The 115,343-nt window shown below is 43.5% G+C and carries 96 protein-coding genes, 2 pseudogenes and 1 riboswitch (2 of these 99 only partly in view); of the genes and pseudogenes, 46 read left to right on the top strand and 52 right to left on the bottom strand.

All coding sequences use genetic code 11. The annotated features are described in order from the left end of the window. The 3 genes from mukE to cmoM all read right to left on the bottom strand — a co-directional run. A protein-coding gene (mukE, locus tag AC3CHU_RS05530) for a chromosome partition protein MukE (RefSeq protein WP_488525206.1) crosses the window boundary here: on the bottom strand, positions 1-749 show its 5' portion. Its footprint begins 58 nt before the window's first position; only the first 749 of its 807 coding nucleotides appear in the window; its start codon is at positions 747-749; its stop codon lies beyond the left edge, outside the window. Then, positions 730-2,067, bottom strand: a complete 1,338-nt coding sequence (mukF, locus tag AC3CHU_RS05525) for a chromosome partition protein MukF (RefSeq protein ID WP_488525205.1) — start codon at positions 2,065-2,067, stop codon at positions 730-732. The genes mukE and mukF overlap by 20 nt, the downstream gene beginning before the upstream one ends. Positions 2,068-2,190: 123 nt before the next feature. Beyond that, positions 2,191-2,976, bottom strand: a complete 786-nt coding sequence (cmoM, locus tag AC3CHU_RS05520) for a tRNA uridine 5-oxyacetic acid(34) methyltransferase CmoM (RefSeq protein WP_488525204.1) — start codon at positions 2,974-2,976, stop codon at positions 2,191-2,193. A gap of 115 nt (positions 2,977-3,091) precedes the next feature. Between cmoM and elyC the strand changes: the two genes are divergently transcribed. Then, complete coding sequence (gene elyC, locus AC3CHU_RS05515; protein WP_488525203.1) at positions 3,092-3,946, top strand: envelope biogenesis factor ElyC; 855 nt, start codon at positions 3,092-3,094, stop codon at positions 3,944-3,946. A gap of 261 nt (positions 3,947-4,207) precedes the next feature. Here elyC and torR read toward each other — a convergent pair whose 3' ends face one another. Beyond that, the gene (gene torR, locus AC3CHU_RS05510; protein ID WP_054547289.1) at positions 4,208-4,921 is read right to left on the bottom strand and encodes a two-component system response regulator TorR; all 714 of its coding nucleotides are present in this window, start codon (positions 4,919-4,921) and stop codon (positions 4,208-4,210) included. A 284-nt stretch (positions 4,922-5,205) separates the two neighbouring features. Here torR and torD point away from each other — a divergent pair, with 284 nt between their 5' ends. The 5 genes from torD to AC3CHU_RS05485 all read left to right on the top strand — a co-directional run bounded on the left by torD (position 5,206) and on the right by AC3CHU_RS05485 (position 9,335). Continuing rightward, the gene (torD, locus tag AC3CHU_RS05505) at positions 5,206-5,853 is read left to right on the top strand and encodes a molecular chaperone TorD (RefSeq protein ID WP_114633775.1); all 648 of its coding nucleotides are present in this window, start codon (positions 5,206-5,208) and stop codon (positions 5,851-5,853) included. A 316-nt stretch (positions 5,854-6,169) separates the two neighbouring features. Continuing rightward, a complete protein-coding gene (gene purR / locus AC3CHU_RS05500; protein WP_017076453.1) occupies positions 6,170-7,174 on the top strand; it encodes an HTH-type transcriptional repressor PurR in 1,005 nt (334 codons plus the stop codon). A 170-nt stretch (positions 7,175-7,344) separates the two neighbouring features. Then, positions 7,345-7,430, top strand: a riboswitch (cyclic di-GMP riboswitch). Between the two features lie 127 nt (positions 7,431-7,557). Then, positions 7,558-8,148, top strand: coding sequence for a TfoX/Sxy family DNA transformation protein (locus AC3CHU_RS05495; protein ID WP_004736448.1), 591 nt, complete (start codon positions 7,558-7,560; stop codon positions 8,146-8,148). Positions 8,149-8,283: 135 nt separating this feature from the next. Beyond that, the gene (locus tag AC3CHU_RS05490; protein WP_004736447.1) at positions 8,284-8,964 is read left to right on the top strand and encodes a TVP38/TMEM64 family protein; all 681 of its coding nucleotides are present in this window, start codon (positions 8,284-8,286) and stop codon (positions 8,962-8,964) included. Between the two features lie 53 nt (positions 8,965-9,017). Continuing rightward, on the top strand, positions 9,018-9,335 hold the full coding sequence (locus tag AC3CHU_RS05485; RefSeq protein WP_488525202.1) for a putative signal transducing protein: 318 nt from the start codon (positions 9,018-9,020) through the stop codon (positions 9,333-9,335). Positions 9,336-9,474: 139 nt separating this feature from the next. Here the strand turns inward: AC3CHU_RS05485 and AC3CHU_RS05480 are convergent, their stop codons facing one another. The 4 genes from AC3CHU_RS05480 to topA all read right to left on the bottom strand — a co-directional run bounded on the left by AC3CHU_RS05480 (position 9,475) and on the right by topA (position 16,386). Beyond that, positions 9,475-10,272: an alpha/beta fold hydrolase gene (locus AC3CHU_RS05480; RefSeq protein ID WP_061021819.1), complete on the bottom strand. Its 798-nt coding sequence runs from the start codon at positions 10,270-10,272 to the stop codon at positions 9,475-9,477. A 285-nt stretch (positions 10,273-10,557) separates the two neighbouring features. Next, a complete protein-coding gene (gene glgA / locus AC3CHU_RS05475) occupies positions 10,558-12,012 on the bottom strand; it encodes a glycogen synthase GlgA (protein ID WP_488525201.1) in 1,455 nt (484 codons plus the stop codon). Next, complete coding sequence (gene glgC, locus AC3CHU_RS05470; RefSeq protein WP_017078163.1) at positions 12,002-13,219, bottom strand: glucose-1-phosphate adenylyltransferase; 1,218 nt, start codon at positions 13,217-13,219, stop codon at positions 12,002-12,004. Before glgC ends, glgA begins: the two co-directional genes overlap by 11 nt. A gap of 536 nt (positions 13,220-13,755) precedes the next feature. Then, entirely contained in the window at positions 13,756-16,386 is a 2,631-nt protein-coding gene (gene topA / locus AC3CHU_RS05465; protein WP_488525200.1) for a type I DNA topoisomerase, read from the bottom strand. Positions 16,387-16,825: 439 nt separating this feature from the next. Between topA and AC3CHU_RS05460 the strand changes: the two genes are divergently transcribed. Beyond that, positions 16,826-17,071, top strand: coding sequence for a YciN family protein (locus AC3CHU_RS05460; protein ID WP_004736440.1), 246 nt, complete (start codon positions 16,826-16,828; stop codon positions 17,069-17,071). Positions 17,072-17,133: 62 nt separating this feature from the next. On the opposite strand, the gene aroA is transcribed toward AC3CHU_RS05460, so the two are convergent. Continuing rightward, on the bottom strand, positions 17,134-18,414 hold the full coding sequence (aroA, locus tag AC3CHU_RS05455) for a 3-phosphoshikimate 1-carboxyvinyltransferase (RefSeq protein WP_114633778.1): 1,281 nt from the start codon (positions 18,412-18,414) through the stop codon (positions 17,134-17,136). Between the two features lie 162 nt (positions 18,415-18,576). Then, positions 18,577-19,032, bottom strand: coding sequence for an outer membrane lipoprotein (locus tag AC3CHU_RS05450; protein ID WP_488525199.1), 456 nt, complete (start codon positions 19,030-19,032; stop codon positions 18,577-18,579). A 53-nt stretch (positions 19,033-19,085) separates the two neighbouring features. Here AC3CHU_RS05450 and aat point away from each other — a divergent pair, with 53 nt between their 5' ends. From aat to infA, 3 genes are all read left to right on the top strand, one after another. Then, the gene (gene aat / locus AC3CHU_RS05445) at positions 19,086-19,799 is read left to right on the top strand and encodes a leucyl/phenylalanyl-tRNA--protein transferase (RefSeq protein WP_017078161.1); all 714 of its coding nucleotides are present in this window, start codon (positions 19,086-19,088) and stop codon (positions 19,797-19,799) included. Beyond that, complete coding sequence (locus tag AC3CHU_RS05440) at positions 19,796-20,494, top strand: arginyltransferase (protein ID WP_146455908.1); 699 nt, start codon at positions 19,796-19,798, stop codon at positions 20,492-20,494. Before aat ends, AC3CHU_RS05440 begins: the two co-directional genes overlap by 4 nt. Positions 20,495-20,575: 81 nt before the next feature. Then, positions 20,576-20,794: a translation initiation factor IF-1 gene (gene infA / locus AC3CHU_RS05435; protein ID WP_001040192.1), complete on the top strand. Its 219-nt coding sequence runs from the start codon at positions 20,576-20,578 to the stop codon at positions 20,792-20,794. Between the two features lie 267 nt (positions 20,795-21,061). On the opposite strand, the gene clpA is transcribed toward infA, so the two are convergent. After that, positions 21,062-23,335 (bottom strand): ATP-dependent Clp protease ATP-binding subunit ClpA, encoded by a 2,274-nt coding sequence (clpA, locus tag AC3CHU_RS05430; RefSeq protein ID WP_004736550.1) that lies wholly within the window; start codon positions 23,333-23,335, stop codon positions 21,062-21,064. Positions 23,336-23,374: 39 nt separating this feature from the next. Then, positions 23,375-23,695 (bottom strand): ATP-dependent Clp protease adapter ClpS, encoded by a 321-nt coding sequence (gene clpS / locus AC3CHU_RS05425; protein ID WP_004736549.1) that lies wholly within the window; start codon positions 23,693-23,695, stop codon positions 23,375-23,377. A gap of 586 nt (positions 23,696-24,281) precedes the next feature. On the opposite strand from clpS, the gene cspD reads away from it, so the two are divergent. Then, positions 24,282-24,503 (top strand): cold shock domain-containing protein CspD, encoded by a 222-nt coding sequence (cspD, locus tag AC3CHU_RS05420; protein ID WP_004736548.1) that lies wholly within the window; start codon positions 24,282-24,284, stop codon positions 24,501-24,503. A gap of 364 nt (positions 24,504-24,867) precedes the next feature. On the opposite strand, the gene AC3CHU_RS05415 is transcribed toward cspD, so the two are convergent. Next, positions 24,868-27,093, bottom strand: coding sequence for an NADP-dependent isocitrate dehydrogenase (locus tag AC3CHU_RS05415; RefSeq protein WP_488525198.1), 2,226 nt, complete (start codon positions 27,091-27,093; stop codon positions 24,868-24,870). Between the two features lie 321 nt (positions 27,094-27,414). Here AC3CHU_RS05415 and AC3CHU_RS05410 point away from each other — a divergent pair, with 321 nt between their 5' ends. Further along, the gene (locus AC3CHU_RS05410; protein ID WP_016768423.1) at positions 27,415-28,143 is read left to right on the top strand and encodes a pseudouridine synthase; all 729 of its coding nucleotides are present in this window, start codon (positions 27,415-27,417) and stop codon (positions 28,141-28,143) included. Positions 28,144-28,206: 63 nt separating this feature from the next. Here AC3CHU_RS05410 and AC3CHU_RS05405 read toward each other — a convergent pair whose 3' ends face one another. Together AC3CHU_RS05405 and AC3CHU_RS05400 are read right to left on the bottom strand one after the other, a co-directional pair. Continuing rightward, entirely contained in the window at positions 28,207-28,914 is a 708-nt protein-coding gene (locus AC3CHU_RS05405) for a DUF2057 family protein (RefSeq protein WP_488525197.1), read from the bottom strand. Positions 28,915-28,991: 77 nt separating this feature from the next. Beyond that, entirely contained in the window at positions 28,992-29,984 is a 993-nt protein-coding gene (locus AC3CHU_RS05400) for a porin (protein ID WP_488525196.1), read from the bottom strand. Positions 29,985-30,496: 512 nt separating this feature from the next. Here AC3CHU_RS05400 and dinG point away from each other — a divergent pair. The 5 genes from dinG to AC3CHU_RS05375 all read left to right on the top strand — a co-directional run bounded on the left by dinG (position 30,497) and on the right by AC3CHU_RS05375 (position 35,465). Further along, positions 30,497-32,572, top strand: a complete 2,076-nt coding sequence (gene dinG / locus AC3CHU_RS05395; protein WP_488525195.1) for an ATP-dependent DNA helicase DinG — start codon at positions 30,497-30,499, stop codon at positions 32,570-32,572. 128 nt (positions 32,573-32,700) lie between these two features. Beyond that, positions 32,701-33,480 carry a sulfite exporter TauE/SafE family protein gene (locus AC3CHU_RS05390; protein WP_004736543.1) on the top strand — a complete coding sequence of 260 codons (780 nt, stop codon included), beginning with the start codon at positions 32,701-32,703 and terminating at the stop codon, positions 33,478-33,480. Positions 33,481-33,502: 22 nt separating this feature from the next. Further along, on the top strand, positions 33,503-34,051 hold the full coding sequence (locus AC3CHU_RS05385; RefSeq protein ID WP_029405213.1) for a primosomal replication protein: 549 nt from the start codon (positions 33,503-33,505) through the stop codon (positions 34,049-34,051). Next, positions 34,041-34,211: a pleiotropic regulatory protein RsmS gene (gene rsmS / locus AC3CHU_RS05380; RefSeq protein ID WP_171314139.1), complete on the top strand. Its 171-nt coding sequence runs from the start codon at positions 34,041-34,043 to the stop codon at positions 34,209-34,211. Before AC3CHU_RS05385 ends, rsmS begins: the two co-directional genes overlap by 11 nt. Positions 34,212-34,331: 120 nt before the next feature. Beyond that, on the top strand, positions 34,332-35,465 hold the full coding sequence (locus AC3CHU_RS05375) for a ribosomal protein uL16 3-hydroxylase (protein WP_488525194.1): 1,134 nt from the start codon (positions 34,332-34,334) through the stop codon (positions 35,463-35,465). 182 nt (positions 35,466-35,647) lie between these two features. Here the strand turns inward: AC3CHU_RS05375 and AC3CHU_RS05370 are convergent, their stop codons facing one another. Beyond that, the gene (locus AC3CHU_RS05370) at positions 35,648-37,765 is read right to left on the bottom strand and encodes a methyl-accepting chemotaxis protein (RefSeq protein WP_488525193.1); all 2,118 of its coding nucleotides are present in this window, start codon (positions 37,763-37,765) and stop codon (positions 35,648-35,650) included. A gap of 499 nt (positions 37,766-38,264) precedes the next feature. Between AC3CHU_RS05370 and emrD the strand changes: the two genes are divergently transcribed. The 3 genes from emrD (at position 38,265) to xthA (ending at position 42,877) form a co-directional block, all read left to right on the top strand. Further along, a complete protein-coding gene (gene emrD, locus AC3CHU_RS05365) occupies positions 38,265-39,470 on the top strand; it encodes a multidrug efflux MFS transporter EmrD (RefSeq protein ID WP_029405212.1) in 1,206 nt (401 codons plus the stop codon). Positions 39,471-39,810: 340 nt separating this feature from the next. After that, positions 39,811-41,901 carry a S9 family peptidase gene (locus AC3CHU_RS05360; protein WP_488525471.1) on the top strand — a complete coding sequence of 697 codons (2,091 nt, stop codon included), beginning with the start codon at positions 39,811-39,813 and terminating at the stop codon, positions 41,899-41,901. A gap of 169 nt (positions 41,902-42,070) precedes the next feature. Then, positions 42,071-42,877, top strand: coding sequence for an exodeoxyribonuclease III (gene xthA / locus AC3CHU_RS05355; protein ID WP_065204914.1), 807 nt, complete (start codon positions 42,071-42,073; stop codon positions 42,875-42,877). Between the two features lie 82 nt (positions 42,878-42,959). On the opposite strand, the gene AC3CHU_RS05350 is transcribed toward xthA, so the two are convergent. The 4 genes from AC3CHU_RS05350 to AC3CHU_RS05335 all read right to left on the bottom strand — a co-directional run bounded on the left by AC3CHU_RS05350 (position 42,960) and on the right by AC3CHU_RS05335 (position 46,225). Next, on the bottom strand, positions 42,960-43,637 hold the full coding sequence (locus AC3CHU_RS05350) for an ABC transporter permease (protein WP_004736535.1): 678 nt from the start codon (positions 43,635-43,637) through the stop codon (positions 42,960-42,962). Between the two features lie 2 nt (positions 43,638-43,639). Further along, complete coding sequence (locus tag AC3CHU_RS05345) at positions 43,640-44,380, bottom strand: ABC transporter permease (protein WP_171314136.1); 741 nt, start codon at positions 44,378-44,380, stop codon at positions 43,640-43,642. Positions 44,381-44,459: 79 nt separating this feature from the next. Further along, positions 44,460-45,230, bottom strand: a complete 771-nt coding sequence (locus AC3CHU_RS05340; protein WP_017078148.1) for an ABC transporter substrate-binding protein — start codon at positions 45,228-45,230, stop codon at positions 44,460-44,462. A 224-nt stretch (positions 45,231-45,454) separates the two neighbouring features. Continuing rightward, the gene (locus AC3CHU_RS05335) at positions 45,455-46,225 is read right to left on the bottom strand and encodes an ABC transporter ATP-binding protein (protein WP_004736532.1); all 771 of its coding nucleotides are present in this window, start codon (positions 46,223-46,225) and stop codon (positions 45,455-45,457) included. Positions 46,226-47,015: 790 nt separating this feature from the next. On the opposite strand from AC3CHU_RS05335, the gene AC3CHU_RS05330 reads away from it, so the two are divergent. The 5 genes from AC3CHU_RS05330 (at position 47,016) to AC3CHU_RS05310 (ending at position 54,135) form a co-directional block, all read left to right on the top strand. Further along, on the top strand, positions 47,016-48,557 hold the full coding sequence (locus AC3CHU_RS05330) for a DUF3360 family protein (RefSeq protein ID WP_017083998.1): 1,542 nt from the start codon (positions 47,016-47,018) through the stop codon (positions 48,555-48,557). A 307-nt stretch (positions 48,558-48,864) separates the two neighbouring features. Then, the gene (pflB, locus tag AC3CHU_RS05325; protein ID WP_054547272.1) at positions 48,865-51,141 is read left to right on the top strand and encodes a formate C-acetyltransferase; all 2,277 of its coding nucleotides are present in this window, start codon (positions 48,865-48,867) and stop codon (positions 51,139-51,141) included. 202 nt (positions 51,142-51,343) lie between these two features. Beyond that, positions 51,344-52,345, top strand: a complete 1,002-nt coding sequence (locus AC3CHU_RS05320; RefSeq protein WP_054547271.1) for a lipid A deacylase LpxR family protein — start codon at positions 51,344-51,346, stop codon at positions 52,343-52,345. A 164-nt stretch (positions 52,346-52,509) separates the two neighbouring features. After that, positions 52,510-53,250 (top strand): pyruvate formate lyase 1-activating protein, encoded by a 741-nt coding sequence (gene pflA, locus AC3CHU_RS05315; protein ID WP_488525192.1) that lies wholly within the window; start codon positions 52,510-52,512, stop codon positions 53,248-53,250. Positions 53,251-53,634: 384 nt separating this feature from the next. Then, positions 53,635-54,135, top strand: a complete 501-nt coding sequence (locus tag AC3CHU_RS05310) for a YfbU family protein (RefSeq protein WP_004736527.1) — start codon at positions 53,635-53,637, stop codon at positions 54,133-54,135. 105 nt (positions 54,136-54,240) lie between these two features. Here AC3CHU_RS05310 and AC3CHU_RS05305 read toward each other — a convergent pair. Further along, positions 54,241-54,378: pseudogene (locus tag AC3CHU_RS05305) on the bottom strand (MipA/OmpV family protein); the annotation flags it as partial. 393 nt (positions 54,379-54,771) lie between these two features. On the opposite strand from AC3CHU_RS05305, the gene AC3CHU_RS05300 reads away from it, so the two are divergent. Both AC3CHU_RS05300 and AC3CHU_RS05295 read left to right on the top strand, forming a co-directional pair. Continuing rightward, the gene (locus tag AC3CHU_RS05300) at positions 54,772-55,341 is read left to right on the top strand and encodes an outer membrane beta-barrel protein (protein ID WP_004736526.1); all 570 of its coding nucleotides are present in this window, start codon (positions 54,772-54,774) and stop codon (positions 55,339-55,341) included. 27 nt (positions 55,342-55,368) lie between these two features. Next, positions 55,369-55,431 (top strand): annotated as a pseudogene (locus AC3CHU_RS05295) (prepilin-type N-terminal cleavage/methylation domain-containing protein); the annotation flags it as partial. A 197-nt stretch (positions 55,432-55,628) separates the two neighbouring features. Here AC3CHU_RS05295 and AC3CHU_RS05290 read toward each other — a convergent pair. Then, positions 55,629-56,384 (bottom strand): MipA/OmpV family protein, encoded by a 756-nt coding sequence (locus AC3CHU_RS05290; RefSeq protein ID WP_183091193.1) that lies wholly within the window; start codon positions 56,382-56,384, stop codon positions 55,629-55,631. Between the two features lie 354 nt (positions 56,385-56,738). On the opposite strand from AC3CHU_RS05290, the gene AC3CHU_RS05285 reads away from it, so the two are divergent. The 3 genes from AC3CHU_RS05285 to AC3CHU_RS05275 all read left to right on the top strand — a co-directional run bounded on the left by AC3CHU_RS05285 (position 56,739) and on the right by AC3CHU_RS05275 (position 61,601). Continuing rightward, positions 56,739-58,673, top strand: coding sequence for a PrkA family serine protein kinase (locus tag AC3CHU_RS05285; RefSeq protein WP_004736581.1), 1,935 nt, complete (start codon positions 56,739-56,741; stop codon positions 58,671-58,673). 82 nt (positions 58,674-58,755) lie between these two features. Continuing rightward, positions 58,756-60,027, top strand: coding sequence for a YeaH/YhbH family protein (locus AC3CHU_RS05280; RefSeq protein ID WP_488525191.1), 1,272 nt, complete (start codon positions 58,756-58,758; stop codon positions 60,025-60,027). An 11-nt stretch (positions 60,028-60,038) separates the two neighbouring features. Next, positions 60,039-61,601, top strand: coding sequence for a SpoVR family protein (locus AC3CHU_RS05275; RefSeq protein ID WP_146455931.1), 1,563 nt, complete (start codon positions 60,039-60,041; stop codon positions 61,599-61,601). 206 nt (positions 61,602-61,807) lie between these two features. Here the strand turns inward: AC3CHU_RS05275 and sohB are convergent, their stop codons facing one another. Continuing rightward, positions 61,808-62,869, bottom strand: a complete 1,062-nt coding sequence (sohB, locus tag AC3CHU_RS05270) for a protease SohB (RefSeq protein WP_488525470.1) — start codon at positions 62,867-62,869, stop codon at positions 61,808-61,810. Positions 62,870-63,012: 143 nt separating this feature from the next. On the opposite strand from sohB, the gene AC3CHU_RS05265 reads away from it, so the two are divergent. The 4 genes from AC3CHU_RS05265 (at position 63,013) to AC3CHU_RS05250 (ending at position 69,290) form a co-directional block, all read left to right on the top strand. Then, the gene (locus tag AC3CHU_RS05265) at positions 63,013-63,753 is read left to right on the top strand and encodes a YciK family oxidoreductase (protein ID WP_004736577.1); all 741 of its coding nucleotides are present in this window, start codon (positions 63,013-63,015) and stop codon (positions 63,751-63,753) included. A 155-nt stretch (positions 63,754-63,908) separates the two neighbouring features. Further along, entirely contained in the window at positions 63,909-64,616 is a 708-nt protein-coding gene (gene imuA, locus AC3CHU_RS05260; RefSeq protein WP_488525190.1) for a translesion DNA synthesis-associated protein ImuA, read from the top strand. A 3-nt stretch (positions 64,617-64,619) separates the two neighbouring features. Beyond that, on the top strand, positions 64,620-66,089 hold the full coding sequence (locus tag AC3CHU_RS05255) for a Y-family DNA polymerase (protein WP_488525189.1): 1,470 nt from the start codon (positions 64,620-64,622) through the stop codon (positions 66,087-66,089). 108 nt (positions 66,090-66,197) lie between these two features. After that, entirely contained in the window at positions 66,198-69,290 is a 3,093-nt protein-coding gene (locus AC3CHU_RS05250; RefSeq protein ID WP_488525188.1) for an error-prone DNA polymerase, read from the top strand. Between the two features lie 309 nt (positions 69,291-69,599). Here AC3CHU_RS05250 and AC3CHU_RS05245 read toward each other — a convergent pair whose 3' ends face one another. Together AC3CHU_RS05245 and mlc are read right to left on the bottom strand one after the other, a co-directional pair. Next, on the bottom strand, positions 69,600-70,541 hold the full coding sequence (locus AC3CHU_RS05245; protein WP_004736572.1) for a chemotaxis protein CheV: 942 nt from the start codon (positions 70,539-70,541) through the stop codon (positions 69,600-69,602). Between the two features lie 168 nt (positions 70,542-70,709). Beyond that, positions 70,710-71,927, bottom strand: coding sequence for a sugar metabolism global transcriptional regulator Mlc (gene mlc / locus AC3CHU_RS05240; protein WP_017084008.1), 1,218 nt, complete (start codon positions 71,925-71,927; stop codon positions 70,710-70,712). A gap of 319 nt (positions 71,928-72,246) precedes the next feature. On the opposite strand from mlc, the gene pyk reads away from it, so the two are divergent. Beyond that, the gene (gene pyk, locus AC3CHU_RS05235) at positions 72,247-73,695 is read left to right on the top strand and encodes a pyruvate kinase (RefSeq protein WP_017085832.1); all 1,449 of its coding nucleotides are present in this window, start codon (positions 72,247-72,249) and stop codon (positions 73,693-73,695) included. Positions 73,696-73,876: 181 nt separating this feature from the next. On the opposite strand, the gene AC3CHU_RS05230 is transcribed toward pyk, so the two are convergent. Beyond that, complete coding sequence (locus AC3CHU_RS05230) at positions 73,877-75,079, bottom strand: patatin-like phospholipase family protein (protein WP_065204926.1); 1,203 nt, start codon at positions 75,077-75,079, stop codon at positions 73,877-73,879. A 41-nt stretch (positions 75,080-75,120) separates the two neighbouring features. Further along, on the bottom strand, positions 75,121-75,210 hold the full coding sequence (gene cydH, locus AC3CHU_RS05225) for a cytochrome bd-I oxidase subunit CydH (protein WP_114633799.1): 90 nt from the start codon (positions 75,208-75,210) through the stop codon (positions 75,121-75,123). 145 nt (positions 75,211-75,355) lie between these two features. Between cydH and AC3CHU_RS05220 the strand changes: the two genes are divergently transcribed. Further along, a complete protein-coding gene (locus tag AC3CHU_RS05220) occupies positions 75,356-75,949 on the top strand; it encodes a porin family protein (RefSeq protein ID WP_474356292.1) in 594 nt (197 codons plus the stop codon). Positions 75,950-76,060: 111 nt separating this feature from the next. Here the strand turns inward: AC3CHU_RS05220 and AC3CHU_RS05215 are convergent, their stop codons facing one another. The 15 genes from AC3CHU_RS05215 to yceD form a co-directional block, all read right to left on the bottom strand. After that, positions 76,061-76,465: a hypothetical protein gene (locus AC3CHU_RS05215; RefSeq protein ID WP_065204928.1), complete on the bottom strand. Its 405-nt coding sequence runs from the start codon at positions 76,463-76,465 to the stop codon at positions 76,061-76,063. Between the two features lie 229 nt (positions 76,466-76,694). Then, on the bottom strand, positions 76,695-78,125 hold the full coding sequence (gene ptsG / locus AC3CHU_RS05210) for a PTS glucose transporter subunit IIBC (RefSeq protein WP_004736562.1): 1,431 nt from the start codon (positions 78,123-78,125) through the stop codon (positions 76,695-76,697). A gap of 444 nt (positions 78,126-78,569) precedes the next feature. Continuing rightward, the gene (locus tag AC3CHU_RS05205; RefSeq protein ID WP_017093784.1) at positions 78,570-79,337 is read right to left on the bottom strand and encodes a TatD family hydrolase; all 768 of its coding nucleotides are present in this window, start codon (positions 79,335-79,337) and stop codon (positions 78,570-78,572) included. Beyond that, complete coding sequence (locus tag AC3CHU_RS05200) at positions 79,328-80,293, bottom strand: DNA polymerase III subunit delta' (RefSeq protein WP_054547258.1); 966 nt, start codon at positions 80,291-80,293, stop codon at positions 79,328-79,330. The genes AC3CHU_RS05205 and AC3CHU_RS05200 overlap by 10 nt, the downstream gene beginning before the upstream one ends. A 6-nt stretch (positions 80,294-80,299) precedes the next feature. Further along, entirely contained in the window at positions 80,300-80,932 is a 633-nt protein-coding gene (gene tmk / locus AC3CHU_RS05195; RefSeq protein ID WP_054547257.1) for a dTMP kinase, read from the bottom strand. 10 nt (positions 80,933-80,942) lie between these two features. Beyond that, positions 80,943-81,959, bottom strand: coding sequence for an endolytic transglycosylase MltG (mltG, locus tag AC3CHU_RS05190; protein WP_017078128.1), 1,017 nt, complete (start codon positions 81,957-81,959; stop codon positions 80,943-80,945). Beyond that, on the bottom strand, positions 81,956-82,834 hold the full coding sequence (gene pabC / locus AC3CHU_RS05185; protein ID WP_488525187.1) for an aminodeoxychorismate lyase: 879 nt from the start codon (positions 82,832-82,834) through the stop codon (positions 81,956-81,958). Before pabC ends, mltG begins: the two co-directional genes overlap by 4 nt. A gap of 104 nt (positions 82,835-82,938) precedes the next feature. Beyond that, a complete protein-coding gene (gene fabF, locus AC3CHU_RS05180) occupies positions 82,939-84,183 on the bottom strand; it encodes a beta-ketoacyl-ACP synthase II (protein WP_004736554.1) in 1,245 nt (414 codons plus the stop codon). A gap of 93 nt (positions 84,184-84,276) precedes the next feature. Beyond that, on the bottom strand, positions 84,277-84,510 hold the full coding sequence (acpP, locus tag AC3CHU_RS05175; RefSeq protein WP_012603569.1) for an acyl carrier protein: 234 nt from the start codon (positions 84,508-84,510) through the stop codon (positions 84,277-84,279). A 166-nt stretch (positions 84,511-84,676) separates the two neighbouring features. Continuing rightward, positions 84,677-85,411, bottom strand: a complete 735-nt coding sequence (fabG, locus tag AC3CHU_RS05170; protein WP_010437280.1) for a 3-oxoacyl-ACP reductase FabG — start codon at positions 85,409-85,411, stop codon at positions 84,677-84,679. Between the two features lie 25 nt (positions 85,412-85,436). Continuing rightward, on the bottom strand, positions 85,437-86,360 hold the full coding sequence (gene fabD / locus AC3CHU_RS05165; protein WP_488525186.1) for an ACP S-malonyltransferase: 924 nt from the start codon (positions 86,358-86,360) through the stop codon (positions 85,437-85,439). A gap of 80 nt (positions 86,361-86,440) precedes the next feature. Beyond that, complete coding sequence (locus AC3CHU_RS05160) at positions 86,441-87,391, bottom strand: beta-ketoacyl-ACP synthase III (protein ID WP_010437276.1); 951 nt, start codon at positions 87,389-87,391, stop codon at positions 86,441-86,443. Between the two features lie 5 nt (positions 87,392-87,396). Further along, positions 87,397-88,422 carry a phosphate acyltransferase PlsX gene (gene plsX / locus AC3CHU_RS05155; RefSeq protein WP_017062152.1) on the bottom strand — a complete coding sequence of 342 codons (1,026 nt, stop codon included), beginning with the start codon at positions 88,420-88,422 and terminating at the stop codon, positions 87,397-87,399. Between the two features lie 9 nt (positions 88,423-88,431). Beyond that, positions 88,432-88,602, bottom strand: coding sequence for a 50S ribosomal protein L32 (gene rpmF / locus AC3CHU_RS05150; protein ID WP_004737376.1), 171 nt, complete (start codon positions 88,600-88,602; stop codon positions 88,432-88,434). 44 nt (positions 88,603-88,646) lie between these two features. After that, entirely contained in the window at positions 88,647-89,174 is a 528-nt protein-coding gene (gene yceD, locus AC3CHU_RS05145) for a 23S rRNA accumulation protein YceD (RefSeq protein ID WP_004733994.1), read from the bottom strand. Between the two features lie 149 nt (positions 89,175-89,323). On the opposite strand from yceD, the gene AC3CHU_RS05140 reads away from it, so the two are divergent. After that, entirely contained in the window at positions 89,324-89,905 is a 582-nt protein-coding gene (locus tag AC3CHU_RS05140; RefSeq protein ID WP_488525185.1) for a Maf family protein, read from the top strand. Between the two features lie 252 nt (positions 89,906-90,157). Here the strand turns inward: AC3CHU_RS05140 and rluC are convergent, their stop codons facing one another. Further along, positions 90,158-91,102, bottom strand: coding sequence for a 23S rRNA pseudouridine(955/2504/2580) synthase RluC (gene rluC / locus AC3CHU_RS05135; protein WP_017078123.1), 945 nt, complete (start codon positions 91,100-91,102; stop codon positions 90,158-90,160). Positions 91,103-91,720: 618 nt separating this feature from the next. Between rluC and rne the strand changes: the two genes are divergently transcribed. Beyond that, positions 91,721-94,924: a ribonuclease E gene (gene rne, locus AC3CHU_RS05130; protein ID WP_488525184.1), complete on the top strand. Its 3,204-nt coding sequence runs from the start codon at positions 91,721-91,723 to the stop codon at positions 94,922-94,924. A gap of 258 nt (positions 94,925-95,182) precedes the next feature. Continuing rightward, positions 95,183-96,730 (top strand): SulP family inorganic anion transporter, encoded by a 1,548-nt coding sequence (locus tag AC3CHU_RS05125; RefSeq protein ID WP_004733998.1) that lies wholly within the window; start codon positions 95,183-95,185, stop codon positions 96,728-96,730. A gap of 111 nt (positions 96,731-96,841) precedes the next feature. Here the strand turns inward: AC3CHU_RS05125 and AC3CHU_RS05120 are convergent, their stop codons facing one another. Beyond that, positions 96,842-97,291 (bottom strand): low molecular weight protein-tyrosine-phosphatase, encoded by a 450-nt coding sequence (locus AC3CHU_RS05120; RefSeq protein ID WP_488525183.1) that lies wholly within the window; start codon positions 97,289-97,291, stop codon positions 96,842-96,844. An 84-nt stretch (positions 97,292-97,375) separates the two neighbouring features. Here AC3CHU_RS05120 and cobO point away from each other — a divergent pair, with 84 nt between their 5' ends. Next, entirely contained in the window at positions 97,376-97,981 is a 606-nt protein-coding gene (gene cobO, locus AC3CHU_RS05115; RefSeq protein ID WP_054542045.1) for a cob(I)yrinic acid a,c-diamide adenosyltransferase, read from the top strand. Positions 97,982-98,216: 235 nt separating this feature from the next. On the opposite strand, the gene AC3CHU_RS05110 is transcribed toward cobO, so the two are convergent. The 3 genes from AC3CHU_RS05110 to apbC all read right to left on the bottom strand — a co-directional run bounded on the left by AC3CHU_RS05110 (position 98,217) and on the right by apbC (position 102,426). Next, entirely contained in the window at positions 98,217-100,343 is a 2,127-nt protein-coding gene (locus AC3CHU_RS05110; RefSeq protein ID WP_488525182.1) for an AsmA family protein, read from the bottom strand. Positions 100,344-100,449: 106 nt separating this feature from the next. Further along, on the bottom strand, positions 100,450-101,091 hold the full coding sequence (udk, locus tag AC3CHU_RS05105) for a uridine kinase (protein ID WP_004734002.1): 642 nt from the start codon (positions 101,089-101,091) through the stop codon (positions 100,450-100,452). A 258-nt stretch (positions 101,092-101,349) separates the two neighbouring features. Beyond that, positions 101,350-102,426, bottom strand: coding sequence for an iron-sulfur cluster carrier protein ApbC (apbC, locus tag AC3CHU_RS05100; protein WP_488525181.1), 1,077 nt, complete (start codon positions 102,424-102,426; stop codon positions 101,350-101,352). Positions 102,427-102,584: 158 nt separating this feature from the next. Here apbC and metG point away from each other — a divergent pair, with 158 nt between their 5' ends. Together metG and AC3CHU_RS05090 are read left to right on the top strand one after the other, a co-directional pair. After that, entirely contained in the window at positions 102,585-104,645 is a 2,061-nt protein-coding gene (gene metG / locus AC3CHU_RS05095) for a methionine--tRNA ligase (RefSeq protein ID WP_488525180.1), read from the top strand. Positions 104,646-104,866: 221 nt separating this feature from the next. Further along, positions 104,867-105,346: a YehS family protein gene (locus AC3CHU_RS05090; RefSeq protein ID WP_017084024.1), complete on the top strand. Its 480-nt coding sequence runs from the start codon at positions 104,867-104,869 to the stop codon at positions 105,344-105,346. Between the two features lie 199 nt (positions 105,347-105,545). Here the strand turns inward: AC3CHU_RS05090 and fadR are convergent, their stop codons facing one another. Next, positions 105,546-106,385 carry a fatty acid metabolism transcriptional regulator FadR gene (gene fadR, locus AC3CHU_RS05085; protein ID WP_017084025.1) on the bottom strand — a complete coding sequence of 280 codons (840 nt, stop codon included), beginning with the start codon at positions 106,383-106,385 and terminating at the stop codon, positions 105,546-105,548. A 639-nt stretch (positions 106,386-107,024) separates the two neighbouring features. Here fadR and nhaB point away from each other — a divergent pair. After that, positions 107,025-108,617: a Na(+)/H(+) antiporter NhaB gene (nhaB, locus tag AC3CHU_RS05080; RefSeq protein ID WP_488525179.1), complete on the top strand. Its 1,593-nt coding sequence runs from the start codon at positions 107,025-107,027 to the stop codon at positions 108,615-108,617. Positions 108,618-108,749: 132 nt separating this feature from the next. Beyond that, the gene (dsbB, locus tag AC3CHU_RS05075; RefSeq protein ID WP_488525178.1) at positions 108,750-109,274 is read left to right on the top strand and encodes a disulfide bond formation protein DsbB; all 525 of its coding nucleotides are present in this window, start codon (positions 108,750-108,752) and stop codon (positions 109,272-109,274) included. A 122-nt stretch (positions 109,275-109,396) separates the two neighbouring features. Here the strand turns inward: dsbB and AC3CHU_RS05070 are convergent, their stop codons facing one another. Continuing rightward, complete coding sequence (locus tag AC3CHU_RS05070; RefSeq protein WP_017091557.1) at positions 109,397-110,017, bottom strand: YecA family protein; 621 nt, start codon at positions 110,015-110,017, stop codon at positions 109,397-109,399. A 197-nt stretch (positions 110,018-110,214) separates the two neighbouring features. On the opposite strand from AC3CHU_RS05070, the gene dusC reads away from it, so the two are divergent. Then, positions 110,215-111,171, top strand: coding sequence for a tRNA dihydrouridine(16) synthase DusC (dusC, locus tag AC3CHU_RS05065; protein ID WP_017084026.1), 957 nt, complete (start codon positions 110,215-110,217; stop codon positions 111,169-111,171). A 42-nt stretch (positions 111,172-111,213) separates the two neighbouring features. Here the strand turns inward: dusC and AC3CHU_RS05060 are convergent, their stop codons facing one another. The 3 genes from AC3CHU_RS05060 to yfbV all read right to left on the bottom strand — a co-directional run bounded on the left by AC3CHU_RS05060 (position 111,214) and on the right by yfbV (position 114,679). After that, entirely contained in the window at positions 111,214-112,680 is a 1,467-nt protein-coding gene (locus AC3CHU_RS05060; protein WP_488525177.1) for a GGDEF domain-containing protein, read from the bottom strand. 250 nt (positions 112,681-112,930) lie between these two features. Beyond that, positions 112,931-113,896: an ABC transporter substrate-binding protein gene (locus AC3CHU_RS05055; protein ID WP_171327848.1), complete on the bottom strand. Its 966-nt coding sequence runs from the start codon at positions 113,894-113,896 to the stop codon at positions 112,931-112,933. A gap of 330 nt (positions 113,897-114,226) precedes the next feature. Further along, positions 114,227-114,679: a terminus macrodomain insulation protein YfbV gene (yfbV, locus tag AC3CHU_RS05050; RefSeq protein ID WP_017084030.1), complete on the bottom strand. Its 453-nt coding sequence runs from the start codon at positions 114,677-114,679 to the stop codon at positions 114,227-114,229. 345 nt (positions 114,680-115,024) lie between these two features. On the opposite strand from yfbV, the gene AC3CHU_RS05045 reads away from it, so the two are divergent. Beyond that, a protein-coding gene (locus tag AC3CHU_RS05045; RefSeq protein ID WP_004734016.1) for an acetate kinase crosses the window boundary here: on the top strand, positions 115,025-115,343 show its beginning. It continues 878 nt past the right edge of the window; only the first 319 of its 1,197 coding nucleotides appear in the window; the start codon lies at positions 115,025-115,027; the stop codon falls past the right edge of the window.

Genomic DNA, 115,343 nt, shown 5'->3' with positions numbered 1-115,343 from the left:
GCTTGATCGTTAAAAATGTCTTGTTGACCGTTTTCGTCTACATCTGCTTCTAGTTCTGATACCGCTTCTGCTTGTTCTTCATTCAACAAACTGCCTTGGTTAGGCTCTTGGGTATGAACCACAGCTTCACCATCACGGATAAGACGTAATTGCGCTTCTTTCATATCGTCGCCAACACGAACGTCAGCGCCAAAGCGGAATACCGCTTCGCTGATACGGAACTTGCCAGTTTCACCAATCGCAATCAGCATGCCGATACGGCGTAAACGACGCAAAGAAGTACGTACTTTTTCAAACAGCTTTTCTTTGTCTAAGTCAGAACCCGAAGCTCGGTTCGTCGCCAGTTTCATGAGTTTTTTCTCATCAGCTAGCGAAATCAGTTCATCAAATAGCTCATGATTAGTAAAAATACCTTCGTGGGCTAAACGCTCTGGGCTTAGGTACAAAAAACACAATACCTTGCCAACGAGCATATCGAGCTCAGACAAAACGCTTCGGCCAATCAAAGACGTTGAACGCGGACGCAGATAGAAGAAACCTTCAGGCGCTTTCACGAGTTCCGTGTTGTAGCGTTGGTAAAAATGCTGAAGTTCTACCTCGAAATCAGAAAGCAACGCGTGGTTGTCCAAATCTTCTATTGAAACATGCTTACCTGAACGCAGCATGCTATCTAGCGCAGGGAACAACGGGTTCGCTATCGCTTTTACCAGTTTCTCTGGCATGTAATCATCAGTACTTGTTAATGACATTTGCTTGTACCTTTGCACCGAAATCGTTGATTGCCTGCCAATCCGGCTGAATAGCCTGATAGTCAGACTCTGAGTAACCTAAGCGCACGGCTTGGTCGACAACAATTCTGGCTAAATCAAAATGGTGTGTGCGAGGGTGTGCTGCGAGGTAATCGCGTAGCACAAGGCCAAGGTCAATTGGCGCGCCTTGCTGTTTGTGAGCTTTTAACATCTCTGCAATTCGTTCTGAAAGCAGATCATTCACTTGCTCAAATTCTTCGTACTCAACGTCGATTGGCGCTTGTCCCATCACTTCATCATCACGAAGCACGAGCGCTTCATCACGAAGATCGGTCAGCTTCTCAGTATCGGCGTAGGTCAATAACCAAGGCGCATCAAAGTAGTCTGTGACTGACTGACGCAAGCGCTGGCTAAAGGCACGGTTTTTATCCATATCGATAGCGGTACGGATAAATTTGTGAACGTGGCGGTCGTAGCCGATCCACAAGTCGATTGCTTGCTGACCCCAACTGGTGATTCGGTCAAGCTTCATTTGCAAACCGAACAGGGTTTCGCCAACGAACTCGAGTTCATCGTCACCGTAAACAATTTCTTGAATATCGAGGATCTGTGTTTGCAGTTCATCACCCGCCGCTTGCAAGGTATCTTGCAATTCTTTTAGCGTCGCAGAAGTTTCTGATAGCAAAGCTTCACAGTTATTAATCGCTTCTCGCCAGTCCTTATTTAAAAGGTCGGCAATTTGCTGCTTAACGGTTTGTTGCTGCTCATCCATAACACGTTGGTTAAGATCAATCTGATCGAAAATTTCACCAACTGAATATTTGAGTACGCCGTAAACGTTCTTTTTCCAATGCCCCGGAGTTCCGCCCTTCTGCGCAGCTTCAATGGCTTTTGCCATCTCATCGGCAACCATAGAAAGCTGAATAGACAGTTTTAATTTAGAGAACTGACGGTGACGTAAGTAATAATCAGAGATACCAACGGCCAACGGTGATAAGCGGTAGATGCTCGCACCATCGGTGATTTCACTGGTAAAGCGGCTGATCAACTTCTGTTTAACTAGCTCATTGATGGCATTGTTGGCACGAAACGCAGACGCTTCGCCAGTATCTTCAAACAGTCGAGTGACAATGGTAAATGCATCGTGCAGTTCACCTTCGCCCAACTCTTCATCGAACCTTTCATTGCTTAGTACTGCGATAGCAATCAAAAATGCTAAGCGCTCTGGTGGCAAGTTTAATGAAAAATCATGCTGCTTGACCCAGCCCACCAACTCATCAATTGGCTGCTCTTCGGCAGTTTGAGTCATTTCACTCATTGTGGTTCCTGTTACTGTTCTTCGTCATATCGAACGTATTATATGACGCCTATTTCTTTATGACGCGGGCTTGTTACGATTGCATAGCGCATGTTGTGGCTTCTTTTACCACATTCACCGCTGTTATTGCGCAGGTTTTTGAGCCCAAACGTGAATATAACGGCCTAGCGACAGATATGGCTCTTGACGACATAGCTGTTTTTCTAGTTCCAATACATCTTCAAATTGGTAATCACCCATGTACTCCATATTACCTATGTAGTCACTGAAAGAGCGAATGCCTGATTTACCACAGATTTCTAGACCGGCGTCTTCTATCCATTGGTAAACCTCTTCTGGCTTCAAGCCTTTTTGTGGTTGCAGCTTAAACCGTTTTCGATGTGGCATCCCATTCAATACATGAGGAATGTTGCCACAAATCACATTTTTCAGGACTAATCCGTGGTGGTTGTAAAACATTATCGAAGCAACGCCACCGGGGTTTACTTGCTCCAACAATAAATCAAGCGCCTCTTTAGGATCTGCGAGCCATTCCATTACGGCATGAAACATCAAAAAATCGACTTTCTCATCGAGATGTTCTGCGACTTTTTGTACCGGAGAATGGATGAATCGATACTGATCTAACAAACCCGCTTCGCTGATACTTTCTTCTGCTAGCTTCAGCATTTCAGAAGAGAGGTCGCAAAGAGAAACGTTATGCCCAAGCGACGCAATTTTTTGCGACATCTGCGCAAGGCCGCCTCCAGCATCAAGCACATGCAGCGGCGAAGCTGATTTCTCAAATTTGCTCAAAGCTTGTTCTAAATCTTCCCATACGATGATCTGACGGATCTCTCCTTTGTCAGAGCCGTAAATGTTTTTTGCAAATTTGTGGGCAATATCGTCGAAATTACGGTCTTCAGTCACGGCTACTTGAGTTATTATGTCCTATCGTGCCTGCTATTCTGTCACAGGAATTTCAGGAATAAAGAGGCGATGTCTCTTTTTACTACTAAGTGATGTTTTTTCGGACTATTCGGATATGTTTGAGCTGAAAAAAGTAGTGTCTTCGTTACTGATGCCACTGCCAGCAATGTTAATTCTCGCTTTTCTGGGTTTAGCCCTAGTGATGTTTACTACCAAAAGGAAGACGGGTTGCCTAATCACCCTTTCAGCCCTCTGTGGTATTTTCCTCATCGCTTTCCAGCCAGTTTCTAATCAACTTTTAATGCCAATGGAAAGGCAACACACCGCTTTTTTACCTGTCGATGAAACCGTCGATTACGTGATGGTTCTCGGAAGTGGTCACGTCGTAGACGACCAAATCCCACCAACATCAGAGCTTAGTCGCACCGGTCTTATGCGTTTAAGTGAAGGGATTCGTATTCTACGCCTTTACCCTGGTGCAAAACTCATTTTGTCTGGCTATGGCGCAGGCACTGAAGTGAGCAATGCTAGAATGATGGCCAAAGTTGCGTTGGCACTAGGTGTCTCAAAGCCCGATATCATTCTGCTTGAAACAGCAAAAGACACTTGGGAAGAAGCCCGCCAAGCCGCTGCGTTCGTTAAAAATAAAAGAATGGTACTGGTAACTTCCGCTAGCCATATGACTCGCGCATTGAATGAATTCCATGCTGCCGGCATGAGGCCATTACCAGCACCAACCAACTACCTTGCACAAGAAGGGATTGTTGAACCTTGGAATAAGTACATGCCCAAAGCTCTTTACCTTGAGCAAACTGAACGTTACTGGCACGAAACAATGGGGTTGATGTGGCAAAGCCTGCGTGATTGGCTTGATACAAGTAATGACACCGTTGAAGAACCCATTGTTGTTCCTGAAACATCTCGCTTAGTTGAAGATGACGGTGGTATTTCTGCGGCGCAGCCTCAATAAGCTCAGCCGAATCAGTAAACTGAATTTTATCAGTAGACATAATCTTACCTGTAGACATAATCTTACCTGTAGACATAGCCTTACCTGTAGACATAGCCTGATCTGTAGACTCGGCCAGATAGGCAAGACTGATTAACCAAGTAATTTGCAGGTTTCCAGTTCATAAACAGTAAAAGCTAAGTAATAAAAAAGCCGAGACATCAATGATGTCTCGGCTTTTACGTTTAAATATCGTTGTTGATTGGTCACTCCCGAAGGAAATCAATCACCAGCGAACATGTAACCTTCACCGTGAACCGTTACAAAAATTTGTGGATTCTTAGGGTCAAACTCCATCTTCGCACGCATACGACGGATTAACACGTCGATAGTTCGATCGTTTGGAGCATCCACTCGGTGGCTGATCATATTCAGAATGCGTTCACGACTTAATACCTGGTTAGGGTAAGAAGAAAGCGCTACCAACAGTTCATATTCAGCTTTAGTCAGTTTTACCGGCTCGCCGTTTTTGCTTAGCGCACGACGAGGGATATCAAACGTCCACTCACCAAAACGAACCACAGATTCGTCTTCAGTCTCTTCAACCTTACCTGCTGCTGTTTTACGAGCGGCAGAAATGCGCCAAAGTAGGTTTTTAACTCGAACCAATAACTCGCGAAGTTCGAAGGGTTTAGTAACGTAATCGTCAGCGCCCATTTCAAGGCCAACGATTTTGTCGATGCTATCCGTGCGTCCAGTAACTAAAATAATTCCAATGTCTGATTGACTGCGTAATTCGCGAGTTAGCATCAATCCATCTTCGCCTGGTAAGTTGATGTCCAGCATAATGAGGTCAACGTTATTATCTTCTAACACGTTTCTCATTTGAGCGCCGCTTTCTGCTTCGCTTACTGTGTAACCTTCGTTCTGGAAGTATCCGACCAGTTTACTGCGGGTTACCACATCATCTTCTACGACTAATACGTGATAGCTCATCTACACCACTTTTCTTATTTAATAGTTTCAGTGACTATTCTATTCATAACTCGTAACAATTCTAGTGGTACACAAGATAAAAGCCAGAAACATGGATCTTTTTTGATACAAGACAATCTTAAACCTTGCTATTTATCGTCCATCGCAATTCAATATAGGCATTACTACTAACGAGTAACTTTGCGTTTCGCAAATAACCTTGTTATTCAGCCTTGGTGTGCTTTGCACAAGTAACTTCAAGATGCATATAAGTAACACCACAAGACTAAATCAGGATCTAAGAAATGAAAGATACGAAAGCGTTCAACGAGCAAAGAGCAGAAATATACTGGTGGCTATCAAGCTTATTCGCTAAAGAGCTCACTCAAGAAGAACTCGATCACTACCACTCTGTTGAAATTCGTTCTTTCCTAACTGGTTTAGGCGAAAATGAAACACTAAAACCGGCGATCGATAGCCTAGTGGATGCGCTAAACCGCCTACAAACGCGTGAGGATGCTCAACTAGAATTGTCTGCTGACTTCTGTGACTTATTCTTAAAAACAGATAAGCATGGCGCACTTCCTTACGCTTCTATGTATATCGGTGAGACTGGCCTTTTGAATGATAAGCCAGCAAAAGATATGGAAGAGATCATGGCCAAGCACAACTTAGTGGTGAACCAAGACCTAAAAGAACCAGCTGACCACATCGCTATCGAACTCGACTTCCTTGGCAACTTGATCATCCGTTCTAATGAAACGGAGCTTGAAGAAGAGCTAGAAAAATCCTTCGCTGTTCAACAGCAATTTATCGAGCAACAACTTCTTACTTGGGTACCAAAGTTCAACGTTAAATGTCATGACGTTGACGAATTCGGTTTCTACGCATCAGTCTCATCTCTGCTACTTGCATTCTGCAAATTGGACACCCAATACCTTGCTGGTGAATAAGCTGATTGGATGACTCGTTAAATAAATTCAGAAGAATGTGACAATTCACCCGGATTTCCGGGTGAATTTTATTGCGAGTAATTTCTAGTCAGTCTAAAATTGTGACCGCAAACGATAAAATATGAAACATTCACGAAATGCTATGCTTATTATAGTTTTGAGCATTTCGGTGTTAAGACAAGCCGCTCAATAGCGGTTTTTTGTTTTTTAGCACTTTAGTACCCAAAGAGCCCTACAAATTTAAGCTCTTAGTTAGGTAGCTTAACGGCTACTTCATTCCGTACTTTGGGAAAGTAGCTTCTAATAGGATAAAACCATGGCCACTATAAAAGATGTCGCTCGCTTAGCAGGCGTATCAACAACAACCGTTTCTCACGTAATCAACAAAACTCGCTTTGTTGCAGAAGCGACTCAAGAAAAAGTAAACAAAGCCGTAGACGAACTAAACTACGCGCCGAGTGCTGTTGCTCGTAGCTTAAAATGTAATACAACGCGCACTATCGGCATGCTAGTGACTCAATCAACCAACCTATTCTTCTCTGAAGTTATCGATGGTGTTGAGAGTTACTGTTACCGTCAAGGTTACACTTTGATCTTGTGTAACACTGGCGGTATCTATGAGAAGCAGCGCGACTACATTCGAATGCTTGCAGAGAAACGTGTAGATGGCATCTTGGTTATGTGTTCAGACCTAACTGAAGAATTAAGAGAGATGTTAGACCGTCACGCTGATATCCCTAAAGTTGTCATGGATTGGGGCCCTGAGACCTCTCAAGCCGATAAGATCATTGATAACTCTGAAGAAGGTGGCTATCTGGCAACCAAGTACCTTATTGAACGCGGTCATTCTAAGATTGCTTGCTTAAGTGGCCACTTAGACAAAGCAGCATGTGTAGAACGTATTGCAGGTTACAAACGTGCGTTGGGTGAAGCCAAAATAGCTACTGATGAGCGTCTAATCATTGAAGGCAACTTTGAGTGTGATACCGCTGTGATTGCTGCTGATCAAATTATTAAAATGGAAGATCGCCCTACAGCCGTATTCTGTTTTAACGACACCATGGCACTTGGCCTAATGAGTCGCTTACAACAACAAGGTATTCGTATCCCTGAAGATATTTCAGTGATTGGTTACGATAACATCGAGTTAGCTGAATACTTCTCTCCACCATTGACCACGGTTCACCAACCGAAGCGTCGTGTTGGTAAGAATGCATTCGAAATTTTGTTAGAACGCATCAAAGACAAAGACCATGAAAAACGTGTATTCGAAATGCACCCTGAAATTGTTGAGCGAAGCACAGTTAAAACGTTAAATTAATTGATAAATTCAGTTTAGTTTAATCAAGCGCACCTTTAGGTGCGCTTTTTTTATCAACAACATCAATGAACCTGGTATCATACTGGAAAGATCATTAATTGAAGCAGTATCACATTTTGAAATAACAAGTGTGAGCCTCATTCAACAAAAACTTTATTCTATTCAATCAGTCACGCACAGGGCAAATCACTTGAAAGAGTGAGACGCAAAGCTTCCGGCCTAAACCACTCGTTGGTATGGTAGCGGGGTTACCGATGGCAAAATGCAGTAACTACTAATAATTTAGTAATTTACGGCTAATTGACAATTTAATTGCAACATTTTGCTAATCTCTCGGACCTGCTTATTTGGTGGCGTAGTTCAAATACACCGAGATAAATAACATGGATAAACCGATACTAAAGGATTCAATGAAATTATTTGAATCCCTAGGAAAAATAAAATCACGCTCGATGTTTGGTGGCTTCGGTCTTTTTGCTGATGACACTATGTTTGCTCTGGTTGTAAATGACCAGCTGCACATACGAGCAGACAAATGCACAACGAAACAGTTCGAACAACAAGGGTTTCAACCGTACGTCTACAAAAAACGTGGTTTCCCTGTCGTTACTAAATATTTCGCTTTACCCGAAGGCCTGTGGCAAGACCAAGAGAAAATCTTGCAGCTTGCAACAACGTCTCTGGGTTTTGCTAAAGAAGAAAAAGCTGAGCAATCTTCAGCTAAGCCTACTCGACTCAAAGATCTGCCCAACCTTCGACTCGCCACTGAGCGTATGTTGAAAAAAGCAGGGATCGATTCCGTAGAGCGTTTATATGAATCTGGCTCTGTAAACGCATTTAACGCCATCAAAGAATCACATGCGTCTTCTGTCAGTATTGAACTACTTTGGGCGCTAGAAGGCGCGATCAATGGCACACATTGGTCTGTTATACCGCAGCAGCGTCGTGAAGAGCTTATCAATCGCGTCAATTAACATTGTAAGTGAAAAACTATATACATAACTAAGCCGCATTTACTGCGGCTTTTTTTATATCTGCTGAAAGTTAATCTATGCTTTGCCTGTCTATCTATACTAATGGTATACATTGAAAATTTAGAGGAAGTATCAATGAGTAAGAAAATGATATTGGGTATTGTGTTGGTCGTAACCATCGTCTTGTTAGGCGTCAATTTCGGCCAATACCTAACGCTTGAAAATGCCAAGGCCCAACAAGCCGTTTTAAATGACTACATTGATAGCAACTTCATTGCTGCCGCTGCTATCTATTTTGTCGCGTATGTAATGATTACTGCTTTCTCAATTCCTGGTGCTGCTGTTGTGACCCTGTTAGGGGCTGCGCTATTTGGTTTCTGGAATAGTTTGCTGCTGGTCTCTTTCGCCAGTGCCATTGGTGCAACCCTCGCGTTTTTAAGTAGCCGTTATCTGTTACGTGACTGGATCCAAACTAAATTTGGTGACAAATTAGCAACGATTAACAAGGGCGTTGAAAAAGACGGAGCATTTTACTTGTTTTCTCTGCGTCTGATTCCTGTATTCCCATTTTTCCTTATCAACCTGTTGATGGGTCTAACACCGATGTCTGTGAGTCGCTATTACATTACAAGTCAAATAGGAATGTTACCGGGTACTGCCGTTTTCTTGAATGCTGGTACTCAACTCGCGGAAATTGATTCACTTTCGGGTATCGTGTCCCCTTCAGTACTATTGTCATTTGCCTTGCTGGGTGTATTCCCAATCATTGCTAAATGGTTGATGAATAAATTTCGCTCAGCACCTGTGGCTGAATAACGTATACTTATAATAGCTAAATAACGCATATAGCCAGATAAGGTTCTATCTCAATGAAAATCTTCAGTGCATCGAATCCGACAGAAGCCCACATCATCTGTGGATTACTAGAAAGTATGAATATTGCGTGTGAAGTTCGTGGTGAAGGGTTATTCGGTTTGAAAGGGGAAATCCCATTTGCCGAAGAAACTGACCCTTACGTATGGTTATATGAGCCAGAATTGGCGAGCAAAGCCCGGGCAGTTGTTAATGACTACCAGAAACAGCAAGATTCGATCATTTATGAAGAGTGGCGTTGCGGAGAATGTCATGAAGTCAACGAAGCACAATTCGGTTCTTGTTGGCAGTGCGGTACTGCTTCACCTGAATAGCAGGTTTTGAAAGGTAAAGTGGCTCCAACGGCCTTATATAACAACTCGGTCAGATACCTCCTCCAAATAAAAACGGGAAGCTAAAATTAGCTTCCCGTTTTTGTTTCAATTCTATTCGAGCATCTGTTCTGCTAAAGAATCACTGAATTTGCTTTTGAATAAAAGCGATAGATCGTTGATTGAATTCTTCAGGGTTTTCTACGTTGCACACATGCCCACAGTTGGCAATTTCTACCAACTCACTCGACTTATGCGCTTCTACCATTTCTTTTACTGGCTTGATGAACATGTAGTCGCGCTCGCCCATCAAATACAAAGTTGGAATCGGCAACTCTCGGTCTTTAAAGTACTTCATCAATGGGTTCACATCAGCCGTAAGGATAAACCAGCGTTTAAACTCTTTTTGGCACAGCTTTTTGGCTTCGCGGATAAACAGGTTACGTGATTCTTTTTGGCTTTTTTGTGGCATCACAACGTAAGCAAAAAGGCTGTATAACCACATATAAGGAATGATGTGCTTACTCAAGTTACCCAACTTGATTAAGACTTGAGAGCGAGTGTTGAGTTTGGTCACGGCACCACCTAGTACCATTGAACGTACTCGGCCAGCCGCTAGCTCTGCGACATTACGGACAATAATCGTGCCCAAAGACATGCCTACAAAGTGTGCAGAACGGATTTTCAGATGGTCTAACACCTTAAGAATATCGAGCGTTACCGCTTTGAACGTATAACGATTCGAAATCAGCTCTTTGAGGATGTTGTCTGATTTACCATGCCCTCTCAAATCAATGAGAAGCAAGTTGAAGTGCTGTTTATACGCTTTGATCTGCTTAAACCAAATGGAGGAACTGCCTCCTGCGCCATGCACAAATACAACCCACTCATCGCTCGTAGGGTGAGTAAATGTTTTATGAAATAGTAAACTCTCAGACATACCTATCGCTTTAATTATTGGAATGGTGCTCTGCCTCATCACAAGGCGATGGCTAAGGATATCACGCAATCAAGAAATTTAAGTGATAATAGTGTCAAACCTAACATTAGTCATGTGAATACCTACCCCACCTTTTCTACCTGACTAAAATGAGTTTGCAAGTTTTCTCTTCCTAAACGTGATGTGATCTGACCAGAAAACAAAAAGGCACTCTACTATCAGAGCGCCTTCTACTATTAAGTTCAGTTGTTATACATCAGCTTATTTTACAGCTAATTCAGCACTTTAAAATGCAGAATGGTACATCGTAAGATATTCTTTTGCCGCATCTTCCCAACTAAAATCTTGTTGCATCGCGTAAAGTTGAACACGCTTAATTTCAGCGGGGTTTTGTGCATAAAGTAGTAATGAACGATGCAATACTGCCAGTAACGCTTGCGGTGTTGGCTCTTCAAAAGCAAAGCCGGTCGCTATCTCGGGATCCTGATCGTAATCATTCACACTGTCTTTTAAACCGCCCACAGAGCGAACAATCGGTAACGTACCGTAAGCCATGCTGTAGATTTGGTTTAAGCCACAAGGTTCGAACTCCGAAGGCATCAAGAAGAAATCAGAACCCGCTTCAACTAAGTGCGCAAGCTCATTATTATACGCTTCTACAAACGAGAACTTATCTGAGTGAAGTGCCGACAGCTCTTTCAGCTGACTCGCTAAAACTGGATCACCAGTACCAACAATCACGATCTGAAGATCGTTTTTCAAAAACTGCTCGATGATAGGCAGTAAGTAATGAACACCTTTCTGATTAGTCAAACGACAAACCATGCCATAAACCGCACAATCGGTGATAGGGAGTCCAACATCTTGCTGCAGTTTTTGCTTACAAGCTGACTTCCCACGAACCATGCTGTGCTTTGTCGCTTTGAATTTACGAGGAAGGAAAGCGTCCGTTTCCGGGTTCCAAGCTCCGTAATCACAACCATTCAAAATGCCAAAAAGATCCGCGGATCTGTACTGGAATTCTGCTGCCATACCGTGACTGCCTAATTCCGTTTTCAGCTCCTCGGCATACGTTGGACTGACTGCGTTCACCTTATCAGCACACATCACGCCGGCTCTCAGCATTGTGACATGCGTGTCACTCACTGAAGCTTCAGGCACATTGTAGCTATGCATTTCTGGTAGAAATTGCAGTTCATCGTATGCGAACACACCTTTGAAAACTGCGTTGTGAATTGAGATAACACTGCGCGTATTTTCAAAGAAATCATGTTGTTGATAACGCGATTTAAGCAAAAAAGGAACAAAGCCTGTATGCCAGTCATTTGCATGAATGATATCAGGTTGGAAGCCAAGCTTAGGAAGCATATCAAGGCAGGCTGCACTGAAGAACGAGAAACGCTCTCCGTTATCTGCGTAAGCTTGATTATTTTCTGCATACATTTCTGGACGGTCGAAATATTTGGCACATTCGATACCAAAAACTTGAACACCTTCTACACTCAGTTTTTTGACTTGGTAAGCGGTATGAGGCCAATGATCGAGCTCGGTCGATAAAATGACTTCGGCTGCATCAATGTTTGGAATGTTTCTATACGCGGGGATAGTCACTCGAACGTCCTGTTCGAGTGTTTGTAACGCTTTCGGCAGTGCCTTGGCTACATCAGCCAAGCCACCACTTTTAATCAAGCCTTCAACTTCAGACGCTACAAAAAGTACCGAGAGAGTTTTAGTAACCAACTCGCGCTCCTTTAGAAATAACAACTACACCATCGTCAGATACGTGGTAATGCTTTTTGTCTTCTGTCAGGTTTACACCAATTTGAGTGCCTGGTGCGATGTCTGCATCTTTATCAATGATAACGCGACGAAGTATACAACCCTCGCCCACCTTCACATCACCTAATAAAATACTTTCACTAATATCACACGCTGATGCGATATTGCTGCGGAAGCCTAATACACTCTTTTCAATACGCGAACCACGTACGTAACTACCGCTACACACAAGGCTATCAATGATCTGAATTCGACCATTAGCCGAGTCAGTAAACGTCGCTGGTGGTAGTGGCGGATAGTAAGTGTGTAGAGGCCATTTACGGTTGTATAGCGAGAATGGTGCATCTTTCTTAAGAAGGTCCATATGTGCTTGCCAGTACGCATCAATCGTACCTACATCGCGCCAGTAAACTTCTTCTTTCTCACCAGTAATGCGGTTGGTGCTGAAATCATAAACAAACACATCACCGCGTGGGAACATGTTTGGAATAATGTCTTTCCCAAAGTCATGTGAAGATTCAGGTTTATCTGCATCTTCCGTTAATTCAGCAAAAAGTTCTTTCGCTTCAAACACGTAGTTGCCCATTGAAACGAGCGCTGACTCTGGGTCTCCTGGAATCGACTTCGGATTTGCAGGCTTCTCTTCAAAGCCAATCATGCGGCCTTCAGCATCCACCTCGATAACACCGAATTCTGATGCTTCAGCAAGCGGCATACGCAGTGCAGAGACGGTTAACGCTGCTTTCTTTTCTTTATGGAAATCAAGCATTTGTTTGATGTCCATTTTATAGATATGGTCAGAACCAAAAATACAGACTTGATCTGGCTCTTCCAGCTCCATAAAACCCATATTTTGGTAGATAGCATCTGCTGTGCCTTCATACCAACGCTTTCCTTTACGCATTTGCGCAGGAATTGGGTCGATAAAACGATCTGTGATGCCACTGATATTCCAACCTTTTTTCATGTGGTGGAACAGAGATTGTGACTTAAATTGTGTTAATACGTAGATCTTCATAAGATCAGCATTAACGAAGTTGTTCAAAGCGAAATCAATTAAGCGGTAACTACCACCGAAAGGAACCGAGGGTTTGCTGCGAGATTCAGTCAAAGGTCTTAAGCGAGAGCCTTCACCACCAGCAAGAATCATTCCCAATACACCAGCCATTTTATTCTCCATATATCTATAGCTTGTCGATGTCAGTACTCGTAGAGGTGTCTTCCTCTGGGGGATGAGCACTAACACTTATTTCGGTACTTAACGAATATTCATTCACATACAGTGACAATATCCTAAGCCAAACGTTGTTATGCGTGCACTATTCTTTGCACTTGGTTTTATATACGTTATCGACTTTTCGGTCGATTTCAATTTTTAATACGCCATTCTGTGCTATGTAAGCTGATTGCTTTCCTAAGACTTAAAGCAGCTCACACTACACCGTGCGGGCGAAACATTACATTAACACCCGTCACACATCAGGTATACAACTAAACACTGATCTTTGAGTTACAATATTTGAATTAAGTTACATTCTCGTTAAAGTTGCATAAGAAGATATAATTAATCATCTCCATTTATTTTTCCCTGTGAATTTAATAAATTCTCGCAATCAATACACCAAATCAACCAGTTGCATAATTAGTCGTATTTTGGTCAAAAAAAAACAGCCTAATGGCTGTTTTTTTTCAAATAACGTTCAGTTACTTCTCTTTAGGCTTTTTACGTTTATCCGTAATTTCCCACTTACCATCGATGTACAACGCAGTCCAACCAGATGGTTTACCATCCGCTTCAGTACGAACGTAGTTCTCTTTGGTCTTACGACTAAAACGAACGACTGTCGGCTTGCCATCAGGATCAGCAACTGGTGCTGATGTCAGGTATTGGAATTTAGGTGAAATACGGTCTTTAAAACGTACCAGCTCTTCCACTAATGGCGCACGTGTTTCACGTGATTTAGGAAAGTTGCTCGCTGCCATAAATAGACCAGAAGCACCGTCACGAAGTACGAAGTACGCATCTGAGTTTTCACATGGAAGTTCAGGAAAATGCACTGGGTCTTCTTTAGGTGGCGCTACTTCGCCATTTCTCAGAATCTTACGAGTGTTCTTACAATCTTCACTCGTACAGTCCATGTATTTACCGAAACGACCGTTCTTCAGAACCATGTCAGAACCACATTTGTCACACTCAACAAGTGGACCATCGTAGCCTTTGACTTTGAATTCACCGTGTTCAACCACATAACCTTCACAGTTAGGGTTGTTACCACACACGTGCATCTTACGCTTATCATCAATCAGATAAGCATCCATTGCCGTTTCACAAATAGGACAACGCTTTTTCGCTCGAAGTGCTGCTGTTTCAACGTCTTCTTCAAGAACGTTGATAATACCTTCTTCATCACCAAGGTTGATTGTTGTCTTACAACGCTCTTTTGGTGGAAGTGCATAACCAGAACAACCTAGGAATACGCCTGTAGAAGCTGTACGAATACCCATTTTACGGCTACAAGTTGGACACTCAATATCGGTTTCTACGATATGATTTGGCTTCATGCCACCAGCGTCTTCGTCTAGATCCGCTTTTTCCAAATCGCCAGTAAAGTCTTCGAAGAAGTTATCTAGCACGCCTTTCCAGCTTGCTTCGCCTTCTGCAATTTGGTCTAACTTCTGCTCCATACGAGCAGTAAAGTCATAGTTCATTAGATCATTGAAACTGCCATCTAGACGGTCAGTAACAATTTCACCCATCTTCTCAGCATAGAAACGGCGCTGTTCAACTTTTACATAACCGCGATCTTGAATCGTCGAGATGATTGATGCGTAAGTTGAAGGACGACCAATACCGCGCTTCTCAAGCTCTTTAACCAGCGCAGCTTCAGTGAAACGTGCTGGTGGCTTAGTGAAGTGCTGTTTAGGGTCGAGTGCGATTAAGTCTAGCTTTTCACCAACCTGTACAGCAGGAAGAATAGTATCTTCATTTTTGCCCATTGGACGTTGAACGCGAGTCCAACCGTCAAACTTAAGAATACGGCCTTTCGCTTTTAGCGTGTACTCATCCGCTTTAACGCTTACTGTCGTTGAATCGTATTGCGCAGGTGTCATTTGACAAGCAACGAATTGATTCCAAATCAGTGAATATAGCTTGTGTGCGTCTGCGTCTACGCCGTTTAAGTCTTCCGACTTAACATCTACACTTGAAGGACGAATCGCTTCGTGGGCCTCTTGAGCGCCCTCCTTGCTGCCGTATACAAGTGCTTTAGGTGGAAGATATTGCTCGCCGTACTCAGAACCAATGTATTCACGAGCGGCTTCAACAGCTTCTGAACTCAAGTTGGTTGAGTCAGTACGCATATAAGTGATGTAACCCGCTTCATACAAACGTTGAGCCAACATCATGGTTTTCTTCACGCCGTAACCAAGACGCGTACTCGCCGCTTGTTGCAGCGTAGACGTTATGTAAGGTGCAGACGGCTTACTCTTAGTTGGGCGGTCTTCACGTTTACATACTTCGTATTGAGCTTTTTCTAAAACGCTAACTGCAGCTTGTGTTTGCGCTTCATTATCAGGTTTAAACGCAACGCCGTCTTTCTGAGCGACTTGCAGTCTGAAATCTGTTTTCTCTACTGTTTTGGTATCAGCATGCACATCCCAGAACTCTTCGGGGATAAAAGCGTTGATCTCGCGCTCGCGCTCAACCAGTAGTTTTACAGCGACTGATTGAACACGGCCAGCGGATAGGCCTCGTGCTACTTTCTTCCAAAGCAGTGGCGACACCATAAAGCCAACAACACGGTCCATAAAACGTCGTGCTTGTTGTGCGTTTACGCCATCAATGTTTAGCTCACCTGGAGTTTCAAAAGCTTGTTGGATAGCATTTTTGGTAATTTCGTTAAAAACCACTCGCTTGTATCGCGTTTCATCACCACCGATGATCTCACGAAGGTGCCATGCGATAGCTTCTCCTTCGCGATCCAAATCGGTTGCGAGATAAACATGGTCTGCGTTCTCAGCCAGTTTTTGCAATTCAGCAACGACTTTTTCTTTACCAGGTAAAATTTGGTAGTTCGCTTCCCACTCTTGATATGGGTTGATACCCATCTTTTTAATGAGAGCTTTGCGATCTTTTTCTTTCTTGATACGAGCTTTATCTTCTGGGCTCATACCCTTGGTTGAAACTGCAGCAGCCTTTTGACCAGTACTTTGACCCGCCGTTGGTAAATCACGTACGTGACCTACACTCGACTTAACGACAAAGTCTTTGCCAAGATATTTATTGATAGTTTTAGCCTTGGCTGGCGACTCCACTATAACGAGCGATTTACCCATATTGACTCTAACGTCCTTAATCACGATGCTTCAGCACCAACAATTTAGCTTGTGGGCTTTTACGCATGATATTCTAAATTCATTGCTTCTTTTTTTACTATTGTGCGAGATTACTAGAAGATCAACCGCTTTTTTCAAAATTGGATCTGATCGCTCGACAATTCGACGACTCATAGAGAAAAGGGGCACAATATAAAGAAGCTATAAAGTACTCACTAAGAATACTTGCAAGAGCCTATTCATCAGGCATTACGTCTAAACGGGCTCATACTAAGCTTGTCCGCGAATCTAACGCGAGCCCCATTCAATTATTTTTGCCGTAAATCACAAAATAAATTGTGGATGTTTGAAAAGACTCTCTTAATCGGTTGTGAAATCATTGAATTTCTAGTTCGACACCATAAACTCAACGTTATATTCAGTTATCAGAGATAAACTCATGACAAAGAAAGTAATAGCAGAATTTGATTTACTGCTTATCGCAAACCAAATTATCCAATCACATGATGACTACATTGAAGGCATGCGCGCAAACAGCGTAGTAGAAAAAGACGATGTCCTCATCTTCAAAGGTGAATACTTCTTAGACAGCAATGGAATGCCGACAGAGAATACAACCGCAGTATTTAACATGTTTAAATACTTAGCGCACCATCTTTCAAAAGAATTTACGCTTCAACAATAACGAAAAAGCTTGCCATTTAGGCAAGCTTTTTTACTTCCTGGACCTTTACATGCTTAGCATTTTTATTGACTCAGCATTTTCAGCTTGTCGAAGTAGTCAGGGAAAGTCTTTGAAGTACAACCTGGATCATTAATTGTCACAGGAGTATCGCTCAAGGCAACCAGCGAGAAACACATCGCCATACGGTGATCATCATAGGTATCGATCGCCGCATGTGTCAGTTGAGCAACAGGGTTAACGATGATGTAATCTTCACCTTCTTCGACCTCTGCGCCAACTTTACGAAGCTCTGTGGCCATAGCCGCTAAGCGATCGGTCTCTTTCACACGCCAGTTGTAAACATTACGGATTGCCGTTGTTCCTTTAGCAAACAAAGCTGTCGTTGCGATAGTCATCGCTGCATCTGGGATATGGTTATAGTCCATATCGATGCCTTTCAGCTCACCACAACGAGAGATCACGTAGTCGTCACCCCATTCGATTTCTGCACCCATTTTCTCAAGCGCATCAGCAAATTGGATATCACCTTGGATACTATTTTTACCAATACCCGTTACTTTAATCTCACCGCCTTTAATCGCTGCGGCAGCAAGGAAGTATGACGCAGATGATGCATCACCCTCAACCAAGAAATCACCCGGTGCTGAGTAAGATTGCCCAGTCGGAATTACGAACTCTTGGTAATCGTTGTTGATCACATCCACACCAAATTGTTTCATAATGTGTAGCGTGATATCGATGTAAGGTTTAGAAACCAATTCACCCTCAATTTTGATTGTTACCTCACCTTCAGCTAAAGGCGCAGCCATCAAAAATGCCGTCAAAAATTGGCTAGAGATAGAACCATCGATTGAAACCGTACCGCTTTTAAGGCCAGTACCCGTGATCTTCAATGGTGGGTAATTTTCGTTTTCTAGGTATTCAACGTCGGCGCCGGCTTCTTGCAGTGCTGTCACTAAGTGACCGATTGGTCGCTCTTTCATGCGAGGCTCGCCAGTCAGAACATATTCACCACGCCCCAAACAAAGTGCAGCAGCCAGCGGGCGCATCGCCGTACCCGCATTGCCTAAGAAAAGCTCTAGGGTTTTGTCACTTGAGAATGCACCACCCACACCCGTCACTTCACAGACGGTTTTATCTGCAGACAGCTGATAATCAACACCTAATTGCGTCAAAGCATTCAGCATATGGCGAATATCATCACTGTCTAGTAAGTTTGTTAGGCGCGTGGTTCCAGTTGAAAGTGCAGCCAAAAGAAGCGCACGGTTGGAAACACTTTTTGAGCCAGGTAGGTTAACTTCCCCGCTCACTTTTTGAATTGGTTGTAACGTAAGGCTTTCCATTAAATCTTATAGTCCTTGTACCACCCGAAGTCACTGGCGCGTATTTATTTTCGGGTGATGAATAATTCTTCGTACTTGCAGACTAACGAACTTTTACAATGAACTCCAGAGCTAATCCCCTCGATAAAGGCGATTAATTAGCCAACTAAACACATTTACATACTAGTACGCGAGATCAACTCGGACGCCGTCTGAAAAATAGAGAATTCGCACATCATCACCTCGGTTAAACAACATCGAGCTATCGACGTCTTGAATGATGTTAACCAACTTGTCATCTTTAGTTTTGACCAATAATTCGACGAGCTTATATTCCACTTTGTATTGTGTGTTACCTCGATTGCGAGCAATCCCGGCGCCCGCCACAGCACCGACGGCCGTTGCGACTTCTTTGCCGGTACCGCCACCAAATTGATTACCAATCAAGCCACCAATCGCCGCACCTAACAAGGTTTCCCAACCATTCGCTTTCGACTCTACGATCTCTTGTTGGGTAATGTATCTGACCGTGTCAATCTCACCATAAACGACCTCATTGACCGGTCGAGCTTGGTTTCTGTTGTAAGCTGCATTTGCCAACATGGGCAAAACAAGTAAAATCCAAAGCAACTTTTTCATGGTAAAACTCCTAAAGACCTCTTGGTCAGTGATTAATCTGTAACGCGGTACTTATGACTATATACCTAACCGAACTTGATACTACTAGTATAGAGTTTCCTTCGCCTTTCGACGCGCTTGATGAACCTAACGGTCTGCTCGCCTTCGGTGGTGATTTGTCACCCATGCGAATTTTAAACGCTTATAGCCAAGGTATATTTCCATGGTACGGCCCAGGGGAGCCTATACTTTGGTGGAGCCCAGCACCACGAGCGGTATTTAATCCTAAGACATTCGAACCGTCAAAAAGTCTTAAAAAGTTTCAAAGAAAGCATAATTACCGTGTCAGCATCAACCAAGCGACAGACAAAGTGATTGGCTACTGCTCCTCGCTAAGACCCGAAGAAGAAACTTGGCTAAACGGTGACATGCAGTCAGCGTACCGCGAACTTTCTTCATTAGGCTTCTGCCACTCCGTTGAGGTTTGGCAAGGCGACGAGCTTATCGGCGGACTTTACGGTTTGCAAAGAGGCCAAGTCTTTTGTGGTGAATCGATGTTTAGTCTGAAGACCAATGCCTCTAAAATTGCACTGTGGTACTTTTGTGAACACTTTACACGATTCGGAGGAAAACTCATCGATTGCCAAGTCATGAACCCTCATTTGGAATCCTTGGGCGCTATCGAAGTAGAAAGAGATGAGTTCCTTAGTGCTTTGAAAATACTTAAAGAAAATCAACTTAGCGATGGATGTTTTAAATCACAATGGCTAGAGGGAACGCCTTCATGAGTTCAGATTTACAACAAATCAGAATTGGATTGACCGATAACCATGCTTGCAGCTACCTGCCACATCTTGAAGAAAGAGTGGCGGTCACGCTTGATGAACACATGCATACTTCAGATAATTATGAAGTCCTGCTCGCCAACGGATTTCGCCGCAGTGGATCGACCATTTATAAGCCACATTGCGATAATTGCTCTGCGTGCCAAGCTATTCGCCTCTCGATTCCCGAGGTCAAGTTTTCCAAAAGCCAACGACGAATCCTCAACAAAGCCAAATCACTACGTTGGGAATTGAAAGACGAGATGGATGACAACTGGTTTGACTTATATAGTCGCTATATAACCGCTCGTCACCGTTCGGGAACCATGTATCCCCCAAAAAAAGAAGAGTTTCTACAATTCTCTAAAAATGAATGGCTTGCCACAAAGTTCATGCACATCTATGATGATAGCCAGTTAGTCGGCATCGCCGTCACTGATGTGATGTCTCACTGCACAAGCGCATTTTACACCTTCTTCGATCCTGATATCGACATCTCTATGGGAACACTAGGTGTTCTGTTTCAAATCCAGCACGCCCAGAAAGAACAGAAACAGTGGTTATATTTGGGTTATCAAATCGATGAATGTCCTGCGATGAACTATAAAGTACGATTTCAACGTCATCAAAGGCTAGTAAATCAGCGGTGGCAAGGGTAGAATACGCGACAACTTTACATATTTTGATTTTAACGGCACAATCAAGCCGTTGAAAACCGCCAAATTTCGAAAGAGGATTAGATGGCTAAAGAAGACGTAATCGAGATGCAAGGCACGGTCCTTGATACTCTACCAAACACGATGTTCCGTGTTGAGCTTGAAAACGGTCACGTAGTGACAGCACACATCTCTGGTAAAATGCGTAAAAACTACATCCGTATTCTTACTGGTGATAAAGTAACTGTTGAGATGACTCCATACGACCTTTCTAAAGGCCGCATCGTCTTCCGTGCTCGTTAATTTTTAATTACCGAATACGATAAGAAGCGGAGCTTTATGCTCCGTTTTTTATCGCCTGAACTTTTTACCACTCCAACAACACCAATCTCGCATCTCGCATCTCGCATCTCGCATCTCGCATCTCGCATCTCGCATCTCGCATCTCGCATCTCGCATCTCGCAAGCATAAAAAAACGCACAACCGAAGTCATGCGTTTATTATCGTGATTAGCTGTACCGCGCTCTCAATAAGCAGTCAGCAACAGCTTAAGCTGTTAAGAAATAGGCTTAATGCATAACCTCTTCTTTAGCACCAACATAGATGAAATCTAGATCGTCTTTTATCAGGGATACTTTAACCGTACCGCCGTCAACCAAACTACCAAACAGTAATTCATTAGCAAGAGGCTTTTTAAGCTTCTCTTGAATCACTCGTCCCATAGGACGCGCACCCATAGTCTTGTCATAACCTCTTTCAGCTAACCAATGACGAGCATCCTCAGAAACTTCTAAAGACACGCCACGAGCGTCCAGTTGAACCTGAAGCTCAACAATGAACTTGTCGACAACTTGGTTAATCACACTTGGATCAAGGCTGTTGAACCAAATGACATTATCAAGACGGTTACGGAACTCAGGTGTAAATACCTTTTTGATTTCACCCATCGCGTCTGGCGCATGATCTTGTTGGATCAAACCGATCGATTTCTTCTCAGTTTCAGCAACACCAGCATTGGTCGTCATCACAAGGATCACGTTACGGAAATCCGCTTTACGACCGTTGTTGTCAGTTAGCGTGCCGTTGTCCATCACCTGTAGTAACAAGTTAAAGATATCTGGGTGAGCCTTCTCTATCTCATCAAGTAACACAACAGAGTGTGGATTCTTGATTACAGCATCAGTGAGCAGACCACCTTGGTCATAACCAACATAACCAGGAGGAGCACCGATCAAACGGCTCACAGAGTGACGCTCACCGTACTCAGACATGTCAAAGCGCAACAGTTCAATACCCATCAACTTAGACAGCTGTACAGTCACCTCTGTTTTACCGACACCAGTAGGACCAGCGAATAGGAATGAACCAACAGGTTTATTGTCTGCACCCAATCCTGCACGAGTCAGCTTAATCGCTTCGCTCAATACATCGATCGCTGGGTCTTGTCCGAATACCAACATTTTCATGCGGTCATCCAGTTTCTGTAACGTATCTTTGTCTGAAGATGATACTGACTTCTCAGGAATACGAGCCATTTTCGCGACCATTGACTCAATATCAGCCACGCTTACCGTTTTCTTACGACGGCTTGCTGGTGCCAAACGACTACGAGCGCCGGCTTCATCAATCACGTCAATTGCCTTATCTGGAAGGTGACGTTCATTAATGTATTTAGCTGACAACTCCACAGCGGCACGCAACGCTTTGTTGGTGTAACGCACTTCGTGGTGAGCTTCGTATTTTGGCTTCAAACCGATCAGAATCTTGGTTGTGTCATCTAACGATGGTTCAATAATATCAATTTTCTGGAAGCGACGAGCTAAAGCACGCTCCTTCTCAAAAATGCTGCTGTACTCTTGGTATGTCGTTGAGCCGATGCAACGTAATTTACCGCTGCTTAGTAGTGGCTTAATTAAGTTTGCCGCATCAACCTGACCACCCGATGCTGCACCGGCACCAATAATGGTGTGGATCTCATCAATGAATAGGATTGCGTCTTCTTCTTTCTCTAGTTGCTTAAGAATCGCTTTAAAACGTTTCTCAAAGTCACCACGGTATTTGGTCCCAGCTAGAAGTGAACCAATATCTAAAGAATAAATCACACTACTCTGAATGATTTCAGGTACTTGACCTTCAACAATACGCCATGCAAGACCTTCAGCGATTGCGGTCTTACCTACCCCCGCTTCACCCACTAACAAAGGGTTGTTTTTACGACGACGACATAGAACTTGAACCGTACGCTCAAGCTCTTTATCACGCCCGATAAGCGGGTCGATATTACCTTGTTTCGCCACTTCGTTAAGGTTAGTTGCAAAGTTTTCTAGACGATCTTCAGAGTTAGCTTCTTCTGCATTCTCTGCACCACCAAATGAATCAGACGGTGATGAACTATCACCTTCGTTACTGGCTTTGGTAATGCCATGAGAAATAAAGTTAACAATATCTAAGCGACTAATGTCGTTTTTCTTAAGTAAATATGCCGCATGAGATTCTTGCTCACTGAAAATAGCCACAAGTACATTTGCACCTGTAACTTCGCTACGACCTGAAGACTGAACATGAAAAACAGCGCGTTGAAGTACTCGTTGGAAGCTCAGTGTAGGCTGAGTCTCACGAGTCTCGTCACTTTCTGGGATTAGTGGGGTTGTTTGATCGATAAAAATATCGAGCTCATTGCGAAGAGCATCGAGATCAGCCTGACAAGCTTGGAGCGCTTCCTTGGCCGCATCATTTTCTAATAATGCTAGTAGGAGGTGTTCGACAGTCATGAATTCATGTCGCTTGTCTCGCGCACGAGCAAATGCACCATTTAAACTCGTCTCTAATTCTTTATTTAGCATAAGTACCTCCTAAGGGAACAACAGTGTTGTTCGAGCAATTTATACTTGCTCCATTGTACATAGTAGCGGATGCTCATTTTCCTTTGAGTACATCTTTACTTGCGCTACCTTTGTTTCCGCTATTTCAGCACTGTATGTGCCGCATATAGCTTTACCTTCATAATGAACCTTGAGCATCACTTCCGTTGCTTGTTCGATATCTAGTGAGAAGAATCGCTCTAGGATCTCGATTACAAAGTCCATAGGCGTGTAGTCATCGTTATTCAATACAACGTTATACATCGCCGGTGGCTTTACTTTTGTCTCTTCTTTCTCCAGTAAATCTGAGCCTGGAGATGCCCATTCAAAGTTTCTGCTCATATCGCTTTGCTAAGAGTTATTTTTCGGAAGTCGTGAGTGTTACGTCATTCAAATTTACCACATTCACGCATTACGGTGTACTAAGAAACTGCACCGAGAAACAGTACCAAAAAAAATTCCTCTATACTGAGCCTAATCCACCATTTCCATCGCTGCAAATAAAAGATCTCTATTAACAGGATTAACATATGTGATTGATTAAAAAGACACCATAACTATTGATGCTAACGATAAGATCACCGCTAAGTTACTATTTAGTTAATAGTTTGCAGTTAATCTCGAATGTGATTTGTTATTAAAATTGATCACTTTTATACCAATTTACTATTGACTGAGCTCAATCATTAGCTACATTGGAGCTAAAAGGTTTTTCTGATACAACTTTATAACAAGATTCAAAATCGAGTAATACGCGTTAAGAATGAACAATAAGGAATAATTACGCAGGGTAGCGTTAATTTCCGTAAGCAATGTATGAGATTCAAGCTATCAGCTGAAATTCTTTAGTTGATAGGAATAATATCAATCGCACTTACAACAATTGATATAACAACGTTAGTAACAAAATGCATGAGGGATGTATAGCATGGCTACAGGTACAGTAAAATGGTTTAACAATGCCAAAGGGTTTGGCTTTATTTGTCCAGAAGGTGAAGACGGCGATATTTTCGCGCACTACTCCACAATACAGATGGAAGGTTATCGAACCTTAAAGGCAGGTCAGCAGGTCGACTATGAAGTAGAAAGTGGACCTAAAGGCTCGCACGCTAGCTCTGTTGTTCCTGTAGAAGGCAGCGCCGCTAAATAGGCGATGGCCAAATCATGTTGACCTCCATCAGCCCTAATTAACGGCTGACAGGTAAGCAGAATATTGAAACCGCTCATTTGATACCCCTAATACAGGATTAAATGAGCGGTTTTTCGATCTAGAAGCTATAACGTTGCTCACAATACGATTCGCTCGAGGATGTTTGCCGCCAAGGTACTTCTAGGTCTAGGTCTAGGTCTAGGTCTAGGTCTAGGTCTAGGAAAGCATTATGAATAAACAAAAAAGACGCTTTAACGTTATCGTTAAAGCGTCTTTCGTTTTGTCTTAGTCTATGACTTAACTGTCAGACCAAGCAACTCGTTAGTAAATCATGACCATAATTTGCTAACGGTGAGTCTAATCACTATGCGTCAATGAATGCGTTCAGTGTTGAACTTGGACGCATTAGTGATGAAACCAATGCATCATCAAGTAAGTAATAACCACCTAAATCACCTGCTGGACCTTGAGCGTTGTTTAGCTCAGCAACGATAGCTTCTTCACTTTCAGCCAATTGACTTGCCACACCTGCAAACTCAGCAGCAAGGTCAGCGTCAACCGTTTGCTCAGCAAGCGCTTTAGCCCAGTATGCTGCTAGGTAGTAATGGCTACCACGGTTATCAAGCTCACCTACTCGACGTGAAGGAGATTTGTTTTTATCTAGGAACTCGCCCGTCGCTTTATCAAGCGCGTCAGCTAGAACTTGTGCCTTAGCATTGCCAGTGACTACGCTTAGGTGCTCTAGAGATGCCGCTAATGCCAAGAATTCACCTAAAGAATCCCAACGCAGGTGGTTTTCTTTCTCTACTTGTTGCACGTGCTTAGGAGCAGAACCGCCAGCACCTGTTTCAAACAGACCGCCACCGTTCATTAGTGGAACAATCGATAGCATTTTAGCTGACGTACCAAGCTCTAGAATTGGGAATAAATCCGTTAGGTAGTCACGTAATACGTTACCTGTAACAGAAATAGTATCTAGACCTTCTTTGATACGAACCAATGAATACTGAGTTGCTTCAAGTGGAGCAAGGATCTTGATTTCAAGACCATCAGTATCGTATTCAGGAAGGTAAGCTTCTACTTTCTCAATAAGCTGAGCGTCATGTGCGCGAGACGCGTCTAGCCAAAAGACCGCTGGAACACCCGATGCACGAGCACGAGTAACCGCTAGCTTAACCCAATCTTGAATTGGTGCATCTTTAACCTGACACATACGGAAGATATCACCTTCCTCTACGTCTTGCTCAAGAAGCACTGAACCTGAAGCGTCTACAACTTGAACCTGACCAGCAGCTTCAAGGATGAAAGTCTTATCATGAGAACCGTACTCTTCCGCTTTTTGAGCCATTAGACCAACGTTTGGTACACTGCCCATCGTTGTAGGGTCGAAAGCACCGTTCTCTTTACAGAAATCAATAACCGCTTGGTAGATGCTCGCGTAGCTACGATCTGGAATCATTGCTTTCGTGTCTTTTTGCTTACCTTCTGGATCCCACATTTGACCTGAAGAACGTAACATTGCAGGCATAGATGCATCAACAATGATATCACTTGGAACGTGTAGGTTAGTAATACCGCGGTCTGAGTCAACCATCGCTAGTGGAGGCTGAGTTTCATATACTGCTTGTAGGTCAGCTTCGATTGCCTGTTTCTGATCTTGAGGAAGTGCAGCGATTTTTGCGTATACATCGCCGATGCCGTTATTTACATCAACACCTAACTCGTTGAACAGTTGACCGTGTTTAGCGAATACATCTTTGTAGTAAACCTTAACCGCGTGACCAAAAATCACTGGGTCAGACACTTTCATCATCGTCGCTTTCATGTGAAGAGAAAGCAGTACGCCTTGCTCTTTAGCCGATGCGATTTCTTTCTCAAAGAACGCAACCAAAGCAGCTTTGTTCATCACTGACGCATCAATGATCTCTTTATCTTGCAGTGCAAAAGCTGGCTTCAGTGTTTTCTTCGCGCCATCTTTGCCAACAAATTCGATGCTCACTTTTGTAGCACCTTCAATCGTTACTGACTTTTCGCTACCGAAGAAGTCTTTGTCGTCCATACTTGAAACGTGCGACTTAGAATCTGCAGACCATGCACCCATTGAGTGTGGGTTCTTCTTCGCATAGTTCTTAACTGAAAGTGGAGCACGGCGATCCGAGTTACCTTCACGTAGTACAGGGTTTACTGCACTACCTTTGATTTTATCGTAAGTCGCTTTAACGGCTTTCTCTTCGTCAGTGTTTGCTTCTTCTGGGTAATTAGGAAGTGCGTAACCTTTTGACTGTAGCTCTTTGATCGTTACTTGAAGCTGAGGTACAGATGCAGAAATGTTTGGAAGCTTGATAATGTTCGCTTCTGGTGTCTTAGCCAATTCACCTAGTTCTGCTAATGCATCACCAATACGTTGCTCTTCGTTCAAATAGTCAGGGAAGTTGGCAATAATGCGCCCTGCAAGTGAAATGTCGCGAGTATCAACGTTAATACCAGAAGAAGCTGTAAAAGATTGAATGATTGGCAGTAGAGAATAAGTTGCTAGCGCCGGAGCTTCATCTGTAATGGTATAGATGATCGTTGGTTTTTCAGTAGGCATGAAATTTCCCTATAGTTCTTACAAGCTCATTTAAAATAGTGAGCATGTTATAAATTGACCAGTAAGCCACTCAAAGAGTGAAAACTGCTTACTCGATAGTCGTACTCTATCTTATTTTTCATGCAATCTTGATGACAGCATGAACCAAATCCGTGAGTGCGTTGTTATAATAAAACACGAAGGTATAATTAAACAAATCAGGCTTAAGAGTCCATCAACTTGTTCTATTTTGTGTCTTTTAGGCGCGCAAATGATAGCTCAATTCCGTTTCAGTGAAAACTTTTCAGCACACTTCGTTTACATTTTTGCAAGGTAGTTAACATGTCTACTCGCTCACACAGCGTATCTCGTTCAGACAAACCAGCTCGTGCTGGTGCAACATTAAAACAAAGCGGTAATAGACAAAACCGAAGCAGTGATAAAAATAACACGGGTAGTTCGCATAAAAAATCGCACTCGAGTAAGCACCGATATAAAAGCAAACCTACCAACGTGAAACCTAAGGTGGCAATCGAAGATCGCAAAGTCATTTTGTTCAACAAGCCTTTCGATACTCTCAGCCAGTTCACTGATGGCGAAGGGAGAAAAACACTCGCCGACTTTATTCCTGTTAAAGATGTTTACGCGGCGGGTCGACTAGATCGCGACAGCGAAGGGTTAATGGTCTTGACCAACGATGGCATCTTCCAAGCTAAGTTAACTCAACCAAACTCAAAATCACCAAAGACTTACTGGGTGCAGGTTGAAGGCGCACCTTCTGAGGAAGATTTAGATAAATTGAGAAAAGGCGTGGAGCTAAAAGACGGAATGACATTGCCTGCTCAGGTTGAGGTGATGTCTGAACCTGTTGTGTGGGAAAGAACCCCTCCAGTGCGTTTCAGAGCCGCAATACCGACAACATGGTTAGCGATTACTATCATTGAAGGGCGTAACCGTCAGGTAAGACGAATGACAGCAAATATCGGCTTCCCTACCCTGCGTCTTATCCGCTATTCAATGGGCAATATGAATGTGGGGCAACTGCAGCCTGGTGAGTGGAAAGAGATTTAACTCATAGCAATATATTAAAGCGAGATATTTATTATGTCTCGCTTTTTTGTACATAAAGATTGATTACTCTTGGTCAATCATCCACTTACGGAATTCTTTGCGGTCTTCTTTTGAAGTGCTCAGATACAAAGCTTTAAGTTGTTTCAAAGACTCCAATTTGTCAACAACCTGAGTAGACGTATTAGCCGTTACACCTTCAGCGTTTACTAGCGTGTTTTCTTGTAAACTTGTAGCATTAACCTTAACTGCAGGACGAACTTGGTTTTCTACAACTAAATAACTCATGGTTACAGCAGCAGCACCACCAACTTTATTATATTCTGTAGCTTCTTCAGAGTAACTTCTATTTAGTTGAACTCCGTCACTAGCTAAAATGTCTTCATTTTTGATTAAGGCTTGTCCTTGCTTGTTTTTAATTTCCCAATTCAAATTTTCAATGTTTTCTTGAGCAGAACGAAAGTTTTTAAACTCAGGCATAGATAAGGTAAGTTCTTCGTTTTTTGCCTCAAATTTAGCGATAATAACAGAACTGTAGACTTTCCTTTGATTATCTCTTTCATCAAATACTGGTTCATATTGAAAAACGATTTGGTTTACACCATCAGGTAAAAGCACTGTCTTATCTGCAGAAAACAACCCTTGTTCAAAGTCAGGAGCACTCATGTTTACTGAAAGTAAATTTACATTTTCAGGAACATCCAATATTACTTCGGCATCAACTACTGTAGAAGCAACTAACAGCCCCAAAAAAGAATATTTGAAACTTTGCATTATTGTATCCATCCTTATAAAAAATAGGCAAAAAAAAGCCCAACTCTATGTTGGGCTTTTTCTAACAAAATATCAAATTACCAGTAAACACGAGCACCGATACCGAAATTGTTTTCGCCATCAACAGTTTGAGGCGCTACAACCATGTCACTACCTTGAGCGTTGAAACCTAGAGTACTACCGTCTGCATAACCATACTCAGCATATACACGTGCCCAGCTAGCGTACTTGTATTCAACACCAACGTAAACTACGTTACTGTCTTCTAATAAATCGTGGTCTTGAGATACGAATTCATAACCACCATATACTGTTGTTTTATCAGCAACGCCATACATAGCAGCTACTGAGAAACCTGTTTGGTCTGCTTTATCAATAGCAGATTCAACAGAAGATGCCGCAACAGTTGCACCAACTGTTAGAACATCTTTAGAGTACTCAACAGTACCTTCGTAGTATGTGTTCTCAAGGCCTGTAAAACCAGAACCAGCTACATCATCAGTTGTTTGACCACCACCAACGTGGATATTTACGTCACCAACAGAAAAACCAACGTAAAGTTCAGCTAGCTCTTGATTAGAATCATCTTCTGCTAATCCGTATCCTGCTTTTACCCAGAAGTTATCAGAATCGAAAGAATACTTTACTTGTGAGTCATGAAGAGCACCGTTCAAAGTAGAGTAAAGCAGTGCAGAACCACCAAAGAAGTAAGAGTAATCAGCACCGTATACATCATCTGATGTGGTCCATTGCTTACCAAATTTGATTGTTCCTGCTTGTTCGCTGCTAAAGCCAAAAATGTGGTTACGTACATACATGTCGCCACTGTCTTTCAGTGCAAATTCTACTTTACCAAGAACTTTAAGATCATCAGATACATTGTATTGAGCGTCAACACCAGCACGTGAAGAACCTGAACCTAATTTGGCATCTTGCCCGTCTAGGAACTTAAGCTCTGTACGTAGTTGACCGTAAAAGTCTACTGCGCCGTCTTCTGATTTAAATATTTCCGCTGCGTTTACTGAACCAGCTGCTGTCATAACTGCTAGTGCTAATAGAGTCTTTTTCATAATAAATCCACTGCCTTTTCTAAGAATGGGAGATCCTTGCCCGGTTCCCTTTTATTTTTATGACTGGTCATTACCACTCTTTGTTGGTTAATCACCGTCACTAAATTTCGAGGTCTAGATTGCAAAAGATTATCCTGCGTGTCAAATAAACTAAAAACATATCTAAAAAAAACACAAATCAATGACAATCAAAGACTTACATTTTTTTTCATTGTTTTACGAGTAACTTATCCTTAGTTTTATCAGGAAATATAATAATATAAAAAAAGAACATAACAGAATTTAAAACTAGCTATTAATGAAAATGGATAATAAATTAGAATTTAACACCTACAAGCCAGTCTTTTTTAATATTTATATTTCACAACATAAATAAAATCGTTAAGTTCCTGATGGTTCAGTTTTTTTTTGTGAACGAGATCTACCTTTGATTCAAAAGCAAGCTATTTCGCCGCAAATGTACCGACTAGTGATATGTGCTACTATCCTCGCTCCGTTATGTAGGTCACAGTATGCTAACTACTAAAATTCAAAAATCCATTCGCACCAGTTATCAAAACCTCCAAGATCAGTTGGACAACTTTGTACCTCGACGTGCTCAAAATTACCTAGTTGCAGAAATAGCTAAGACACTTTGTGGTCAATACCACAAAAGTAATCGTATGATTGTTGCCGAGGCGGGAACAGGAATCGGGAAATCACTCGCCTATCTCATGGCAACGATTCCTGTCGCTGTGCTAAATAATCGAAAAATCATCATTTCGACAGCTACGGTTGCCTTACAAGAACAACTCGTCAATAAAGATCTCCCTCTATATAGAAGACTTACTGATAGAGAGTTTTCTTTTATATTAGCGAAAGGAAGACAGCGTTATTGTTGCTCCGAGAAGTTAGCCGCTGCTTGTGGGGTTGATGGTGGACAAATGGCGATGTTCGAATCTAAGCCAAAGAAGAAAGACATCGAACAACTTCAGACCATGTATCGTAGCTTGGCTCAAGGTAAATGGGACGGTGATCGCGACTCCTGGCCAAAACCTGTCGACAATATGATCTGGCAAATGATCGTCAGTGATAAGCATAGCTGTAACAACAGTATGCCTACACATAGAGACTGCCCTTTCCAAAAAGCTCGATCAGAGCTGGATAAAGCAGACGTGATTATCGCCAATCACAGTTTAGTGATGGCTGATGCTGACCTTGGTGGCGGCGTGATACTGCCCGAGCCAGAAAATAGCATCTATATATTCGATGAAGCTCACCATTTACCGCATGTAGCCAGAGATCACTCCTCTGCAGCTGCGAGCTTAAAAGGCGCGGCATCGTGGTTAGAACGTTTGAATCAATCCATCACTAAGCTTTCAGGCCTCGCCGACGAGAAACGTGTACATCGATTTAGAAATGAACTGCAAAACTCAGTGCAACAGCTAATCCCTACCCTGACTCAAATGAGCAAACAGTTTGATGCTAGCCACTTTGAAGACGGCTTGTATCGCTTCGAGCATGGCGACTTACCTGATTGGCTAGAGAATGAATCTAAAGATCTCAAGCAACTCACACAAAAGGCGAGCCAAGCCGTTGCGAAGATTGCAGACCTGATTGCAGAACGTGTTAAAGACGGAGAGCTTTCAGCAAAACTGGCGGAGCCTGCGCTTGCAGAAATTGGCTTTTATATACAAAGAACAGAGAACCTTGCCCAAGTTTGGCGTTTAATGGCAGAGCCGAAACGAGAGAAAGGTGCGCCTTTAGCGCGTTGGCTTGAACTGAATAAAGAAAGTGAAGGCGATTTCGTTGTGAATGTTTCGCCACTAGAGGTTGGTTGGCAACTGGACCAACAGATCTGGAGTCGTTGTGTTGGTGCAGTACTCGTTTCTGCGACAATGAGAGCACTCAACTCCTTCAACTTTTTCTGCCATCAAGCTGGTATCAGTCAAAAAGCCGAAGACGGTGTACAATTTCTTGCTTTGGCATCGCCGTTTGATTATCAGAACCAAGCTGAGCTGGTTGTTCCTGCAATGAAGTACGAACCACAAGCACCTCAGTTTACTGAATATCTTATTGAAATATTGCCTAAGGTAATAGAAGACAACAAAGCCAATCTCGTTTTATTCTCTTCTTATTGGCAAATGAATAAAGTTGCAGAAGCTTTGGCAACAGATTTCGTTAAAAAGTCGTGGGCATTGCAGGTTCAAGGTGATACTTCACGAACCGAAATCCTAAAAAAACATAAAAAGCTGATAGATCAAGGTAAAACCAGCGTCCTTTTTGGAACGGGTAGCTTTTCTGAAGGTCTTGATCTACCTGGTGAGCTACTTGAAAACCTCGTTATTACCAAGATTCCTTTTGGTGTTCCTACCTCTCCTGTAGAGCGAGCACATTCAGAATATATTGAATCACGCGGCGGTAATCCTTTTATGCAGATTACTGTTCCAGAAGCGAGTAAAAAGCTTATTCAATCTGTGGGTAGATTGCTGCGTAAAGAACGAGATTCTGGTAGAGTCACGATCCTTGATAGACGCATAGTCACGAAGCGATACGGGAAATCCCTACTCGATTCGCTACCGCCTTTTAAAAGAACAATAAAATACTAATTTTACTGCCCTCAAGGTAGTTATGGGCCTGTCATCGCTAGGCCCTTGCATTCACAACCCAACATGACTAATCCATTGATTATTCATGTGGCTGCCCTAACAGCCGATAACGAGAACACTAGCTATTTATGGAAATGATTGAGCCAACCATGTTGGTCATACTTGCCTTGGTTGCATTTGCAGCAGGCTTTATCGATGCTGTCGCCGGTGGCGGAGGGATGTTAACGGTCCCAGCTTTACTATCGCTTGGTTTACCGCCACATATTGCACTCGGAACTAATAAGCTGGCCGCAACGTTTGCCTCATCAACTGCTGCTTTTACTTACTATCGTAAGAAACTGTTCAAACCTGAATGTTGGACCAATGCATTCATATCGACATTAATAGGTGCAACAATCGGCACCCTGACTGTTGATGCCATTAGTACAGAGTGGTTAGAGAAGGTATTGCCATTAGTTATTCTTGCCGCTGCTGTCTATACGATTTTTCATAAAACTCCGGATGTGAGCCATAATGTGTCTCCTAAACCGTGTCCGGTACTTAAAAGAAAACAAAAGTACCAAGGATTCATTCTTGGCTTTTATGATGGTGTTGCAGGCCCAGGTACTGGCGCGTTTTGGACAGTGAGTTCTATGGCGCTTTATCGCTTAAATATCTTACTGGCTTCTGGTTTGTCTAAAGCGATGAACTTCACTAGCAACTTCACCTCTTTGGTGACCTTTGCGATTCTCGGTCATATTGATTGGGTTCTAGGTTTAACCATGGGGCTTTGTTTGATGGCTGGTGCATTTGTTGGAGCACATTCTGCTATTCGCTTTGGTGCTACATTTATACGACCTGTCTTTGTGACTGTTGTGAGTGTCCTTGCGATTAAACTGGCTTACGAAGCGTGGTTTGTAAACTTATAGCCACCAGCCAATGGGAAGCGAAATGAACCATTTTTCAAATCTTAAAAGTGTACTGGATACCTTAATTGGGCACAGTTCTCAGGTCGACAAAGCCCGCGGTGCTTATCATCAAGCCTTGTTTGACCGAACCTTATTTAAGTGCAGCTCTTCTATTTTACTGCCCTACGCACTTGAAACTCAAACAACGTACAACACCATTATTCGTGAACAAGCGACAAATCAACTGACCGCATCTCGGGCCAACTACCTGACGGAAAAGCTGACTAACCAGATAGCTGCAATCCAAAGGGAGCTCGCTAACCATGATTTACGCTTAGACCGAAAAAGTAAGTCAGGAAAAAATCTCAACGACCTATACAACGAACTCGCTCAGCACCAAGATTGGCAAAAGCGACTGGTCGATTTAGTACGAGTACGAAAGTTAGCGTTTGATTCTGCGCCTCGCCACAGTAAGAAAAAAGCGGACGAGGCTTGGCAATTAGCAAAAGAACGATTAGAACGCTGTGAAGACTCAATGAAAAATATTGAGAGACTGATTAACTTAGAGAACCCTAAGCGAAATGAACACTGAAAACACATCATCACCACTGGATAATGCGCCAGAAGAAGTCAAGTTAGCTGTCGACCTGATCTATCTGCTCGAAAGCAACGAAATCGACCCAAAAGTGGCGTTAGAAGCAATTAAGATTGTCCAACAAGATTTACAAGCCAAACTAGCATCTAGCATCTAGCATCTAGCATCTAGCATCTAGCATCTAGCATCTAGCATCTAGCATCTAGCATCTAGCATCTAGCATCTAGCATCTAGCATCTAGCATCTAGCATCTAGCATAAAAACATACAGGATTCACATGTACCAACTTAGCTTTTCTATGCCCGAATTTCTTGAAAACTACTGGCATAAAAAACCAACCATCTTAAAAGGTGGCTTCCAAGACTTCGTCGACCCAATTTCGCCGGAAGAACTTGCTGGTTTATCGATGGAAGAAGAAGTGGATTCTCGCTTTGTCTCTAACCTCGACAACCAATGGACTGCAGAACATGGTCCATTCTCAGAAGAGAAATTTGGCGAGCTAACTGAAACACATTGGCAATTGATCGTTCAAGCAGCGAACCACTGGCACCAAGGTGCAAATCAGCTGACTGAAGCGTTCCAAGCCTTACCAAACTGGTTATTCGACGATCTAATGATCTGCTACTCAGCACCAGAAGGCGGCGTAGGCCCACATATTGATCAATACGACGTATTCATCATTCAAGGCCAAGGTAAACGTCAATGGAAGGTTGGCGCGAAAGATGTTGGCCAATACAAAGAGACAGTCCAAGCTTCTGCACTTCGTCAAATAGAAGGCTTTGAGCCAATCATTGATGAAACCTTAGAGCCAGGCGATATCCTCTATATCCCACCGGGCTTCCCACATGAAGGCAACACGTTAGAACCGTCAATGAGCTACTCTATTGGCTATCGCTCCCCTAAAGAACAAGAGCTAATCAGCAACTTCGCCGATTTTGTACTTGCTCATGATATGGGTGACGTTCATCTTCACGATCCAGAATTCAAAACGCAAGATGGTTACGGCAAGATTCGTTCATCGGATTTAAGCAATCTAACTGATATGTTGAAATCTGCATTAGAGCAACCTGAAACCATCAGCGAATTCATGGGATGTTTGCTAAGCCAATCACGCCACCAGCTTGATATCGTCGCTCCTGAGCCATTATGGACAGAAGGAGAGATCGCTCAGCACTTAGAGTCAGAAGGCGAGATCTGTCGAGTATCGGGCTTAAAAGCGCTCTACCATGAGAATGAAAGCAACACGGCTTACATCAATGGTGAAGTGGTCAAGGTTGAAGAAGCGGATTCATCGCTACTAAACGTACTGTGTGATGACTCGGTGATTAACTCAGCAACCACTTTGACTCCTTCAGGTGTAACTGTCGTGACTGAATTGGTAAATAAAGGTTACTGGTTTATCGAAGACTAACTTGGTTAATTGGTTTCGATGAATATCACCGAGCCCTAGAACCTAATAGCCTAATAGCCTAATAGCCTAATAGCCTTAGAAAAACAGAAAAGGGACAAATGAAATCTTCATTTGTCCCTTTTTCGATTCAACCGTTAGCTAAACTTAAATAGCCAAACCGTGAACTACTAGACCTTCAACTACTAGACCTTGAATTGATTCACCAATTTCTGTTGCTGTTGAGATAGTTGCTCGATTTCGCTGCCCACTTGCTCAGAAGCTGCAGCTTGTTCCAAAATTTTCGCACTTAAGTCGCGAATGTTAACCACACTTTGATTCACTTCACCGGAAACCGATTGCTGCTCTTCTGCTGCTCTCACGATCTGGCTATTCATATCGCTGATCTCTTCAATTGAAGTGAAAATCGAACCAAGATCTTCAACTGCATTTTGAACATGTAACGCAGTATCGTTGGCTAAGATATTACCTTCTTGTATCGCTTCAACAACATCTTGAGTTCCAGCATGAACCTTGTCGATCACCGCTCTGATTTCACCAACCGATGATTGTGTACGACTTGCTAAGTTTCTTACCTCATCAGCTACAACAGCAAAACCTCGCCCTTGCTCACCTGCCCTCGCCGCTTCAATCGCCGCATTCAATGCTAGTAAGTTGGTTTGCTCTGAGATCCCTTCAATAACACTTAAGATTTCGGTGATGTTACCGTTATTTTTAGCCAACTCTTCAACAATAGGAACAGCGCTCGACATACGCTCCACCAGCTTTCTCATTTCTCCAGCTGAGAGCTCGATGACTTGTTGCCCTTGTCGAGCAGAACGGTTCGCTTCACAAGCAGCATCAACTGCAACTTCTGCATTTTGTACCACTAAGCCAGCTGTCTGAGTCATCTCTTCTGCGGCTGTTGCCACTAGATCGACTTCTTTAAATTGAGATTCACTGCTTTCACGTGTACTTGATGCTGATGCCTTAGCTTGGCTTGTCGTGCTCGCCACTTGCTCAGTGGTTTGAATCACTTCTTTAATCGTGTGCTGAAGCTTGTCTAAGAACAGGTTAAACCCTTGTGATAACTGACCAATTTCGTCTTGAGATTTCACTTCCAAACGCTGAGTCAAATCACCTTCACCAGAAGCGATATCATTGAGCCTTTCGACTACCTGTCGGATAGGCTTAACAATAGACAATGAAGAAAACGCGATAATAGCTAAACCAAAAAGAATAAAGATGACGCCTGCAATCACTTCCGTTTGGATGCCTTCGCTTACTTTAGTACTAATGATTGAATCCAATCGGTTAGCATCGGCAACCACGCTCTCACGCGGGATCTCAAACAACACGCCCCAAGTTTGGTTGGCTGCGAAAACAGGCGCGAATGCGAGTAACCACTCACCATTCTCACTCCATTGAGTCGTCACCTCACCACCAAAGATAAAGTCAGTCATCAAGTCGCCGTTTGTGTTTTCACTTTGGAAATTAGAACCAACAGCAATGCTTTTATCATCAGAAGCGATAACAGAACCGTCTAGGCTCACAACATAAGCCGCACCAGCGCCATTAAATAAGCTTTGATCAGATTGAGTCACAACATTGACCAAACCATCAAGCCTTAAATCGATCCCCAGGAAACCGATGGCAACATCATCAACCAAGATAGGCACTGAAATTGAAGAGGTAAGTAATGCAGTACCACCGCTGTTCACGACTCGTGGAGTACTTATACACGTTTGCCCTGAAGACAAAGGACAATAAAAGCGTTCGCTATTACTATCATCGCTCAAGATAGGTTCTGACAGAACGTTCGCTAGAACATTTTCGCCGTTATCCGCCACCTTCCAATAAGGAGCAAAACGACCTTTTTCATTAGATCCAACATAGTCCGCATCGACATAATTCGCATCTTCACCATCAAGTAAATCAGGTTGGAAAACTAAATATGCACCTTGAATAGAATCAAAGTTCAAAACTGAGCGACGAACCATTTCATCTAACGCAGTACGAAGCTCTTCACTTGGGGTAAAGTTTTCATCCGCATTGTTCTTTAGAAACTGAGCACTGGCTGCTAACATTTCTGCGCGGTAAACCGCTTCGTCTACATAGCGTTGAGTTTCTTGAGCATTAAGCTGAGAAACAGACGCCAACAACTGCTGAGTTTTATTGATAACTGATTCTGAGCTTTGAGATTTGATGACTTGTTGGTTACTGGTCGCGTTATAGATTGAAAAACCAATAAGAGACAGTGAAGTAATGATTAGACAGCAGCCTGCAAGCAGGGTGATTTTCCACTGTACCGATAGTGAGCGCATTTAATATCCTTATTTAAGCCAAAAGACTTCCATAACCGTAACTACCACATTGAAATGAATTGAAGAGCACAATGTAAATAAGTTTGACGAATAGCTTAGCGGATAATTACAGCACAAATTGCTTACATATAAAACGAAAGTTTACATAAATGTTAATAGACCGTGTCTTTTGCCTTTTTTCTGTGATTTCAACTAAATGTATTAACGCCATCATGGGCCATGTAACTATTGAACTAACACTTTAGGCATAACCATAGCATCGAAATTTCTAGGAAAAACATTCCCCCTTTTGAACGTTGAGAACACAGCAACTTCGGATTAGTTTTAATAATCCAAACTATAGATTTTTATCTTGATCAACCTCACACTTTTTGATTGCTAACTCGGCACTCAACCTCTAATATCTCGCGCCTAGATTCCCTGAACACTTTATTCATTTGGCTCTCCTCAAAGGAGCGCTAAGGCTTTTTACGTCTTTAATTTTTGGAGAGAAACGCAAATGTCTGCCTCGTTTCCATTAGCGAAACTTACCTTTTTAATCGCTATTCTGACTGCCGTAGGTCAAATGACTCAAACGATGTACGTGCCTTCTATCGGTCATATGTCGGGTGAGTTCTTAGTTTCGGCATCTTCACTGCAAGCAGTGATGGCGTGTTACTTGATCCCTTATGGTCTGTCGCAATTTGTCTACGGTCCACTTTCTGATCGCCTAGGTCGTAAACCGATCATCGTGATTGGTTTGATCATCTACATCATCGGCACTCTGGTGGCATTGTTCGCTCACGAGTATGAATGGTTCTTAGCGGGTAGCTTTATCCAAGGTTTGGGTATCGGTTGTGGCGGTGCGATGTCTCGTACATTGACTCGCGACTGTTTTGAAGGCGCAGAACTACACCGTGCAAACAGCTTGATTAGCATGTGTGTGATTTTCTCACCATTGATGGCTCCTGTATTGGGCGGTTACCTAACAGAAGCTTTCGGCTGGCGTTCTAGCTACTTATTCCTTGCACTGTTTGGTATTGCTGTTGTGATCACGATGATGACGAGCATGATGGAAACACTACCGAAAGAACGACGCAAGCATGAATCAGTTGCCAACAGCTACAAATTCGTTCTGTCTGACAAACGTTTCCAAGGTTTCTTATTGGTATTAGTCGCAACCTTTGCTGGCGTAGCGGTATTCGAAGCAGCGGCAGGCGTGCTGCTTGGCGGCGTACTTGGCTTACCAGCAACCACAGTAAGCTTGTTGTTTGTCTTACCCATTCCGGGTTACTTAGTCGGTGCAGGCCTATCTAGTTACATCGCACAACGTCGCAGTGAGCGCCGTGTACTGAATGTTGGTCTAGTTGCTATCTTGGTAGGCTCAACAGTGGTATTGATACCGGGTCTATTCGGTCAAACAACAGCATTAACTTTGATTGGCGGTGCAACGATTTACTTCTTAGGCGCTGGTATCTTATTTCCAGCAGCAACAACGGGAGCGCTTTCGCCATTCCCATTCCACGCAGGTACAGGGGGCGCGATCCTCGGTGGTATGCAAAATCTAGGTGCTGGCATCGCAACACTATTGGCATCGTTCTTCCCTGCTCAAGACCAACTGCCACTCGGTTGCTTGATGATTGCAATGTCATTCATCGCCATGCTTGGTTTACGTTGGGTTAATCGTAAACCTGACCACTCAAACGAAATGCCATTAGCTATCTAAAGTAAAACTCGAACCCAGCCCAAACAACGAAGAGGGACATACTGAAAAGTGTGTCCCTTTTTTGTTTCACATTTATTCCTTCCACTCTCACTTATCAGCAATTTCATTTAACATTACTTTGATTTTTTGAAAACAATAACAGACACTTACGCTGAAAGTGCCTATCCAGAATCCAATTATAAATAACATCACTGGAAGAACCCAAGTTCAGATTACAAAGGATGCTGGCATTAAAACGAGTAAGGTGCACACTAAGGAAATACAGATGCGTTTCGCTTTAACCACATTAGCCGTATCGGTCGCGCTTGTCGCCGGATGCAGCAATCAAGGAATAACAACCATGGACCACAACTCTCCATCGCAACTCATCGCACATCAAACCCAAGCCCCCGTAGCTAAGAAAGTCCCTCATGCAATGACGATTCATAGTGATACCCGAATCGATGATTATTACTGGATGCGTGATGATGAACGCCAAGACCCAGAGATCTTGCAGCATCTTGAGCAAGAGAACCATTACGCAGAGGCCGTGCTGAAACACACTGAAGCATCACAAGAACAGTTATTTGAAGAGATCAAAGGGCGAATCGCAAAAGACGACAATTCAGTACCGGTTCGCAAAGGCAGCTACTTCTATTCGAATGAAGTCACAGGTGACAACGAATACCCCGTTCACTTACGTGCAAAAGACTTTGCAGGCGCAGACAAGCAAATCATTTTAGACGTTAACGCACTGGCAAAAGAACATGAATTCTTCAGTGTTGGTGGCTTGACGATCAGTCCAAACGAAAACTTGTTGGCCTATGGCGAAGATACGCTTAGCCGCCGAATCTACACCATCAAGATTAAAGACCTCACGACAGGTGAATATCTGAAAGATGAAATTGAAGGTGCCTCGAGTGCAATTGCATGGCAAAACGACAACCAAGCCTTCTACTACATCAAGAAAGATCCACAAACATTGCTGGGTTACCAAGTTTTACGACATGTATTGGGCACACCTCAGACAAGCGATGAGCTAATCTACGAAGAAACCGACAGCGCTTACTACACCTCTTTGAGTAAAAGCAAAGACGGTGAACAGGTCTACATTTGGCACTCGAGCACTGAAACCAGTGGTGTTTCGATCATTGATGCCAACAACCCAAACGCGAAAGCAGAACCTTTCTACCCACGAGAGGCTGGCATCGAGTACAGCATCGCTAAGCTAGATGATTGGTATTACATCGACACCAACTACCAAGCCGTCAACTTCCGTTTAATGAAAGTAAACACGGCAGACATGCATGACCGCTCAAAATGGGTCGATGTCATCCCAGCAGACGACGGCACTCAACTTATAGATTTCGAACTGTTTGATGACCATCTTGTTTACGAACAACGTGCGAATGGCTTGTCTACCGTGAAAGTTCGCCAACTATCAACAGGTAACGAGTTCCCACTTGAATTTAACGACACCGCATTTGCCGCTTACCTAACGAGTAACTACGAATTAGATAACTCAAAAGTTCGTGTCTATTACAGCAGCTTAACCACGCCAGGTACTTACTATGATTTCGATCTAAGTACAGGTGAACCTGAGCTAATGAAGCAGACACCCGTATTAGGTGATTTCGAAGCGGATAACTACCAATCAGAGCGAATCATGGTAACGGCTCGCGATGGTAAGCAAGTTCCTGTCTCTTTGGTTTATCGTAAAGATTTATTCAAGAAAGACGGCACTAACCCTATCTATCAATACGGCTATGGCTCTTACGGCCACACAATCGAACCAACCTTTGGATCGGCTCGCCTCAGCTTACTTGATCGCGGATTCGTTTATGCTATCGCACATATTCGTGGTTCAGAAATGCTTGGTCGCCCTTGGTATGAAGATGGCAAGAAACTGACCAAACAAAACACGTTCAACGACTTTATTGATGTAACCAAAGGGCTTGTTGAAGAAGGTTACGGCGCAAAAGATAAAGTATTTGCGGTAGGCGGCTCAGCGGGCGGTCTATTGATGGGCGCAATCATCAACCAAGCACCAGAACTGTACCGTGGTATTGGTGCACATGTTCCGTTTGTAGACGTGGTGACGACTATGCTTGATGAATCAATTCCTCTCACCACCAACGAGTATGACGAATGGGGCAACCCCAACGATAAAACCTACTACGATTACATGCTAGGCTACTCGCCATATGACAATGTGAAAGTTCAAAGCTACCCGAACATGTTAGTAACAACAGGTCTGCATGACTCACAAGTACAGTACTTTGAACCAATGAAGTGGGTGGCGAAACTGCGTGAAATGAAAACAGACAATAATGTATTGTTGTTCAAAACCGATATGGAAGCTGGTCACGGCGGGGCTTCTGGTCGATTTAAACGACTCAAAGAAGACGCACTTGAATACGCCTTCTTTTTAGACTTGCTAAAAACTCAGTAGGCTCAACGTAACTGTAGGCATTCACACCATTTAACGTCGCCATTTTGTCTTTATAAAGTGGCGACAGAAATTATTGAGCATGGTTAAATACAATGAACCATGAAATCAACCAAATCAAAAAATCTTTGAAAACTCGCAGTACAAAGGTTTCCGAGAGGTATAAAAACAAATGAAAGTAATTAGCTTTAATATCAACGGCCTTAGAGCCCGCCTTCATCAACTGCAAGCGATTATCGACAAACACCAACCCGACGTGATTGGTCTTCAAGAGATTAAAGTGCACGATGAAGCCTTCCCGCTCACTGATGTTGAAGCGATGGGTTACAAGGTTTACTTCCATGGCCAAAAAGCGCACTACGGTGTAGCTATGCTGTGTAAACAAGAGCCTATCTCTGTGCAGAAGGGGTTTCCTACTGACAATGAAGACCATCAAAAGCGCATGATCATGGCGACGTTTGAAGACGAAAACGGTGAAAAAGTTACCGTGCTTAATGGCTACTTCCCTCAAGGGGATAACATTAAGCATGAAACCAAATACCCGTATAAGCGTGAGTTCTACAAAGACTTAATGACGTACCTGAACGATTACCACAACAAAGATGAACAAGTGATCGTAATGGGCGACATTAATATCAGCCCTACCGATATTGATATCGGTATTGGTGAACCTAATGCGAAACGTTGGTTGAAAACAGGTAAGTGTTCTTTCCAACCAGAAGAGCGCGAATGGTTGAAAACACTGATGGATTGGGGTTTTGTGGACAGCTTCCGTTTACTACACCCTGAAGTGAACGATCAATACTCGTGGTTTGATTACCGCTCAAAAGGCTTCGTAGACAACCGTGGTCTGCGTATTGATGTGGTCCTAGCAACTCAAAAGCTTGCTGACAAATGTACTGAAGCGGGCATCGACTACGAGCTACGCGGTATTGAAAAACCATCAGACCACGCTCCGATTTGGTCGACGTTTAAATAGTCATTTTTAGGTAACAAAGTCTGCTCATTAAAAACGGCGCTATAGAAGCGCCGTTTTTTTAACTATGATTTGTAACGTGTGATTAGCTAAGTGGTCTTAAGTAAGCTAAGAAACGTTTCTCTGCGAATTTGAAAATCGCAATGATGATAAACGTTAACCCCATGTAGAATAGGCCTGCTGTTAAGAACGATTCAAATGGTGCGTAGTAACGTGAGTTAACCAAACGGGCAGCACCAGTTAGATCCATAATGGTTACGATACCTGCTACCGCCGAACCATGAAGCATAAAGATAACTTCATTACTGTAAGCTGGTAATGCTCGACGTAAAGCGCTTGGAAGAATGATACGGCGGTATGTCTTGGGTGTGCTCATACCATAAGCTTTTGCTGCTTCAACCTCACCTTTCGGTAAGCCGTTGATAGCGCCACGAATGATTTCAGCGGTATAAGCCGACGTGTTCAGAATAAACGCGACCAATGCACAGAACCATGCGTTTTCCCATAGGGTATCTTTTACAGGGAAGAACTGATCCATTCCGTAGTAAATCAGGTACAACTGCACCAATAATGGCGTACCACGGAAGAAATAGATGAACGACCAAGCTGGAGCGTTAATCAGCATATTTGGGCTGTTACGAGCAATAGCTAATGGTATTGCTACACATAAGCCAATGATCAAAGCGACGCAAACCATCCAAGCCGTTGTCCATAAACCACTAAGGTAAATCGGCAGGCTTTCAATTATCAATGAAAAGTCCATAACTACCTCGCGTGGATACTGAATTTACGTTCAACCAACTTAAGCAAGCCCGTCGAAACACTGGTGAAGAATAGGAAAATAAGAGCCACTGTCATATAAAAGGTAAATGGCATTTTGGTTGAACCAGCAGCCAATGCACTAACACGTACCATGTCCTCTAGGCCGATAATCGAAACCAACGCGGTGGTCTTAAGTAGAACCAACCAGTTGTTACCAAAACCCGGCAGTGCGTGACGAATCATTTGAGGTAACAGAACACGGCGGAACGCTAAGACGGGTCCCATGCCGTAGGCCTTTGCCGCTTCCATCTCACCGCTGTCGACAGCCATGATTGCACCACGGAAAGTTTCAGCCATGTAAGCACCAAAGATAAAGCCAATGGTTAAGACACCAGCAATGAATGGGCTGACATCGATATAATCAGGTAAGTAAGCTGTCCATTCATGGTTAGGATCACTTGATGTGAACCACTCATTGAGCCACTCATTGATGGAATACAAACTGTTGTTTAAAAGGATTTGTCCACCAAAGAAAATCAGCATCATCAAGACGAGATCGGGGATGCCTCGAATGACAGTTGTGTAGAGGGTTGCAATTGCACGAGCCCAGCGATAAGGCGCAAGTTTTGCTAAGGCACCTAGCATACCAAGAACCATAGCTAAAATTAGCGACAGCAAGGCAACTTCGATTGTAAGCACCGCCCCTTTCAGGATCGAAGCTTCATATCCTTGTAAATCAAACATAATGAATTCCAACAGAACTGCGAAAAAGTTGGTAAGACAGGGAGAGGAGAACCTCTCCCTTAAGAATTGACGCTAGATATTACTGACCGTATACGTCGTAGTTGAAGTATTTAGCTGCGATATCTTGGTAGATGCCTTTTTCACGTAGTGAAAGGATTGCCGCATCTAATTGCTTAGTCAGATCTTTGTCTTGCTTACGTAGAGCAATACCAAAACCATCGCCGAACCATTTAGGATCTGTTAGTGATGGGCCAACAAACTCGTAGTCTTCACCACCCGCTTTGTTTAGTACGCCCTCTTCTAGAGCCGATGCATCACCCAGTACAGCAGCAACACGACCGTTAGCTAGATCAAGGTAAGCTTCATCGAATGAACCGTAACGAACGATTTCTACTGTGTCACCGTAGTTGTCTGTTAGGTACTTATCGTGAGTTGTTGCACGTTGAACGGCAATTTTTTGACCGCTTAGATCATCGAAGTTAAGGCCTGCACCTTTTTTAGCGATGAACTTGTTTGGGATAAGTGCGTATTTACCAGTGAAGTCGATCTTTTTCTTACGCTCTTCCGTGATAGACATTGCCGCGATGATCGCATCATATTTACGAGCAAGTAGAGAAGGAATAATGCCATCCCAATCTTGTGCAACGATCTTACACTGCACCTGCATTTCGGTACAAAGCGCGTTAGCCATATCAACATCGAAGCCTTTTAGTGAACCGTCAGCTTCTGTCCAGCTAAATGGAGGGTAAGCACCTTCAATACCGAAGCGTACTGTTTTCCATTCTTTTGCTTGAGCTACGCCCGTTGCAGCAGTTGCAGCAAGTGCCGCGACTAATAACCACTTTTTCATATCCCTACTCCTGTGATTTAGGTTTTTATGTTTTGCTAATTTTAATATTGTGTTTGTTGTTACTTATTAACTTACTTGTTGTGTTTTATTGTTCATACCGTCGCCATTTTCCTTAGCGGCGGTATTTCAATCTTGATTCGTCTGAACGCTTTGCTTTGTCTTTAAGAAGCCATCTATTTTCTACTTCTCTACTGCTAGTAGAAGCCCATCTAACGTTTAGAACATTAATAGATAGAAGAGATAAACTGTTGTAATCGCTCAGATTCAGGTTCTGTAAACAGTTTAGCTGGATCGCCCTGTTCTTCCACTAGACCTTGATGTAAGAACATCACATGGTTCGATACGTCACGAGCGAAAGCCATTTCATGTGTTACCACAAGCATGGTTCTGCCCTCTTCTGCTAGATCGCGCATTACACCAAGCACTTCGCCTACTAACTCAGGGTCTAATGCCGATGTTGGTTCATCAAACAGCATAACTTCAGGATCAACCGCTAGCGCTCGCGCAATAGCAGCACGCTGTTGTTGTCCGCCAGACAAGTGACCCGGGTAGTAATCTTTACGCTCGTACAGACCGACTTTCTTCAGTAGTAACTCTGCATTTTCAATCGCTTGCGCTTTAGGTACACCTAAGACGTGAACAGGCGCTTCGATAACATTTTCGAGAACGGTCAGGTGAGACCACAGATTGAAACCCTGAAAAACCATCGCTAGGCGAGAACGGATTCGCTGTACTTGTTTTTCATTGGCAGGAACTGAAACACCTTGGCGGTTGTTTTTCATTTGAATTAATTCGCCATTAACCCAAATTTCGCCGGCGGTAGGTGTCTCTAAAAGGTTGATACATCTAAGGAAAGTACTTTTACCAGACCCAGAAGATCCGATAATCGAGACTACATCGCCTTTATGCGCAGAAAGTGAAATTCCCTTTAAAACTTCATTTTGACCAAACGTTTTGTGTAGATCCTTTATGTCCAGCGCTGGTACATCTTTCATGCGCTTTCTCTCCCAAGTTTGTGAAAATGCAAGGTACTCCGACCTTTTCATGCGATACAAACTAGCACCACACGGAATAACATGCAACAAATTATTAACCTAATAATTTGGAATAAATAGCGATTCACTCTGACTTATTATGCAAAAGGTAGCGTTTTCACCTCAATTTAATGAATGAGTTCTATCAATAAGTCGTAATTACCACTCTTACATTGTTTAAATAAAGTTAATCAAAATGAGATTCTCGTAGCCTGATAGCTCACAAGAAAAACACGTTTTGTGAACTTAGAAACATCGCTGCCGAAAACATGCAACCAGAGCATTCAGCGCACCCCCTCCATCAATCACAGTTCTGTTTGAAGTCATTACATTGTAAGTATGTCAAAAGGAATGGATGACAATCGAATAATAGTGAAATAACTCAGTACGCGTTAAGCATTCAGCTAATACCATAGCGGGAGAGGTTCAAAGAAGATTGGAAAACGTCAGTTTGTGAAAACAAATTACACTTTTTATCAACGGTACGTTAATGAATCGCTGCGTTTTGTAGCTTTCTTTCACATACACTCATAAAGTGATCAAGATCAATCACCCTAAAGGGTAAGCTTGTTAGACTCCTCAATACAAAATAAGGCATTAAAAATGCCAAACATTTCTTTTAACTTAGCTGCATAAAGCACATCAAAACCGTGCAACATAGTGTTAATAAGTTATAACTAAGAAATAACGCAATTACGCGAACTTATTTAATTCAATTTTAGAATTACTAACATAAAAATATGAGGAATCTATGTCAGACGTTGTGAATAATGCGAACTCTGAAGTAGAAGAGAAAAGCTATAAAGAGCTACACCGCCCTTCTTCGGAATTTGAGAGCCGCTCAGATTATCTAGATCACGAACTTCAAATCATGAAGCCTCGCCGCTTCGGTCTAAACCTTCCAGGCCGTGATTTCCGTTTTGAACTTGAAGACCTTGTTCCTGCACTTGCTGGTACCATCGGTATCATCGCGATGTACTCAGCAGTAATGATGTCTTGGGCTGATGGCCTAACCCAAGCTTGGGATCACGTAAACCTAGGTAAAGACTTCGCAATTGAAGTCGCTCGTGTAGAAATGCTTATTCCTGCACTGCTGTTCTGTATTCTTGCTTCTGGTTTCTTCAACCCTAAAGCAAACCTTGCCGGTAACCACGGCCCAATGATCCCTCTTATTGGTACCATCGCTCTCGCTGGTGCTCACCCTCTTGCATTGGCAATCCTTATCGGTGTCTTCGGTCTAATCCTAAGTTTCCTAAAAGGCGGCTCCAAGCTGGTTAACCTGACTTCGGAAGGTACCGCTGGCGGCTTACTCATTTTCTTAGGCCTAACAGGCACCATGAGCCAAATTAACTCGATTCAAGCATGGGCGGTTGGTCTTCAATCTTCTACTGTTGAAGCAGGCAGCATGGGTTACGTTGGTTTAATCGTTCTTGCTATTACGATTGCTATCTACGCTTTCTTAGCAAAAGTGAACAAGCGTTGGTTGGCTATCCCAGTTTGTGCATTCACAGGCCTTGCTATTGCATTAGCACTAGGTGCTGGTTTCGATATCGTATTCGAAACTGAAATGGGTATTCCAAACCTAAACCCAGTTTACTGGTGGGGTTCTACTTCTGAAGGTTGGATGCTTGGCTTGCCAAACGTTGAACACTTCATTGCTTCTTTACCATTCGCAATTCTTGCCGTAGCAATGTGGTCGCCAGATTTCCTAGGTCACCGTATCTTCCAAGAACTGAACTACCCTAAACGTTCTGAAAAAGTTCTGATGGATGTTGATGACACAATGACTATGTGTTCAGTTCGTCAAATGGTGGGTACTGCAGTTGGTGGTGGTAACATCACTTCTTCTTGGGGTACTTACATGATCCCAGCAGCAATTGCAAAACGTCCAATTCCTGGCGGCGCAATCTTGCTTGGTTCTTTATGTATTATTGTTGCGATTCTTGGTTTCCCAATGGACGTAGCTGTATGGCCACCAGTGATGCGTGTTGCGCTGCTTGTAGGTGTATCTCTGCCTCTACTTGAAGCGGGTATGCAAATGGTTAAGGATTCAAAAGATTCTCAAGCAGCTGGTATCTGTATCTTCGGTTCTGCGGTTGTTAACCCAGTATTAGCATGGGCACTGACTATGCTTCTAGATAATAACGGTCTAATTGGTGATAAAGAGCGTGCGAAGCGTCTATCATTTGTAGACAAGATTGTTATCCCAGTTGGCGTTTTGGTTATCTGTTTAGTCGCAATGCTTGCAGTTGGTATGCTAGAAAGTCAATATGGCCTAAAAGCTTGGCTATAATGGTTCTAACTACACAAAAGTAGTATTGGTATTAAAAAAAAGTTTGGGTGGCAACCCCTGCCACCCATTTTTTTTCAACTTTTTTTGGCATTTATTGATTTAGTTTAAGGTTTACAGAAATTTTTTAGCGTAGTCTTGAATACATAGAGTAAAGACAACATATAAAAGGTAGTGACAATATATATAACCATATGATGCGAATATGCTCATATATATTGTTATTAATAAGAGTGTACTACCCTTACGAGGGGCGCTGGCTCAACAGTGTTAATGTACGTATTTTTTCTACTAAAAAGGTAGGTATGTCATGGCAGAGCAATTTGCTAAAGCTTGGGAAGATTTTGCTGCAGGTGAGTGGCAAAGCGAAGTAAACGTTCGTGATTTCATTCAAAAGAACTACACGCCGTATGAAGGCGACGAGTCTTTCCTAGTTTCTGAGGGTACTGAAGCAACTAACAAGCTTTGGTCTTCGGTAATGGAAGGTATCAAACAGGAAAACGCAACTAAAGCACCTGTAGATTTCGATACTTCTGTTATCTCTACCATTACTGCTCACGATGCAGGTTACATTGAGAAAGATCTTGAGACTATCGTTGGTCTACAAACTGAGAAGCCACTAAAACGTGCAATCATCCCTAACGGTGGTGTACGTATGGTTGAAGGTTCTTGTAAAGCATACGGTGAAACTCTTGACCCAATGGTTTCAAAAATCTACTCAGAATACCGCAAAACACACAATGCTGGCGTTTTCGATATCTACACTCCTGATATCCTAAAATGTCGTAAGTCTGGTGTTCTGACTGGTCTTCCTGATGCTTACGGCCGTGGTCGTATCATTGGTGACTACCGTCGTGTTGCACTATACGGTATCAACTTCCTAATGAAAGACAAAGCGGCTCAATTCGCATCTCTACAAGAGCGTTTCGAGAACGGCGAAGATCTTTCTGCAACAATGCAATTGCGTGAAGAGATCTCTGAGCAACATCGTGCTCTAGGTCAAATCAAGCAAATGGCTGAGAAATACGGTTTCGATATCTCTGAGCCAGCTCAAACTGCTCAAGAAGCTATCCAGTGGACTTACTTCGGCTACCTAGCTGCTGTTAAGTCTCAAAACGGTGCTGCAATGTCTCTAGGTCGTACTTCGACTTTCCTAGACATCTACATCGAGCGTGATATCGCTGCTGGCAAAATCACAGAAGACCAAGCACAAGAGATGATCGACCACTTCGTAATGAAGCTGCGTATGGTTCGTTTCCTACGTACTCCTGAGTACGATGAGCTATTCTCTGGCGACCCAATCTGGGCTACAGAGTCTATGGGTGGTATGGGTGTTGATGGTCGTACGCTAGTAACGCGTTCGAACTTCCGTTTCCTTAACTCTCTATACACTATGGGGCCTTCTCCAGAGCCAAACATCACGGTTCTTTGGTCAGAGCAACTGCCTGACGGCTTCAAGCGTTTCTGTGCGAAGGTATCTATCGATACTTCTTCTATCCAGTACGAAAATGATGACCTAATGCGTCCTGATCTTGGTTCTGATGATTACGCAATCGCTTGTTGTGTATCACCAATGATCGTTGGTAAGCAAATGCAGTTCTTCGGCGCTCGTGCTAACCTTGCAAAAACTATGCTTTACGCAATCAACGGCGGCGTTGATGAGAAGCTTAAGATGCAAGTTGGTCCAGTTGGCGACAAGATCACTGACGAAGTACTTAACTACGATGACGTAATGGGTCGCCTAGACACATTCATGGATTGGTTAGCTAAGCAATACGTGACAGCTCTAAACAGCATTCACTTCATGCACGACAAGTACAGCTACGAAGCGTCTCTAATGGCTCTTCATGACCGTGATGTTCGTCGTACTATGGCTTGTGGTATTGCCGGTCTGTCTGTTGCTGCTGACTCACTGTCTGCAATTAAGTTTGCTAAAGTGAAGCCAATCCGTGATGAAGACGGTATCGCAACTGACTTCGAAATCGAAGGCGATTACCCTAAATACGGTAACAACGACTCTCGTGTAGATGACATTGCTTGTGAACTAGTTTCTACGTTCATGAACAAGATCCGTAAGCTTAAGACTTACCGTGATTCAATCCCTACACAGTCAGTTCTTACTATCACGTCTAACGTGGTATACGGTAAGAAGACAGGTAACACTCCAGACGGTCGTCGTGCTGGCGCTCCTTTCGCTCCTGGTGCTAACCCAATGCACGGTCGTGATGAGAAAGGCGCTGTAGCTTCACTAACGTCTGTAGGTAAACTACCGTTTGCTGACGCACAAGATGGTATCTCTTACACTTTCTCTATCGTGCCAAACGCGCTAGGTAAAGAACAAGACAGCCAACGTGCTAACCTTGCAGGCCTAATGGATGGTTACTTCCACCACGAAGCTGGCATTGAAGGTGGTCAACACCTTAACGTTAACGTTCTTAACCGCGAAACTCTTGAAGACGCAGTTAAGCACCCTGAGAAATACCCTCAGCTAACGATTCGTGTTTCTGGTTACGCTGTACGCTTCAACTCTCTAACTACAGAGCAGCAAGCTGACGTAATCGCACGTACATTTACTGAGTCTCTATAAGCTCACGCTAAATAGATAAGTAAAATAATATTAGCCCCGCCAATGTGCGGGGCTTTTTTATATCATCCAGAAATTTATTATTTCGTCTTCACTATACGAAACGTCAGATTGAGCAAAAAACCCGTCATCTATTCACTTTTTTTTCACACCTAAACTCTAATTACGGTACTATCTTGGTTCATAATTTAAGAGTAACTGCTCCATGAAATACCTGCGTTGTTTACCCCTGCTCCTTCTCTCTTTTTCATCTTTAGCATCTGAGCGTTCTACGCTAACTTTCGCTTTAGATAATGATGGTATTTTTGGTGTCGACCAAGACTATACCAACGGCTTATTTCTGGGTTACACATCGTCAAGTATTACGCCATACAATTGGGTGAAACCATTGAGTCTCTCTTACTGGGGCGCAAGCTCTCTAGATAAATGGGAAATCACCATTGGCCACAAGATGTATACGCCTTCTGATATTGAGTTAGAAACGCCATCGGCTAATGACCGCCCATACGCAGGTTACCTACATACAGAATTCAACTACATCAGTTTGAACCCACAACAAGCCCAACGTTTTAACATTACCTTCGGTACAACAGGCGAACGTGCACTGTCTGAAGATGCTCAAAAGTTGGTTCACTCGATCACAAAATCAGATGAGCCTATGGGTTGGGAATATCAGGTTGACGATGAGTGGGCGGGGAGCGTTGGTTACTTAAGCCATTTCAACCTAATGCGTAATCAAGCATTGGCGAATACTGACTACGAGATCTCTAACGTTTCAGAGATCAATGTGGGCAACTTTAGAAGTGATATCCAAACGGGCTTCATGTTCCGTTGGGGTACCGACTTAGGTGGTAACTTTGGCGCGGCTAACATCAGCACTGAAAACCCATTTAAAGCTGGCATGATTGGCGCATCCAATACGGGTTGGTTTACCTATGCTGGCCTCGAAGGGCGTTACCGATTTAACGACCTGACTATCGAAGGTGATCGCTCTGGTGTTGACGAATACGCAAATAAAAACAACGAAAACCCTGCGATCTACGATGTGACATTAGAGAACATCCAAGCGACAGCCGTACTGGGTTTTGCTTGGTATAACCAATACGTTGGTGCCTCTTTCGCGCTAACGGCCAAAACGCCTGATTACAAAGAAGCGAAAGAATCGATTTATACCACTGGTGGCATAACTATGTTTGCTTTCTTCTAACCACCAGTAAGGGCTTTCGTCCTTTACTTTTCCAGTTTAATACAGGCAATCATCTTCACCGGTGATTGCCTTTATTTTTAAAGGCCTCGTTACCATTTGACCCTATTTTATGTACCGTTTTTGTAATAAAATACACGGTATAAATTCCTCTACGAGAATAGCTCATGTCTACAACTGGTCGCATTCACTCATTCGAATCTTGTGGTACTGTCGATGGCCCTGGTATCCGCTTCATTGTGTTTCTTCAAGGCTGCTTAATGCGTTGTATGTACTGCCATAACCGCGATACATGGGATCTTCATGACGGAAAGGAAGTAACGGTCGAAGAGATCATCAACGAAGCAAAATCATACCGTCATTTCATGAAAGCATCGGGCGGTGGTATCACCTGTTCTGGTGGTGAAGCGATGCTACAACCTGAGTTTGTTCGTGACTTTTTCCAAGCGGCGCAAGCTGAAGGCATTCACACTTGTCTTGATACTAATGGCTACATTCGTAAGCACACTGAAGTGGTCGATGAAGTACTAGAAGCCTCTGATCTAGTGATGTTGGATCTTAAACATATGCGAGATGAGATACACCACGATTTCATTGGCGTATCAAACAGACGTACTCTGGATTTTGCACGCTACCTGCATAAAATCGGTAAGAAGACGTGGATTCGTTACGTGATAGTTCCTGGCTACACGGATACGCCTGAAGATGCTCATCTTCTTGGTGAATTAATTAAAGACATGGATAACATCGAGAAAATAGAACTGCTTCCATACCACAAGCTTGGTGCTCATAAATGGGAAGCGCTTGGTTATGACTACCCTCTTGAAGGTACAAATCCGCCAAGCAAAGAGAAAATGGACGAGATTGTTGCTGTTCTAAGCCAGTACCATTCAAACGTAAAGTACTAATCTAGACTTACGTTCATAGTGTTTTTAAACGCCTCAATTTCGATTGGGGCGTTTTCTTTTATGATTATACCAATCGTAGTAAATAGTTGGTCATCCTAGCTGGTTAAAACGCTCAATAACTGCGTTAGAAATTTTGATTGTAGAATAACCACTTATCGAAACTTTCTGCCTTGTTCTCAAGCCTTTTTCCTGCGCTATTTATGATCACTTATTTACTGTGATTGGTATTAAAATAATCCTTTCACTTTTCTTTACAACTTTTGTTTATCAATTCAAAAAATCATATTAAATCCGTGTTGAGATCATGTTTCCACTCGTAGGAATGCTGTTACTCTTACTGCAACAAAAGAATATAACATTTAGTTTTTTAGTGAGGCTTCTCCCATGGAAATGACCAATGCTCAGCGTCTAATTCTATCAAATCAATACTACCTAATGTCTCAAATGGATCCTGAGAACTCCGCTAAATACCAACGTCTACAAACGGTTGTAGAGCGTGGTTACGAACTTCAAATGCGTGAACTTAATAAAGAATTTGGCTGTTTGACTGAAGCCGAGTGTCGCGAAGTTATCGACATCATGGAGATGTACCATGCCATGCAAGAGTCGAACAAAATGCTAGCAGAACAAGAACGTGCTGAAGTAGACCAACGTCGCCTACAGTTCCTAGGTTTTGATATCGCTTCTGAAGCTCAGAGCGTACATTACGTACGTTTCCTTGTTGATTCTGAAGGTCTTTACCCTCAATTCGACAAAGCAGATCACCACTTCAATAGCCAAATGCCAATGCTAGAGAAATACCGCCGCATGCTAACAACATGGCGCAACTGCCCTCGTCAGTACCACCTATGTGCGACAGAGCTATCTCAAATCTTTAGCGCTTAATACATTTATTGATCAGCTCTAACTTTTAAAAAGTTTCAAAAAAGGGTTACTCATCATGAGTAACCCTTTTTTAATGTCCGCATTTAGAGAGAGAAACCAAAGCAACTAGAAGACGTAAGCAACACCGACGTTTGCAGCCATGTTAATGCCACTTTCAAGTATTGGGCTGTTCTCAATATCACCTTCAAGGTTGGTATAACGAACACCGTCGGTTATTCGAACATTTGACGTCACATGTATGTAGATAGTCCACTTTCAGAAGTGGGCTTTTTTATATCAAAGCGCAAGTAACGATGTTGTGTAAGTCTGCAGATAATGAATATTCACAAACAGAAAACGGGACTTATGAAGCGATGTGGATAAAAAGTGTACTTCAGATACAGAAAACGCAAATGAATCATAAAGATAAGATATTAAATGTGGAACCATTTCCAATTAATTTCTCTGATATCGCCCTTTAACCAACGAACACAAACCTAGTATTTATAACCAATTAAGTCATTCATCTTTATTAATTCCACTTCGAAAAATTTAATACAAATTAAAAACCATCGATCGATTTTGAACGGTGTTTTTTATTTTAAATAAAATAGCTAGAATGCTCCCCGAAATTTATTAACCAGAGCGATAAACAAAATGAGAAAATTCATCCTTGCATCACTAGCTATCATGTCTACTTCAGCTTTCGCAGCTAACGAAATGTACGTACTTGGCGGCGTTGGCATTAACGAAGACGACACAGGCGCACAATTCACTGTTGGTTCACAAGTTCTTGATACAAACTTTTATTTAGAATCAACCATGAATTACATCGATTCAGATATCAGCGATGTTACTTCAGACGTAAACGGCGACCTAACTAAGCACAAGGGCGATTACCAACACTTCAAAATGTCTCTAGCGCCAATGTATAAATATAGTTTCGATGAATCTTTTGCTATCTACGGTAAAGTTGGTCTTGCTTACTCAAACTTTAATTCTAAATCAACGATCACTGATAAAGATGGCTCAGTGAATAACAAGCATTCAAATAGTGAATGGGGGGCAACTTACGGTATCGGTGCTGAATTTAAGTCAGTGCAACCAATGTTTGGTAACTCGAAGTTTATGGCACGTGTTGGTTTTGATTGGTACGACTTCAGCTCAGGTGGTCTAAATCTAGGCAGTGACGGCACTCTAGGTCTACAGGCCGGTTTCACTTTCTAAGGTATGAAGTAGAAAGGTTTTACACTAATTGAGCTGATCATCGTTATTGCTATTCTTGGTATCTTAGCGTTAACCGCTGCCCCAAGTTTTTAAACCACTGGGTGAAGAGTTTGGTAGTAAATTGATTTGTAGAAAAGTCACTGGTGGGAGCTAAATCTAGCCATGTCTTTCCTTGATTCGATTCGATTACTGTAATAATCGGTCGGTACTTCGCATAAATAAAAAGGGTTACTCATCATGAGTAACCCTTTTTTAATGTCCGCATTTAGAGAGGGAAACCAAAGCAACTAGAAGACGTAAGCAACACCGACGTTTGCGGCCATGTTGATGCCACTTTCAAGTATTGGGCTGTTCTCAATATCACCTTCAAGGTTGGTATAACGAACGCCACCAGTGACCCGGATATTTGGCGTCACATGCAAGTAACCGCCTAAACTAATAAAGTACTGACCATCCCAGTCTGCATCGAACTCATTCAAATTAGTTCTCGACGCTTCTGCTGAACTCACCCCGTATAAGTGGTTATTCAAGCGCTCACTGTTATAAGCATAACCAATAGAGGGTGTAATCGCCCACCCATTGCGACGAATCGGTAAACGCCATGCAGCTTCCGCATAGATACCATTATGCCTAAACCCTAAGTCAGAGCCTGCTGTCGCTTCAAACATCCCGACCAAGGTGATCACTTGGTAGCTAATGCCACCTAATACTGATGCTTTACGTTCATCTAACTTTTGAATATCAACGTTATCAGAATCACCCGGCTTTAATGTTCTAGAATCATAAACCGCTCGAAACACAATATTCTGTGGTGAGCCCGCAGGAAGTAAGCGATAACCTGCACTGAATCCACGCATGAAAAAGTGCTCACCTTCATAGCCAATCATAGGAATCACAGCGCGGTTTGACGGTGTATCTTTATAGACAGCAGGAGAATAAGAAGCGGCAACGCCCAGTGACCACTGTGATATTTTTGCATGTGTTGCTGTCGAAGCCAGTAACGCAACACTGATAGCCACTATTTTTAACCCATAATTCTTCACTACATCTACCTATTTATTGAGCAATTTTTGATAACGCTGCGCATTATATGGTACTTCATTCCGGTAAATCAATAGAGCTCAGTTATACATCTAATACACATAAATCCAGTGTGAGTATTATTAAGCGACCTAAAATCACAAAACAAACGGCTAGATCCCCTCGAATGTAAAATAATTGGATTCTACACGCCTCAAGTTGCCTATTGCGCTCGCTAGGTTTTTCACACGCAAAATTGTAAATAAATACATAATTGTTAAGCAAAATTGTGCAAGCGGGTCTAATCTTAAAATGTAGGGAGAGCCTATTTTTCAATCGCTCATCAGTTTTGACTGGTTAACAAGGGGAATGTGACTATGAGTATTTTTGACCACTATCAATCACGTTATGAAGCAGCCAAGGAAGAAGAGCTCACATTGCAAGAGTTCTTAGGGCTGTGTAAAGACGATAAAAGTGCTTACGCTAACGCTGCTGAGCGCTTACTACTGGCCATCGGCGAACCGGAGGTTATAGACACCGCTCAAGACCCCCATCTAAGTCGTATTTTCTCGAACCGTGTCATATCGCGCTACAGCGAATTTAAAGATTTCTATGGCATGGAAGATGCGATTGAACAGATTGTTTCTTACCTAAAACACGCAGCACAAGGCTTAGAAGAACGTAAACAGATCCTTTACCTACTTGGCCCTGTGGGTGGTGGTAAATCATCCCTTGCTGAAAAGCTAAAAGCACTGATGCAAAAACTGCCAATCTATGTGCTGTCTGCTGACGGTGAGCGAAGCCCTGTAAATGATCACCCCTTCTGTCTATTCGACGTAAACGAAGATGGCGATCTTTTGAAACAAGAGTACGGAATAGAGAAGCGCTACATACGCTCTATCATGTCACCTTGGGCGGCAAAACGCCTCCATGATTTCGGTGGTGATATATCTAGATTCAAAGTCATCAAACTACGCCCTTCGATTCTCGACCAAGTTGCGATCGCGAAGACAGAGCCTGGTGATGAAAACAACCAAGATATTTCGTCTCTGGTTGGTAAAGTCGATATTCGTAAACTTGAGCACTTCTCTCAAGATGATCCCGATGCCTACAGCTACTCTGGTGCGCTCTGTAAAGCCAACCAGGGTGTGATGGAATTCGTAGAGATGTTCAAGGCGCCAATCAAAGTCTTGCACCCACTCTTAACGGCAACGCAAGAAGGTAACTTCAACGGTACCGAAGGGCTTTCTGCACTGCCATTTGACGGTATGATTCTGGCTCACTCAAATGAATCTGAGTGGCAGACCTTCCGTAACAACAAAAACAACGAAGCCTTCCTCGACCGTGTGTACATTGTAAAAGTCCCTTACTGTCTGCGCGTCTCTGAAGAGGTTAAGATCTACCAGAAACTGCTTGAGCACAGTGAGCTATCCAAAGCCCCTTGTTCGCCAAGCACACTCGATCTGCTCTCGCAATTCAGTATCTTATCGAGACTGAAAGAGCCTGAAAACTCTTCTCTGTTCTCAAAAATGCGTGTTTACGATGGTGAAACTCTAAAAGACACCGATCCAAAAGCGAAGAGTTACCAAGAGTACCGAGATTATGCTGGCGTTGACGAAGGAATGTCTGGGCTATCAACGCGTTTCGCCTTTAAGATTCTTTCTCGAGTGTTCAACTTCGACCAAGCCGAAGTGGCGGCAAACCCGGTTCACTTGTTCTACGTAATTGAACAGCAAATCGAACGTGAGCAGTTCCCTCAAGAAACCGCTGAAAAGTACCTTGAGTTCTTGAAAGGATACTTAGTACCACGTTACGTAGAGTTCATTGGTAAAGAAATTCAGACCGCTTACCTAGAGTCTTACTCTGAGTACGGACAGAATATCTTCGACCGCTATGTCACCTACGCTGACTTCTGGATTCAAGACCAAGAGTACCGCGATCCAGAAACAGGCCAGCTATTTGACCGTGCTTCTCTGAATGGTGAACTAGAGAAAATCGAGAAAACAGCCGGGATCAGTAACCCTAAAGACTTCCGAAATGAGATTGTGAACTTTGTGCTTCGTGCCAAAGCCAACAATAACGGTCAAAACCCAGTTTGGACAAGCTACGAGAAACTGCGCACTGTGATTGAGAAGAAAATGTTCTCCAACACAGAAGAGCTACTTCCTGTTATTTCGTTCAATGCTAAGACCTCAACGGATGATCAGAAAAAACACGACGACTTCGTTGCTCGTATGATGGAAAAAGGCTACACCGAGAAACAAGTTAGACTGCTATCCGAGTGGTACCTAAGAGTTCGTAAATCCTCATAACCAAACTGTACTGAGCTGTTCAAGTGAGCAGCTCGTACATAATAAAAAGTAGGATCGCGACATCAGCTGAGAGGGAGTTCTTATGGCACAATTTATCGATCGGAGGCTCAATGGCAAAAATAAGAGTGCTGTGAATAGACAGCGTTTCTTACGACGCCATAAAGAGCAAATCAAAGAATCAGTGGCCGATGCAGTCAACCGACGCTCAATCACCAATACTGAAACCGGTGAAGACGTCACTATTCCCCATAAAGACATCAAAGAGCCAAGCTTTCACCAAGGTCAAGGCGGCGTAAGAGAACGCGTTCACCCAGGTAATGACCAGTTCATCACGGGCGATAAAATTGAACGTCCTAAAGGTGGCGGTCAAGGTGGTGGCGCAGGCCAGGGGGACGCAAGCCCTGATGGCGAAGGCCAAGATGAATTTACATTCCAAATTTCAAAAGATGAATATCTTGATATTCTCTTTGAAGATTTAGCTCTTCCTAATCTAGAGAAGAATCAGGTCAACAAAATCACCGAATGGAAGACACATCGCTCTGGTTATCAAAGCGCGGGAATTCCTTCCAACATTGCTATCGTTCGTTCACTGCAGCAATCTCTGGCTCGTAGAACCGCGATGACCGCAGGTAAAAAGCGCGAGCTTAACCTACTGATGGAGCAGCTTGACCAAGTTAAAATGACGGAACCAGCACAACCCTTTGAAGAAAGTCGTTTAAAAGAAGAGATTGCCGAGTTACGTAAAAAAATTGAAAGCGTGCCATTCATTGATACTTTCGATTTACGCTACAAAAACTATGAGAAGCGCCCTATTCCATCTAGCCAAGCGGTCATGTTCTGCTTAATGGATGTGTCGGGTTCAATGGACCAAGCAACCAAAGACATCGCTAAGCGCTTTTATGTGTTGCTCTACCTGTTCTTGAACCGTACTTATGAAAACGTCGATGTGGTGTTTATTCGTCACCATACTCAGGCTAAAGAAGTCGACGAGCATGAGTTCTTCTACTCACAAGAGACTGGTGGCACCATCGTTTCCAGTGCACTGAAATTAATGAAAGAGATTGTCGCAGACCGCTATCCTGCAAATGAGTGGAACATCTATGCAGCACAAGCTTCTGATGGAGATAACTGGGCTGATGACTCTCCTCGTTGTAAAGAGCTATTAGTCAATACACTTCTGCCAACTTGCCAATATTACTCTTACATCGAGATTACGCGCCGTTCACACCAAACACTTTGGCATGAATACGAGAAGCTAGAAGCGAGCTTCGATAACTTCGCCATGAAGAACATTAAAACGGTGGATGATATTTTTCCTGTGTTTAGAGAACTGTTCCAGAAAGAGACAGCGTAAGGGGGCTTGCCATGACAGCGAAATCAAACGTTGCAGAAAAAGACAAAGCTACACAGAAGAGAAACGACAAGATGCTGCCTGATGGTCCAGATTGGACATTCAACCTATTGGAACAATATCACGTAGAAATTAAGCGTGTGGCTCAGCATTACCGTTTAGATACTTACCAGAACCAAATTGAAGTGATTACTTCTGAGCAGATGATGGATGCATACTCGAGCATCGGTATGCCGATCAATTACAATCACTGGTCATTTGGCAAAAAATTTATTCAAACCGAGCAAAACTACAAGCACGGCCAAATGGGATTAGCGTACGAAATCGTGATCAATTCAGATCCTTGTATCGCATATCTGATGGAAGAGAACACGGTCACGATGCAAGCGTTGGTAATGGCTCATGCTTGTTACGGCCATAACTCTTTCTTTAAGGGCAACTACCTGTTCCAAACCTGGACCGATGCCAGTTCCATCATCGACTACCTATTATTCGCTAAAAAATACATTACCGATTGTGAAGAAAAATACGGTGTTGCCGAAGTCGAACAACTTCTCGACTCTTGTCATGCCCTCATGAATTACGGCGTAGACAGATACAAACGCCCTGAGAAGATTTCCATAGCTGAAGAGACAGCAAGGCAAGAAGAACGTGAAGCGTACCTGCAATCTCAAGTCAATGAGCTGTGGAGAACTGTGCCTAAAAATCAAGACAAGGAAAAAGAGACCAAAATCCGCTTCCCTAGCGAGCCTCAAGAAAACATTCTCTACTTTATCGAGAAGAACGCACCACTACTTGAACCTTGGCAGCGTGAGTGTGTTCGCATTGTTCGCAAGGTGAGCCAATACTTCTACCCTCAAAAGCAAACTCAAGTAATGAACGAAGGCTGGGCAACCTTCTGGCACTACACCATTCTTAACCACCTTTACGACGAAGGCTTGGTGAGTGACAAGTTCATATTAGAATTCCTACACAGCCACACCAGCGTGGTCGCACAGCCCGCCTACAACAGCCCTTATTTCAGCGGGATAAACCCTTATGCGCTTGGCTTTGCGATGTTTAGAGACATCCGACGTATCTGTGAAGAACCAACCGATGAAGACAAAGAGTGGTTCCCTGAGTTAGCCGGAAGTGATTGGCTAGAAGCGGTGCACTTTGCCATGCACAATTTCAAAGATGAAAGCTTTATCAGCCAATATCTTTCACCAAAGATCATTCGAGACTTTAAACTGTTCTCTGTGCTCGACGACGACCGCAAAAACACCATTGAGATAAGTGCTATTCACGATGACCCAGGCTATCGCTTGATTCGTGAAAAGCTTGCGGCTCAATACAATCTAAGTAACCTTGAACCGAATATTCAGGTGTTTAACGTCGATGTTCGTGGTGATCGCTCGATGACACTGCAGTATGTGCCTCACGGCCGTATCCCGCTTGATAAAGGCTACGACGAAGTGATGAAACATCTCTATCGTTTATGGGGCTTTGATGTAATTTTGGAGGAGGTCAAAGATACTGGTCATAGAGAAATTCTGACCACTTGTCCAAAACGCAATGATTATGGAGCAAAGATTTAATACCAGCCACAAGAAGTAAGTGGTTGGTATAAGACTCCGCTCCCCCTACAACATAGTGGTTAAACCCGCTCGGAAGTGGAGCAATAAAAAAGCGCATAAGTCTGATGACTTATGCGCTTTCTTTTTAAGGCTTAAACGTCTTCAATAGACGCAAGGCACTAAACCTAGATACTAGATACTAGAGCTAAAGCTAAAGCTAAATAAGCTTAAACAATCGGCTTTTGGCCGCGTTCAATCAGCTTCATCAGCACGCTGTCTGCAGATTTACCTGCCACGCCCGCTAGTTTGTCTGACAGCTTTTTCTTCTGTACGTAGTGAATCGCTAGAACCGTTTTGTCCTTACATGCCGCTACGACTAAATCATCAGAAGTGCTGATCTCATCCACCAGCCCAAGCTCATGTGCTTGTGTACCAAACCAGTGTTCACCGGTTGCTACTTTTTCAAGATCTAACGCCGGGCGGTGGTCGCGGATGAAGTCTTTGAATAGACCATGTGTCTCTTCGAGCTCTTCTTTAAACTTCTCGCGTGCTTTATCGCTGTTCTCACCAAACATAGTAAGCGTGCGTTTGTACTCACCCGCCGTTAGCTGTTCGAACTCAATGTCATGCTTTTTAAGCAACTTATTGAAGTTTGGCAGCTGAGCAATAACACCAATAGAGCCAACAATAGCAAAAGGTGCAGATACAATTTTGTCCGCGATACATGCCATCATGTAACCACCACTCGCGGCTACTTTGTCTACCGAGATAGTCAGAGGCAGGCCTGCTGCTTTGATACGGTCGAGTTGAGAAGACGCCAAACCATAGCCGTGAACCATGCCACCGCCAGACTCAAGTTTAAGCAATACTTCATCGCCTTCACGAGCCACAGCTAGAACCGCTGTTACCTCTTCACGTAATGAAGCCACTTCTTTCGCATCAATGCTGCCATAAAAGTCGAGAACGAATAGGTGTGGTTCACGCTTGCTATCAAGCTCACCCTCTTTCGCTGCTTTCTTCACTTCTTTGCCACGTGATTTTACTTTTTCTTTTTCCGCTTTCTTTTCTGCTTTATCACGAGCTTTGATGAAAGCATCATCATGCAAATGGTGCTCTAGTTGTTCAATCGTTTGTTTGTGGTGTTCAGATAGGTTCGTGATTTCCAGCTCACCTTTAATCGCGCTTGATTTTCCACCCACCGATTTAGCAATCACTAAAATTGCAATGATGGCGATTACAACGGTCGCAATCTTGGCTAAAAACAAGCCGTAGTCCAACAAAAATTCCAATGTCATATCCCCTATTGTATGAATTAGTGTATTGTAACCATCTTGTCACGATTACCAAGAATTTCTCATCATTCCTGCGGTTATCTGTGTGATTAAACATCAATGGAATGACGAACATAATAAAAGAAAGAAGGATAAGCACAGTGGATTACCCAATCTCTACAGATGCCCTCAAAGATAAAGTAATTTTGGTTACAGGTGCCGGTGCTGGCATTGGTCGCCAAGCCGCACTAAGCTTCGCTCAACATGGTGCAACTGTCATTCTGTTAGGCCGCAATGTTAAAAACCTTGAATTCATTTACGATGAAATCGAAAGTGCTGGTTACCCTCAGGCTGCGATCATTCCGCTAGACCTCAAAGGAGCAACAAAGCAGAACTACATTGATATGGCTGAAACCATTGAATCACAGTTCGGTCGTTTAGACGGCCTACTGCATAACGCAGGTGTGCTTGGCACGTTAAGTCCATTTGATCAAATCGATGAAGAAACGTTTGATGGCGTTATGCAAATCAACGTTAAAGCTGAATTTCTAATGACTCAAGCATTACTGCCTGTCATTAAGAAAGCTGAAGCGGGTCGTATTGTCTTTACCTCTTCAACGGTTGGTCACTCTGGCCGTGCGTTCTGGGGCACTTACGCGATTTCTAAGTTTGCTACCGAAGGCATGATGCAAATCCTAGCGGACGAACTTGAAGACACCAACATCCGTGTAAACGCGATCAATCCTGGCGGCACTCAAACACGCATGCGTGCAAAAGCGTACCCAGGTGAAGATGCGAACAAGCTGAAAACGCCACTCGACATCATCCCGCTGTACCTACACTTAATGAACCCAAGTGTGACAGACATTAATGGCCAATGTATCGATGCTCAACCTAAGTAACTGATATCATTAACCAACAGTAAGAAGCCGCTTCCATAGCGGCTTTTTTTGCATCTAAATCAATCATATAATATTTAGTTCATCTGATTTTCGTCATTTTTCTTTGCATCTTTTTCATTGTTAAATATACTGTATAAATATACAGGTATTTAATTATGCATGAACTAATAAAAAACTTACAAGACCGCCAGCTAATCTGGACAGGGTTACAATCAACAGCGCAAGGAAGCACTACTTCAACCGGCTATTCTCAATTGGATAAACAGCTTGATGGTGGCTTTCCGACACATGGTGTTATTGAGGTTGAATCGCAACAAGGGATCGGCGAACTTCGCCTGCTTACACCCTATTTAGCTCAACAAAACTCACAAAAATTGGCCATCTTCATTAACCCACCGGGGAAGATCTGTGCTGAGTTTTTTAGCAGCCAAGGTATTCAACTAGAAAATATTCTCGTTATCGAGCCTCAACGCGATCTCGATGCATTGTGGGCAGCAGAGCAGTGCCTTAAAAGCGGCGCCTGTCACTCGGTATTGCTATGGGGAGCCGATCTAGAGATACACCAAACCAAGCGCCTGCAAGCAGCAAGCGAAACCGGTAAGTGTCTGCAATTTCACTTTAAGGCCACCAGCCATAATCAGTTATCCCTACCCGTTTCTCTAAGCATGAATCTATCTTCTCACGCCCAAGGGTTAAAGGTTGAGGTCACAAAAAGGAAAGGCAGTTGGTCGTATGGCAGCTTTATTCTAGACATGACACATAACTGGCCGTTACTCACAGAGCAAGTCGTTTATGAAGACAACTTAGACCGTGCTTTGTCAGGTAACACTGTGCTTGCTTTTCCTATTGCAAAGCAAGGCTAGCGTATGTTGTGGCTTTATCTGCACTTTCCATCTCTGCAGTTGGGTACCTTGTTTAACTCTAATGAATTGGGTTCAAGCAAAGACTCACACGAGCAACCTATTATCATCGTGGATGAAAAAGATCACCGTGTGCTGCAAGCTAACCAAACTGCGCTGCAATCGGGAATTTCACTTGGTATGGGGCTAGGGTCTGCGGCGGCGCTTTGCCATAACTTACACGTCCACCCTTACAGTATTGAGCTAGAAAAAAGTAAGCTCAAAGAGATCGCTCAATGGGCGTATTTGGTCACTTCTGACATGGCTTTACTACCACCGAATGGTTTGTTGATTAAAGCTTCTAATATGCTGTCACTTTACGATGGGTTAGATAACTACTGGCATGAGCTCAAAAGCCACTTAGAAACGCTCAATATCCAGTTCAGCTTCGCGACGGGTTACTCACCACTTTCTGCGATCCTTTTGGGCAAGCAATCCATCAACCAAGTCACTAATAATATTGAGCAAATGAAAGCATGGGTCAATCAACAAGCATTAAGTTCCAGCGAGCTGCCAACTAAGCAAGTGGAGCGTCTGAACCGTGTCGGCATTAACTTAGTGGATGACCTATTGAAACTGCCTTTGCAAGATGTCGCACGTCGCTTTGATATCGATTTGGTGAACTATGTCGGTCGCCTTAACGGACAGTTCAAGCACCCGATTGATTTCTACCATCCACCGGAGAATTTTCAGCAATATCTCGAGCTATTATTTGATATTGAAAACATCCTGTTTATCGAAAAGCCGTTACTGAAATTATTAAATCAACTCGAGTGTTTTTTGAAACTACGCGACCGAGTGGCTTTCGAGTTAACGCTGACTTTGCATCTGAGAGATAAAGACGACCACCCTGTCTCTTTCTATTCAGCACAAGGCGATTACCTTGCTGCAAAGTGGGCGAACCTGACTCATCTAACCTTAGAATCACTGAAGATCACGGCACCGGTTCAGGGGCTGACTCTCTCTTTGATTCGTCATGGAGAACCGCAAATGGCCTACCGTGATCTTTTTGATGGCAATACAGGAACACTTGCCGCGTTAGATTTGCTCTCACTACTGCAAGCAAAGCTTGGGCAACCCTGTATTCAAACACCGAAAATACAACACGACCCAAGGCCAGAAAAAGCCAACCAATACTCGCTCCCAACACTGAGTAAGTCTGTGGCAAAGAGGCAAACACCCCCAGAGTTCGAACAGAAAATAGCAACTCCCAACATCAGCCAGCAGCGACTAAGACCGAGTATTCTCCTGCCCGAGCCCGAAGTCTTAACCGAGAGTGTCACCTTATCTCAAGGCCCTGAGCGCATTGTTTCTGGATGGTGGGACGGAGAAAAAATCATTCGTGACTACTTTATTGCTCATAGTGAAAACGGCCGATGGTTATGGGTCTTCAGAACGCCCGATAAACAATGGTTTTTGCACGGCTTATTTAGCTAGTTTGTAAGAAAGTAAGACAATTTAGTGGCTCATTCAATACGACTCACTGGCAATTTCAACACCCCTTTTCAATCATGTTCACTCGCAATGGTTAAGTGAGATTACGTTATGTCTCAGCAATACTCAGAGCTATTTTGCCAAAGTAATTACTCCTTCCTTGAGGGAGCCTCACACGCAGAAGAGCTTGTTTTACAGGCCGACTTCTTACGTTACAAAGCACTCGCTGTCACTGATGAGTGCTCAGTGGCGGGCATCGTTAAGGTTCACTCTGCAATCAAGCAACATAAACTGTCGCTCAAGCAAATTGTCGGAAGTATGTTTTGGCTAAATGAAGAGTGCCAAGTGATCTTGATATGCCCAAACAGACAAGCCTACGCCGAACTGTGCCGTATTATTACCAACGCGAGACGTCGTAGCAGTAAGGGACATTATCAGCTCTCTGAGTGGGATATCATGTCGGCTAAGCATTGTTTTATTCTTTGGCTCCCTCAACAGAAAAATGAAGACGCACACTGGGGGCAATGGCTCTCCCAGCATCATTCAGGCCGGCTTTGGATCGGCTTACAACGACACCTAAAACAAACCGACCAACAATACACAGATTACTGCGTTGAGCTGTCACAACATCATCACCTGCCGATAACGGCGTGTGGTGGTGTGTTGATGCACAATGCTAACCGCTTACCCTTGCAGCACTCGCTCACTGCGATCAAGTACCAAAAACCCATTACTGAAGTGGGTAGTCACTTACTGGCCAATGCCGAGCGCTGTTTACGAAGCATCAATAAGCTCTCACGTATTTTCAAAGCGGAGTGGCTAGAAGAGAGCAACCGAATCTCAGAACTGTGCGAATTTGAGTTAAACAGTTTGCGCTACGAATATCCCAGTGAACTGATTCCTCAAGGTGAGACACCCATGAGTTATCTGCGCATGTTGGTCGAAAAGGGAAAACGGGCTCGCTTTCCACAAGGTGTGCCTAGCAATATTCAACAAATCATAGATAAAGAACTCGGATTGATTGGTGAGCTCAACTACCCTTTCTTTTTCCTCACCATTCATGACATCGTCATGTTTGCCAAAAGCCAAGGGATTCTTTACCAAGGTCGAGGTTCTGCGGCCAATTCCGTGGTCTGTTACTGCCTAGAAATCACCTCTGTCGATCCAAGACAGATCTCAGTGCTGTTTGAACGTTTCATCAGTAAAGAGCGCGATGAGCCGCCTGATATTGATGTCGATTTTGAGCACGAACGACGTGAAGATGTCATCCAATACATCTATCAAAAATACGGTAGAGAACGCGCTGCGCTTGCCGCAACTGTGATTTCATATCGCTTCAAAAGTGCAGTAAGAGATATCGGTAAAGCGTTAGGACTACAAGAAACTCAACTTGATTACTTCATTAAAAACACCAATCGCAGGGACAAAAGCCTAGGCTGGCAGGCTCAGTTAACTCAATTGGGGCTACAACCTGACTCCTTAAAAGGTCAGCAGTTTATCCACTTGGTTAATGAGATCATCGGCTTCCCACGTCACTTATCTCAACACGTCGGTGGCTTTGTCATATCCTCAGGGCCTTTGTATGAACTGGTTCCTGTCGAGAATGCCGCGATGCACGAACGAACCATAATTCAATGGGATAAGGATGATCTAGAAACCTTAGGCTTGCTGAAAGTCGATGTGCTTGCACTGGGTATGCTCTCTGCTATTCGTAAATGTTTCGACCTGATCCAGTCTATCCATGGACGATCACTGACCATTGCAGAGATCACTCGCCTTAAAGATGATCCTCAAGTTTACGGCATGATTCAACGGGCAGACACCGTTGGGATATTCCAAATTGAGTCACGAGCGCAAATGAGCATGCTGCCAAGGCTTAAGCCGAGAACTTATTACGACTTGGTGATTCAAATCGCTATCGTGCGTCCAGGACCTATTCAAGGCGATATGGTGCATCCGTTTCTAAAACGCCGAGATGGTATTGAGCCAATCAGCTATCCATCTAAAAATGTGGAATCGGTACTGTCACGCACTTTAGGCGTACCGATATTCCAAGAACAAGTAATTAAGCTCGCGATGGTCGCTGCAGGGTTCACCGGTGGTGAAGCCGATCAGCTCAGACGTGCGATGGCCGCTTGGAAAAAAAATGGCAACGTCTTTAAGTTTAAAAACAAACTCATCGAGGGGATGCAAAAACGTGGTTATGAGACAGAGTTTGCCGAACAGATCTTTAAACAAATATGTGGTTTCGGTGAATACGGTTTTCCAGAAAGCCATTCGGCCTCGTTCGCTGTATTAGCGTATTGCTCAGCTTGGTTGAAGTGTTACTACCCAGAATGTTTCTACGCGTCTTTGCTCAATAGCCAACCGATGGGGTTTTATAGCCCATCACAGTTGGTACAAGATGCGCAGCGGCATAATGTGGTAATCCTTCCTATATGTGTGAACGCTTCTCAAGATAATCACACGGTCGTCACTCATCAAAATGGTTTGGCGATTCGCTTAGGGTTACGACAAATCAAAGGGCTAAGCGAGCATGGTATTCAAAGCGTGCTCGCCAATCGCCCGCGTTCAGGTTACCGCCATCCAAGTCAGGTAAAGCAACTATCGATGAACAAAAAAGATATCGAGCTACTGGCATCGGCCAATGCGCTACATAACGTCTCGGGAGACCGCTTCCAGACGCGTTGGGCAATGATGGACTCAGCCTCTGATCTGCCTTTGTTTAACCAAGTCGATAACTATGCAGAAGATGATAATGGCGAGCTCTCATTGCATCAACCCAGTGAGATGCAAGATCTACTCGAAGATTTCACCAGTGTCGGGATTTCATTAAACAAACACCCAATCACTTTGCTCGAAGAAGCCAATCGATTAGGTCGATTCACACACATGAAGGACTTAATACAACAAAGACACAAATCCATGGTCACCGTTGTCGGATTAGTCACGGGTAAACAGTCACCCGGCACCGCAGCTGGTGTCACCTTTGTCACATTGGAAGATGACACAGGTAATATTAATGTTGTGGTCTGGGGAGCCACCGCCCGCGCGCAACAGCAAGCTTATCTCACAGCCAAGGCTTTAAAGGTACAAGGGATATTAGAAAAAGAAGGGGAAGTCGTGCATGTTATCGCGGGTAAGCTCATCGATATTACCGAGGAGATTGTTGGCTTGAACACCAAATCTCGAGATTTTCATTAGCGATTCAAATAGCCCTTTCATAAATGCCAGAAAAGGAAAAGGGAGGCATCAGCCTCCCTTCAATTTAAATCGTTGAGTTATGACTCAACTTCAGCTTCCGTACGTCTTTTCTTAAATTCCCTATACAGTAATAAGCTCAAAGTCATTACGACTTTAGAAGTCAACCATATCATTAAGAGGAACTACCTTAGATTGTGTGTGAAAAGTTACGCTAGTAGTTGAGCATATTTCGTTAAGAAAAATATGCTGCATGAATATTAGCAAACACTTTCCATAAGGTCACTCAAAATAACCGTACAGCAGTCTTAATTATAAAATTTGACGCATTCGCTCTTGAGTCACTTCAACCAGAAGGTCCGGTTGGAACTTAGAAATAAAGCGATTACACCCTACTTTCTCAACCATAGCTTCATTAAAACTTCCACTTAATGAAGTATTTAGCGTGATGAACAGGTCATGCATTCTTGGATCCGTACGCACTTCATGCGTCAGTTTATAGCCGTCCATTTCAGGCATTTCAGCATCGGTGATCATCAACAATATTTCTTGATTGATGTCTTTACCTTCATCACACCAGCCCTTAAGTAAGGTCAGTGCTTCTAAACCATCACAACATTCAATAATGTTCAAACCCAGTTGCGATAAGGTACCTTTAATCTGGTTACGCGCGGTTGAAGAGTCATCAACGATAAGTACATTACGTCCAACCATTTCATTGGCAAGTTGCTCATCTAAAACACCGTCAGAAATCGAAACATCATAATCGATGATTTCAGCGAGTACCTTTTCAACATCAATAATCTCAACGATTTTGTGCTGCTCTTCTTCTTGAATATGCGTGATAGCCGTCAGGTAATTGGCACGACCCGTTGTCTTTGGAGGCGGCTGAATTTCAGTCCACGTCGTATTCACGATATTACGCACTTGCCCAACCAAGAAACCTTGTACAGTTCGGTTGTATTCCGTGATGATCAAGTTATTTTCTTGAGTCTCATCTCGTGACGGTGGGAAGCCAATCGCGCTGCGCAAATCGATAACAGGCACCGATTCACCACGTAGAGACGCAACACCCGTAATATGATGGTGAGAGCCCGGCAAGCGAGTGAGTACTGGCACCTTTAGGACTTCTTTCACTTTAAATACGTTAATCGCAAATAGTTGACGACTGTTTAAGCTGAATAACAAGAGCTCCAGACGGTTTTCACCGACCAGTTTGGTTCTCTGATCAACCGAATTTAAAACGCCAGACATACAACACCTTAGTGACAAATAATAACTGTGGCTACAATAGCCTACTTCAATAGGTTAAAGCAAAGCGCCAATGCACAGAATGCTTAAACTAAGTACAACAAATGATGTTATACAAAGCTTAAGTACATGGAAAGGTTTCGGGTGAGGCTAAAAGACGAGTATAAGGAGTTAACCTTCAACAACTTTCATTAACAGTTGGCCATCATATAAGGCTTGTTTAACAAGCGCAGCACCAGGCATGGTTGCTTGTTTATAGAATCGAGATTCCACCAGCTCTAAATCTTGATGGTAAACCGATAAACTCTGCTCTTCGATACACTTTTGAATCGCAGGGTACAACACGCTTTTAGCCTGATTGATAACACCACCCACCAAGATTTTCTCAGGGTTGAAAAGGTTAATCACAATCGCTATCGCGGCACCTAAGTAACGACCTAACTGTTCAATAACTTCAACAGCCAATGGATCGCCATCAGCAGCGGCTGCACAGATCTGTTCGATAGTGACGTCTTCAAACACAGTTAATGATGATGCTTCACCATTAGCCAGTCGCTCTTTCACTTGATCACGGATCGCCTGAGAACTCGCGACTGTTTCTAAGCAGCCTCGGTTGCCACAATGACAAAGTTTGCCCTGCTTATCGATCTGGATATGCCCAAGTTCACCGATATTACCGTGGCGACCTTGTAGCACTCGGCCGTCGAGAATGATCCCAGCACCTACACCATGGTGAATCGAGATAAGAACAGAATTATCGTTGTCTTGTGAGTGACCAAACAACTTCTCTGCTAATGCCCAAGCTCGGGTATCATTGGCAATAAAGACAGGCAGACCTGTTTCTTTGTAAATCTCAGGACCCAACGCTAAATTTTTAACGTTGTAGTGCGGCATCTGCAACACAATCCCTTGCTCAGAATTCACAAGGCCCGGTAGCGTAACCGCAATGCTTGTTACCCTATCGAGTTGCTCAGCATAAGTTTGGAAAAATTCATCAATTTCATGTAGAAGACGCGCAAGCACATCATCTTGGTCACGTTCATGAATATCAATCTTGGTATCGATAAGCACGTCGCCACCCAATTCATGGAGCGCGATCGTCAAGTATCCGCGACCAAGACGCATCGACAGAAACTGCCAACCTTCGTTATTGGTTTGCAGACCGACAGCAGGACGCCCACGAGTCGTGGCTTCTTGAACCGTCGTTTCGTGAATAAGGTGAGCTTCAATGAGTTCACGGGTAATTTTAGTAATACTCGCCGGAGCCAACTCACTTTGCTTGGACAGATCGATACGAGAAATAGGACCTTTAAGGTCAATTAGTTTATATACACGACCAGCATTGACCTGTTTGATATGATCAATATGGCCCGGTTGAGCCATGTACATTTTACGCTCCAGAAATCATCAACGAGTTAATTTTTTTACTTTGCGAAGTAATTGTGAAGTCACTTGGTATATCGCCGTGACCAGTATCACGTATATACATGAATCTTTGTGTATCGAGTCAAATAGTTCGAGGGAAATTAACACCAAAATCGATAAATTGAGACTTAATTTTCAGAATAAAACATCGTTATTGAGCCCTGAATTCAATAATTAGAGACAAATAATGAAATATCTCCCTAGCTCCCAATAAATAATCAATTAATGCATATACTTAATTCAGTCTTTTAAAAGATTACTTGGCCTCACTCTAGGAGTATTCATGACAGCCGAATTAAGAAAAACGAAAATCGTCACAACGCTAGGCCCTTCTACTGATAAAGGTAACGTGCTTGAAGAGATCATCAAAGCCGGTGCCAATGTCGTCCGTATGAACTTCTCTCACGGCACCAGCGACGACCATATACAACGCGCAGAAAACGTCAGAGCAATTGCAAAAAGACTTGGCACTCAAATCGCTATTCTCGGTGACTTACAAGGCCCCAAGATTCGAGTATCGACATTCAAAGATGGCAAAATCCAACTTGCTGTGGGTGACAAATTCACTCTCGACAGTAGCCTAGGTTTAGGTGTAGGCAACCAACAAGCAGTCGGTCTTGATTATAAAGAATTACCTAACGACGTTTCAGCTAACGACATCCTGTTACTCGACGATGGTCGTGTTCAGCTGAAAGTGACCGAAGTGGAAGGCTGTCGCGTTCATACAGAAGTCATCATTGGCGGTCCACTGTCAAATAACAAAGGCATCAATAAAAAAGGCGGTGGTCTTTCCGCAGAAGCGCTGACAGAAAAAGATAAGCGCGACATCGTCACCGCAGCCCAAATCAAAGTGGATTACCTCGCAGTGTCTTTCCCACGCAACGGCGCAGACATGCACTACGCTCGTCAGCTTGCACGAGAAGCGGGATTAGAAGCTCACCTTGTAGCAAAAGTAGAGCGAGCAGAGACGGTAGCCACTGTTGAGAACATGGATGACATCATAATGGCCTCAGATGTGGTCATGGTAGCTCGTGGTGACCTCGGAGTAGAGATTGGCGACCCTGAGTTGGTCGGAGTACAAAAACAGCTTATACGCCGTGCTAGAGCGCTTAACAGAACCGTAATCACCGCAACTCAGATGATGGAATCAATGATCTCAGCACCAATGCCAACCCGTGCCGAAGTGATGGACGTTGCCAACGCCGTACTGGACGGCACCGATGCAGTGATGCTTTCAGGTGAAACCGCCGCCGGTGATTACCCGGTTGAAACCGTAAAATCAATGGCCGAAGTCTGTATTGGCGCAGAGAAAATGGCAGGGATTAATAACCAATCCAATTACCGTATTGACCGTACTTTTGTCACCGCCGAAGAAACCGTGTCGATGGCAACCATCTATTCTGCAAACCATATGGAAGGCATTAAGGGCGTAGTCACTCTCACCGAGTCAGGCCGTACTGCATTGATGATGTCTCGTCTAAGTGCTGATATGCCTATCTATGCGCTGTCTCGTAACGAAGGAACACTTAATCGCTGTACCTTGTACCGCGGTGTAACACCTATCTACTTCGAGACAGAAGCCGAAGATAGCTTTGACATTGCCCTATCTACGCTCACTTGCCTAAAAGAGAAAGAGCATCTTAAGTTTGGCGATCTCGTGATCGTCACTCAAGGCGACATTATGGATGTGGCAGGATCAACCAACTGTATGAGAATCCTACCAGTTACCTAGTCTTAATTACTTTCGCCTTAAAGCTTAGGATCCTAAATTAAGCTGAAGGTGAGAAAGCTGACAAAAAAGGGTTATCGAACCAAGTTCAATAACCCTTTTTCATATCAGAACACGACTCACTAACGATCGGGTTAAAACAGCATGATGAGCTAACAGTATGTTAACTTATCAACTTCAAGCATTACTTATCAGCAGCAATGGTTGCCAACTGTGGCATGTGTGAACTGCGGGCATTTTCCGTAGAGGTATAAGTTTCTACAAATCGGTAACCCGCTTCTAAACCCATGTCGTAATCGTGCAGTAAATCTTCTTTATTACTCATTAATGAACTTGATTTCAGCGGCTTACTTGGGGCAATTTGCACGACAAACGCATCGTCTGGTGGGGAGTTCAAAAAATCCTGAGTCAATGAGTAAGTTTGGTAATGTACCATTAGCATATCAGCCAAACCGGAATCAAACTTATCACCAATTAAATGACTTAATCTATAGATGTCATCCGCCCCAAATAGCCATCGACCACCATTAAGTAAATCCAAATGTGATCTGTCGCGCTTCTGTTCTTTTGAACTGAGGATTTGTTGTTGAAAGAACGAGCTCCAATCGGTTTTCCACTGTTCCACTTTTTGCTGCCAATGACCTTGAACACTGTCAAAAGATTCCCGGAACCATTCCAGCTCTTCAGCTGATATTGGTTTGGGTGTTTTTAATCCCGTACTGTTAACTTGAACTCGAACCTCTTCCTCTAAAGGTGGCTCAGTTCTGATCACTACAATGGAACGGGCTTGTCTACGCCACGCTTCTTGAACCGGGATACAAGCGGATACACCACCATCAACATAAGCGTTATCGCCAATGAATATTTCATCGCTATACAAACGTGGAATGGCGCAAGTGGCAATCATCACCTTGTACCAGTCTTCACCAAGCAAAGGGAAATAATGATCTCGAAGATCTTTCGAAGCGGTGACCGCTGCAAAAAAATGTCTGTCACCCAGCGTTTGCCTACCGAGGTCAAGATCAAGCTTATAAGGGTACGCCATGATTTGTTCTAACGCCCATTCTAATCCTAGGTTCTTTCTGTGTCGTATATAAGAAAAGAGATTAAAGAACTCTGGTGAAGTCGTGAGGTCGAGAACGAAAGAGCGGCCAAGGCCTTTATCGCGGCACAGATAAGCGCATAAGTTGAGAGCGCCCGCTGAGGTACCAAAAAATTCATCGAAGGGGTCGAAATTAGAAAGAAGAAAGGCATCCAGCACTCCAGAAGTAAAAATACTTCTCTGTCCGCCACCTTGAGCGACTAGGGCTGTTTTTCCAGCAATAAACTTAGCGTAGTAATCCAAGTCTATTGCTGCATCAATATTGGTTATAATCCCACTATTCATGATTCCCTGAGTATAAAAACTCAGCCTCGCAATAGATGGTATTAGCTACCAATCGCAATAAAACCAAATGAAAGAATGATGGTATAGATGATCGCTGTTATTTGTAGAGCATTTTTCAGATTATGGTCCATAGACACCTCTGGCTTATTATTAATTTGTCTAGTCTCTATATAAGTTCTATCAGGTGTGTGAAGTATCTTCAAGAATCGTCGAAATTAGTCGCACAATATTGATGTAACCATCACAATTAGTAAGTGTATGGATAAGGATATACTCATGAATAACAAAGCAAATATGATGGCACTGATTGCACTTTTCTCCGTTTCGAGCGTGTATGCTTCGCCGGAGATCATCATTACCCCGATGGTGGGTTATACCGGAGGCGGTAGTGTCGAAGACCAGGATGGTAATACTTATGATATGGAAGGTTCAGAAAACTTCACCTTCGCCATTGAAACTCCGCTTGAGAAAGGTCGTATCGGCTTTTTCTATTCCAATCAGAGCTCTGAGTTAGAAACGCTCAACCTAAGCTCTTCCATCCAATACCTTCACTTTCAAAGCAGCATCTACTACCCTGCTTCTTCGGTGTTGTCTGGCTATCTAGGGCTCGGTCTTGGGGCTTCTTACGTTGATGTAGACTGGGCAAAGGATAAATATGGATTTTCAACTTCTATCTTTGGTGGCTTAGAGTACAAATTCAGTGACCGCTTAGCGTTAAATACACAAGTACGTTGGCTAGGTACTGTGGTCGACAACGACACCTCTGGTGTTTGTAACGTACCGAGTAATGGCCAAGACTGCATCATCCGCTTTGATACTGACTGGATGAACCAATTCCAAGCCAATGTGGGATTGAGTTTTACCTTCTAGGTTGAGTCCCCATATTGGATCAATAAGTCTTTAGACTAGAAGTATTCTAACGAAATGAAAAAACCAGCTTGATGCTGGCTTTTTCATTATAAAAACGGTTTTCAGTTCAACTTAGAACTTGTAGGTCACACCTAGTGCGCCGCCTACTTGCAACTCAACACCTTTGTACATGTCGAGCTCAGGGTGAACTTGTGCGTAAGCATTCCAACCTTCATAGAAATTCACTTTCACGCCTAACGGCACACGCAAACCAAAATCATCATTCCATTCAGCCCAAGCACCTGCACCAACATACCAACTTAAAGGCGCTTCAGTTTCAAACTGACCACGCTTAAAAATATAGTCAAATGCAGCGCCATCATTGCCAATCGTAGCACGGTATTTCTGATCAAATTCCACAACGACACTCAGGTCTTGGTCGATGGCGAGTCCAACTTCCAAAGCTGGAGCTTCAGAAGCGTGAGCAAACGAGGCTCCGCTGCAGCACATAAGGCCGATCAAGTAACGATGTTTCATAATATTCTCAGACTGTGTTTAAAAAAGGGAGTTTACTAGAATCTCAGCGAAAGGTGTCATCGCTAGGTAAAAGATAAAAGACACGAAAAATTTGGGAACGACCATCAATTGATCGAGTTGAGCGGTAACTCTCTGAGTTGATGGGGATTAAACGCAGCAAGGTCTTTCATAGAGCAGAAAACAAAAAAGGAGGCCTCTCGGCCTCCTTTCAATTTATTGAATCAGTGAATTAACCGTTGTTACGGATCCACTCATCCATGTCTGTCTTAAGGTTGTCAGACTTAGTACCGAAGATAGCTTGTACGCCACCAGCAACTACAACAACACCTGCAGCACCTAGTTTCTTCAGTTTGTCTTGGTCAACAGCTTCTGTATCAGCTACTGCAACACGTAGACGAGTAATACAAGCGTCAAGACCAGTGATGTTCGCTTTGCCACCGAATGCAGCAACTAACTCACCAGCAAGCTCAGTACCAGTTGCAACGATGTCGTCTTCTGACTCGTCTTCGCGACCTGGAGTTTTAAGGTCAAGTGCTTTAATCACAGTGCGGAATACAATGTAGTAAATTGCAGCGTAACCAATACCACATACAACCATTAGGCCCATCTTAGACGCGTTGCCAGATAGAACTAGGAAGTCGATTAGACCGTGTGAGAAAGATGTACCGTGTACAAAACCTAGAGTGTTCGCAAGAACGTATGCAGAACCAGCTAGTAGAGCGTGGATTGCGTAAAGTACTGGAGCAACGAATAGGAATGAGAATTCGATTGGTTCAGTGATACCCGTTAGGAATGAAGTCAACGCAGCAGAAGCCATGATGCCCATTACTTTAGCGCGGTTTTCAGGCTTAGCTGAGTGTGCAATTGCGATTGCAGCAGCAGGTAGACCGAACATCTTGAACATGTAACCACCAGCTAGCTGACCGAAGCCATTGCCCGCTGCACGAGATGCGTCATCAGCAACTAGGTAACAAGTAAGAACACCGTTTTGAGTTTCGCCAGCAGCGTTTACACAAGTACCAGCTTCAAAGAAGAAAGGTACGTTCCAAACGTGGTGAAGACCAAATGGAATTAGAGAACGCTCAACGATACCGTAGATACCAAACGCCACTTGTGGGTTTTGGTGAGCAGCCCAATCAGAGAACGCAGAGATAGCGCCGCCAACTGGTGGCCATACTACAGATAGTAGGATTGCTAGACCAATCGCAGAGAAACCTGTGATGATTGGCACGGCACGCTTACCAGCGAAGAAGCCTAGGTACTCTGGTAGTTGAATACGGAAGAAACGGTTGAATGCCCAAGCAGCAACACCACCGACTAGGATACCACCTAGTACACCAGTATCGATTTTATCAACGCCCATTACACCAGCCATTACGCCAAGTGTAGCAGTCATGATGCCGTAACCAACGATAGCAGCTAGACCAGCTACACCGTCGTTATTAGTAAAGCCAAGTGCTACACCTACTGCAAACAGTAGTGCCATTTGACCGAATACTGAACCACCCGCTTGTTCCATTAAGTTTGAAACAATTTCTGGAATGAAAGGAAGGTCTGCTGCACCGACACCTAGCAAAATACCCGCAACTGGTAAAACTGATACTGGTAGCATCAGAGACTTACCAACTTTCTGCAGGTTAGCAAAAAGGTTCTTAAACATGTTTATGCTCCTGATAAAGATAAAATAATTATATGGGTTCTAACGGCACACCCCCGTAGCCTATATGTTAGCACCCAGTGAAAATGTAACCATGTATTGCATTATATTTTCTGCCGCTAAATATATATTGATGCGGAACTAACTTTCTAGTCACTTACGAAATTTAGTTTCAAAACACGTCTTGGATCACATGTCAAATCTAGAAATGCAATGCTTTACAAGCAATTAAAGTATTGAAATATAAATGCATTTTTTGATGGGTGTATTATTTTACTGGGTAAATAAAATAGGAGCTAATGTTATTTTTAGTAACAAAATTACAAATGATGTAAATAGTGCTCTCAAGTTCAACATAATTAGTAAACATTAAAAAAAAACGTACTTTTGGTGATCAAAAACACAAAAAGGGAGCTTTCGCTCCCTTTTATTTGTTTAGTTAGTTTTTTATCGCAAAAAAAGTTTTCGGTAATTTTTGGTTGTTTGTTCAGCAACCTCTTTCATTGACAGCCCTTTCAACTGCGCGATATAAGCCGCCACTTCGACCACATATGCAGGCTGATTCTGTTTACCTCGATATGGAATCGGAGCCAAGTATGGCGAATCCGTCTCGATCAGCAACCTATCTAGCGGTAAGTTTTTCACAACGTCTTTAAGTTCTGTGGCTTGTTTAAAGGTCACAATACCTGAGATCGAGATATAAAAACCTAATTCCATTGCCGCTTCAGCGAATGCTTGATCTTCAGTAAAACAATGAATCACACCACCGCACTTCTCTGCTCCACCATCGCGTAAAATAGCTAACGTATCTTCACGCGCGTTACGCGTGTGGATGATCAAAGGTTTATTAAGCTCAACAGCCAACTCAACGTGCTGCTTGAACCTAAGCTGTTGCAGTTCTGCCGTCTCTGGCTGGTAGTGATAATCTAAGCCTGTCTCACCTATCGCCACAACCTTTGGATTACTCGCATACTCACGCATTCTTTCCAGACAGAAATCGCTCTCTACATCGAGAGGGTGAACGCCACAAGAAGCTTTAACATTATCAAACGGCGAGATCATCTCAAGCATGTTTTCAAACGAGTCTAATGTCACACCGACAGAAAGCAGTTGGTCTACATTTGCTGCCTTCGCCTTATTAACCACGTCTTCTACACTGGTGTGTAAATCTTGGTAATCCAGTTTGTCTAAATGACAGTGGGAATCTACGAACATGTTTCCTCGCAAGTGGCAATCAGCCAGTTCATTATGAGTAGCTCCGTATTGAGCCCGGGGTGTTGCTTTAACTGCTCAATCAATATCAACAGTTTATTCGATGCTGCGTAAGCACTTTGATAAGACATTACCTCAACCAAAGCTTTCGCACTCGGAGTCATCGCCTGATTCGCTAAACCAAAATGCAGCTTTTGCACGTCAGACAGTAAGTGCCATAGCCAGCCTAGTTGAACCAAAGGATCTTTACTAAGCTCTGTGGAAAACTTCAGCATGTCAGGTTGAGTGCCTTTGATAACATTGACAAAACCATCGAGCACTTTTGTTGAGGCTTCAACACCGCCTTGCTCAAACATGGCTTTCGCTTTCAAAGGCGCGTTGTCATTGAGCGCTAGAATATACTGCGGAACCGCTTTACCTACTTCCCCATCTAGCCAAGTCGATCCAGTATCCAACTGTGGGCTAACCACATTGAATTGCTGACAGCGGCTAATAATAGTCGGCATTAAGCGATTACTGTTACGAGTAGAAAGAATGAAGATACACTTACTTGATGGCTCTTCTAGAGTTTTCAGCAATGCGTTCGACGCCGATTCGTTCATCGCCTCTGCAGGGTTAAGCAAGATAACGCGCAAACCACCTAACTGGGACGATTGTTGAGCCCAGCGGTTACTCGCACGTACTTGGTCAACGGTAATCGATTTACCTTCTTTCTCAGGTTCAATCACATGGAAATCCGGATGACTCCCCGACTTCATCAATTCACAACTATGGCAAAATCCACACGACTCGCTTTCGTAATTAGTACACATCAATGCATCGGTAAGTTGGCTAATCAGCGCATCAACGCCAAGCCCTTCCGGTGCATTAACAATCACAGAGTTAGGAAAACGCTCTGCATCGAGACTTTTTTTCCACTCACTCCATACCGGTGTGAGCCAAGAATAAACTTCAGCCATGACTACCTACTGTTTATTGAGCCAAGCACTGAGCGCGACTTTAATATCAGCGGCTACTTGCTCAATTTCTTGCTGTGCATTAACCACAAGAACCGTTTCGTCTTGTTCTGCAATCTCAAGGTAACGTTCACGTGTACGATCGAAGAATGAGATATCCATCTTTTCGATTCTATCGAGCTCACCACGGCCTCTAGCGCGTTCAAGCCCTACTCTAGGATCAAGATCCAAGTATAGGGTTAGATCTGGCTTAAAACCGCCTAGCGTGGTTTCTTTCAGTGATTCCATCGTAGTGCGTGCGATCTGACGACCACCACCTTGATAAGCTTGAGATGACATATCATGGCGATCACCCAACACCCATTTACCGCTGTCTAATGCGGGCTTGATGACGTTCTCGACTAATTGAACACGTGCCGCGTACATCAGCAATAGTTCCGTCATATCTTGAAGCTTCTCACCTTCGTGCTCTTCTTTAACCAATGAACGCATCTTTTCAGCTAAGACAGTGCCACCCGGCTCACGAGTATTGACGATATCTTCAACACCCGATGCTTTTAATGTCTCAACGATGGCATTGATTGCTGTACTTTTGCCAGCACCTTCAAGGCCTTCAACTACGATAAATTTCGACTGATTCATAATTATTTCTTTATTTGTTTTTTCTTAATTGCTTTAAGTAAGCTCGTACTGCACGGTTATGCTCAGTCAAACTCTTTGAAAATACGTGACCGCCGGTTCCACTCGCAACAAAATACAGGTAGTTGCTCTTCTCTGGATTCAGCGCAGCATTGATAGACGCTTTGCCCGCCATTGCAATAGGCGTCGGTGGTAAACCACTCATTGTATAAGTGTTGTATGGCGTTGGAGTACGTAAGTCTTTCTTACGTATATTGCCTTTGTAACTGTCGCCCATGCCGTAGATAACCGTTGGGTCAGTTTGTAGACGCATACGCTTGTTCAAGCGATTAACGAACACAGAAGACACACGTTCACGCTCTGACGCTACTGCAGTTTCTTTCTCAATGATAGACGCAAGAATTAGCGCTTCATATGGCGATTTAAGAGGCAGTTTATCGGCTCTATTTTCCCACTCATCATTGACCACGTTCATCAGATCTCGGTGGGCGCGTTTCAACAAATCTAAATCCGTTGTGCCATAGGTGTAGTGGTATGTTTCCGCTAAGAAAAGGCCTTCTAGCTTTTCATTTTCGATACCAAGCTTTTGTGCGATCTCTTTTTCAGAGACATCATTCAACGTCTGCTGAATGAATTCGTTGTCTTTTAGTTGAACAAGCCACTCGTCAAAACGACTGCCTTCTACGAAGGTAATGGTAAATTGGTGCTCCTTCCCTTCGACAAGCACTTGTAGCGCCTGCTCTAGGGTTAAACCGGGCTCAAGCAGGAATGTACCCGCTTTTACGTCTACAAGCTCAGGATGTAACTTACGGATTAATTTCTCGTAAGGAGAAGCCTCAAAAAGCCCCTCGTTAATCAACTGTGCTAGAACACGGTTAAAACTGCTACCTGAAGCAACGGTAACCACCTGCGGTTTTTCTAATTGAATAACTTGTTTCAGGTTATCTTGCGCTTGGTTGTAAACATAAAAACCAGCAGCAGCGGCTGCGATTAAGCACAAGGTAATAAAAATAAATAACTTTTTGATCACGAGTTTAGTTGTCCTTGAAGGCTACGAGTAACGGTTCCAATGTTGAATTGGGTATCACTAATACGGGTAACTGGGGCAACCCCTAAGATGGAGTTGGTCATGAAAATCTCATCAGCTTGCATGAGTTGAGATAAGCAGTAGTCACTAATTGTAACGGAAAGTTCAGCTTGATTCAGCGCGGTTAACACTTGCTTACGCATAACCCCCGCCACACCACTTTGCGTGAGTTGAGGTGTATATATCATCTGACCTTTTCGCCAAAACAGATTGGCCATGGTGGTTTCAATCACATTGCCCGAGATATCAAGAACTACACCATCAGCTTCATCGGCCTGATCCATTTCATCTTTCATCAAGATCTGCTCAAGACGATTATTGTGCTTATGGCCTGCGAGCAGTGGGCTCAAACCTAGTGCTTGTTGGCAGATACCGAGTTCTACACCAGAATCTTGCCACGCTGAATAATGACTAGGGAAATCAAATGTACTGATGGTTATCGTTGGCTTGGCGATATTCTTGGCACTGTAGCCACGACCGCCTGCCCCACGGCTAACGTGTAGCTTAATCCCAGTTTTTTGATTATGAGGCTTGTTTGTATCATGGAGGAGCTTTGAACCATAAAGGCTCTTTGTTCCATGAAGATCGTTATCTTGGATATGTTGAAGTGCATTATCGATCCAAAGGCTAACAACATCCCAATCAAGAGCAGAAATGCGTAGCGCTTTAAGGCATTCGTCGACACGACATTGATGATCATAAAAATGCTGAACCTGACCCTCTTGGACAAGCATGGTGGTAAAACAACCATCCCCGTACTGAAACGAACGATCCAAGATATCGACAGTTTGCTGGCTTTCTCCATCAACCCAAAACATGTTTTTCCCCATAAAAAGAAACGGCTCAATGCTAAAGCATCAAGCCGTTTAAAAACAAGTCTAATTATGACTATCTACGAATGTTTACATCTTTAATAAGATGATTAAATCTTTTTGAAGATCAAACAGCCGTTTGTACCACCGAAACCGAATGAGTTACATGCAGCATATTCCATACCGCTAACTTTACGCGCAGTGTGGGGTACTAAGTCAATATCTAAGCCTTCTTCAGGATCATCCAAATTGATTGTTGGTGGAACAATTTGATCAATTAGAGACATCGCTGTGATGATCGCTTCAGCAGAACCTGCAGCACCTAGAAGGTGGCCTGTCATTGATTTCGTAGAAGAAACCAAGACTTGCTTGCTGCCTGCTTCGCCAAGAGCACGCTTGATGCCCTTAACTTCCGCTACGTCACCTGCAGGAGTCGAAGTACCGTGTGCATTAACATAACCGATTTGTTCACCAGTAATGCCAGCATCACGCATAGCCGCTTCCATTGCTAGTGCACCACCAGAGCCATCTTCACTTGGAGATGTCATGTGGTAAGCGTCACCCGACATACCGAAGCCAACTAGCTCACAGTAAATCTTAGCGCCACGAGCTTTAGCATGTTCATACTCTTCAAGAACCATCATGCCTGCACCGTCACCAAGAACGAAGCCGTCACGGCCTTTGTCCCATGGACGAGAAGCTTTTTGAGGCTCATCGTTACGAGTAGACAGTGCTTTAGCCGCACCAAAACCGCCCATACCTAGTGGTGTAGATGCTTTTTCAGCACCACCCGCTAGCATTGCGTCAGCATCGCCGTATGCAATCATACGAGCCGCGTGGCCAATGTTATGTAGGCCAGTCGTACATGCTGTAGAGATCGCGATGTTTGGACCGCGTAGGCCACGCATGATAGACATGTGACCCGCAATCATATTCACGATCGTCGACGGTACGAAGAACGGGCTGATTTTACGAGGGCCTTTTTCAGTTAGAGCCTTGTGACCGGCTTCGATCAAACCAAGACCACCAATACCAGAACCGATAGCAACGCCTACACGAGGAGCGTTTTCTTCAGTAATAGTTAGGGCTGAATCATCTAAAGCTTGAATACCTGCTGCGACGCCGTACTGGATGAACAAGTCCATCTTACGAGCATCTTTTTTAGTCATATACTCTTCGCAGTTAAAGTCTTTAACTAGACCTGCAAAACGAGTTGAGAAATTGGTTGCATCAAAATGATCGATATTAACGATACCACTTTGACCAGCTAGCAGGGCTTTCCAAGAAGATTCTACAGTGTTGCCTACCGGCGACAACATACCCATGCCAGTGACAACTACACGACGCTTGGACACGATATTACACTCCGGGGATTGAGGTGATTTAAGATGAGGATAGATGAGTTAGATAAAACACAGGCGGTCAAGGTGACCGCCTGGGAGAGATTATTACTGAGCGCTAGTTACGTAATCGATAGCAGCTTGAACAGTAGTAATTTTCTCAGCTTCGTCATCTGGGATTTCAGTGTCGAATTCTTCTTCTAGAGCCATTACTAGCTCAACTGTGTCTAGAGAATCTGCACCTAGGTCATCAACGAAAGAAGCTTCGTTTTTAACTTCAGCTTCGTCTACACCTAGCTGTTCAACAATGATTTTCTTTACGCGTTCTTCGAGGTTGCTCATTTTTTCTTTTCCTTTACAGAGTTCGCTTTATGCGATGTTTTCCGTAGTTTATTCAATCTATTGAAAGTTGCAAGGTCAACTTTTCTGGTCAAACCACAATTTTCACGATTTTAACCGAAATTACGTATGATCTTGACTTAAATCATGCACAAATGTTGCACATAATTTACACCATGTACATACCGCCATTGACGTGAAGTGTTTCACCTGTGATATAAGCTGCCGCAGGTGACGCCAAAAATACCACAGCTTCAGCGATTTCGCGAGGGTCACCTAGTCGACCTGCTGGTACATTCGCCAAAGTTGCTGCACGTTGGTCATCATTTAGCGCTTTAGTCATGTCTGTTTCGATGAAACCTGGCGCTACAGTGTTCACTGTAATACCACGAGACGCAACTTCACGAGCCATTGATTTAGTGAAACCAATCACACCAGCTTTTGCTGCTGCGTAGTTAGCTTGACCAGCGTTACCCATAGTACCTACTACAGAACCAACGTTTACGATACGGCCTTGACGCTTCTTCATCATGCCACGCAATACAGCTTTAGACATGCGGAAGATAGGCGTTAGGTTAGTATCAATGATGTCATTCCATTCATCGTCTTTCATACGCATGAGAAGGTTATCACGAGTGATACCTGCGTTGTTAACCAGAATGTCAATCGCACCGAATTCATCGTTGATGGTTTTCAGTGTAGCAGCAATTGAGTCAACATCAGTGACATTAAGAGCAAGACCTTTACCGTTCTCACCAAGGTACTCGCTGATTGCAGCAGCGCCGCCTTCAGACGTAGCAGTACCGATAACTTTAGCACCACGCTCAACTAAAAGCTCAGCGATTGCACGACCGATGCCACGGCTTGCGCCTGTAACTAGTGCAACTTTGCCTTCTAAATTCATCATAACTTCTCTATTAATTGGTTATTTACTTAGCAGCGTCTAGTGATGCAGTGTCATTAACTGCAGCAGCTGTCATAGTTTTAACAATACGTTTTGTTAGACCAGTAAGAACCTTACCTGGGCCTAATTCTAGTAGCTTTTCAACGCCTTGCTCATTCATCGCTTGTACACCTTCAGTCCAACGAACCGGGCTGTATAGCTGACGAACAAGTGCGCTTTTGATTTTTGCAGGGTCTGTTTCAGCAATAACATCGACGTTATTGATAACAGGCAGTGCCGGTGCGTTGAACTCTAGAGCTTCTAGAGCAACCGCTAGCTTGTCTGCTGCAGGCTTCATAAGGGCACAGTGAGACGGCACAGATACAGGTAAAGGAAGAGCACGTTTAGCGCCTGCTTCTTTACATAGTGCACCAGCACGCTCTACTGCTGCTTTGTTACCCGCGATAACAACTTGGCCTGGTGAATTGAAGTTAACTGGAGACACAACTTCGTCTTGTGCCGCTTCTTCACACGCTTTAGCAATCGCTTCATCATCTAGACCGATGATTGCGTACATTGCACCAACGCCCGCAGGAACCGCTTCTTGCATCAGTTGACCACGTAGCTCAACCAGCTTGATCGCTTCTTTAAAGTCGATAACACACGCACACACAAGTGCAGAGTATTCGCCTAGGCTGTGGCCTGCTAGGTTTGCAGGTTGCTCTAGACCAAGCTCTTGCCATACACGCCAGATTGCAACAGACGCAGTGAGTAGAGCTGGTTGAGTACGGAAAGTTTCATTTAGATTTTCTACTGGACCATCTTGAACCAATGCCCATAGATCGTAACCAAGTGCTTCTGAAGCTTCAGCAAATGTCTTTTTAACAACATCATACTGTTCGCCTAGGTCAGCAAGCATACCGATAGCTTGAGAGCCTTGGCCTGGGAATACGATAGCAAATTTGCTCATTGTAATTTTCCTTTAAGCAAAGCAAAAAATTGAATAAGGCACATAAGTTATGTGCCTTGTTTGTTGATTATCGCTTGGGGTTAGAATTTAACTAACGCAGAACCCCAAGTGAAGCCACCGCCAAATGCTTCAAGTAGAAGCGTTTGACCACGTTTAATTCGCCCGTCGCGAACAGCCTCATCAAGGGCCGTTGGTACGGTAGCTGCCGACGTATTGCCGTGCTTATCAAGAGTAATCACAACTTGATCAAGCGACATCGTCAGCTTCTTAGCGGTTGCCGAGATAATACGGTAATTCGCTTGGTGTGGAACTAACCAATCAAGCTCTGACTTATCCATATTGTTCGCGGCTAATGTGTCTTTAACTAGCTTAGAAAGCTGAGTTACCGCCACTTTAAATACTTCGTTGCCCGCCATGTGCAGCCACTTGTCTGCATCACCGCCACGCTCTGGAACTTCTAGGCTTAGAAGCTCACCATATTTACCATCAGAGTAAATATGCGTAGACAAAATACCTGGCTCTTCGCTTGCGCCTACAACCACCGCGCCTGCAGCATCACCAAATAAGATGATAGTAGAGCGGTCAGTCGGATCACAGGTTTTTGACAGTGCATCCGCACCGATTACCAAAACGTTTTTACACATACCAGTCTTGATATGTTGATCAGCAACAGACAGTGCATAGACAAAGCCAGAACACGCCGCAGCTAAATCAAACGCAGGGCAGCCTTTAATACCAAGCTTACCTTGTACCTGACATGCCGAAGACGGGAATGTATGGCTACTGCTGGTTGTCGCAACGATGATTAAATCAATATCTTCTTTGTCGATACCTGCCATCTCAATGGCATTCTCAGCAGCGTAAAACGCCATATCCGCAACGGTTTCGTTTTCCGCTGAAATACGACGCTCTTTAATACCTGTTCTAGCAACGATCCACTCATCGCTAGTCTCTACCATTTTCTCTAAGTCTGCGTTAGTACGCACCTGAGATGGCAAGTAGCTGCCAGTACCTAAAATTTTGCTATACATGAAGACTAATAATGCCTCTCGAGTAAAACCGCTTCCAAACGATCGCTAATGCGGCTGGGGACTTGTCGTTTGACCTCGTGTACTGCTTCACCAATCGCGTTGACGACTGCAGACACATCAGCACTTCCATGACTTTTAATGACAATGCCGCGCAATCCTAACAAACTTGCGCCGTTATACTGGTCGGGGTTCAAGGTTTTTAATTCAGTAAATAGCTCAGAAAACAACATTCTGGCGATCCAACCCTTTATTGTTGAAGCCATCATGCGCGTTTTTAGCTTATCAATAAAGAGCTGAGCCGTACCTTCGCACGTTTTTAAGCAGACATTGCCCACAAAACCATCACATACGACGACATCAGCAGCATCTTGAAGTAATTGATTACCTTCAATATAGCCTATGAAGTTCACAGACTGAGTATTAGACAACATTTCCGCGCATCGTTTCACAAGGTCATTGCCTTTGATTTCTTCGGCACCGATATTCAAGATAGCGACACGTGGAGCGCGACCTAAATGTTGTTCCGCTAATGCACTGCCCATTACAGCAAACTGAAACAGTGAATCTGCGTCACTAGAAACGTTCGCTCCTAAATCAAGCATCCATGTACGGTTGCCTGAAGCAGTAGGCAAAGCTGAAACCAACGCAGGCCTATCAATACCGGGAAGGAGTTTGAGTCTGAAACGAGATAACGCCATCAGTGCACCAGTGTTACCACCACTCACACAAGCATCAGCCTGTGATTCGGCAACCAAATCGATAGCAGCACGCATAGAACTACCCTGACTATTACGTAAGGCTAGGGAAGGTTTTTCAGAATTGGAAATGACTCGATCACAATGCTGGATACTCAAACGAGAATCAGGCATTCGACCTAATGAAGATAATTGAGATGTGATCGCATTTCGATCACCTATGAGAATGACTTTTAGCTCTGGGAAATACGACAGTGCCTGCACGGCGGCAGGCACTGTTACACGAGGACCGAAGTCCCCGCCCATTGCATCAAGCGCAACGGTTAGATTTTGCAAAGGTCAACCTTACTTGTTGATAACCTTTTTGCCGCGGTAGAAACCTTCGGCAGTCACGTTGTGACGTAGGTGAGTTTCACCTGAAGTTGCGTCTACAGAAAGTGCAGCTGTAGTTAGCGCATCGTGTGAACGACGCATGCCACGCATTGAACGTGATTTCTTGCTCTTTTGTACGGCCATTGACCCTACTCCTATGTAAATTCTTAAAGATACTTATTAATAAGTTACTTCTTTAAGTTTTTTAAAACATCAAATGGATTCGGCTTTTTATCTTCCTCAATTTCTTCAGGAAGTTCACCAAACACCAAGTTATTTGAGTTAACGCTACATTTCGCATCGTCGTGCATTGCTATTTGTGGCAATCCAAGGATGAACTCGTCTTCAACTAATTGAATCAGGTCTAACTCACCGTACTCGTTCAGATCTACCAAATCGTACTCTTCCGGTGCTTCCTCTTCACTTTTCTCGCTGTAAACAGGAGTATAAGTAAATTGGACATCGCACTCATGTGCGAAAACCTCATTACAACGTTGACACTCTAAATCGACTTCGACGTTAGCTTTACCAGAGATAACGACTAATCGTTGTTCATCAAGCCCAAATGACATTGAGACTTGCGCGTCACGTTTTACGCCTTCAGTTGTTTCGGTTAAACGCTTTAAAAGACTGACTTGAATGATACCATCCATATCGAGTCGTTTTTGAGCCGTTCTTGCCGGATCAACTGTACGCGGTATTTTTTCCTTTTGCATAGGGCGCGAATCTTATCTTCCAAATCGTGTTTAGTCAAAGGAAATGGCAAAAAAAATGTACTTTCCTACCTTTCCTGTTCAGAGCATTATGAATAGCAGGATAAGTTACGTTATCCTGAACTAAATGCTTACACGAATTGTAAATTAAAATGAGAAATTACCAACTAGTTTTAGCTTCTACATCTCCATTTAGGCAAGAGATCCTCAAAAAACTACAGTTAGACTTTGTCACAGCGAAGCCTGACTGCAATGAAACACCACTTCCAGAAGAGACACCTCAACAGTTAGTGATGCGTCTTGCCGAGACGAAAGCCAAGTCTTGTACTATCGAACAACCAAGCCTAGTGATTGGTTCCGATCAAGTGTGTGTGATTGATGGAGAAATCATTGGTAAACCACACACTCGTGAAAAAGCGATTGAGCAGCTATCTCGCCAAAGCGGTAAAAGCATCACTTTTTATACTGGGATAACCGTATGGAACAGTGAAACCAATAAAGCCGACACTCGCTTAGATACCTTCATCGTGCATTTCCGTGATTTAACACAACAGCAGATCATTTCTTATGTTGAGAAAGAACAGCCTTATTACTGCGCGGGCAGCTTTATGTGTGAAGGGTTAGGTATCGCGCTATTTAAACAGATGGAAGGTAAAGACCCAAACACGCTGATCGGCTTACCGCTGATCGATCTGGTTGATATGTTAGAAGCGCAAGGAATGAGCGTACTATAACGGATACCCTCTCTTTGTTAGAGATTCCCTACGCCTTCCTTTGTCAGTCTAGGGAATGACGAAGATAGCTACATCATCCATCAGCTCATAATGTAGAACCTGCCTTTAAAAAGTCGTCATCCTCATGAGCGAGGAACGAGCGAGTTGGGGATTTTCTACAACAGATGAAAACAAAAAAGGTTGACGGATTTCGTCAACCTTTTTTGTTAGTAGATAGGTAAGGCTAGAAACAGCTAACCCTTTCGTATCTTCTTAAAGCTTACGTAGACCAGTGAGTGCTCTCTCTAGCCTTTTTTCCATTGGAGCAGAGATATCCATCTTCTCTTCGCTACCTGGATGGGTAAACTTAATGTTGGCGGCATGTAAGAACAAACGATTCAATCCTACTTTACCCGTGTAAGCATCAAAACGACGATCACCGTAACGGTCATCCCAAGCAATTGGGTGGCCAGTATACTGAGCGTGTACTCGAATTTGGTGCGTACGGCCGGTAATTGGGCTTGCCTGAACTAACGTCGCATCTTGGAATTTTTCCAAAACCTTAAAACGAGTTTCAGAAGCCTTACCATTCGGGTTAACGCGAACAATGCTGTTTACTTCATTTTTCAATAAAGGAGCATTAACCACTTTACAGCTGTTCTTCCATTCGCCCATCACTAAAGCGAAGTAGTATTTTTGAACCGTTTTTTCACGGAACTGTGCTTGAAGGTGTCTTAGCGCCGAGCGCTTCTTAGCAACAAGCAAAATGCCAGACGTATCTCTATCAATACGGTGTACCAATTCAAGAAAACGAGCATCAGGGCGAAGTGCACGCAATGCTTCAATCGCGCCAAACTTTAGCCCGCTACCACCATGAACCGCAGTACCTGATGGTTTATTCAGAATCAGCATGTGATCATCTTCATAAATGATGCACTGTTCTAATTCAGAAACCTTATTGAGTTTCGTGCTTGGCACGTTCTCTTCTGTTTTCTCTTCAATAGTGACTGGCGGGATACGAACTAAATCACCTGCTTTTAGTTTGTATTCAGCCTTGATGCGTTTTTTGTTTACGCGGACTTCGCCTTTACGCACGATTCGGTAAATCATGCTTTTCGGGATGTTTTTTAATTGGTTGCGTAAGAAGTTATCAATACGCTGACCAGCCATATCTTCGTCAATGTCGACAAATTGGACTTGGGTTCTAATTTCGCTCATTGGGCCATTGTATCACTGTCACTTTTGATAATTGAGATTTTCTTAACCCTATTCTGAACTTATTTATCTATAATCCCTACCGATCTATCCCTAAAAGGTCTTTGAAGTTCTATATTTCTTTGATTCTTCGAACAAAAAAGCACCAAGCTTCCTGCAAATTAAAATATCAATTGATAAATTATTTATAGACAGTGAGTTAGAGCTATCAAAACCCAAACAAAAACTGTTTTTTTTACCGCATTACGACAAAGCAGATTGCTGTGTTTACCGACCACTGCTATAGTTCACAGCTGCTATCAATGGATTGACTAATATTTAAACAGCTAACCATTCATAAGCAAGTAAATGAGTAGATGACTCAGATTAGACAGTGCTGCAATCGGCGTAAGACACGGTCAACTGAGTTCCTTATCGCTCTACTCACGTACACTCATGTTGAGTATTCACCGCCACATCGCGGATCATAGGCTAACTCCCTATGATGACTGACGTGCCCCAGAGCATCCCTACTCCAGCCGGGAGGCTGCACCGATAAAGCCATGGGATCTGGCACCATGAGAAACGAATAAAGCGATAAGACCAATGATGAAAATAAGAAAAGACAATGAGAATTTCTAAATGAAAAGAATGTTAATTAACGCAACTCAAAAAGAAGAGTTGCGTGTCGCTTTGGTTGATGGCCAGCGACTGTTCGATCTAGATATCGAAAGCCCAGGTCACGAGTCAAAGAAAGCGAATATCTACAAAGGACGTATTACCCGTATTGAACCAAGCCTAGAAGCGGCATTTGTTGATTACGGCGCAGAACGTCACGGTTTCCTCCCTCTTAAAGAAATTGCCCGCGAATACTTCCCTGAAGGTTATACATACCAAGGCCGTCCTAGCATTAAAGAAGTGCTAAGAGAAGGACAAGAAGTAATCGTACAAGTTGAGAAAGAAGAACGTGGTAGCAAAGGCGCTGCACTGACAACTTTCATCTCTTTGGCTGGTAGTTACTTAGTTCTTATGCCTAATAACCCTCGTGCTGGCGGTATTTCTCGTCGTATCGAAGGTGATGAACGCACTCAACTGAAAGCAGCATTAAGCACTCTTGAGCTTCCTCAAGGCATGGGCTTAATCGTGCGTACAGCAGGTGTTGGCAAAAGTGCAGAAGAGCTAGAGTGGGACTTGAACGTTCTATTGAATCACTGGGGCGCTATTAAGCAAGCTTCTGATTCAAATGCAGCTCCTTTCCTTATTCACCAAGAAAGTAACGTTATCGTTCGTGCGATTCGTGACTATCTACGTCGTGATATTGGCGAGATTCTAATCGACAGCAATACTATTTTTGAACGTGCACAAGCGCACATTCAATTAATACGCCCAGATTTCATGAATCGCGTTAAGAAATACGATGGTGAAGTGCCACTATTCAGCCATTACCAGATTGAAAGCCAGATCGAATCAGCTTTCCAACGTGAAGTTCGTCTTCCGTCTGGTGGTTCTATCGTGATCGACCCAACAGAAGCTCTAACTTCTATCGATATCAACTCTGCTCGTGCAACAAAGGGCAGCGATATTGAAGAAACAGCGCTAAACACTAACCTAGAAGCAGCCGATGAAATTGCACGTCAATTACGTCTACGTGACCTAGGTGGTCTTGTTGTTATCGACTTCATCGATATGACTCCAGTTCGCCACCAACGCGAAGTTGAAAGCCGTCTACGTGATGCCGTTCGTTTAGATCGTGCACGTGTTCAGATTGGTCGTATTTCTCGCTTTGGTCTTCTAGAGATGTCTCGTCAACGTTTGAGCCCATCACTAGCAGAAGCAAGCCACCACATTTGTCCTCGTTGTACAGGTACTGGTGTTGTTCGTGATAACGAATCTCTAGCACTTTCTGTTCTACGCTTGATTGAAGAAGAAGCTCTAAAAGACAACACAGCACAAGTACTTGCTGTTGTGCCTGTTCCAATTGCCTCTTACCTTCTGAACGAAAAACGTCGCTCAGTAAACCACATCGAGAAGAACCAAGAAGTTAAGATCACTGTTGTTCCTAACTCTGACATGGAAACACCACACTTTGAGGTTATCCGTGTTCGTGAAGGTGAAGAGTTCGATCTACTCTCTTACTTGCTGCCTACCAAGCTAGAAGCTTTAAAAGAAGCAGAAAGCAAAGAACCAGCAGAACAGACTATTCGTCCTAAGAAGATCGAAGAGCCTGCTCTGAAAGGTTTCGCGGCTCCAGCTCAATCAGCACCCACTCCTGCTCCAGCTCCTAAAGCTGTTGAAGAGAAGAAAGTTGAACCAGCTGCAACGCAAGAACCTAGCCTAATTGGTCGTTTCTTCAAAGCTATCGGTAGCTTCTTATTTGGCTCTTCAACTCAAGAAGAGAAGAAAGAAGAAGAGAAGCAAGAAGAAAAACCTAAGAACAATCGCAACAATGGTAACCGTCAACGCCGTGATCGTAACGACAACCGCCGTCGTAACCAACGTGGTGACCGTGGCGAACAACGTAACGAGCGTGGTGACCGTAGCGAACAACGTAACGAACGTGGTGACAATCGCAACGAAAACCGTGACAACAAACGCCGTCGTAAACCTGTACGTGATGAGAAACCTGAAGAGCAAAAAGAAGCAGCTCCACAGCAAACTCGTCAGCCTCGTAAGCCTAAGCAAGATCGTCGCAATAAGCCACGTGATGAGCAGAAGCAACAGGAAGAGCAAGTACCATCTAAATTAGCAGAAGAAGGTCTACAGCTTGCGGCAGAAGCTCAAGCTGATAAACCAGAAGCGCCAAAGGCGAAGCCTGAAGCAAAAGCTGTGAAAATTAAAGAGCGTCGTCAACGTCGTAAGCTGAACAAACTAGTTCGAGTTAAAGACCAGCAAGCTCAAGCAGAAGCTGACAACAATGCCGATAACGCTTCAAAAGAGCAAAAGGTACAAACAGCAAATCACGAACAAGCTGTAGCTCAAGAGCAAAAAGTTGCGGAACAAGTAGATGCAACTCAAGTAAATGCTGAGCAAACAGAACAGGAAGAGCCGAAGCAACGTCGTAACCGTCGTTCTCCACGTCACCTACGTGCAAGTGGTCAACGTCGTCGTCGCGGTCGTGATCGTCGCCCTAACCCATTCCGCCTACGTAAAGGTGGTGTAGCTTCTCCTGAGATGGCTATGGGTAAAGTGATGCCTCGCTTCATTCCTAAACCTCACCACAATCAGACAAAACCTGAAGTGGCGGAAATGGACGTTGCTGTTGAAGCTCAAGTTGCTACTGAAACTCACGTTGCTGTTCAAGCTCAAGAGCAAAATACAGCTCAAGAGAATGCACCTCAAAGCAACGTAGTGATGGCTGGCGGTTTTGCTTGTCCTGAATTAGCTATGGGTAAAGTAATCATCTCTCGTGAAGACGCAGTTGTTGCTGAAGAAACTCGCTCTGAAGCTCAGGTAACTGAAGCTCCTGTAGTCGTTGAAGAAGCACCAGTGGTTGTTGAAACTGAGAAAGTTGAAGCTCCAGTGATTGTAGAAGCGACGAAAGTCGAAGCGGCTGTTGCAGTAGAAGAGACAACACCAGTTGTTGAAGCTGAAGCACCTAAAGCTGAAAGTGCAAAAGTTGAAGAAGCGCCTGTTGTAAAAGCAGAAGCTCCTCAAGCTGCACCAAAAGCAACGGTTGCTAAGAAGCAAGCAGGCTCACCAATGACTAAAGCTCCTGGTCCACAAGAGATCAAAGAGATTGAAGTTGTTGCAGCTCCGTTCCGCACTGAGCGTTTTGTACCGAAAGGTGCAGGTAGTCAAGCAGCGTCGAACCAAGCTGGCGCAGGTATGACTAAGCCAAACTACTAGCGATTACTGATAGATAATCACAAGTAAATAGAATCAAAGGCTGCTTATTAAAGCAGCCTTTTTCATATCTACTAATCGAATAAAAATTAACAGATATATTACTCAAAGTTAGGTTCAACCTTGAACTTAGTCACATTTTTGGGTAGCATTCGCGCACTTATCTTTTCGACACTTCGCTATTGCCGCTCTTTTCCATCACTGTTTGGCTACGCAATACACTCGTGTCGGTAAATCCATTTTTAGCATAGCTGAGCAAACATGTTCGAATTCCCACAATTTTCAAAGCACTCTGTAAAGAATGACGTGCTTTCAGGTCTTACAGTAGCCCTAGCTCTGGTACCTGAAGCCGTAGCATTCGCCTTTGTTGCTGGCGTTGACCCAATGGTTGGTCTTTACGCAGCATTCATCGTAGGTTTAATCACTTCCGTCTTCGGTGGTCGTCCAGGTATGATTTCTGGTGCAACTGGCGCAATGGCCGTTGTAATGGTGAGCCTAGTGGCAACCCATGGCGTTCAATACCTATTCGCAGCCGTTATGCTGGCTGGCCTTCTGCAAATTGCAGCGGGTGTATTCAAGTTAGGTAAATTTATCCGTATCGTTCCACACCCAGTAATGATTGGTTTCGTGAACGGTTTGGCAATTGTGATCTTCCTAGCTCAGCTTGGTCAATTTAAAGCGCCAGACGTAACGGGTGCATTAACTTGGTTACCAAGCGGTCAAATGACACTGATGTTAGGCCTAGTCGCACTCACTATGGGTATCATCCACTTCCTACCTAAGCTAACAACAGCAGTACCATCTTCATTGGTTGCTATTGTAACGGTAACGGCTTTGGTTGTAGGCCTTGATCTTGAAACTCGTACTGTTGTTGACTTCCTACGTACTATGTCTGGTGACGAAGCCGCTACGCTAGCGGGCTCTCTACCAACGTTCTCTATTCCTGCAGTTCCGTTTTCTTTCGAGACACTTCAGATCATCCTGCCATACGCAATTATCCTTGCAGCTATCGGCCTGATCGAGTCTCTACTGACACTAACGGTACTAGACGAGATGACAAACACTCGTGGCCAATCTAACCGTGAATGTGTTGGTCAAGGTATGGCTAACGTAACGTGTTCTGTATTCGGTGCGATGGGTGGTTGTGCGATGATCGGTCAATCGATGATCAACGTAAACTCAGGCGGTCGTGGTCGTCTTTCAGGTATCGTAGCGGCAGTCGCACTACTGATGTTCATCCTGTTTGGTTCTGCACTGATTGAAATGATTCCTCTAGCAGCACTTGTGGGCGTAATGTTCATGGTTGTTATCGGTACGTTTGAATGGGCAACCTTCAAGCTTGCGCGTCGCGTTCCTAAGCAAGATTTCTTCGTTATCGTTCTGGTTACCGTGGTAACAGTACTAACGGACCTTGCGGTCGCTGTTGGTGTGGGTGTTGTTGCTTCGGCACTAATGTTCGCATGGCAACATGCTAAACACATCTACGCAGACAAATCAGTTAACGCTGAAGGCTCTAAAGAGTACAAAGTTAACGGCCCAATCTTCTTTGGTTCAACCGCTAACTTCCTTGAGTTGTTTGACGCATATAACGATCCACAAGATGTTATCGTTGATTTCGCCAACTCACGCGTAACAGACCACTCTGCAATTGAAGCGATCGACACGATTGCTGACCGTTACGCTGCACTAGGTAAAACACTTCACCTTCGCCACCTAAGCCAAGACTGTGTTGCTATGCTGCACAAAGCCGGTAGCTTAGTTGAAGCGAACGTTGCAGAAGACCCAATCTACAAAGTAATGTCTAAGTAAGCTTAGTCATGGCTTAAAGCTAGATTTAGAAAGGCCGACATTCGATGTCGGCCTTTTTTATATCGATGAACCTTGATACTTTATCGCCCAGCCAAGAACACAGCCTCTACACTAAATTGAACGCAGTATCGCTTCGCTAGACTCTTCGATTAAATCCAACACCAACTCAAAGCCATTTCCCTCACCATAATAAGGATCCGGTATCTCTTGATATTGTGACTCTCCAAAGCTCAAGAATAGCGCAAGTTTGTATTGAAGGTGGGCTGGGCACTGATTCGTTAAATCATCTAAATTCGCCCTATCTGCCGCGAGGATCAGGTCAAATTCTTCGAAGTCATTATCAACCACTTTACGAGAAGTAATCCCCTTAAAGCTGTAACCTCGCTTCTCTCCTGCAGATTTGGAACGCGAGTCTGGCGGGTTGCCTTGATGAAAACCAATCGTCCCTGCAGAGTCGACCACAACGTCAATATCCAGTTGTTGCGCTTTCTTCCTTAGCACCGCTTCACCTGTTGGCGAACGACAAATATTCCCCATGCAAACAACGAGTATCTTTTTCATCCGTAATCACCTGTTCTTCCGATGGTTTTTGCTATCGTTAAGTTAGGCTATGATAGGCGCAATCACAACTTAAAAGGATTTGTTATGTCGACCGAAGACAACAAAGAACAACGCCATAAAGCAAGACAACAGAAAGTAAAAGAACAAGTTGATGCACGAGTGGCTGCAGCACAAGAAGTGAAAGGCTTATTGCTGGTTATTACTGGTAACGGTAAAGGAAAATCAACATCCGGTTTTGGTACCATTACACGTGCCGTTGGTCATGGTAAGAAATGTGCCGTTGCACAATTTGTTAAAGGGACTTGGGATAACGGCGAAAAGAACGTACTTCAAAAGCTGGAAGTGGAATTCCAAGTTATGGGAACTGGCTTCACTTGGGAAACCCAAGACAAAACAAAAGATATTGAAGCCGCACAACGTATCTGGAAAGAATGTCAGCGCATGCTAGCCGATGAGTCGATTGACGTAATTCTGTTTGATGAGCTGACTTATATGGTGAGCTATGGCTATATCGAACTGGATGAAGTGGTAGAAGCTCTGAATAACCGTCCTAAAATGCAGTCAGTAATCATTACTGGCCGTGGCGCGCACCGTACTCTTACAGAGATGGCGGATACGGTATCTGAAGTTCGTAACGTGAAACACGCTTTCGAATCGGGTGTGAAAGCGCTTCAAGGCGTTGACTGGTAATCGCATTCAACTAGAGATCCCCGACTCGGTCATTCTTCCCTCTCGAGGATGACGACCACTAGACTGTCACGTCCTTGAACAAAGCACGACTGCCTATCGTCATTCCCTTGAACGAGGAACGAGTGTCAAAGGTAATCTCTTTGCTTACTAAGCCCGGATAATAATCAGCACCTAAACAAAAGCGCCACTCCTGCAACAAGAGTGGCGCTTCTTTTATATACGAGTTAGGCAAATATTAGTTAAAGAAACCTTTCAACAAACCGTCAACCGCTTCTTTGGTCTTCTCGTCTTTGATCTTATCCGTTAGCTTATTCACACCACGGTCGATCTCTTCTTGTGCTTTTTGCTTCAACACATCATCAAAAACAAGCGCAAATTTCGGGTCAGCCCATTGGCCTGTCACCTTAATTGGGATGGTCACATCTTTCAGGTCATCAATGTTCTTGCCGCCCTGACCTTCAAGCGAACCAACAATCGATGTACGAACAAGGAAGTCGACCGTTTCATTAATGAAGTTTGCTTTACCTTGACCTGTCACGCGTAGCAGTGGTGACTGTGCCGATAAGTCGTTCGTTGAAACCCAACCCTTATCAACTTTCAGTGTCGCTTTCATTGCGCTGAAGTCCGTCTTTTGAGCCTCATCTTTGCTTTCGACTTTTTCGCCTTTGATCTTAGCGTAATTTTCTCGAATCAATTGAGCAACGTTGATGCCATTCACCGCACCATCTTCAAAGTTAATCACGATCGTGCCGACTAGGTTCTTCTTGATTCCTGTTGGCGTAAGGCTCTTACCTTTAACGTTAACATCGATATTACCCGTCCCTTCCAGCATGTCGTTGTTCGCTACATCAACCAGTAACGGTTGAACCTTCACACCTCTAATTTTCTTATTAGCAGTGTAAGTCGCTGGTGTTTTACGAGCGTCTAGCTTAGCGGTCGCAGAAATAGAACCTTGGTAAAGATTCGATGTGAATGAGGTTAGCTCTGCGATACCACGGTTAACCGAAAATGCCGTTTTAACATTCTGCATCTTCGCATTGCTCGCCTTGAACTTATCAATCGTGATGTCACCTTTCACGTCGAGCGTTTTCAATGCAGAAAGATCAGGTTCGACTTCTTTAGCAGGAGCTGAACTACCAGAGTTTGACGTTGAGCCACCAGCAGAACCAGAAGGAGCTGTGCTCGCTGTTTCTGTTGTATTGCCTAAGCCTAAGAACTCATCTAAATCAATATTCGGGCTATGAAGAGAGAAACGAACTTTTGGTATTTCAGATAGGGTTACGTCTGCTTTACCGTCTAAAGCAATAGCGTTAGCTTGTAGCTTCTCTAACACAAAGCTCAGGTGGCTCTTATTAAGATCGAAGCTTAAATCAGACAGCATGTCGACTTTCATTGGAGACTGAGGAAGCGTGTCGCCTTTGAATGTTGAGTCTAACGTTAATTTGTTCAGCGTTACTTTTGAAATCGCGCTATCGACGGTAAGTTCACCGCCACCTTTAAGATCAAGGTCAAGGCCAGCCGCATTACCGATTACAGCGTAAGTCAGTTGGTTTACCTTATCGAACTCAAACGTATCCAAGCCAATTTTTGCTGACTCAATCGACGTTGCTGGATCATTGAACTTAGCGTTTAGGTCAATATTACGCAGTGCGTAACTTGCGAAGCCTTCCGCTAATTTGAATTCAGCACTGCCGTTTGCAGAGAATTTCTGTTGATTGTTTTCACCAGAAGCCGCAAACGTCGCGGTTGTCCATGTATCAACGGCAAACTCAGAAAGGTTCAAAGACACATCGTATAACTTAGTAAATGAACCAGCTTGCTTGTCGTCCATCTCAAACAACGCATTTGAAACAGTGACGCCGGCAAGGTTGATCGTCCAACCAGATGCGTCTGTAGCACTTTGCTCTTGGGGCGCAGGTGTTGATTCAGAACTTGCGTCAGCTGCAGGCTCAGACTCTTGAGGAGCTGATGCTTGAGTTAGCGCGTCGATATTCTTACGACCATCTTTAAGCGTTTCTAAATAGAATTCTGCACCATCTAGAGTAATGTTGCCGATCTCTAGTTGGTTGCTAAATAGCGGGGTAACCGAAACATCAACGCCAACGGTATCAACCTTAAACAGATTTGGTTGGGTGAATCCTTCAGGGTTACGTAATTCAGTTTGACCAAGTTCGAAGCCAATAGATGGGAAGAATTGCCAGCTGATATCGCCCTCGATCACGAGCTCTAGGCCTGTGTGTTTTTGGGCTTGTTCGACAATTAATGGCTTAAATTGGTTAGGGTTCACTAACAGCACTAGTGCCAGAATTGCTGCAACGACAACAAATACTGGTACAGCTATGAAAATGAGTAGTTTCTTCATCCGCATATTCCTTGCTTAGATTCCAAAAGAAAGTGGCACTATAAAAGTGCCACTGATTCGGTAAAAAATAAAGCTAAGTGAGTCACTTAGGCAAAATTTTATTCGATTAAGACTTCAACAACTTCGCAATGTGCGCTTTTAGCACGTCAATCGCAATGCGGTTTTTACCACCACGAGGAACGATGATGTCTGCATGTTGTTTTGAAGGCTCGATAAACTGCATGAACATTGGACGTACTGTTTCTTGATATTGCTTAAGTACCGTGTCCATTGTACGACCACGTTCTTCTACATCACGCTTAACACGGCGTAGTAGACAGATGTCTAACGGTGTATCCATAAACACGCTTGCGTGCATTAGTTTACGAAGACGCGGGTCTGTTAGAAGCAGAATACCTTCTAAAATGATCACTTTCTTAGGTGTAAGTGTAGTCGTTTCAGAGGTACGTGTGTGTTCTGTGTAGCTGTATTCAGGAACTTCTACCGCATTGCCACTCATTAGCTGCTGTAGGTGTTCACATAATAGATCATGATCCAGTGCATTTGGGTGATCGTAGTTAGTTTTAACACGCTCTTCCATACTCAAGTGGCTTTGGTCGCTGTAGTAGCAATCTTCCGTGATAACACCAATTTGATGGTCGCCTACTTTCTCGCGCAACTCATTATAAATTGTACTAGCAATCAGACTTTTTCCTGATGCTGAAGCGCCAGCGATACCTACGATGACACATTGATTATTATCAGACATTAATTTTGCACCCGATATGGTTTGGTGGTGGGAAGAGATAAACCGCCTGATTATAGGGGCTAAACAACATAGATTCTAGTCGCCATTCTAGCTAATTGCAGTCAAATTGATGTTATCTATACATTAAATGAATACAATCGTTTGCTTTCGAATAACTGGCGTACAACTATTTGCACAAACCCAACGGCTCTTTAGCCAAATACAAAAGCTATTTATCTCACCCAAACATTATTTATACGGCCTTAAGACTTATCTACTCTAATCAACCATAGAAAAGTTGATCGCTTCAGGTCTCGCTTTTCCCGTCCAGAACATTTTCGCAGCCACATTTTCAGCCAATTCTAGGTAATGACGAGTGTGTTCGCTGTCCGGGCGGCGTATAACCGTTGGGCGGCCCGCGTCGATGTCTTCTCTTACATCAATATGCAGTGGAATTTGCGCCAAAATATCGAGGAAGAACTCTTCCGACATGGCTTCTGCACCACCAGCACCGAAGATATGCTCTTTTTCGCCACAGTGACTACAAATATGGTAACTCATGTTTTCCACTAAGCCTGCAACTGGCACGCTCACTTTATCGAACATCGCTACACCTTTACGTGCATCGGCTAAAGCCAAGTCTTGAGGTGTCGTCACGACTACCGCGCCCGTTACTGGGATTTGCTGTGAAAGTGTGAGCTGAATATCACCTGTGCCCGGTGGCATATCGATAACAAGGTAATCTAAATCAGGCCATACGGTTTCGTTAACAAGCTGACCTAAAGCCTTCGCTGCCATTGGGCCACGCCAGATTGCTGCATCATCTTTCGACACAAGATAGCCAATAGAATGAGTGAAAATGCCATGCGCCTCGATTGGCATCATCCATTTGTTGTTCTGTACTTCTGGCTTTGCATCCAGTTGACCGAGCATCATAGGCACAGATGGACCATAGATATCCGCATCCAACAAGCCCACTTTTGAACCTGACTTAGATAACGCAAGCGCGAGGTTTACCGAAGTTGTCGATTTACCCACCCCACCCTTTGCCGACGTCACGGCGATAATGTTCTTAACGCCTTTCAATGGTGTTGCGACTGTAGTTTCTAGCGCAGACGGCTTCACTTTTACTTCAAACTGAAAAGTGCTGACAAGCTGTTGTTCAATCTGGGAGTTGATCCACTGTTCCAGTTCAACCGCGAGCTGATTAGCTGCAAAAGGTAAGGTAATGACAAATGACCCACGAGGATCAACCGATACAATATTTTGGTGTAGCGCCCACTCTGGGATGAGGATTGGTGACTCGAACTCATTCAACCATGAACAGAAATCTTGCTTAGAAGTAAAGTTACGCATTGGGGCTCCTTTTTTTATTTATGCTATCACCCACGAGATGAAGACTGAACCCCTAAAAAACTAGGGGAATCCTTTGTCTGATACCTTGGCGTATCACACGTTATAAAGTAGTATTACCTCTCAAAATTTATACCTATCAAAAAAGCGAATTATTAAGTATGGCAACTGATCCAAGACAACTTTTGGTAACTTGTGCGCTTCCGTACGCTAACGGCTCTATTCACCTTGGCCATATGCTTGAGCATATCCAAGCTGATATCTGGGTTCGATACCAGCGTCTACGTGGCAACACTGTAAACTTCATCTGTGCTGACGATGCTCACGGCACGCCAATTATGCTTAAAGCTCAACAGATGGGTATCACGCCAGAAGAGATGATCGCTGCTGTTAGTGAAGAGCACCAAAAAGACTTCGCTGGCTTTGATATCAGTTTTGATAACTACCACAGCACACATAGCGAAGAGAACCGTGAACTGGCTTCTCACATCTATCTAGAACTTAAAAAGAACGGCTTCATTTCTAGCCGTACTATTTCTCAGCTTTTCGATCCTGAGAAAGAGATGTTCTTACCAGACCGCTTCGTAAAAGGTACTTGCCCTAAGTGTAAGTCAGAAGACCAGTATGGTGATAACTGTGATAACTGTGGTGAGACATACAGCCCAACTGAGCTAATTAACCCTAAATCAGCGGTTTCTGGCGCGACTCCAGTAATGAAAGATTCTGAGCACTTCTTCTTCGACCTACCTCAGTTCGAAAGCATGCTTAAAGAGTGGACTCGTTCTGGCTCTCTACAGAATGAAACTGCAAACAAAATGCAGGAATGGTTCGAGTCTGGTCTGCAACAGTGGGATATCTCACGTGATGCACCTTACTTCGGCTTCGAAATCCCAGGCGAGAAAAACAAATTCTTCTACGTATGGCTAGACGCTCCTGTTGGCTACATGGCTTCTTTCAAGAACCTATGTGACAAGCGTGACGATCTAAACTTTGACGAATACTGGAAGAAAGACAGCACAACTGAGCTTTACCACTTCATCGGTAAAGACATCGTTTACTTCCACAGCCTATTCTGGCCTGCAATGCTAGAAGGCGCTGGTTTCCGTAAGCCAAACAACGTATTCGTACACGGCTACGTAACGGTGAACGGTGCGAAGATGTCTAAGTCGAAAGGCACATTCATCAAAGCAAGCACGTACTTAAACCACCTAGACCCTGAGTGTCTACGCTACTACTACGCTGCGAAACTAAACAGCCGTATCGATGACCTTGACCTTAACCTTGAAGACTTCACTCAACGTGTAAACGCTGACGTCGTGAACAAGGTTGTTAACCTAGCGTCTCGTAACGCTGGCTTCATCACGAAACGTTTTGAAGGCAAACTTGCTGCTGAATTTGCAGAACCTGAGCTATACAACGAATTCGTTGCTGCTGCTGAGCGTATCGGTCAGCTATACGAAACTCGTGAGTTCAGCCGCGCTATCCGTGAAATTACTGCACTAGCAGATAAAGCTAACCAGTACATTGACGAAAAAGCACCTTGGGTTCTTGCGAAAGAAGAAGGTAAAGAGAAAGAGCTTCAAGAAGTTTCTTCTGTCGGTATTAACCTATTCCGCGTGCTAATGGCTTACCTGAAACCCGTTATGCCAGAGCTTGCGGCTCGCACTGAGGCTTTCCTAAACGAAGAACTAACGTGGGAAGCTATTGCTACACCGCTAACTGATCACGAAATCACTAAGTTCAAAGCGCTGTTTAGCCGTATTGATCCGAAGAAAGTGGAAGCAATGATCGAGTCTTCTAAAGAAGATGCAGCCGCAGAAGCAGCTGCGAAAGAAAAAGCAGAAGCTGAAAAAGAGCAAGCAAGCCAAACTGAGCTAGACAAAGAGCCAATCGCAGACGAGATTGAGTTCGACGCCTTTGCAGCAGTCGATATGCGTATTGCTCGTATTATCTCATGTGAAGAAGTACCAAAAGCGAACAAACTACTGAAGTTCCAACTGGACATCGGTGGTGAAACTCGTCAAGTATTCTCTGGCATCAAGTCAGCATACAAACCTGAAGAGCTAGAAGGTAAGCTAACCGTAATGGTCGCAAACCTAAAACCTCGTAAGATGAAGTTTGGTATGTCTGAAGGCATGATCCTAGCCGCAGGCCCTGGTGGCAGCGACCTGTGGATCCTTGAGCCACACGAAGGTGCTCAACCTGGTATGCGTGTAATGTAATTCTGGCTTCAGTCAGATAACAAGCACTCATAGCGAAATCCCTAATGCACTTTTAACTTGAATGAGTTAATAAGCATTGGGGATTTTTTATATCTACCGAAAATAAGCGTTCTCTGTTAGAGTCGCCGTCAACTATGCTATGTAGAGTAGAAATTGGTTTGTCGACGATAACGGGCTAACCAACACCTCTTTACTCTCCAAACCCTTTTTAGGAATTCCCAGTGACTAACAACGAAATCTTGCGTCGTATTCAACACGCGCTAAACCTTAAAAATGCACAGATCATTAAAGCTATCGAGCAAGCTGATGTGACCGTTGCTCATGACCAAGTGATCAACTGGCTAAAAGAAGACAACGACAAGTCATGCTCTACGATGAAAGATAAAGAGTTAGCGGTATTTCTAAATGGTTTTATCAACCTTAAGCGTGGCAAAAAAGAGGGTGTTCAGCCTAAACCTGAAGTTGCTCTGACTAACAACATGATTTTCATGAAGCTGCGTATTGCGTTGAACATGAAAGCAGAAGATGTATTAGATATATTAGAAGTGGTAGGCATCAGCCTAAGTAAGTACGAGATTGGTGCTTACTTCCGTAAGCCAGAGAACAAGAACTACAAAGTATGTGAAGACCAACTACTTTGCGATTTTCTAAATGGCGTGCAATTTACTAACCGTCCAGACTCAGAAGAGTTTGCAGGGTAAGTTACTCATCATAGATAGATAAATGACTACTTATAGATAGTTGCTGGCCACTGGTAAGTTACTGCCTATTGATAAGTTTTCACCAACTATCGATAAATAAAAAGCGGCGAGATAATTTGATTATCTCGCCGCTTTTTCGTTTTCTTTACGTCGTTTACTTAATAAGTAAACCAACCTAACAGTACTTTAATGAAAAGACTTAGCTGTCGTCTTCAGTAAAGTTTGTTGGTAACGTTGTTTTCATCTCGTTCCAAATCTGTGCGCTTGCGATACCGTAGTTACGAATCACAAGTGGCAAGTTTTCACGCTCACCACTTTCACAAATAACAAACAAGTCTTTGTAGAACTCCATGGCTAAGCGACGAGCTTCTGGATTAGAGAAGTAGTAGCTGCCAACACGGTCGTACAATTTACGAACACCGTTGAAGATCAGACCATAAATTTGGTTACCTGAATGGAATGCTAAACGTTGGAAAAGCATGTAATCGTAAAAGTTAAAAGTTTTAGCAACTAAGATCGTTTGACGCTTCGTTTCATCTTTTTCTGCGTCTTCTTTCACTGATTGTTTGATCTTGTCAGCGTACGGGGAAGACTCTAGGAATTCATCCCATGTCGGTGCCGCAAGTAAAGCTTCACAGGATTCGATCACATTAGTAATCGTACGCTCAGACGCTTCTTTATTTGCTTTAAATGCATAACGCATAAAAATAGGGCTGATATTGGTGCGTGCAGCAAGTAAGTCTTCTACCATTTTGCTTGCGTTATCAACATCCAACGTCATTAATGTATCAAGAATATGAAGACCTGACGTTTCCATAAACTGGTTAACTTTAGTTGGCTTACCGTGTTGGATTGTCAACCAACCATCACGAGCAAGACGCTGAAGTACTTCACGAAGCGTAGTACGTGTAACACCAATCAGCTCAGAAAGCTCACGCTCTGCGGGCAAGATAGAACCTGGAGCGAAACGGCCATTCCAAATACTTTCAATGATATACTTTTCTGCAAATCCTGCCGGGCTTTTAGCCTTAATGACCATCTACACTTCAATCCAATTTAATTATTCTGTTCTAATTTACTCATCATACCACTAGTTCACACCCAGCGGAAACACCCTCAAAAATTTTACTCCCCCAAAACACCAGTAGAGTTAAAACTCTAAAGTTCAGCACACGTTTGCACCCTAGGTTTGAAAAGCAAGCAACGATAAACCACCATTTCAACAAATCATTAACACAACAAATTTTCTTTAAAATCAATGAGATTGGTCATAATTTCAAAGTTATTAATTTGCAATATTAAGTTGTAATAATCATATATAAACCGTCGTTATTCTGTTAATTTCAATCATTTCGCTGAAATATTGATTCTAGTCGGTTTTTATCACATTTTAAGTGGTATGCTTGCGCTACTTTGATCGCGTTTCTCAACAAAAAAGAGGTATTTTTAGGGCTACAGGGGTTTTCCTGTTGACTAAATGTTATCTAAGAGTAGAGTTGCGCTCAAAAATTAGCAGTGCTTGAGTTTCTAAGGGAGTGACTTGGCAAGACCACAGAACATTACATGGAATGTAGTTTTTCTAAGTCACTGTTAGTTATAGTTTTTAACAATCTCTATAGCTCGATTCTCAAATGTTGTATTGCTTATCTATTCATAATCAACATAAAAGAGTATTAACATGCCGATGTCTCTCGGAAACGCTTTTATCAAGAACTTCCTTGGTAAGGCTCCTGATTGGTATAAACTTGCCATCATTTCCTTTTTAATCATCAACCCGTTTGTTTTCTTCCTAGTTGACCCATTTGTTGCGGGCTGGCTATTAGTGGTTGAGTTTATTTTCACTCTAGCTATGGCTCTAAAATGCTACCCTCTTCAACCGGGTGGTTTATTGGCAATTCAAGCGGTCGCCATTGGCATGACCAAACCCGAAATGGTTTATCATGAGCTACAAGCAAACCTTCCAGTTTTACTCTTATTAGTATTCATGGTTGCTGGCATCTATTTCATGAAAGAACTTCTTTTGTTCATTTTCACGAAGATCCTGCTTGGCATTCAATCCAAAGTCCTACTCTCTGTCGCTTTCTGTATCGCAGCTGCTTTCTTGTCAGCATTCTTAGATGCTCTAACAGTAATCGCCGTTGTTATTAGCGTCGCGGTTGGCTTCTACTCTATCTATCACAAGGTTGCATCAGGTAAGGGCACAACGTCAGCGCACGATCATACTCATGATGAAGAGATCTCTGAGCTTACACGTGATGATTTAGAAAACTACCGTGCTTTCCTACGTTCACTACTTATGCACGCTGGTGTGGGTACTGCACTCGGTGGTGTAATGACCATGGTAGGCGAGCCACAAAACTTAGTGATTGCTAAACAAGCAGGCTGGGAATTCGGGGAATTTATCATCCGTATGCTACCTGTAACACTGCCTGTTTTCTTCTGCGGTATTCTAACTTGTGCACTTGTAGAGAAATTCAAAGTATTTGGCTACGGTGCGGAGTTACCAAATAATGTTCGCCAAATCTTAGTTGAATTTGACAACAAAGAACGCGCAAACCGTACAAAACAAGACGTAGCAAAACTATGGGTTCAAAGTGCAATCGCAGTTTGGCTTATTGTCGGCCTTGCACTTCACGTCGCTGAAGTTGGTTTGATTGGTCTTTCAGTTATCATCCTGGCAACGGCGTTTACTGGCGTTATCGAAGAACACTCAATGGGTAAAGCCTTTGAAGAAGCACTGCCATTTACTGCACTTCTTGCCGTCTTTTTCGCTGTTGTTGCTGTAATCATCGACCAATCACTATTTAAACCAGTGATCGATGCAGTACTTCACGTTGAAGATAAAGGCGCACAGCTTGCACTATTCTATGTGGCCAACGGTATTTTATCGATGGTGTCAGATAACGTGTTCGTAGGTACGGTATACATCAACGAAGTGAAAACAGCACTGGTTGAAGGCATCATTACTCGTGATCAGTTCGACCTACTTGCTGTTGCTATCAACACAGGTACGAACCTACCTTCAGTTGCTACGCCAAACGGCCAAGCTGCATTCCTATTCCTATTAACATCAGCACTTGCTCCGCTAATTCGACTATCTTATGGCCGCATGGTTATCATGGCCCTGCCATACACCATCGTATTAGCGCTTGTTGGTCTTGCAGGTATCATGTTCCTCGTCGAGCCGATGACAGCATGGTTCTATGATGCAGGTTGGATCATTCAGCGCACTGGTGAAGCTGTTGCTCCAGTTATCTCTGGCGGTCATTAAGCTAAACACTGTGTCGCAAACCATAAAATGTGTAACTCACTAATCAAAAATATTAGTTGATTAGGAAACTTATCCAAGATAAAAAGCTCTGAGTATTCAGAGCTTTTTTATTTTATAGACGGGATTAAATTCGTGAACTTTTTTGCAATGCTCAAAGACTTCTCTAAGGGACGTTTATCTTGGCTTTTACTGCTGGCTTTTATTGTCTTTTTTGAGGCATGCGCTCTCTTCTTTCAACACGTGATGATGCTTGGCCCTTGTGTGATGTGCATCTATGAGCGCGTTGCTATGCTTGCTATCGGTATCGCTGCAATGATTGGTGCTATTGCTCCGAATAACCCGATATCACGTTGGTTAGGCCTTGCTGGTTGGGGATTTGGCGCCTACAAAGGTTTGACGTTGGCTTTAGAGCACGTCGATTACCAGTTTAATCCGTCTCCTTTCGCAACCTGTGATTTATTCGTTACTTTCCCTAGCTGGGCACCTTTAAACCAATGGGCTCCGTGGATGTTTGAAGCTTACGGTGACTGTAGCAAGGTGGTATGGCAGTTCTTAGAGCTTTCAATGCCTCAATGGCTAGTGATTATCTTTGCGGGCAACTTGGTTGCTTTCAGTTTTGTGGTTATATCTCAATTTGTAAAATCGAAAAACGATTAACACTAGATCATTTAAAATAGAACAACAAAAAAGTCGACCACAAGGTCGACTTTTTTATCGCTTAAGCTTTTTATCACTTAAAGAATGTCTGTCACTCAGCTGAGTTACTCAACAAGCCGTGATTAGCTGTTTTTGCCACAGCATTGTTTAAACTTTTTGCCGCTTTCACATGGGCAAGGGTCGTTTCGACCGATATCTTTAAATGGGTTCACACTCTGTGACTTATTACCCAGCATCGCCTCATCAGCCGCCATTGCAACCTCTGAAATCATCAGATCTATCTGATCGATTAAATCGGCAAGCGCAGGTGGATTCTCGAGCCCGGCCGCGACCATTTGTTGCTGAGTTTGCTCTTCATCAATCCCAAGCATCAAGGTTGTTAGGAGTGCTTGCAGCATACGCAGAGTACCATCCGCGACAGTCACACTTTGCCACTGCTCTTCCACTGTTGGCCAAACCATCATAAAGCCTTCAGCGAAATCCGCGAATTGCTCGTTAAAGTCACCATCAACAAGTACGTCTGTCAGTAAGTATTCACTACGCTGAATCAGGTTGTGCTGGCGATTAATCTGTTCCGTCACTATTGTTACAAGCTCTTTACCTGTTTCAGGTGCAACGATAGCTAACCATTCTTCTGGATCGAGTGGTTTGGTCGCTAAGTTGGAAGCAAGGATTGAACCTTCAATGAACTGTGGAGTAATGTCAGTGATTGATTCCGGTAGGCTTAATAATTGATATGTCATGAAAGCTCTGAATATTGGGGCATTTTCGATATTATAACGCCATACTCCCCAAGATGTCGCTATTAAGCGATAAACCATCATCAAGCCGGGTAGCGTACACTCAAGACAGGTAAACCATACTCATAGTGACAATCCTGTAGGCAAACCGTACAATCACGCCTCGAATTTTTCGGTCCACTCAGTTTCGGTAAAGCAGCATGCGAGTAATACTTGGCCCTATGGAGGGCGTACTAGACCACCTAATGCGTGAGATTCTTACAGAGATCAATGATTACGATCTCTGTGTGACAGAGTTTGTGCGCGTCGTTGATCAACTTCTTCCTCCACATGTGTTCCACCGTATTTGCCCAGAGCTGCATCAAGGCTCTCAAACCATGGCAGGTGTGCCAATCCATCTGCAACTTCTAGGGCAACACCCGAATTGGATGGCCGAAAATGCTTTTCAAGCGGCAAACTTAGGCGCTAAAGGCATTGATCTTAATTTTGGGTGCCCAGCAAAAGCGGTAAACAAAAGTAATGGTGGGGCTTCACTGCTAAAAGAGCCAGAGCTCATCTATCAAGTGGTGAACGCCTGTCGAGAAGCAGTCCCTGCGCATATTCCCGTGTCCGCAAAAATCCGATTGGGTTGGGAGCACCCGGAAGAGTGCTTTGAAATTGTCGACGCTATCGAGCAAGCAAAAGCTGACGAACTCACTGTGCATGCAAGAACCAAAGTTGGCGGCTATAAAGCCAGTGAAATCAAATGGGATTACATCAATCAAATAAGAGAGAAAACCTCTCTGCCGTTGATTGCTAATGGGGAAATCTGGAACTACCAAGATGGTCAAGATTGCATAGAAGCTACAGGCGTCGACTCATTAATGGTCTGCCGCGGCGCTTTTAATATTCCCAATCTTGGCAACGTTGTTAAGCACAACCACCAGAAAATGCCATGGGATAAAGTAATCGCACTTTTACTGCGCTATTCCGAGTTTCAAATTAAAGGGGATAAAGGCATGTACTACCCCAATAGAGTGAAACAATGGTTTGTCTATTTAAGTAAAGGCTACCCTGAAGCGAACGAACTATTTAAAGAAATTCGTACTTTCAAAAAAGCGCCACCCATTGTAGAGCGCCTTCAACGTTACCAAGAAGAATACCACCAACCCGTTTGAGTTAGTTCCCCCCCTATCGCGATATTGAACCTCATAGCGTGGCTAAAATACGATCCGGTCTTTCCCCGTAGTCTTAGCCACGTACAGTTTTTCATCGGCGTATTTAAATATCTCTTCAAAGTTAAGCTTGTTTTGCTCTGTTTCAACAATACAAACACCGCCAGATACCGTAAATCCATTAGGAACAACGTCGGCCGAGTTAGCGCAGACCGCATTTTTTACACGTTCTAGTGTCCTTATCAGCGTCTCACGATCATCGCCTTTCATATAAACGACAAACTCTTCTCCGCCAAACCGTGCTGCCACATCACTACTTCGAACACTGTTACTAATTTGACGTGACATATAACGAATCACATCATCACCTTTATCGTGGCCATGAGTATCATTAATTGACTTAAAATCGTCGATATCAAATACCGTTAAGGCAAACAGTTGATCATGCTCTACGCTGCGCCAGAACGCTTCTAAGCCTCGTCGATTCAATAACCCGGTCATTGGGTCTTTAGCTGCCAGTTCTTTGAAGTAACCACGTTCAATATTGGAGTTAACATAAAAGAAAATCGTAACCGAGAACAGATACACGATAATAGCCACGATTAGGCTGTCTTTTTCATAAACGAAAAAGTGCTCCACTTCGTTAGCAAGATCCAACTCATAGTACATCGCATGATGAGACGCGACCCCTTCTAGCTTAATCTCGTGGTAGAACGTGGCCGTATCAATCGGGTTAGCTAAAGTCGTATCAATAATATCGATCCGACCCGCTAGATGCTCATTAGAGCTCGCGAGTAACCTGTCAGCATCAATATCTACTGAGAGCATCCCTTGGTGCACTCCTTGATGGAACACAGGAATCGTCATACTAATAATTCGATCAAGGGAGTCAAACCGATATGCAGGGCCAGATAAAGTCAGTAGATCTGGGTTGTTAGCGGTTCTTTGCCAATATGGACGGCTTTTGATGGTCGAAAGTAATTCCTTTCCTAACCCTTTAGCAAAATCTTCCGGTGACGAAATAACGTATCCGCGTTTATCAATAAAATGCACACCGTTGTGGAATTCATCAAGTTGAGAGAGAAATGAAAGAATAGGTGCTAGAGCTATTTTCTCGGAAGCACTTTTATAGGTACCGCTGGTTTCTGTACACAAAGATTCTTCACCGACCAACATGTAATCAATATCAACTGAAGGAATGTCGGTAGTTTTGCCATCGGCAAGAAGCAGGCTATCGATAGGCCAAATACGGCAAAGACCATCAACCACTTGCTTGTTGTGGTCGAGGAAAAGAGGATTACCGGATTTGTAGTAATTTGAGAAGCTGTAGTCTAAGGCGGTGACAACTTTAGTAGTTCCTTTGAACACGTCTTCAATACGGTTGAATTCGCTGCTGATGTCTTTTTCTACCGCGTCAAAGTGGTTCTTTCCTATTAGGCCAAGTAGCATCGCGGCGATCACTGCGGGAAACCCGAAGACAAAGGTAAGGCTAAAGTGCCTGTTTACTTTCATATAATGTGCTCTTAGCGATCAGCTGTTTTCATTTATACCATTAATATTATGACATTAATCAACAGTCCTCTCGATGTAAAACAATGTAAATTGATATTAACGGTATGAGTAATGGTTAGATAACTGCTTAAAAATTAAGAAAGTAGAGAGAAAATAGCATTTAGATTAAATTTTTTTGTTCATTAAATGTATTAAAGCACTGTTAACAAAGTAACTTATAGATAGTCCGTCAATTGAAACCTAATGTTGTTCAACGGCTAACTATCGCACGCTCAATCACAGACTGAGGCAATGTGACACCAAGCTCACGAGCAGCATCCAAATTCACAACCAGTTGCGAACTCTGTGCAGTTTTAACACTCAGCTTACCCGGTTTTTGTCCGTTCAGAATAGCAGCCACATAATCGGCGGTTTGCACCCCAACATCATAGTAATCTAGACCTAAGCCAGCTATCGCCCCCTTACCCACGTAAGACGTCGCTCCGGCAACCACTGGCGTTCCAGCCCTGTTCGCAGCTTCTATAAGCCCTTCTATACCACTTGCAACAGTGTTATCTGTCAGTGCGTAAATAACATCAGACTTCTTGGCAATGGATTCGGTTTTTGATTCTACATCATCGATGGTTAGCGCTTTTTCAGTGTGCAGAGTAAAACCAAAGTCTCGTGCCGACTTCTTTAATAGCCCAACTAACGCGACGGCATTTGCTTCTGCCGGATTATAAACAACCCCAATTGAGCTTGCCTGAGGAAGGAGCTCTTTAATCAGAGATACGTGCTGGGAAATAGGTGATAAGTCAGAAAGGCCGGTAACGTTTCGTCCCGGTTTATCCAATTGCTTAACAAGCCTTGCACCGATAGGGTCCGTAACCGCGGTAAATACAATCGGTATTGAGCGAGTCGCAGAAACCAAAGCTTGCGAAGTCGGTGTCGCGATACCCACTAATACGTGGGGGTTTTCGCTGACTAACTCTCTGGCAATTTTTGCGGCTTGCGCCGGACTGCCATTAGCCATTTCATAAGAGAACTCTAAATTTTTACCCGCTTCATAGCCTTTAACTCTTAACCCTTCGATGAGTCCTAAGCGTGTCGCATTCAAATCGGGATGGTCGACAACTTGTGAAACCGACACTTTGGCGACGTTCGCCACTACATTGCCAGTCCATAGCAACAGCAAACAGCTTAAAACCGCTGCCAATACCTTTCTTACAGAACTCATTATCGCTCCCCAAATCAAGCTCTACTCGTTATTACTCGATCGAAGAGAACAACATCAAAAATCACTATTGACATTATTACCAGTAACTATTGATAACTTGAAGTGATATTTAACAAAAATACAACAAGGTTCGAATTATGTGGGGATAAGCGGGTTTGTTTGATTTAAAAGGTAAGAAACTCAATGAATACAAAATAAGCACGGCAAATAAAGGCAAAGCTAAATGAATAAAGGGCAAGTGAAGCGATTAGAAGAGAGGAGCAAATCTGAGAACGAGCTATCGATGATGTATGACTGTTCTCAGACTAGAGGGGGATATAGGACGACCTTTTAAAACCAACGTTCCATTGAAGATTTGTCTAGCTGACGAAATGCGCGATTTAAAATGATCGCCAACTCTTTGTAACGAGGGCGTGGCTTCATTGGTTCCAATGCAAAACCTGTTTCGCTGATCTTCTCGTGCAACTCTCGATACCAAGAAACCAATGCTGGCGGTAATTGAGTGTTCGAACGGTTACCTAACCACCACATGCCTTGAAGTGGCAAGCTGATCGCAAACAACGCCATAACCACAGCTTGCGGCATCGCATGATAATTGTTGAAGACCATTTGTGTAAGAATACTAATAGCAGCTATCGCTGGCATCACTTTCACACCAAAACGCGTGGCTTTAATGATGCGCTGTTCAGGGAAGATAGCGTTTAACTCTTTTCGAACAGGCCAGAGATCCATGTACTTTTGGCCATCTTTTAAACTGCTCGCTAAACCAACTCTATTACTCATATGAGTCTCCCATTAAAAAAAAGTTGAAATCATCAACTAAAAACACAAAAATTTGACGAAAAATAATATTCTTTCAAATTTTTTTGTTATATTTGCACAATATCGCTATTATTTGCAGACCTCAATCTCATTGTTGCCCTTATTTACAATTTAAGCAACTTTGGGACGACTTCTGCAAGGAATGCAAAAGCCTCTTTTTCTGAAAAAGTGCGCTTTCACTTTAATACGGAAATTAACGTTTTTTTTGACCAAGGTTAGTACGCAAGCCTATGTGCTTCGACTATTCTTGAGATTAATTTTCATCCTTAACTGATTTCGATCAGAAAAATAAACAGGTAGTCATTAATGTCTAAGCTAGTTTTAGTTTTAAACTGTGGTAGTTCTTCTCTTAAATTTGCTGTTGTTGATGCAGAAACAGGTGCTGAGCACCTAACTGGTCTTGCTGAGTGTCTTGGTCTTCCAGAAGCTCGTATGAAGTGGAAACTTGACGGCAAGCATGAAGCACAACTAGGCGCGGGCGCAGCTCACGTAGAAGCACTATCTTTCATGGTAGAAACTATTCTTGCTTCTAAGCCTGAGCTTAAAGCTAACCTTGGCGCTATCGGTCACCGTATCGTACACGGTGGCGAGCAGTTCACTTCTTCTGCACTTATCACTGATGAAG

The organism is Vibrio sp. QJM3NY_39, from assembly GCF_057785895.1.
This window is presented reverse-complemented; position numbering and strand designations above follow the sequence as displayed.

What these genes read in the sequence shown, in the direction of transcription:
- mukF (WP_488525205.1), bottom strand. Translation starts at nt 2,067, where the DNA reads ATGAGTGAAATGACTCAAACTGCCGAAGAGCAGCCAATTGATGAGTTG.
- elyC (WP_488525203.1), top strand. Translation starts at nt 3,092, where the DNA reads ATGTTTGAGCTGAAAAAAGTAGTGTCTTCGTTACTGATGCCACTGCCA.
- torR (WP_054547289.1), bottom strand. Translation starts at nt 4,921, where the DNA reads ATGAGCTATCACGTATTAGTCGTAGAAGATGATGTGGTAACCCGCAGT.
- torD (WP_114633775.1), top strand. Translation starts at nt 5,206, where the DNA reads ATGAAAGATACGAAAGCGTTCAACGAGCAAAGAGCAGAAATATACTGG.
- purR (WP_017076453.1), top strand. Translation starts at nt 6,170, where the DNA reads ATGGCCACTATAAAAGATGTCGCTCGCTTAGCAGGCGTATCAACAACA.
- AC3CHU_RS05495 (WP_004736448.1), top strand. Translation starts at nt 7,558, where the DNA reads ATGGATAAACCGATACTAAAGGATTCAATGAAATTATTTGAATCCCTA.
- AC3CHU_RS05490 (WP_004736447.1), top strand. Translation starts at nt 8,284, where the DNA reads ATGAGTAAGAAAATGATATTGGGTATTGTGTTGGTCGTAACCATCGTC.
- AC3CHU_RS05485 (WP_488525202.1), top strand. Translation starts at nt 9,018, where the DNA reads ATGAAAATCTTCAGTGCATCGAATCCGACAGAAGCCCACATCATCTGT.
- AC3CHU_RS05480 (WP_061021819.1), bottom strand. Translation starts at nt 10,272, where the DNA reads ATGTCTGAGAGTTTACTATTTCATAAAACATTTACTCACCCTACGAGC.
- glgC (WP_017078163.1), bottom strand. Translation starts at nt 13,219, where the DNA reads ATGGCTGGTGTATTGGGAATGATTCTTGCTGGTGGTGAAGGCTCTCGC.
- topA (WP_488525200.1), bottom strand. Translation starts at nt 16,386, where the DNA reads ATGGGTAAATCGCTCGTTATAGTGGAGTCGCCAGCCAAGGCTAAAACT.
- AC3CHU_RS05460 (WP_004736440.1), top strand. Translation starts at nt 16,826, where the DNA reads ATGACAAAGAAAGTAATAGCAGAATTTGATTTACTGCTTATCGCAAAC.
- aroA (WP_114633778.1), bottom strand. Translation starts at nt 18,414, where the DNA reads ATGGAAAGCCTTACGTTACAACCAATTCAAAAAGTGAGCGGGGAAGTT.
- AC3CHU_RS05450 (WP_488525199.1), bottom strand. Translation starts at nt 19,032, where the DNA reads ATGAAAAAGTTGCTTTGGATTTTACTTGTTTTGCCCATGTTGGCAAAT.
- aat (WP_017078161.1), top strand. Translation starts at nt 19,086, where the DNA reads ATGACTATATACCTAACCGAACTTGATACTACTAGTATAGAGTTTCCT.
- AC3CHU_RS05440 (WP_146455908.1), top strand. Translation starts at nt 19,796, where the DNA reads ATGAGTTCAGATTTACAACAAATCAGAATTGGATTGACCGATAACCAT.
- infA (WP_001040192.1), top strand. Translation starts at nt 20,576, where the DNA reads ATGGCTAAAGAAGACGTAATCGAGATGCAAGGCACGGTCCTTGATACT.
- clpA (WP_004736550.1), bottom strand. Translation starts at nt 23,335, where the DNA reads ATGCTAAATAAAGAATTAGAGACGAGTTTAAATGGTGCATTTGCTCGT.
- clpS (WP_004736549.1), bottom strand. Translation starts at nt 23,695, where the DNA reads ATGAGCAGAAACTTTGAATGGGCATCTCCAGGCTCAGATTTACTGGAG.
- cspD (WP_004736548.1), top strand. Translation starts at nt 24,282, where the DNA reads ATGGCTACAGGTACAGTAAAATGGTTTAACAATGCCAAAGGGTTTGGC.
- AC3CHU_RS05415 (WP_488525198.1), bottom strand. Translation starts at nt 27,093, where the DNA reads ATGCCTACTGAAAAACCAACGATCATCTATACCATTACAGATGAAGCT.
- AC3CHU_RS05410 (WP_016768423.1), top strand. Translation starts at nt 27,415, where the DNA reads ATGTCTACTCGCTCACACAGCGTATCTCGTTCAGACAAACCAGCTCGT.
- AC3CHU_RS05405 (WP_488525197.1), bottom strand. Translation starts at nt 28,914, where the DNA reads ATGCAAAGTTTCAAATATTCTTTTTTGGGGCTGTTAGTTGCTTCTACA.
- AC3CHU_RS05400 (WP_488525196.1), bottom strand. Translation starts at nt 29,984, where the DNA reads ATGAAAAAGACTCTATTAGCACTAGCAGTTATGACAGCAGCTGGTTCA.
- dinG (WP_488525195.1), top strand. Translation starts at nt 30,497, where the DNA reads ATGCTAACTACTAAAATTCAAAAATCCATTCGCACCAGTTATCAAAAC.
- AC3CHU_RS05390 (WP_004736543.1), top strand. Translation starts at nt 32,701, where the DNA reads ATGGAAATGATTGAGCCAACCATGTTGGTCATACTTGCCTTGGTTGCA.
- AC3CHU_RS05385 (WP_029405213.1), top strand. Translation starts at nt 33,503, where the DNA reads ATGAACCATTTTTCAAATCTTAAAAGTGTACTGGATACCTTAATTGGG.
- rsmS (WP_171314139.1), top strand. Translation starts at nt 34,041, where the DNA reads ATGAACACTGAAAACACATCATCACCACTGGATAATGCGCCAGAAGAA.
- AC3CHU_RS05375 (WP_488525194.1), top strand. Translation starts at nt 34,332, where the DNA reads ATGTACCAACTTAGCTTTTCTATGCCCGAATTTCTTGAAAACTACTGG.
- AC3CHU_RS05370 (WP_488525193.1), bottom strand. Translation starts at nt 37,765, where the DNA reads ATGCGCTCACTATCGGTACAGTGGAAAATCACCCTGCTTGCAGGCTGC.
- emrD (WP_029405212.1), top strand. Translation starts at nt 38,265, where the DNA reads ATGTCTGCCTCGTTTCCATTAGCGAAACTTACCTTTTTAATCGCTATT.
- AC3CHU_RS05360 (WP_488525471.1), top strand. Translation starts at nt 39,811, where the DNA reads ATGGACCACAACTCTCCATCGCAACTCATCGCACATCAAACCCAAGCC.
- xthA (WP_065204914.1), top strand. Translation starts at nt 42,071, where the DNA reads ATGAAAGTAATTAGCTTTAATATCAACGGCCTTAGAGCCCGCCTTCAT.
- AC3CHU_RS05350 (WP_004736535.1), bottom strand. Translation starts at nt 43,637, where the DNA reads ATGGACTTTTCATTGATAATTGAAAGCCTGCCGATTTACCTTAGTGGT.
- AC3CHU_RS05345 (WP_171314136.1), bottom strand. Translation starts at nt 44,380, where the DNA reads ATGTTTGATTTACAAGGATATGAAGCTTCGATCCTGAAAGGGGCGGTG.
- AC3CHU_RS05340 (WP_017078148.1), bottom strand. Translation starts at nt 45,230, where the DNA reads ATGAAAAAGTGGTTATTAGTCGCGGCACTTGCTGCAACTGCTGCAACG.
- AC3CHU_RS05335 (WP_004736532.1), bottom strand. Translation starts at nt 46,225, where the DNA reads ATGAAAGATGTACCAGCGCTGGACATAAAGGATCTACACAAAACGTTT.
- AC3CHU_RS05330 (WP_017083998.1), top strand. Translation starts at nt 47,016, where the DNA reads ATGTCAGACGTTGTGAATAATGCGAACTCTGAAGTAGAAGAGAAAAGC.
- pflB (WP_054547272.1), top strand. Translation starts at nt 48,865, where the DNA reads ATGGCAGAGCAATTTGCTAAAGCTTGGGAAGATTTTGCTGCAGGTGAG.
- AC3CHU_RS05320 (WP_054547271.1), top strand. Translation starts at nt 51,344, where the DNA reads ATGAAATACCTGCGTTGTTTACCCCTGCTCCTTCTCTCTTTTTCATCT.
- pflA (WP_488525192.1), top strand. Translation starts at nt 52,510, where the DNA reads ATGTCTACAACTGGTCGCATTCACTCATTCGAATCTTGTGGTACTGTC.
- AC3CHU_RS05310 (WP_004736527.1), top strand. Translation starts at nt 53,635, where the DNA reads ATGGAAATGACCAATGCTCAGCGTCTAATTCTATCAAATCAATACTAC.
- AC3CHU_RS05300 (WP_004736526.1), top strand. Translation starts at nt 54,772, where the DNA reads ATGAGAAAATTCATCCTTGCATCACTAGCTATCATGTCTACTTCAGCT.
- AC3CHU_RS05285 (WP_004736581.1), top strand. Translation starts at nt 56,739, where the DNA reads ATGAGTATTTTTGACCACTATCAATCACGTTATGAAGCAGCCAAGGAA.
- AC3CHU_RS05280 (WP_488525191.1), top strand. Translation starts at nt 58,756, where the DNA reads ATGGCACAATTTATCGATCGGAGGCTCAATGGCAAAAATAAGAGTGCT.
- AC3CHU_RS05275 (WP_146455931.1), top strand. Translation starts at nt 60,039, where the DNA reads ATGACAGCGAAATCAAACGTTGCAGAAAAAGACAAAGCTACACAGAAG.
- imuA (WP_488525190.1), top strand. Translation starts at nt 63,909, where the DNA reads ATGCATGAACTAATAAAAAACTTACAAGACCGCCAGCTAATCTGGACA.
- AC3CHU_RS05255 (WP_488525189.1), top strand. Translation starts at nt 64,620, where the DNA reads ATGTTGTGGCTTTATCTGCACTTTCCATCTCTGCAGTTGGGTACCTTG.
- AC3CHU_RS05250 (WP_488525188.1), top strand. Translation starts at nt 66,198, where the DNA reads ATGTCTCAGCAATACTCAGAGCTATTTTGCCAAAGTAATTACTCCTTC.
- AC3CHU_RS05245 (WP_004736572.1), bottom strand. Translation starts at nt 70,541, where the DNA reads ATGTCTGGCGTTTTAAATTCGGTTGATCAGAGAACCAAACTGGTCGGT.
- mlc (WP_017084008.1), bottom strand. Translation starts at nt 71,927, where the DNA reads ATGTACATGGCTCAACCGGGCCATATTGATCATATCAAACAGGTCAAT.
- pyk (WP_017085832.1), top strand. Translation starts at nt 72,247, where the DNA reads ATGACAGCCGAATTAAGAAAAACGAAAATCGTCACAACGCTAGGCCCT.
- AC3CHU_RS05230 (WP_065204926.1), bottom strand. Translation starts at nt 75,079, where the DNA reads ATGAATAGTGGGATTATAACCAATATTGATGCAGCAATAGACTTGGAT.
- cydH (WP_114633799.1), bottom strand. Translation starts at nt 75,210, where the DNA reads ATGGACCATAATCTGAAAAATGCTCTACAAATAACAGCGATCATCTAT.
- AC3CHU_RS05220 (WP_474356292.1), top strand. Translation starts at nt 75,356, where the DNA reads ATGAATAACAAAGCAAATATGATGGCACTGATTGCACTTTTCTCCGTT.
- AC3CHU_RS05215 (WP_065204928.1), bottom strand. Translation starts at nt 76,465, where the DNA reads ATGAAACATCGTTACTTGATCGGCCTTATGTGCTGCAGCGGAGCCTCG.
- ptsG (WP_004736562.1), bottom strand. Translation starts at nt 78,125, where the DNA reads ATGTTTAAGAACCTTTTTGCTAACCTGCAGAAAGTTGGTAAGTCTCTG.
- AC3CHU_RS05205 (WP_017093784.1), bottom strand. Translation starts at nt 79,337, where the DNA reads ATGTTCGTAGATTCCCACTGTCATTTAGACAAACTGGATTACCAAGAT.
- AC3CHU_RS05200 (WP_054547258.1), bottom strand. Translation starts at nt 80,293, where the DNA reads ATGGCTGAAGTTTATTCTTGGCTCACACCGGTATGGAGTGAGTGGAAA.
- tmk (WP_054547257.1), bottom strand. Translation starts at nt 80,932, where the DNA reads ATGAATCAGTCGAAATTTATCGTAGTTGAAGGCCTTGAAGGTGCTGGC.
- pabC (WP_488525187.1), bottom strand. Translation starts at nt 82,834, where the DNA reads ATGTTTTGGGTTGATGGAGAAAGCCAGCAAACTGTCGATATCTTGGAT.
- acpP (WP_012603569.1), bottom strand. Translation starts at nt 84,510, where the DNA reads ATGAGCAACCTCGAAGAACGCGTAAAGAAAATCATTGTTGAACAGCTA.
- fabG (WP_010437280.1), bottom strand. Translation starts at nt 85,411, where the DNA reads ATGAATTTAGAAGGCAAAGTTGCACTAGTTACAGGCGCAAGCCGTGGC.
- fabD (WP_488525186.1), bottom strand. Translation starts at nt 86,360, where the DNA reads ATGAGCAAATTTGCTATCGTATTCCCAGGCCAAGGCTCTCAAGCTATC.
- AC3CHU_RS05160 (WP_010437276.1), bottom strand. Translation starts at nt 87,391, where the DNA reads ATGTATAGCAAAATTTTAGGTACTGGCAGCTACTTGCCATCTCAGGTG.
- rpmF (WP_004737376.1), bottom strand. Translation starts at nt 88,602, where the DNA reads ATGGCCGTACAAAAGAGCAAGAAATCACGTTCAATGCGTGGCATGCGT.
- yceD (WP_004733994.1), bottom strand. Translation starts at nt 89,174, where the DNA reads ATGCAAAAGGAAAAAATACCGCGTACAGTTGATCCGGCAAGAACGGCT.
- AC3CHU_RS05140 (WP_488525185.1), top strand. Translation starts at nt 89,324, where the DNA reads ATGAGAAATTACCAACTAGTTTTAGCTTCTACATCTCCATTTAGGCAA.
- rluC (WP_017078123.1), bottom strand. Translation starts at nt 91,102, where the DNA reads ATGAGCGAAATTAGAACCCAAGTCCAATTTGTCGACATTGACGAAGAT.
- rne (WP_488525184.1), top strand. Translation starts at nt 91,721, where the DNA reads ATGAAAAGAATGTTAATTAACGCAACTCAAAAAGAAGAGTTGCGTGTC.
- AC3CHU_RS05125 (WP_004733998.1), top strand. Translation starts at nt 95,183, where the DNA reads ATGTTCGAATTCCCACAATTTTCAAAGCACTCTGTAAAGAATGACGTG.
- AC3CHU_RS05120 (WP_488525183.1), bottom strand. Translation starts at nt 97,291, where the DNA reads ATGAAAAAGATACTCGTTGTTTGCATGGGGAATATTTGTCGTTCGCCA.
- cobO (WP_054542045.1), top strand. Translation starts at nt 97,376, where the DNA reads ATGTCGACCGAAGACAACAAAGAACAACGCCATAAAGCAAGACAACAG.
- AC3CHU_RS05110 (WP_488525182.1), bottom strand. Translation starts at nt 100,343, where the DNA reads ATGAAGAAACTACTCATTTTCATAGCTGTACCAGTATTTGTTGTCGTT.
- udk (WP_004734002.1), bottom strand. Translation starts at nt 101,091, where the DNA reads ATGTCTGATAATAATCAATGTGTCATCGTAGGTATCGCTGGCGCTTCA.
- apbC (WP_488525181.1), bottom strand. Translation starts at nt 102,426, where the DNA reads ATGCGTAACTTTACTTCTAAGCAAGATTTCTGTTCATGGTTGAATGAG.
- metG (WP_488525180.1), top strand. Translation starts at nt 102,585, where the DNA reads ATGGCAACTGATCCAAGACAACTTTTGGTAACTTGTGCGCTTCCGTAC.
- fadR (WP_017084025.1), bottom strand. Translation starts at nt 106,385, where the DNA reads ATGGTCATTAAGGCTAAAAGCCCGGCAGGATTTGCAGAAAAGTATATC.
- nhaB (WP_488525179.1), top strand. Translation starts at nt 107,025, where the DNA reads ATGCCGATGTCTCTCGGAAACGCTTTTATCAAGAACTTCCTTGGTAAG.
- AC3CHU_RS05070 (WP_017091557.1), bottom strand. Translation starts at nt 110,017, where the DNA reads ATGACATATCAATTATTAAGCCTACCGGAATCAATCACTGACATTACT.
- dusC (WP_017084026.1), top strand. Translation starts at nt 110,215, where the DNA reads ATGCGAGTAATACTTGGCCCTATGGAGGGCGTACTAGACCACCTAATG.
- AC3CHU_RS05060 (WP_488525177.1), bottom strand. Translation starts at nt 112,680, where the DNA reads ATGAAAGTAAACAGGCACTTTAGCCTTACCTTTGTCTTCGGGTTTCCC.
- AC3CHU_RS05055 (WP_171327848.1), bottom strand. Translation starts at nt 113,896, where the DNA reads ATGAGTTCTGTAAGAAAGGTATTGGCAGCGGTTTTAAGCTGTTTGCTG.
- yfbV (WP_017084030.1), bottom strand. Translation starts at nt 114,679, where the DNA reads ATGAGTAATAGAGTTGGTTTAGCGAGCAGTTTAAAAGATGGCCAAAAG.